Raw genomic sequence first — 80,969 nt, 5'->3', positions numbered from 1 at the left:
ACTTGTTGTCCACCACCACGAGCTCCACCTTCCTGCCCAGGACCTCCGGGATCTCCTTGTGCGCCAGCTGCGTGCCCTCGAGCTCCAGCTGGCCGCCGAAGGCGTTCTGGCCGGTCAGGCAGTTGTAGACGCCGATCCTGATCACGTCGTCCGCGGCGAACGCCGCACCCGCAAGCGCAAAAACAAGCAGCAGAACCAACGATACCTTACGCATTCTCCAGATCACTCCTTTTCGTCTCCGGTCCAAGAATTGAAACGCCCCCACACGCACTTCACCGTCGGGACCCCTTAAATTATACCCCGTCCGTCCGCCCCGAAAAAAACACCTCGCCTCAGATGGAGACCGGAGTCCCGGGCCCCAGAGGCAGCCCAAGCAGGTACCACGCGACCAGCAGGGCCGTGAACCCCAGCACGTAGAAGATCGTGTAGGGCATGGCCATCGAGATGACCGTGCCGATCCCGACCTCCGGGTCGCTGTCCTTCCTGTACTGTTCCAGCAGTCCGATGATGACGGGCAGGTAGTAGGAGAGCGGAGTGATGATGTTGGTCGTGGAGTCGCCGATTCGGTAGGCCACCTGGGTCAGGGCCGGGGAGAAGCCCACCTGGGCGAACATGGGGACGAAGATCGGGGCCAGGATCAGCCACTTGGCCGACCCGCTCATCATGAACAGGTTCAGGAAGGTCACCAGCAGGATGAACAGCAGCAGGAGCGGCACGCCGCCCAGGTTCATGCTCTTCAGCCAGTCCGCGCCGCTCACCGACAGGACGGTGTCGAAGCGGCTCATCCGGAAGAGGGCCACGAAGAAGGAGGCGGGCAGGACCACCACCATGAAGCCGGTGCTGCCGACGATCCCCTTCTGCATCAGCTTGGGGATGTCCTCCCCCTTGCGGATCACGCCGGCCCCCAGGCCGTACGCGACGCCGACGAAGAAGAACAGGAAGAAGAGCAGCGGCATGACGCTGCTGAGCAGGGGCGACTTGGGAAGCAGGGACCCGTCGGGCGCGCGGAACAGGGAGCCCTGGGGATACGTCAGCCAGACGATCAGGGCGACGTAGGCTACGAGCGCCAGCAGGGCGCAGAACAGTCCGCGGTTCTCCGCGGGCGTCACCGCGTGCTTCTTCAGCTCCTCCGCGTCGTGCCCGGCCTCGTCGTCCCCAAGCAGCCTGACGGTGTACCGTTCCGTCACGAAGACCGTGAGGAAGGTCAGCACGAAGGTGGCCGCGATCATGAAATACCAGTTGATCAGGGGATGGACCGGGACGTTCGCCGGGAGGTTCGGGACCCCCTCGATGGCGGACCTGGTGATGCCCGCGAGCAGCGCGTCGGTCCCCGCGACCATGAGGTTGGCGGTGAACCCGCCCGATGCCGCCGCGTAGCCCGCGGCGATGCCCACCCACGGGTTCCGGCCCAGCGCCTTGAACACGGCCGCCGCGATGACGGGCGTGAAGATGATGCCCGCGTCCGAGGCCAGGTTCGCGTTGATGCCCACGAGCGCGATAACCGCCGTCACCAGGGCGCGGGGCGCGCCCAGAATGGTCTTGCGCATCAGTGCGGAGATCATTCCCGTCTGCTCCACGAGCCCGATGCCCAGCATCATCGTCAGGATCAGGCCCAGCGGCGCGAAGTTCATGTAGGTCTTGACGAAGTCCGCGAGAAACTGCCGCATGGACTCGTAGGACAGGAGGTTCACGACCGCGACGGTGGTCTCCTTGGGGGCCTCGCCCGCCTTGGCCACCAGGTAGGTCACGGACGTCCCCTTCTGGGCGAACCAAGCCGAGAGCCCCATCACCAGTAGCGACAGCAGGACGAAAAGCCAGAAGGGGTGCGGGAACTTGTTGCCGACGATCTCGACGCCGCGGATGAACTTCTCGAACCCGCTGCGCTTGGGTACCGCTTTCGTTACGGACTCACTCATGTTCGTACCTCCGTTCTCGAACGCTTTCGAAGATGGAAAGGAAGGCCGGGGAGCCGGCACGACGCCGAAAGGCTCCCGGCCGCGCAGCTATGCCGTGCAGGGGAAGACGCCACCTCCCGTCGGGGTATTTTGTTCCGGACCCGGGCCGCCTGGCCGGCCTCAGCCCCTCAGGAAGTCCGCGGCGCAGGAGGCCAGGAACCGGACGCCGTAGGGGAAGCATCCCTCGTCGGGGGCAAAACGCGTGTTGTGCAGGACCGCCATCTCCTCGCGCGGCATCCCGACGGGTCGGCAGCCCAGCCAGGCCATCAGGCCGGGGCGTTCCCGGGCGAAGAAGGAGAAATCCTCTCCGCCCAGGTCGGGCTTCTCCAGCTCCACCAGGCACGCCTCGCCCAGCGAGCCCCGGATGGAAGCGGCGGCTAGGCGGAAGAGCTCGGGATCGTTGACCGTGGGAGGGTACCCCTTGACGTACCGAACCGTGCAGTCCCCCCCGAGCGCCCGGGCGATTCCCGACGCGGTGCGTTCGATGAGGCCGGGCAGCGCGTCCTGGGTTCCGGGGTCCAGGGTCCGGACCGTCCCCTCCAGCTCCACGCGGTCGGCGATCACGTTGTAGCGGTATCCGCCCCGAATGGTCCCGATCGTCACCACCGCCGCATCCAGAGGGGCGACGGTGCGGGAGACGATGCTCTGCAGCCCCGAGACGACCTGGGCGGCGATCATGATGGCGTCGACCCCCTGGTGGGGCGCCGAGCCGTGCGCCGTGCGCCCCTCGACGGTCAGGTAGATGCGGTCGGAGGCCCCCATCTGAGGCCCGGACTTGACCGCGATCCGCCCCGTCTCGTAGCCCGGCCATACGTGCAGGGCGAAGAGCGCGTCGACACGGGGGTTCTCCAGGACTCCGTCCGCGATCATGCCCGGGGCGCCCCCCGTGGGGTTGAGCTCCTCCGCGGGCTGAAAGATGAACTTGACGTTCCCCCCAAGCTCGTCCTTCAGCTCGGAGAGGACGCAGGCCGCGCCCAAAAGCATCGCCGTGTGCGTGTCGTGCCCGCAGGCGTGCATCACGCCGTCCACCTGCGACGCGTAGGGCAGCCCCGTCTCCTCCCGCATCGGCAGGGCGTCCATGTCCGCCCTCAGGGCCACGGTCCGGCCCCCTCCTCTGCCGCCCCTCAGCAACCCGACGACGCCGTGTCCCCCCACCCGGGGCCGCACCTCGAGCCCCAGGCCGGACAGGACCTCGGCCACCAGGGCCGCGGTCCGCTCCTCGTGCTGGCTCAGCTCCGGGGCCCGATGGATGGTCCGGCGCCATTCCACCACCTTTTCCGCGTATCGGCGCGCCGCCGACTCGATCCTGTCGTACACCCGAACAACGCCCTCCCTTCCTCGGCGCAAGCTCTTTCCTAGAAACTTTGCGCTATTTCAATAGCTTACCATAACGGATACAAAGAACATAAAAAAAAGAGCGCGGACCGCGCCGCACTCTTTACAAGCTCAAAAAAACGAGGGCTCAGCCGAGAAAGGCCTCGGCCCGCTCCTTGACCCTCTTTCCGTCAGCACGCCCGGCCACGCGGGGCATCAGCACGCGCATCAGCCTGCCCATGTCTCGGACCGAAGCGGCCCCGGCCTCCTTCGCCGCCTCGGCGATCAGGGCGTCGAGCTCCGCGTCTCCGAGCTGGGCCGGCAGATACGCCTCGAGGATGGCCGCCTCCGCAAGCTCCTCCTCCGCGCGCTCCCCCGCCCCAGCGGCCCGGAACTGCTCCGCGGCCTCCCTGCGCTGCTTGACCAGACGCCGCACCAAGGCCTGGGCCTCATCATCGGTCAGCTCCGCCCCCCGCCCCTTGTCGGCCTGAGCCCTCTGGAACTCGGCCTTGAGCATCCGAAGGACCGAGAGGCGCCGCTCCGCCCTCTCCTTCATGGCCGCCACCAGATCCGCCGCGATCCGCTCCGTCAAATTCATGCTCAAAACCCGCCCTCCCTCAGACACGAACCCTCCAATGGGTCCGCGAGGACAACAAAAGGGGGCCCGAAGCCCCCTTGGACAAACTAGCCTCTGCCTCGACTGCTCCTGCGCTTACGAGCCGCCTCAGCTCTCTTCAGTTTTTTGGCGTCGCTGGGTTTCTCGTAGTGCTCCCTCTTCCGCGCCTCGCGCAACGTGCCCACCTTGGCGACCTCGCGCTTGAAACGCCGCAGAGCATCCTCCAAGCTTTCTCCGTCCTTACGGGTGACCGTCGTCATCTGTGATCCCTCCCTTCCGCTTTTTCAGCTAGCCCGGAGGCCAACCGAAATGACGCCCCGACAGCAGATGAAGGTGAAGGTGAGGCACCGTCTGACCGCCCTGATCCCCCGTATTGACGACCATACGATAGCCGTCCTTGTCGAGAGCCATCTGGCGAGCCACTTCGACGGCCCGACCGACCACCTTGCTCCAAACGGAGGGATCCGTCACCTCTGCGGAAGAAGCGATGTGCTGCGTCGGGATCACCAGAAAATGCGTGGGACCCTGAGGATTGATGTCGCGTATCACGAAGACGTCGTCGTCCCTGTAGACGAACTCCACGGGAATCTCTCCGTTCGCAATTTTACAAAAAATGCAATCACTCATATCCCCACCCCTTTTCCGGAGCCTTAATTTTATAACAAAGTTTCCCAGGAGACAATAGAAGGCCCAAATCCGCAGGCTGCGATATTCTCACCACGCACGGAGTGCGTCATTGAACGGGCCAGGCCAACCTGAGTTCCGCACCCGACGGGCGAAAAAATTCATGAAACCTGCCTTTGCCCTCCCGTTCAAGGTTTTGTCTGCGGATGCGGGGCGTTTCAGCATCGCCGGCCGCCTCCGCGCTGCTCCACGGGGGCTCGAACGGCTCCTCTTGTACTATAATGATCGGGCGGAGTCGATCGAACAGGACAGTCCGGGAAAGGGGAACGACATGGTCATTCTTTTGCTCGTCTTGAGCCTGGCGATCTTTCTGATCGGGCTCGCTCAATGGGCCCGCAGCGGCGCGGCCCTCTGGTCCGTCCTCCGCGCCCGGAAGAGCGAGGCCCCCGAAGACGGCCCGGAACAGGCGCGGCAGAATACGGAGCTCCGCAGGATGGAGAGGATGACGGACAGGCTCCTGCTCTCCAGCTTCAAGGTCATCGGCGTCCTGGCCGTGGCGATGTGGCTCTTTCTGGGGCTCACCGTGCTCCTGGATCTCATGGGCATCAACTGGGCCGACCGCATCTCGCTGACGGCGCGCCGCTTCTGGGGATCGCCCGTATACAACCACGCCCCCGCCCGTCCGAACACGCCTTCCGGCCGCAACGACATTCTCCGCTCCCTGGGGGACAAGCTGCGAAAGTGAGCGCCGGACTCGCGCCCCCTTCAGTTCTCATGCCCGCCCCCGCCCTCCCTTTCGTCCCGCTCCCGCCGCGTCAGCCGGGTGAGGAAGAGCCAGCCCTGCCACAGGCCAAAGAGCACGGCCCCAGGGGGAGTGAGGGAGACCAGCCAGTTGGGGTATCCCTTTCCCTCCAGCCACCGTGCGAGGTAAACCCCCGCAAAGGCGTATCCGGCGACGACCAGTCCTCCCGAGATCACACGGCCGAACAGGGCGACGTCCCTCAGATTTTCCCGGAGGCGCGGCCTTCGGGGGCCCCCCATCACTCCGTCCCCTCCTCGGAATCCGGGTAAAGGCGTTTCAGGCACTCCTCGAGGGCCTGAAGCAGCCGTTCGTCGTCGACGTCGCGGAGCTCCTCCAGAACGATGCGGGCGGCGCCGTCCCTGCGGCCGACGCGGATCTTCACCCCCATTTTTTTGTAGGCCCGGAGGGGCCGGGGGAGCCGAACCGCGCGAAATCTTCCCCTGGGAACCGCCTTGAGCTCCGGGTCGACGGCGCCGGACTGCACGTCCCGGACCGCGGCCTCGAGCTGGCGCACGGTCATCCCCCCGCCGGCGGCGCGCCGGGCCAGCTCGGTCATCGCCTCCTCGGAGTCGAGCCCCAGAAGGGCACGGGCGTGCCCCTCGCTCAGGCTTCCGTCGGCCAGCATCCCCCTCAGCTCATCGGGCAGGTTCAAGAGGCGCAGGCGGTTCGCGACCAGAGCGCGGCTCCACCCCAGGTGGGCGGCGCAGTCCTCCTGGGTCAGCCCGTTCTTGCGGATCAGCGCCTGGAGCGCCGAGGCGATCTCGATGGGGGTCAGGTCCTTTCTCTGGACGTTCTCGATCAGGGAGATCTCCCTGAGGGCCTCCTCGGAGGCGTTCAGGACCCTCGCGGGAACATCCGTCAGCCCCGCGAGGGCGGCTGCCCGCCATCGGCGCTCCCCCGCGACGATCCGATAGCCGCCCCCGGCCTCCGCGCGGAGCAGAAGGGGCTGCAACACGCCATGCGCCCGGATGGACGCCGCCAGCGAGTCCAGGCCCTCCCTGTCCATCTCCCGTCTGGGCTGGTCCGGGTCCGGTCGGATCTCGCCAACCCCGATGCTGTAAATCTTCTCCAGGGGGGCGCTCCCCTCCGTCACCCCCAGCAACGCGGAGAGCCCCTTCCCTAGGGCTTTTCGCTCAGCCACCGCCGGATCACCTCCCTGGCCAGGGACTCGTAGGCCTGAGCCCCCGTGCTGTTCTCCTCGTAATAGGCGATGGGAGCGCCGTAGCTCGGGGCCTCCGAGAGCTTGACGTTCCGCGGCACCACGGTGTCGAACACGACCGCCCCGAACTGGCGCCGCACCTCCTCCACCACCTCATTGGCCAGCCGCGTGCGGGAATCGTAGAGGGTGAGCAGGATCCCGGAGACCGCAAGCGACGGGTTCAGCGTGTCTCGGACCAGATCCACCGTGCGCACGAGCTGCCCGACCCCCTCCAGCGCGTAGTACTCGCACTGGATCGGGACCAGCAGCCGGTCGCAGGCCGTCAGGGCGTTGAGGGTCAGGATCCCCAGCGAGGGAGGACAGTCCACGAGCACGACGTCGAACCCCTCGAGCCGTTCCAACTGGCGCTTGAGCTTGGACTCCCGGCTGATGGCGCTCGCCAGCTCGATCTCCGCGCCCGCCAGGTCCAGCGACGACGGAAGCAGGGAGACGCCCTTCCACGCCGTGGTCAGGATCGCCTCGCGTATGGGGATATCGCCCAGGAGAACGTTGTAGAGGCTCTTGTTCAGGCCCGAGGCGTTGACCCCCAGCCCGCTGGTGCAGTTGGCCTGAGGATCCATGTCCACGGCCAGGACCGAGTAGTTGCGCCTGCCCAGCTCGGCCGCCAAATTGATGCAGGTGGTGGTCTTCCCCACCCCACCCTTCTGATTGGACACGACGATCGTCGGCATCAAAGCCACCAGCCTTTCATGGAGGCCGTCCCCGCACGGCGCGGATACTCCCTCGGGCAGGGGGCGACCTTCTCCCAGATGACGAAACAGAGGCTGCTGTCCTCCGGCCCGTAGGGGCGAATGACGGGCTCCCCGAGCCCGAGCCGCCGCCATCGTCCGCGGACCTCCTCGAGCTCCTCCCCGACCCTAGGGCCCTTGAAGGTCAGGAGCCGGCCGCCCACCGCGACGAGGGGCGACAGGTACTCCGCCGCAACCCCCGCCCGTGCAACGGCCCGGGCCGCCGCGAGGGAAAACGTCTCGCGCCGCTTCAGCGCGGCGTCCTCGCTGCGCCCGCAGAGCAGCTCCACGTTCCGAAGCCCCAGGGACCTCACGATCTCCCCGACGGCCCGGCACTTCTTGGCCACGCTGTCCAGGAGGACGACCCTCAGGTCCGGACGGCAGATCGCCCAGACCACGCCCGGCAGGCCGCCGCCGCTCCCGACGTCGACCACCGCACCCGACGGAGGCAACAGGGGAACGGACGCGAGGCAATCCCGCACGTGAAGGGCGTAGAGCTCCTCCGTCCCGCGCGTGCCGGTCAGCCGGGCCGAGATGCAGCCCGAGAGCAGCTCCGCGTAGCGGAACAGGGGGTCTCGCCACCGCCGCTCCAGGGCCTCGACGTCCGCCGCGCCTCCCCTTTCCGCGTCCTCCCGCATCTCTCCCATCCGCCCGCCTCCTCGTTTCGCTTCCGTCCTTATTTTAACATCAACCGTGCCGCCGCGAGGGAGCGCACATCGGCGTAAAGGGACGAAAGGGTGATAAGATAGCGAGAACATCGGGATCGCCAGAGGGGAGGGAGTGCATTGGGCTTTTTCGAGGGGGTGGCGGCCGCGGTGACGAAGGCCCGAGATTCGGCCGTGACGCGCCTGGTCCTGGGGTGGCACGCCAGTTGCGTCCTGGCCGAGGACGGACGGTGGGGCATCGGATTCGTCCCCGACTCCATGAAGGAGGCCCATACCGCCCGTCCGGCCCACACGGGCGAGATCGTCGGGGCCGGGCTGGCGCGTCTGGCAGGGCTCCTCGTCTCCCCGTTCCCTCAGGAGTTCGCCGCGGCGACGGCGGCCTGTGCGGCCCTCTTTCCCTTCACCGGCGGCGGTTTTTCCCTGGACCTCGCCATGACCTGTGCCCGGGGCGACCGCGTCGCCGTCCTGGGTTACGACCGGGACCTGCTCCCCTTCATGCGCGACTGGGGCTGGCGCGTGGCCGTCTTCGACGACCGGGGCAGGGGGCCGGATTGCTTTCCTCAGGAGGATTTTCCACGCGGGGCGGAGGAGGCCGAGTGGGTCTGGCTGACGCCGGAGGCCCTGAGGGACCGCTGGCTGCTCTCCATCACCGACACGCTCGGCCGAAAGAAGGGCTGTTTCCTTCAGGGGCCCGGCCTGCCCGCCCTGACGGAGCTCTTCGCGCCCCTGGGCGTGACGCACCTGGTCGTCCCGACCCAATCGGGAGGGGCGGAGGAGGCCGAGACGCACATCGCGGCCGGGGGCAGCCCCTGGCACTGCGACAGGCTGATCTGGAGGGTCCACCCGGTCGGGCGGCTCCGGACGTATTGACATTTCGGGACGGCGAGTGTATAGTATCCCCCGTCGAATATTCCACGATAGCTCAATCGGCAGAGCGGGTGGCTGTTAACCACTAGGTTCCAGGTTCGAGTCCTGGTCGTGGAGCCAGTTGAAATTATCACTAGAACGCCATAGATGCACAAAGCCCCTGAGGAATCAGGGGCTTTTGCTTTTTTGAGTCCTTATGATAATCATAGGAATAATCATAGGAGTTCATAATCAGGCCAGAGTGAACCCGTATAACATGTCGAAAACGGAAAAACGGCCGCTTCATAGGCACCTTTATCGAGGGTCGTTACAGAGCGGCAGGAAGGCCCTCATTCGGTCTTTAGCGGCAATATACCCTGGCACCTTTCGGATGAGTTGACGTTTCTCCAGGTCATTCAGGTCACGCATCAATGCTCTAGGCGTCTTATCCTGATAAAGTTTCAGCAATCCGTCACTCAATCTGCGTTTGAGCTCATTGTACAAAACGGGTTCCTTGAATGCGGATATTTCCAAGAGAAGATCTCGTCGCCGTCTCAAGGCCGGCGTCAATTTTCCTCCAAAAACCGTTTTATGGACGTAGTTCTCCCACGTCACGTTGAGCTGCTCTTGCAGGATGCTCCTTATCTGCTCGTCCAAAGCGTCAACAAACCCCTGAAGTGCATACAGCACAAAAGCTATTGGATCCCCTTCTTTGCTTTGTGCCGTTCTCGACGTCGCTTCGAGAGTATCATAATAGAGAGAACGAGTCTTGTTGTAGTAAGACGTCAAGAGATGGGCCGCATTCAAAGGAATCCCGGCGTTCATGAGTAGCCTGAACTCAAGCAATCGAGCACCACGTCCATTTCCATCCCCGAAAGGATGAATCCAAGCGACATAGAGATGGGCCATAATCGCTTTCAAAATTCCCTCTACCAATGGGTGTTCCTCTTTCAGCCCCCAATCTTCATCCAGCCACTGGAAAAGCTTCCTCACCAGATATTCGCAATCCTCTGCCGGGGCTCCTCGATAACGATTCACAACAACGGCATGTGCACGCACCTCCCCAGCGACAACACCATCCTTCAGGTTTTGTCCTTTCAGTATGACGGCATTGTCCTCCTGGAAGGCTTCAAAATTTACGCCACACCCCCTTCCTCCTTTGATGGCATAAAGAACGGCATTATAGGCATCCAACATGTTCTGCACTTCTTGTCGCTGATAATCTTGCGACTTCGGAATCCCTGTATGCGTCCCCTTCGATATTTCTGCCACATCGTCTTCGGAAAGAGTATTGCCCTCGATTGCTGTGGTAGCATGCACGCCTTTTTCCAGAGAAACACGATTCAATTCTTCTTGCTTTTCAGGACGCAAAGGAATTCCAGCCAAGTGCTTGCACTTGGACTCGGCAGCCCCCAAGAGCAACCAAAGCGTAAAAGGGGCATTCTTCAGATCCAACCCAAAACGAATCCAAGGGTGACTTGTCAGGTAAGATCGATTTTTATCTGGCATATTACACCCCTCCTAAATGTAGATTACACATGTGTTTTATTCATGCATTCTATGAGAAAGTGTCACTTTTGTAAACGGTTTATTTACCTGCTAAATTGTCCAGTCTGCGATGAAGAGCCCGATTGTCAAGAGTCCAAAAGCAAAAAATCTCATGTTCCGTGCCGTTTTGGCCAGGAGAGCCGCCAGCCCGATTTTGCCATTTTCGACTGCCTGAGTTCCCGGGTGAGCCGGGGGCTTTTGCCTTTTTGAACGCACCGTCAGCGCACCGATCTCGCGTGCCCGCCTTTACTTTATAATGAACTCACGGCTTCAATCATCATCCACAGGGAGGCGAAGTCAATGCCTGGAGCGAAGAAAGGCGATTGGGTTCAGATCTGCAGCGTCGTCCTTCCGGCAGGACAGAGGGCATCTCAGGTGCCCGAGGACACGCGCGCGTGCGACCTGCTCATGTGGGTCAAGGGGTTCATCCGGGAGGACGCGGAAATGGGCGCCGAGGCGGAGGTCCTCACCGTGACGGGACGCAGGGAAAGGGGCACCCTCTGTGCCGTCAATCCCGGCTACGTGCACTCCTACGGCAGTTTCGTTCCCGAGCTCCTCCGGGTGCAGATGCAGCTCCGCGAACTGCTGGCCGGGGAGGAACGATCATGACGACGAGGGATCGTGACCTGTCCTACGAGGGGCTCAACGCGCGCAGGAACGAGATCATGCAGGCGGCGCTCCGGATCGATTACGGCGCCTTCGAGCTCGAGGGCATCGGTTTCGATTACGAACGGCTGATGCGCGAGGTCGGCTACTCCATGGAGGAGATGCGCCGCATCCAGTCCGAGACCGGGGTCGGCAACACGCCGCTTCTGGAGCTCCGGAACCTCACCCGGCTCGCCCGAAAATATGCGCCCCCCGGCAAGGGCGCGCGCATCTTCGTGAAGGACGAGGCCTGCAACGCCTCCGGGAGCTTCAAGGCCCGGCGGGCGTCGATCGCCGTCCATCAAGCGAAGAACCTGGGGTACAAGGGCGTCATTGCGGCGACCAGCGGCAACTACGGCGCGGCGGTGGCCTCCCAGGCCGCCATGCGCAGGCTCAACTGCATCGTCGTCCAGGAATGCTACGACAGCCGAAAGGTCGGCCAGCCGGAGATCCTGGAGAAGCAGCGCGTCTGCGAGGCCTACGGGGCCGAGGTCGTGCAGCTCACGGTGGGACCGGAGCTCTTCACGACCTTCCTGCGCCTCCTGGAGGAGACCGGGTACTTCAACGCCTCGCTCTACACCCCCTTCGGCATCGCGGGGGTCGAGACCCTGGGCTACGAGCTGGTCGAGCAGTGCCGCGCCCTGACCGGTCGGGACCCCGACGCGGTGGTCTGCACCACGGCGGGGGGCGGCAACCTCACGGGCACGGCGCGGGGGGTCCTCAAGGCGGGGGCAAAGAGCCGCATCGTCGGGGCCTGCATCGACCTCAGCGGCCTGCACATGGCCTCCGACAGGGACTTCAACAGAAAGTCCTTCACGACGGGGCACACGGGCTTCAGCATCCCCTTCGCCACCTGGCCGGACCGCTCGGACTGCCCCAGAAACGCGGCCCGGACCCTGCGCTATATGGACGACCTCGTGACCGTCCGGCAGGGCGAGACCTTCTACATCACGGAGGCCCTTTCGTCAATCGAGGGATATGAAAGGGGCCCCGCCGGCAACACGTCGCTGACCGCCGCGTTCGCGCTGGCCCGGGAGATGGACCGGGACCAGGTCGTCGTGGTCCAGGAGACGGAGTACACGGGAGCCGGAAAACACCCCTCGGCCCAGCTCACCTTCGCCCGGGAGAACGGCATCGCCATCCTCTTCGGCGACCCGGAGGACGAGCGGCCCGGGACGAACATCGTCCTGCCCCGCGACCCCGGACTGATCCGGACGCGGCACCACGACATGGACGCCCTGAGACGCTCCTACATCAAGAACTGCGTCAGGAACTACGCGATGGAGCGGGCATCGGAGCAGGACGTCGCCTACATGGCGGACGAGGTCAAGAGCGGACGGGATTTCGTGATCGGAGAACTGGCACGGAACGGGTGCCGGGCCGGGGGATAGAGCCGCCGGCCCGGACACGGGCGGGCGGCCTCCGCCCTCCCGTGCTCGTCAGGCGCGCCTTCGGAGGATCAGCGACAGGACCGGGAGCAGCCCTGCCCACGCCCAGCCGGCACTGCAGCCGCCTCCGCCCTGAGCGGATTCCGCGGAGCCCGCCGCGAGAAACTCCGGCTCCGGCTTCGGCCCGGCGGGAGGTGCGTAGCCGTGCATGTCCGAGAGTCTGAGCCCGCCCTCCGGCAAGTCCGCCGCAGCCTCTCCGAGCCCCTCGAAGGTGCCGTGCACGGCCAGGACCGCCGCCTCGGGAAGGTCATCGGCCAGGACCTTCCCGGTCAGCTCCAGGCCGACGGGGCGGCCGGGCAGGAGCCGGACCTCCGTCGTCCCCCTGACGAACCCCGAGAGGGCCAGGTCCAAAGATCGGGGACGCTCATCCCCAAACATAGCCGTAACCCGGACTTCGGAGGCCCCCATCACGTCCAGACTGCCCACCGAGACACTCCAGCGCCCCGGATCGGCCGGGACGATCTCCGCCCCCGCCCACCGGCCCAATGGGGCCAGGACAAGAAAAAACGCCAATATCGCGCACAAAAAGTCTCTTCGGGAAAAAATTTCCCTCACCTCCAGACCGTAATCGCCAAAGCGGCGCTCGCCCCCCTCGTTCCATTCCGACTCGTTCAAGCAGATGCCCGGCCCTGAGCGACCAGCACAGTTCGCCTCGTTCTCCGGTTGTCCGCTCAACCGCTGCGGCCCGCAAAAGCCGCCTGGTGAAACCTCCAAGCGATTCGTCCTGCCGACGACGAAACCAATCACTCCGCCAGCCAGCCCAGAAAACCCCGCACGCTGTTCTCGACGAACAGGCGCTCACGCTCCATGAGATCCCCCGGCAGGGCTGCGCGAAGCAACGGGTCGCGCGCCATGAGGGACGCGGCAATAACCGAGACGGATTGGTCCCGCATGGCGCCGATGTGCCCCAGCCATTCGGAGATCTGCCCCCTGGCGAGCTCCACCCGCCTCCGAGGATCGCCGCAGGCGCCCCAGTGGGCGTAGCAGAGCAGTTCGTCCCCGTCTATCGTCTTCAGCAGGCGATCGAGGGAGTCCAAAGCCGAGTCCGCGTCGAAGCGTGGCGGCGTGGTGGGACGCAGCCAGGGGGCGTCCCCCTCCGCCGGCAGGGTCAGGCCCGCGGCCTCTCCGACGAAGAACAGGCGCCGGCCCCCGCACGAGACCCGAAAGGCCAGATGGTGCGGGGCGTGCCCGGGGGTGGGAAGGACCTCGACGAGCCCCCTCCCGTCCTCCGCGGTCAGGACGGACGCCTCGACCGGCAGGGGCGCCCCATAGGCGTGCGCCACGTCCCCCAGGGTCGCGACCGAGGCCGACCAGAGTTTCGAGGGGTCCGTCAGGTGCCTGAAGGCCTTGGGGTGCGCCAGCACCCGGGCCTCGGGATAGCGGGCACACAACTGGCCCAACCCCCCGGAATGGTCCAGGTGGATGTGGGTCAGCAGGACGAGATCCACCCCGTCCGTAACGTCCTCCAGGCCGCGGACCAGAAGCGGGACCGTGGAGGCGGGACCGGGGTCGACCACGATGCGGCGACCGGCGGAATCCCTGAAGAACCATGCGGAGATGAACTTCCGGAAGCCGGGCAGGGACTGGGGAAGGTCGATCAGGCGGAGGCCGTCGGGAAGACGAGGGACGCCCCAGAGGTCCCCGGTCATTCCTCGATCACGACCTTCATGTTGCGGTAGGCGTACTGCCGGAGCTCCCGAACCTCCTCGTTGCTCATGCGGATGCAGCCCTCGGTCGCCATGGTTCCGCGCGAGTCGGGATCGTGCGTTCCGTGAATGCCGATTCCCTTCCACCCCGTGTCGAGGCGGATGAACCAGGGCCCGTAGGCCCCCGCAATCATCCCGTTTCCGTCTCCGAAGTCGTGCCTCCAGCTCTGGGAGTTCTCGATGGACCGGACGCGGAACTGCCCCACCGGCGTGCGGTTGTCCCCAACCCGACGCTTGTTCCCGGGGTTGCGCCCAACCGCGACCCGGTAGGTCTTGACCAGATCCCTTCCCCTGTACAGGGAGAGCGTGTAGTTCCCCTTGCTGATCTTCACCCAATAGCTGCGGTCCCCCCCGGGCCGGTCGGGACCCAGAAGGACGTTTTCGGAAGGAAATGCCGGTTCGGCGACCTCCTCGGGCATCGGGACCGGGCCCGCCACGGCCGTATCCCCGGAGAGCGGAAGCTCCGGAGACTCCGAAACGGGATCCGGGGCGAGGACGGCGACGGGCTCGTCCACCGTCTCGGATGGAGGTTCCGGAGTGCGGCCGCTCAAAAGAAGGTTCAGGCCCCAGGCGATTCCAAGCACCATCGGCAGCACGACCAGGGTGGCCCTCAGAATGGGATGCAGACGGCGCCGCAGCACCCAGCGCCCGCGCCCCTTCTCCACCCACACCGGGGTCAGGGTAAAAAGTTCCCTCAAAAACTTCAAGAAAGCCTCCATCGCCGCCCCTCAAACCCTCCTATTTCCGCAAAACGCCTGTCACGACGCCATTCCCCGGCGGTCCTCCGTAAAAACACCGACCCAATGCCTTGCGCTCACAGCTTTCATTGTACTACAAGCCCGTCTCCTCCAGGGCCTCTCCATCCGTGGCCTCCTCCGGATCCCGGCGGCGCGCCAGCAACTTCTCGACCTCCGACAAAGAGGTGCGCTCCCCGAAGATGAGGAGGGCGTCCCCGGACTCCAAGAGGGTCCCCCCCTTGGGGATCAGGAACCGGGTGCCGCGATGCACCAGCAGGATCGTCACTCCCTCGGGGAAGTTCAGCTCGCTCACGGTGCGGCCGACCACGCAGGAGTCGGGCAGGAGGTCGATCTCCCGGGTCTCCTCCCCTCCGCTGCCGGGCGTCCGGTCGAAGGAGAGCGGGTAGGAGGGGGATATCCGCATCCAGGTGTCCAGGCTCAGCCAGCGCGCCACGGTCGCCAGGGTCTTGCCCTGAAGGAGGACCGAAGTGAGGACCACGAAAAAAATCAGGTTGAAGAGGTAGCGCGCGTGAGGATGCCCCGCCGTCAGGGGGTAGGTCGCCAGGATGATCGGCACCGCCCCGCGCAATCCCGTCCAGCTGATGAAAAGGCGCTCCCGGAGGGAAAACTCGCTCCGAACGGTGCAGAGGAAGACGGACAGAGGGCGCGCCACGAACATGAGCAGAGCCGAGACCAGGAGCCCCGTGCGGATGATCGAGCCGTTCATCAGCTCCCCCGGGTTGACCAGAAGCCCCAGGACCAGGAACATCGCGATCTGCATCAGCCAGGCGAAGGCCTCGTGGAAGCGCTCCAGGCTGTACTTGTAGAGAAAGTCCCCCCCGCCCATGACGATGCCGCAGATGTAGACGGCCAGGTAGCCGTTGCCCTGGGCGCTCTGGGCCAGTCCGAAGGTGATGAGCACGGTGCTGATGCCCCAGACGGGATAGAGGGCCTCGTTTTCCACCCGCATCCGTTCGATCAGAAGGCAGGAGACGCGCCCCATCAGAAAGCCCATGAGCCCCCCGACCACCATCTGGGTCAGGAAGACGACCACCATGTCGCCCAGGGGGGCCCCGGGGTTCTCGATCCAGCGCAGCGCGGCGAGCGTCAGGAAGACGGCCATGGGGTCGTTGCTGCCGGATTCGAACTCCAGCAGCGGCTTGAGCGAACCCTTGAGCCCCAGTTTCTGGGTCCTGAGAATGGAGAACACGGCTGCCGCATCGGTGGAGGAGACGATCGTCCCCAGCAGGAAACCGTCCTGAAAGGAGAAGCCCGGGATGAAGGAGACCGGGACCGCCATGGCGGCGGCCGTGATGAAGACGCCCGCTGTGGACAGGGTCATTCCCCGTGCGACGACGGGGCGGATATCCTGCCACCGGGTCTCGAAGCCGCCCGAGAAAAGGATGAAGGCCAGGGCCACGGTGCCGATCAGATTGGTGAACGAGGCGTCGTCGAACGGCAGCCCCCCGGGTCCGTCCACCCCCGCCAGCATTCCGATCCCCAGAAAAAGGATCAGCGCGGGGATCCGGGTCCGTTCCGAGACCGTCCCGGCGATGAGGCTGAGCAGGAAAAGGAGCCCCGTGACCAGAAAGGGATCCACATGCAGAAGCATCGTCCTATCCTCCCTTCGTCGGGGCCCCGGCGGAGGCGGGCAGCGCCTCGTTGAGGCTGCCCATGCGGTAGCCCTTCAGGTCCAGGGTGACGAACCGAAAACCCGCTCCCCGAAGGGCTTCGTGGACCCTGGGAGCGGCCCCGAGCAGGGACGGGGCGTCCTGCGCCTCCGTCTCGATGCGCGCCAGGTCCCCGTGGGCGCGAACCCGAAACTGCGCGCCCCGCGGCAGGATCGCGGCCAAAAACCGTTCCGCGGACTCGATGCGCGCTAATCCCGACCGCGTGACGGGCTCCCCGTAGGGAAGGCGCGAGGCCAGGCACGCCTTGGCCGGCTTGTTCCACGTGAAAAGGCCCCGCTCCCGGGAGAGCGCGCGGACCTCGGCCTTGGTCAGTCCCGCCTCCAGCAGAGGGCTGCGCACGGCCTCCACCTCCGCCAGGGCCCTCGCACCGGGCCGGTAGTCGTGGGCATCGTCCGCATTCGAGCCGTCCAGAAGCCATGGGATCCCGCGCTCCCGCGCCCAGTCCGCCATGCGGGCGAGGCGCATCCGCTTGCACACGTAACAGCGGTCCGGAGGGTTCGCGACGAAGGCCGGGTCCGAGAGCTCGTCCAGCTCGATCAGAAAATGCCGCAAACCCAGCGTCCGAGCGAGGCTGAGGGCATCCTCCCGCTCATCCGCGGCAAGCAGAGGGGAGTCGACGGTGACGGCCACGCAGCCGTCGCCCAGCGCGTCGTGGGCGGCCGCGGCCAGCAGGGCGCTGTCCACCCCCCCGGAAAAGGCCACGGCCGCACGGCCCAGACCCCGCAGCAGGCCCTTCAGCACCTCCAGTTTTTTTTCGGTCGTCGGTTCGGTCAAATCGCTCCCCCTCCGTCCTGACCGGACGGGCTCAGGCGAAACTGACGATGGTGACGCCGTACCCGCCTTCGCCCGCACCGCCCAGGCGATAGTCCTTGACGTACTTGAGCCGCGCGCAGAGCGCGTGGACCTCCCGGCGCAGCACGCCCTCCCCGCGGCCATGGATGATCGTGACGCTCGCATGATTGCCTCGGTAGGCCCGGTCCAGATAGTTCGACAGCAGCGGCAGGGCCTCGTCGACGTTCATGCCCCGCAGCATCAGGGAGGAGGGCACGGTCTCGCGCCGCATGGCGGTCGTGGTGTCCGCCGGCGGCAGCGCCACCTTCGCCTTCCGATCCGTGGCGACGAGCCGGTCGACCGGGACCTCGAGACGCATGGGGCCCGCCGTCAGCCGGGCCTTGCCGTTTCTGACGGACTCGACCAGCCCGACGACCCCGCTGCCGGCCACCTGAACCGTGGCCCCGGGCTCGACCACAAAGGACTTGGGCCGGGCCTCGATCTCCCGCTCCACCCGTTTGGCCTGACGCCGCTCCATCCCCTTGCGGAGCCTGTGGATCTCCTGACGCCTGTCGTTCAAACCCCGATGGGCCGCCGTCTTCATCGTCTCCTCCAGATCCCGGATCATGCCGCGCGACGTCTCCTCCGCCCGGCTCAGCAGGTTCGCGGCACGACGGTCCGCCGCCTCCATAATCCTGTCCCTCTGAAAATCGATCTCCGCCACGCGGTCCCGATAGAGCTGCTTCAGGCGCTCCGTCTCCCGTACGGTCTCCCCGAACTCCCGCTCCGCCCGCTCCAGCGCCGATCGACGTTCGTTGAGCTCGCCCATCAGGTCCTCCGCCGAGGCCGTTCGCGCGTCCAAACTCCCCTGAGCCAGCTCCAGAACCGCCTCCGGCATCCCGTAGCGGCGTGCGATCATCAGCGCGTTGCTCTTTCCCGGTACCCCCATGAGGAGCCGGTAGGTCGGGGAGAGGCGTTCGGCGTCGAACTCCATGCTGGCCGTCTCCACGCCGGGGGTCGTCAGGGCGTACTGCTTGATGGGATTGTGGTGCGTCGTCGCCAGCACCAGGCTGCGCCTCCGGCGGAGCGTCTCGAGGATCGCCACGCCCAGCGCGGCCCCCTCCTGGGGGTCGGTCCCCGCGCCCAGCTCGTCCAGCAGGACGACCGAGGAGGACGTCGCCTCCCCCAGGACCCCGATAATGTTCTTCAGGTGCGCGCTGAAGGTGGAGAGGTTCTGTTCGATGCTCTGCTCGTCGCCGATATCGGCGTAGAGGGCGTCGAAGTTTCCCACCGACGTGCCGTCCCGCGCGGGCAGGGGAAGCCCCGACCAGGCCATCGTCAGGCACACCCCGGCGGTCTTGAGCACGACCGTCTTGCCCCCCGTGTTTGGGCCCGTGACGACCAGCGTCCCGAAGGACTCTCCGCAGCGGACGTCCACCGGGACGGCGGCGTCCTTGAGCAACGGATGCCGGGCCCCGACCAGCCGAAACGCCCGTTTTCGCGTGAGCTCCGGCATCACCCAGCCCCGGGTGCGCATCAGGACATCGGACGCGGAGAACAGGTCCAGCTCGCCCAGGACCCTCTCCGCGTCGGCGATCGCCCGTTCCCGCGACAGGACCCTGCGGGTGAGCTCCAGAAGGATGAGGCGCTCCTCGTCGCGTTCGTCCCGCGTCTTGAGCATCAGGCCGTTGTTGACGGATGAGAGCATCCGGGGCTCCATGTAGACGGAGTTCCCCGACCCGGAGCGGTCCACGGTCAGGCCCGGAAAGCGATTGATGTACTCCTGGCGCACCAACAGCAGGAAGCGCCCGTCCCGCCAGTTCAGGGAGCGTTCCTGCAGCATGTTCACGATGTGGGGGTCCTCCAGCAGGCGCGCGGCCGTACGGCGTCCCGAGCGCTTCAGGGCCTCCAGCTCCCCGCGGATGGCCTGAAGCCTGGGCGACGCGCCGTCGGCCAGCCGGCCGGAGTCCTCGATCACGGACAGGGCCTCGAGCTCGGGGGAAAAGTCCCGCAGCCGGTCCCGCAGGCCCCCCAGAAGGGGAAAGTCCTCCACGGCCTCGGCCAGCCCCTCCCGAACGCGCCGAGCCGCGGCAAGCAGCGTCCGAACCGACAGAAGCTCCTCGCCCGAGAGAAGGCCGCTGCGCTTGGCCCCCTCGAAGAGCGGGGTCGCCGGCGCGGCCTCCGCATTCCAGGCGATCTCCCCCCTGCGGTCGACAAAATCGATCCAGGACCTCAGGAGGGCCGCGCGCTTCTCCAGCTGTTCGAAGGTCCGGCAGGGCTCCAGGGCGTCCAGAGCGCACAGCCCCAAAGCGCCGCGAAGCCGGTCCCTGAAGGGTTGGAGGGCCTTTCTAAACTCCAGGAGCTCCTGTACGGGCGGTGCGACGATCATGGCCTGGGCTCGGTTCCTCCCTCGACGACCTTGTCCGGACTGGCCGGGGGCATGACGGCGACGGCGTCGGCCGAGAGGGTGCCCCGGCGTTTCAGGGAGACCTCGAGCTCCGCGGGCGCGAGCCGGTCGAGATCGATCCATCCGCGGTCGGACATGAAGCCGACGAGGGGCGGCCAGACGACGGCGGCGCCCCTCATGGCGTAGCTCTCGTCCAGCCACGCCGTGGGGAGGACGGGGGAGAAGATCGTGGCGGCCCCATAAAGGAACAGGACCACGAAAAAGGCGCGCAGGGCGCCGGAGAACACGCCGAGGAAGTGATCGGTCATCGACAGGTTCGCCGCTTGAATGAGGAGCCGCAGGAGACGTCCCAGAAGCGAGAAGACCAGCGATACGGCGATGAAGATTGCCACCGAGCAGACCAGCGCGACGATCGTGGGGTCCCACGAGGGGAAGTACCCCACGACGAGCTCGGCCGCGGGACGCGCGAAGGTCCAGCCGCAAAAGACGCTGGCGACAAGCCCGATCAACGCGACAAGCTCGCCCGAAAGCCCTCGAAGGGCCCCGCGCACGACAAAAAAAGCCAGCAGACAACCCGCTGCGATATCGAACATAAAGGCAAAGTTCATGATGCTCTTCTCCTCCGTCGTCTTGCCCGAATCCCCGAGGGCCCGAGGGTCGGAATAGGGGCAGGTATCCGGAAACCGGATCCAACGCTTGCTTGTTCGGAGGAATTATAGCAGGAATTCGGCGGACAAAGGCGGGCCATTCACCCCATTGCGCCGCCACGCCGGGGGGCGGGGAGTGCCCCCCGGCGGCTCAAGGCCGAGATCATCCCTTCAGGGCGGGCATCCCGTCCTCCCCGGTGCGGAATCGGTCGGCAAGGCCCTTCAGCCCCTCGGCCGCCTCCGCCACACTCTGGGCGTGCCGGGCGATATCGTTGGCCACGTCCACCGTGTTCACGGCCGCCTGGCCGAGTTCCTCCTGCACCTCGACGACCTCCTGGATGGAGGTGGTCACGCTCTGGACGGATGCGGTCATCTCCTCCGCCGAGGCGGCCTGTTCCTCGGACACCGCCGCGACGTTCTGGATCGACTCGTTCAGGCTGTTCGTCGCCCCCAAGACGCTCTGGAGCTCCTTGTCGACCGACTCGGCCCCGGCGACGAGCTCCTCCAGGTGCCGGACCATCTCCCTGGTCGCGGAAAGGGAGCTGCCGGACCGCTGCTGGAGGGTCTCGATCAGCTTGCTGACCTCCTTTGCGGCGTTGCCGGACTCCTCCGCCAGCTTGCGGACCTCCTCGGCCACCACCGCAAAGCCGCGCCCCGCCTCGCCCGCGCGCGCCGCCTCGATGGCGGCGTTGAGCGCCAGAAGGTTCGTCTGGTCCGCGATCGACGTGATGGAGGTCACGAATCCGGAGATGGCCTCGACGGACTGCGCCAGGTGCTCGATCTGCTCCGTCGTCTCGCCGGACCGGCGCTCCACCGCCCTCATGCCCTCCACGATCCGCCCCACGTTGCGGACCCCCTCCGTGGTGCCGTCGCTGACGAGGGAGGACTGGCTCGCCCCCTCCGTGGCGGCGTGGGCGCTGGCCTGAGCCCCCGAGGCGACCTCCCCGATAGCGGCATTGACGGACTCGAGCGCGGAGGCGCTCTCCCCGAGAAGGGTGTTGGAACGGCCCATCAGCCCGCCGACCTCCTCCATGGAGGCCAGCAGGCCCTTCGCGATTCCCTCCAGCCCCTCCGCCTGCCGGGCGCTCTCGGACACCTGGGAGCGAATCGAGCCGATCATCTCCCCCAGAGAGGCCGCCAGCCGGTTCAGCATTCCGGAGACCCGGGCGAACTCGTCCCGTCCCGATTCGTCGAAGCGCGTGGAGAGGTCCCCCGCCTCCAGCCCCTCCATCCCCGAGGTCAGCTTGCGTATGGAGCGCGTCATCCCGCGGATGATCCAGAAGAAGGAGAGGGCGACGAGGAGGAGGGGCGTGGCCGCGACGGCCGCCAGGACCAGGACCAGGCTCCGGAGAAGCCCGGAGACGACCGAGTAGGGGAAGGCCGTTCCGAAGTAGAGGCCGTACCCGGCCGGGGCATGGAACATCAAACGCTTTTCCCCGTCCAGAAAATATTCGGAGACGCCGGTCTCACCCGCGGTCATGCGCCGGGCCGCCTGACGGAGCCCCTCGGGAAAGTCCGAATCCGTCAGGAGATTGGCCTTCATGATGTCCGTCTTCCTGGTGGAGGCGACGATCAGGCCGTCCCTCTGCACCAGCACGCCGACCCCCTGGCCGAGGAGCCTGAGCTCCGCCACCTGGGCTCCCAGAGCCTCCAGGTCCAGGTCCGCCCCGACGACCCCGAGCAGCCTGCCGGAGTCGTCCCGGACGGCAAGGGCCATGGTGACGCCCAGGGCGTTCCCCACATGAAACCGATAGGGCTCCGTGCAGACGACCTCCCCCGCCCCGGCCGAGACGGCCAGTTTGTACCACGGGCGCTCCCTTGCATCGAAACTCTCCGGAACTTCATCTCCATTTCCGTCGGCAAAGCGGCCGTCGGATTCGTACCCCCAGAACAAATCCTTGACGCCTCTGTCCCTGACCTCGTGAAGGAGGGCGGCGGCGGCACGGGCCATTGCGTCGCGCGAGACCGCTCCGAGGTCCAGATAGGCGTGCCGCAGGGAGCCCGCGGAGGTCTCGAGGACCGAGGCCGATTGCTCCAGGACCTCGCGGATGCCCACGGCCGACTGGACCACGCTCTCCGTTCCCGCCTCCTTCAGCAGGGCGTCCAGCTTAGAGCCGCCCCACAGATAGGCGGCGCCCATCAGGACAAAAAGCACCAGAAAGCCCCCCAGAACCGTTCCCAACAGCCTGCCCTTGATCGTCATCTCTCCGTCTCCCCTCAGTCGCAAAAGCACAAAAATCTCAAGACAAGACCACACAACACGAAAAAGAACTCCCACCGCAATCAGGAGTCCTCGCCTGAAAACACACCTATTCATTTTACATTATGAATCAAATCATCCGCAACTTTTTCGATGTTTCCCACCTTTCTCCATGCTCCCGCAATGAAGATGAAATTTGAATCGCGTCAGGAGGGCGGCGGGATCTCCGGTCCGGGGATGCCGATGGGGACGACCGTCACGGCGCCCGCATATTGCGGAGCCAGCAAGAGGCCGCGTTTCATTTTATGGAAGGTGATGGTCCGGCTCGCCCGTACGGCGACGCCCAGGACCTCGCCCGTATCCGCGTCGATCCCCGACGGGAGGTCCACGGCGACGATATGGGAGGCCGAGGCGTTGACCGCCTCCACCGCACGCCGGTGGAGGCCCCCGATCGAACGCGTCAAGCCGGTTCCGAACAGGGCGTCCACACAAACTTGGCTGCGTGCCGCGGAGCGCTCCAGGGCACCGATGTTCCCCTCGTCCAAGCCCCTCGTTCTGCCGGGCGCCACCCGCTCCAGGATGTCCCGATTCGTCCGAAAGTCCGCGCTGCCCCCCTCCGGATCCCCGATCAGAAACACCTCGACCCTCCGGCCCAGGATCAGCAGATGCCGGGCCACGGCGAGGCCGTCTCCACCGTTGTTTCCCGGAGCACAGAGCACCGTGAAGGACTCCGCCCCCCAGATCTCCCTCACGACCGCCACGGCCGCGTTCTCCATGAGCAAAAGTCCGGGTATGCCGAAGTCCTGGATCGCCCGGCGATCCGCCTCCCGCATAGCCGCCCGGGTGATGGTCTCCATTTTTTGCTCCTCCTTCCCGTCGTTGGCGTCCTCTCCCGAAAGAAGGCCCATCTGAAGATCAGCAATGATCAAGCCCAATAGACTCTTTTTCGATATCTGCAATGACTTCCAGGCAACGATCAAGGATCAGGGGCTCACCGTTTCACGTGAAACTTCGGCAGAACGAGCCGCAGCTCGGCCCCGCCAAGGGCGGAGCAATCGGCAAATTCGACGGTGCCCCCATGGGCCCGGGCGACCCGAACCGCTATGGCGATGCCGAGTCCATGTCCATTTCGCCCCCACTTTTCCCTCCGCCCATTACGCGCCTCGTAATAGGGCAAACGTTCATCGAGAAGCTCCTGGCGCAAACGAAGAAGTTCCTCTGGATCAAAGCCGGGGCCGTTGTCCGATACCGCAACGATCCATGATTCCTCCAGGTCGGACAGGGAAAACCTTATTCTTCCCCCTTTCCCCCCTTCCTTCTCATACTTCTTGGCGCAGGCCCTCACCGCATTGTCCAGTAGATTCGAAAGGGCCCGCAGCAGCTCCGGGCGGGAGCAAAAAAACGGGGCCTCCTGTGGCAAATGGGTCTCGATCACCATCTTTCGGGCCAGAGGATGTCCTCGGAACTCTTCCGCGATAAAATTCAGCATCTCCGCAAGATCGTCCTCGCAGAGCTCCTCCCGTCCGACCGCTTCATCATCCAGTTTCACCAGCAACAGGAGATCGTCGATCAGATCCGTCATCCGCTCCTGCTGCTGAAGGACGGTCTCCGCGAGTGTCCTCGACTCCTCATCCTCCATCCCGTCCAGAAGGAGTTCGGCGGCCGCACGAATCGCGGTCAGGGGGGTTTGAAGCTCATGTCCCGCTTCGATGGTGAAGTTGCGCCGCATCGTCTCCAGGCGATATTCCGCGGATACGTCGCGCATCACCATCAGGCAGCCGTCTCCCAGGGCAATGGCGCAAACGGCAAGACGGATCCTCTTATTGTGGGGCAGTCCGACGATTCCCCTGAAGTCCCGTTTTTCGAGGAGAGCGTACAGCTCTGCGGGAAGCAGCCTCTCTATGGCTTGTCCTGCTTTCGCCTCATCGGCTCCAAGGAGTTCCAGGGCTGCCGGATTGACGCAGCGCAACTCGCGATGGGCCCCCGTCAGCAAGACACCTACGGGCAGCGCCTCCAGAATGTGGCGCAGCTCCGCCCGGCTGATTTGAAGGGCCTCGGTCGCATTTTTGAGACGCTCGGCCATATCGTTCAGGGCCATGGAGAGCTTTTGCAGCTCGGGCTCCCCGAACAGGGGAAAATGAAGGTCTTTGGCCTCCCTGATGGCTGAGGATGCCTCGACAATCCGATCCAGAGGAAGAAAGATGCGACGGGAGAACCAGATGATGAAGAGGAGAAGCAGCAGCGAGGTCCAGGCAATGTTTTCAAAAAATCGCCAGGTCAGCCCCCTTCCGATTTGAGTCAGGGCAGGCAAGGGCCAGGCAAGGCGAAGGACTTCCGCAGCCCCCTTTGTTTTCAATGCAAGGGCGTAGTAGTGCATTCGTGCGCCCACCGTGGAGCTGTAGCGCAGGGAAACTCCCTCTCCGCTTTTTCCGGCCTCGACGATCTCCGGCCTCTGGGCGTGATTTTCGAAGGGCTGCCTCGATGAATCGTAGAGAACCCGACCCGCATCACCCACCAGGGTTACCCGCCCCTGCCAGTCCCCCAGTTCCCGGACCTTCTCCCTCAATCCTTCCAGGCCGTTTTCCTCGTATTCGTGCTCCAGGAGGCGCGTAAAGTACCGCATTCGTTCCAGATTTTCGTTCAAAATCCGCGAACCGACCTCCTTGTAGAAGAAGTACAGGCTGAAGGCCATCGAGGTGCTCATCAAGACGATGAAGGCCAAGGCCATCTTTCGTTTCAATCCCATGCATTGTTCTCCTCCTTGACGAGGGTCGTCCGCCCTCGAGAGGCTGATTTATCCTCCCGATCGTTCGCAGGCCGGGCGGATTTTGCGGGCAAGGACAAAATCATCGGCAAGATCAATCGGTCTCGGACGACCTTTCCTCCAGGCTCAGACGATAACCCCTTCCACGGTGCGATTGGATGACCAACGCAGGTTCTTCGCCGTCATCGAGTTTCTTGCGCAGCCTGGAGATGTGGACGTCTATCGTCCGGGTGGTGCAATCCTGAGATCGCCATATGCCGGAAAGGAGGTTTTCGCGGGTGACCGTCACGCCATAATGCGCGGCCAGACGCTCCAGAAGGCGAAATTCCGTCGCACTCAGCCGGAGCTCCCTGCCCCGCAAGAAGGCGGCCTCGTTTCTGCGGTCGATCCGCAGTTCCCCGCAAGCCCAAAAATCTTCCTCCTGCCTGCCCTTGCCGCAGCGCCTCAGGATCGCGGCGGCTCTGGCCGCGAGCTCCGTCGTCGAAAAGGGCTTTCGCACATAGTCGTCGGCTCCCAGGTTCAGCCCTTCGACGACATCGCGCTCCTCCCGGCGCGCGGTGAGCATGAGCACCGGCGTATCCTGAATCGCCGAATCCGATTTGATGCGTCGGCAGACCTCCCAGCCGTCCATCCCGGGAAGCATCAGGTCCAGGACGAGCAAATCGGGGCGCAGGTTGTAGACGGCCTCCAGTGCGGCGTCGCCATTTTCGACGGCAAAGACCTCGTAGCCCCTGCGCAAAAAAAGCTGGCGCACCAGGTCCAGGATGGCCTTTTCATCGTCCGCCACCAAAACCCTGGTCTTAGGCATCCGAATCCCTCGGGGCCTTGTAGTCGGAGGCCTTCGGCATTCTTCCGGAACATATGTAGACGACCCTTTCGGCGATGTTCGTCAGATGGTCCCCGGCCCGCTCCAGGGTGCGCGCGACGCCGATCAGCAAAAAGGCCTTTTCGAAACGCTCCGGACATTCCATCATCGCTGCGAAGAGTTTTTGCATCACCCGCTTTTCCAGGGCATCCACCTCTTCATCCATCGCGAAGACCTCCTCCGCCATGGCGGCGTCGGAGACCTCGTAAGCGGTCAGGACCCGATCCAGCATGGCGAGGAGGACCTCCTTCATCCTCGGGAGGTCGGACGGGAGAGCGATCGCCCTCTCGCCTCCGAGGCCGAGGACCGAACGGGCGATGTTGACCCCATAGTCGCCGATCCTCTCCAGATCGACGGCCATGTGCATGGCCGATATCACTGCTCGGAGATCCTCGCCCAAGGGCTGATAGCGCGCACCGAACTTCATGCACGCGTCCTCGATACGCTCCGTCAGTTCGTCGAGAAGGTCGTCCCCGGCGATGACGTCCTTTGCGGCGTCCCTGTCCGTATCCTCGAGGGCGCTCACCGCGCGCATCAGCGCCTCTCCCGCCAGTTTGCCCAGCCTCAGGAGAAGGCGCCGAATCTCCATCAGATCGGCCTCAAGAGCCTTTCTCGTGTGAATCGCCATCGGAACTCCATCACCTCGTCCAATCTCATCCCGCCCCCAGCGGAACACCGGCCGGAGGGATCGTCCCGGAACACGTCCTCCAGATATTATTCCACAAAAACGACTCGAAAATGTGAACAAGCTATGTGCATATTGTGGGTAAACCCGAGATTCGCCTTCTTTGCCGTCCCCGAAAAAAGGTCTTTTGTGTACAACTCAGAGCGTTTTATTTTCCGAAAATATCGTTTTTATAAGAATAAACAGGACATCATCCAAAACGGCCCGTGATATAATCGCCCGTCCGCCTCTCCTTTGGGGATGTGAAGATCCTCGCGGTATCCCCGTATTCGATCAGCTCGCCCGCGAGGAAGAAGGCCGTGCGGTCGGAGATGCGGGCGGCCTGCTGCATGTTGTGCGTCACGATGACGACGGTGAAGCGCTCCTTCAGTTCGCGGATCAGCTCCTCGATGCGGAGGGTGGCGAGCGGGTCCAAGGCGCTTGTGGGCTCGTCCATGAGCAGGATCTCCGGCTCGGTGGCGATGGCACGGGCGATGCAGAGCCTCTGCTGCTGCCCCCCCGACAGGCCCGTACCGCTGCTCCCCAGCTTGTCGCAGACCTCCTCCCAGAGCGCGGACCACTCGAGGCTCCTGCGTACGATGCCGTCCAGGACATCCCGGTCCCGGACTCCGAACAAGCGCGGCCCATAGGCCACGTTGTCGTAAATCGACATGGGGAAGGGGTTGGGCTTCTGAAAGACCATCCCGACGCGGCGGCGCAGACCGATGACGTCCGTCGCGGGCGCATAGACGTCGTGCCCGTCGATCTCTACGGTCCCCTCGACCCGGGCCCCGGAGATGAAGTCGTTCATCCGGTTGAAGCACCGGAGGCAGGAGCTCTTTCCGCAGCCCGACGGACCGATGAAGGCCGTAACCGTGTTTCTGTAGATGTCGAAGGTCACCGATTTGAGCACCTTGGCAGAGCCGTAGTACAGGTCGAGCCCCCGCGTCGAGATGTGAACGGGCGATGGCGCCCCGCGTTCCCCAAGGGATTCGTTCGTCCTGCTCATCCTTTCTTCCTCCCGTTCCCGCAATCCGTGGCGAAGCGGCGGGGATGGCTGCGGCCCCCCGCCACGGCAAAGTTTCGGTCCTCATTTGCGCAGGCGGGCCCGGAGCAGGACCCCCAAGGCGCTGACCCCCAAAATCAGCCCCACAAGGACCAGAATGGCCCCATACTGGATGGGGCGCGTCTTCTCGACCTGTGTCCCCGCGGTCGCAAGGACGTAAACATGGTAGGGCAGGGCCATCACCTCGTCGAAAACGCTTCGGGCCGTCCCCTGCGTATAGAAGGCGGCGCCCGTAAAGATGATCGGGGCCGTCTCTCCGGCGACCCGCCCGATCGACAGAACGACCCCGGTGAGGACGGCGGGTGAGGCCGAGGGGAGGATCACCCGCCATATCGTCTGCCAGCGCGTGGCCCCCAGGGCGAAGGAGGCGGCGCGATATTCCTCGGGAACCGCGGCAAAGGCCTGTTCGGAGGCGGTGGCCATGAGGGGCAGGGCCAGGCAGGCCAGAGTCATGGCCGCCGCGAGCATGGAGGGGCCAAACCGAAGAAAGATCACGAAGAAGGAAAGGCCGAAGAGCCCGAAGATCACCGAAGGGACCCCGGCCAGGGAGCGAAGGGCCAGGCGCACCAGGCGGGCGAACCGGGAGCTTCCGGCGTACTCGGAAAAATAGAGGCCCGTGCCGACGCCGATCGGAACCGCTACGACCATGGACAGAAGGGTCAGCTGCACGGTGCCCACCAGGGGAGTCCAGATGCCCCCCGCGCTCATGCCGTCGCGGGGAGGCTCCGTCAGGAAATCCCAGGACAGAACGCCCCATCCCTGCTTCAGAACGAAGGAGAACATGAAGAATACCAGGAGCCCCAGAAGGGCTGCCGCAAGGACGAAAAACGCCGTGGCCAGCCTGTCCTTGAGCCTCCTTCGCCCCACCCCGAGCCCACAACCCGGCAGGGCAGGGGAGCGGCGCCCACCCGTCACGAGCTCCTCGCCCCCTTCCTCTCCAGTTTGCCGGCCAGGATGTTGATCGACAGGGTGAGCAGCAACAGGATGAACCCCGCGAAGAAGAGCGCGTGGTAGTGAGCGGAGCCCACGGGGGTCTCGCCCATCTCCGCGGCAATCGTCGAGGTCAGAGGCCGGACGGGATCGAAGGGGGAGGCCGGCAGAATGGCCGCTCCCCCCGCGGCCATCAGGACCACCATCGTCTCGCCCATGCCGCGCATGATCCCGAGGAGGGAGGCGGAGGCGATGCCGGGCAGAGCCGCGGGCAGCACCACCCTGGAAAGCGTCTCCCATCGGGTGGCCCCGATGGCGTAGGAAGCGGCGCGCAGTTCCTCCGGAACCGCCCGGAGGGCTTCGTCCGCCAGGGACCCCACGACCGGGATCATCATGCCCCCCAGCAGCATCGAAGCCGTCAGCAGGTTGAGGCCCGTCAGGACATGAAGATGCTTCTGCATCCAGGGCGCGACGAGCGCCATCCCGATAAAGCCGAAGACGATGGAGGGCACGAACCCCAAAACCTCCAGCAGGGGCTTGAGGAGGGCACGCAGCCAAACCGGCGCGATCTCGGCGGTGAACACCGCAGCGGCCAGGCTCGTGGGAAGGCCGATCAGGGTCGAGAGCAGGGAGGCCGCGACGGTCCCCCCGATCAGGGCCCCCATGCCGAGGACGGGCGGCTCCTCCTGAGGATACCAGTCCACGCCGAAAAGAAGGTCCTTCAGACGGACTTGCCGAAGCACGGGCAGGCTCTCCCGCACCAGGAAGAACAGGATGAACCCCAGGACCAGGATGCAGACGGCCGACACGGCCAGAACGCTCCCCCCGGCAATCCGGTCGCCCGAACCGCCGAAGGTCCGCGACGGAGCCCGACGAATCTCCCTCATGACAACACCTCCTCGTGCGGCCGCACCCCTCTTCCCGGAGGAGGCGTGCGGCAAGGAAAGAACGTTCTGCAGGTGCTTCTCTCCAAAATTTTAGAGTAGAAACCGATTGATCTTTATAGACCTTAATGGTTTGGCCGTTTCTCCTAGCGGCTTACGGGGATGAACCCCTCGTCCTCCACGATCCTCTGCCCGTCCTGAGAGAGCATGTAGTCGATAAAGCTCTTGGCGTCCCCCGCGGGCTCCCCGGCCGTGTACATGTAGAGTTCGCGAGAAAGCGGATAGCGTCCCGCCTTGGCGTTTTCGGCGGAGGGCGCGACCCCCTCGACGCTGAGCGCCCGAATCGTGTCGTCGACGTATCCGATGCCGTCGTATCCGATGGCGAACCGGTTGCCTGCGACCGTGCCCACCATCGCGCCGCTGGAGGCGACGACCTGGGTCCGGGCCGCCACCCGGCTTTTTCTGCCCTGGACGTCCCCCCTCTCCACCACCATCTCCTGCCAGGTGCCGTAGGTCCCCGAGCTCGAGTCGCGCCCGACCGCCGCTATCGGCGCATCCTCCCCGCCGACCTCCTTCCAGTTCACGATCTCGCCGGTGTAGATCTTCTTCAGCTGATCGAGGGTCAGGCTGCGCACGGGGTTGCCCGGATGAACGATCGGGACGATGCAGTCCAGCGCCACCACGAAGCGCACCGGGTTCACGCCCTTGCCCCGCGCCCGCTCGGCCTCTCCTTGCCTGATGGCGCGGGAGGCGTTGGCGATGTCGGCCGTCCCGTCAATCAGGGCTTTGATCCCGTTTCCGGTGCCGCCCCCCGACAGGGAGATGCGCACCTCCGGACGGGAGGCCATGAAGCGTTCCACCGCCACCTGAGCAAAGGGCAGGATCGTCGTGGACCCGTTGATCGTCAGCTCCCCGGCGCGCGCGGAGCCCCCCATCCCCCAAAACAGCATCAGACCGTACAGCCAAACCGCAAAAGATTTGCCCCGCTTTCTCATCGCATACGCTCTCCCTTCGTTTTCCGTTCGTTTTGTTCGGACATGCCGAGGATAACAGGGAGACCTGAAGCGAACCTTGCTTTTGTCTTACGGGAATGTAACAGTTGAAAACCTGAGGGAGTGGAGCGCCAAGGCGCTGAAAGGACGAGAAAAACTGCCCTTTGTGGTTCTGAAGGCTCATGTCAAGTAGGTCTTGATGTTCATTTTTAATCAAAAAAGCCTTAAGAAGTTGCTGCAACGTCATTTTTGCTCCCAAAACTACTTGCATATTTCATAAAGGCTGATAGAATGCAGAAAAATCCTTATTGTGGAGGTGTAAGTCGTGACCAAAGCTGAGCTTATTGACGAGATTGCCGAGAAGTTGCTTTTGAAGAAGAAGGACGTGACCCCGGTGGTGGAGGAGGTCTTTGCCTCGATCGAGGGAGCCCTCGCCAAGGGTGAGAAGTGCACGTTCGTCGGTTTCGGCGTGTTCGAGGTTAAGGAGCGCGCCGCGCGCGAGGGGCGCAATCCGCAGGATCCCTCCAAGGTCGTGAAGATCCCGGCGAAGAAGGTCCCCGTGTTCCGCCCGGGCAAGGACCTGAAGGAGAAGGTTCTGGCCGTCAAGACCAACAAGAAGAAAGCGAAGTAGCCCCCTCTCTTCAAATCAAAGTTTTTACAAAAAAAGCGGCACCAGGAGCGGCAGCCGCTTTTTTTCGTGCCTTCGTCCCGGCCCGGCGGCCCCCAAAATTGGACGCTTTTTGCCGGCCTTTGGTCCGACCTGCGGATAGCGCTCCTCTGCGGCTTCCCTTAAAATAACGGAAACATCGGAAAATCGCTGTCGCATACGGCGGAGCGACCGGCACGGGCCCCTGTGCGGGACCGCATCGGGGAATGCCGGATGCAAGGAAGGACTGGATTCGATCATGCTCGCCTTTAGGCCGCTCACCTGGGAGGACCGTGAACCCTATACCGCGCTTTACCGTCGCTCCCCCGTTCGATATGCCGAGTACTCGTTCTTTTCCCTATGGGGATGGCTCGGGACAAACCCCCTGGATCTGGCGTGGGAGGGGGAGCTCTGCTGGCTGCGCTCCCACGGGCACAAGCCGGGGTTCTGCGCGCCCATCGGAAACTGGGATGCGGTCGACTGGGAGAGCGCGATCGACCGCAATTTCGTGCCCGGGGACGTCCTGCAGGACGTCCCGGAGGCGATCGTCGAGCGGTTTCCCGACTCGCTGCGGAGCCGCCTGCACGTGGAGGAGGACCGCGACGAGTGGGAGTACCTCCACTCCGTCTCCGAGCTCATCGCCCTGGAGGGCGGCAAGTTCGCCCAGAAAAGGGCGCACGTCCGTTCCTTCCTGTCCGGCTACGACTGGGAGTACCTCCCCCTGCTGCCGGAGGATTTCCCCGAACTTCTGGCCTTCCAGTCGAACTGGCGCCGGCTCCGGGAGGAGGGGGCCTCCCTCGACGACGAGGACCTGGCGATCCGGTGCGCCCTCGAGCGATGGGACGACTTTCCCCTTTTGGGGGCGCTGCTGAAGGTGGACGGCGCCGTCATCGGCTACACGATCGCGGAGGAACTCGACGAGGAGACCCTGGACATCCGTTTCGAGAAGGCTCTGCCGAAGTATGCCGGCAGCTACCAGGCTCTGAATCAGCTCTTTCTCAAGCATCAGGGCTCGGGCTACACCTGGGTGAACCGCGAGGAGGACATGGGCGATCCCGGCCTGAGGGCCGCAAAGCTCTCCTATCACCCCGTCCGTCTGCTCAAGAAATATCGGGTCACGCTTCCGGGCCGGGCTCCGGCGTTCCTCGCCGAAAGCGATAACCCCGCAGGAGGCCGGCTTCCCCCGCTTTAATGAAGACCTAACTCTCCCCCAAACCGCAGGCAAGATTTTTAACATGTGACCAAGACAGGTTTTTCACGTTTTCTGCTGCACCCTGCACCCAACGGGTGCAAGATCAAAATTGGCTTAACCTATACAATAACGCGCTTCATCCTCGATAAAGCCGTCGCAGCCTGCGGATTTGGGCTCTCCCCTCAATCTTGACAAGCGTTGATCTGTTGTTATCCTGTTGGGGCGGGGGGGTTGTCCTGAATCAGAGGAGCTTAGCTCCAGGACATCCCTCCCGCCGACACGACGGCCGATGGAGCAAATGCAGCGGCAATCGGCGAAAAGTCCTGAACTTGCTTCGTCCCCCCCAATCCCGTCGCTGCCCGAGTGAACACGAATGTTCCGCTTCACGGACGCTCCGCCCGCATCGAGCCTGGCGCTCTCGGCGACCGCGGCGCCTTTCCCCGAAATACAGTCCTTCACCGTCTCGCTGCCAACGGAGCGCTTCCCATGGACGCAGAGAGGAGGATGCCCTTTCGGAACAAATCTGCCCTGTATGGACCCCCGCGGGCTCTCGCGGGAAACCGGAACACAATACGGACAGACCAAAGGAGCGGTGAGAGCATGAACGCAAAAAACAAGGAGATTCTCGTCACAGGTTTCGCTTTGTTCGCGATGTTCCTCGGCGCGGGCAACATCATCTTTCCGCCCTACATCGGAATCGCCGCAGGCAAAAAATGGGTCATGGCCCTCATGGGCTTCACGGTGACGGGGATCGGCATGCCCCTGCTGGGGCTTTTGTCCACCTTCAAGGCCGGAGGGGACATCGACAGGTTCGCAGGCAAGGTCAGCCCGTCCTTCGCGAAGGCGTTCAACTTCGCCATCCTCCTGTGCATCGGCCCCCTGTTCGCCATCCCGAGGACCGCAGCGACGACCTACGAGGTGGGGGTGCTTCCCCTCCTGGGCTCCCTCGAACTGGGAAGCGTCCTCGGCATCTCGTGGAGCGCCATAGCGGTCTCCCTGGTCTTCTTCGGCATCACCCTTTACTTCTCCCTCAATCCCTCCCAAATGATCGAGCAGATCGGAAAATATTTCACCCCCGTCCTGATCCTGATGCTGGGCTTCGTCATCATGAAGGGGATTCTCGTCCCGCTGGGCGGGTTCGGGGAGCCCTCGGTCGAGAACGTCTTCGCCATGAGCTTCACCGGGGGCTACCAGACGATGGACGCACTGGCCTCCATGGCCTTCGCGGGGATCATCATGGGCAGCATCATGCACCACGGACACGGCAACACCGGCGAGGGGCTGGCCATGGCGGTCAAGGCCTCCCTCGTGGCCATGCTGGGCTTTCTGTTCGTCTACGGCGGGCTCATCTACCTGGGCGCCTCGGGGAGCCTCCTCTTCAGGCAGGCCAGCGAGAGCCACGCCGTCATCACCGTGAACCTCATCTCCGCAGTCGGAGGCCGGGTCGGCAGATATGCCCTCTCCATCTCCATGATCTTCGCCTGCCTCACCACGTCCATCGGACTGGTGTCGACCGTGTCGGAATACTTCGAGAGGCTGCTCCGGCAAAGGTTCTCCTACAGGGCTCTGGTCTGGATCATCGTCCTGGTCAGCGCGGTGCTGTCCGTAGCCGGGGTCAACAAGATCATCCTTCTGTCGATCCCGGTATTGTCCACGCTCTACCCCGTAGCCATCGTCCTGATCGTCCTGAACCTCGCCGATTGGGGGTTCGGGACCGGGCTCTACCGAGGGGCCGTCATCGGGGCGTTCCTGATGGGGATCCTCTACGGGCTGCAGAACGTCGAGGGGGTCAAGGCCTACGCCCAAACGGCCCTGGCGGCCATTCCCCTGGGCGAGGAGGGCTTTGCCTGGATCTTCACCGCCGTCATCGGGGGGCTCTTCGGAGGGTTTCTGGGAGGGAGCCGGCTCGTGCCTCCCTACAGTTTTTCCAGATCGTGTACGGACGCCACCTCGATTTTGCGCGCCGCGGCGAGCGCCTCCGCCCTCGCCCTGTCCTCGCACGGGAACTCGCAGGCCAGGCCGCAGCTCGACGACAGCTTGCGCGGGACGGGGGCAATGCGCGCTCCGATCCCGGCCTCCCTGCAGGACCGCTCGAACATCAGCGCCATGCTGGTCGTCTTGAAGGTTGCCAGACAGCTCAAACCACACACTTCCCTTCCTGCCGCCCCGCGGACCGACGGTCCGGCCCCGGGGAGCGGAACTATTATATCCCGTGCACGGACCGTTTCGCGCCAAAAAAATCCGGATAACGTATATAATGAAGGCATCTCTCGAAACCTCGAGGTGCCCATTTTTCCCTCCTCCCCTCCGACGCGGCGCAGCCCCGGAAGGGAAAGAATCGGCGGAGACCCTTGACTCCGCAGGGGCGCAAGGCGCGGCGAACCTCGGCGGATAAGACGGCGAAAGGGAGGCGGCCCCGTGCTTTTTCTCGTGATCGGAATTGTCGTTGTTGTGGCCGTCGGCGCCCTGCTCAAGCAGACCAAGCGCGGACCCGTCGAGGATGCTTCGGCACAGCCCGCCGTCAACGAGGAGGTCCTGCAGCTCGATTCGCCCTCGGCGGACGAGCCCGATCGCCTTCTCCTCGGAAAATCGCCGCCCCCCGCGCCGGAAGAGGGAAAGGACGTCCCGGACGAACAAAAGGACTCCGGGCTCGAGACGGTTGCGCTTCCCGCCATCCAGGAGGAGCCGGAACCGCTCAGCCCCGTTTTGGCCGCCGCGCCGATCAGCTCCCCGAGCGCCGTGGCGAGCGCCACGTACTCCTCCGCGGCTCCTCCCACCCTGGGGGGGGACTCCCCCTACTCCTACGGCGCTCCGCAGGAGCGCAAAAAAGCGGAGACGGCCCCGTCGCTCCTGCGCTGGTGCGGAAAGACGGGCTCCCTTCAGCTGGGGGACTTCGTCCTCCTGGGGCCCCTGACCTATTGGTCGGACGGGCCCAGCAGCACCGCCGAACCCTGCTGCATCGACATCACCCTGCCCGTCGAGTATCCGTCCGCCGATACGGTCCTGCCCTCCGACGGCGCCTCCTCCTACGAGACCATGACGCCCCTGCAGCGGGGCGTCTACCTGACTTGGCTGGCCGGAGGCCGTATCCAGCCCCCTCACCACTTCTGCTACCCGGCCCTGTGGCTCTTCGGCCTCGAGCGACGCGTCCTGGTCGATCGCCTGGACCTGGGGGTCTGCATCGGCGAGGCCCTGCGCATCATGCCGTTGCTCCGCTGGGAGAGCCTGAGGGGAAGCCTGATCCGGTTCGTCACCTGGATGGCCGTCAAGCTCTGGCTTCCCGAGGAGCAGCTCCTCGCCTTCTGCAAGACCCTCGCCGTCGTCCCGGACGAACTGCTGGGCATGCTGCTGGGCCCCTACGCCAATTCCAAACTGCCCCTTCCCGCCATCGTAGCCTTCACTCTGGTGCGGGGCTCCCGGACCCTGCACGGCGCGGCTGCGAAGGAGGGGACGGCCGCGCCGCACTCCGAGGCCCTGTTCGAACAGTTCTCGGCACGCTACCGCAGCGCCTGCAAGGGAGGGTTCGTCCTCACCCGTCCCAGGACCTCCGTGTTCCTCGCGTACGTGCCGACGAACCCCTCGCTCGCCTCGGAGAAAAACGCGTCCGGCGGCGTGCTGGAGCTTCCCAACTTTTTCGAGGACCTCGACGTCTTCGCCCCTCTGGTCACGATCTGGACGGACCTGATGCGGGAGGTCGCACCGGCCGCCGCAGCGGAGGATGCCGCGGCGCTCTCCGATCGGCCGGACCTGGAGGGCTTCGTCCTCAGGATCCGGGGCGACGCCGCGCCGGATGCGGCGTTCTCCGAGCCCGCAGAGACGACCCTGGCGGCCCTGGCGGATCTGATGGGGATCGTCCGCGAACCGGATTCCAAGCCCAGGGGGACGGACCGCAAGAAGATGGTGGAGACCGCGCGGGTGGAGGGCTACCTGATCCTCCCGGACCTCGGCATCGCCGGGAAGGAGTACCGCTGGGAGGATCCGGCCCTGCTCGTCCCGCTGGAGATGGGGGCCCGGCTCTCCGCGGACTACTGCACCGCGGCACTCCTGCTGGAGTTCGCCTGTGCCCTCTCGAATCCGCAGGACCACGCCCAGTTCGAGGCCCTGAGGCTTCGCCTGGACGACTACCTCTCGCTCTCCACGGAGGACCACGCCCGGCTGGATGCGCTGAGGCGGCTCTGGATGCCGTCGCCCCCGACGCCCGAGGCCTGCGGCGAGTTCCTGCAGTTCTGGCTGCAGGACGAGCAGCGCACGGTCCTGAGAAACTTTCTGACCAACTTTCTGGGGTTCCTCCCCTCGGAGGAGCACCCGGCCCTCCTCGGGAGGATCTGTACGGCCCTCGGGGTCGCCCCGGACGCACACCCGCAGGCGGACGAAAGGCCGCCTCTGGAACGCGGCGAGGAGGTCGTCCGCATCTTGGCGCCGCTCTTCAAGAATTCGTGACATCGCGTTTCGTCCGCATTCCGGCCGTCCGGCCGGGACAGCTCGAAAAAATTTCATCAAGCCGCCTGGAGGAGGAGTCGCATCATGTTCGATTACGTGGTTGTTGCCGACGATTACACCGGAGCCGTGGAGACCGCGGCGAAATTCATGAGCGGGGGCTACCGCACCGCCGTGACCCTGGACCCGGGGTCTTTGGGATCCCTCAGGAAGTACTCCGTCGTGGCCCTGGACACCGAGACCTTCTTCGACAGCCCGGAACGGGCCGCCCAGAAGCTCGAGAACGTCACCCGCGATCTGCTGCCCTGGAAGGACAGCACCGTCTTCTTCAAGCGCATCGAGCCGGGCCTCCGGGGCAATGTCGGCCCCGAGGTGCGCGTCATGGCACAGGAACTGGGGTTCGACACCATCGTCGTCGCCACCGCGTTTTCCCGAAGCCGCAAGGCGATCGAGGAGGGGACCGTCTACCTGGACAGGCAGGAGCGGATGTCGCCCCTCACCGTGACCACCTTTCAGTCCGCCAGCTCGGCCGCGACGACGGAGCTGCTGGCGCAGGCGGGGCTGCACCCCCGCGAGGTCCTGCGCGACCAGATCCGGGAGGGCATGACCGCAGAAATCCTCCAGAACAAGGGCTGCTGCTGTTTCGATGCCGAGAACGACGAGGACCTGCGGATGATCGTGCGCGGGGCCCTGAAGGCCCGGCCCGCCAAGGACGTGCTCTGGGTGGGGTCCGTGGGCCTCGCCGAAGCCCTGGCGAGGGCGGCGAGACCCTTCGTCTTCGTCGTCGGGACGGCCCACCCGCGAAGCGTCCGCCAGGCGCGCCAGCTCATGGAAAACGGGTTCGTCCAGCCCGTCCGCATCTCCACCGCAGGGCTCGGAACCGATCAGGCCGACCAGCACCGCGTGAGGGCAGCGGACGAGGCGGAGCCCCTGCTGCGCTGCGGGCAGTCCATCCTGCTCGCGGCGACGACGGAGGACAAGAGGTTCGTCCGGGGCGACTATCCGAACGGAAACATCGACGGGTTCATGGACCTGATGGCGGATACCGTCCGCGAGATCATGGGCCGCACGAAGATCGGAGGGCTGTGCGTCACCGGCGGGGACTGCGCCGTGCGCATCGCCCAGCGGGTCAAGGCGGAGAACCTCACCCTGGAACGGGAGATCCAGGAGGGCATCACGCTTCTGTCCCTGTCCGGCGGGCCCTTCGACGGGCTCCCCATGATCTCGAAGAGCGGCTCGCTGGGGGGCGAACGGGCCCTGGTGCACTGCATGGAGTACTTTCTGCACCGCAACGAGAACGCGGACAACGCCCCCTGGATGTAGCGAACACAAAAAACACAACGACCCGGGGGACCCCAAGTCCCCCGGGTCGTTCCCGCCCTTTACCGGGAATGGGGGAAGCGGCGGGCGAAGAAGGCCCGGAGCCTCGCCAGGCCCAGGGCGGCCTCGTCGGACAGGGCCTCGGGACAGGCCGACCGGAGCGCCTCGACCTCCTCGGGCGGGAGCACGACCCGCGGGTGCCTGCGGCGCGGTCCGTCCTGAGCGACGCGGCGCCGGAGGGGAGGCGGACCTTGAGTCACCCGGACCCGGTCCGCCTCCAAGCCCCAGCGCTCCCTGAGGGCACGGAGGATGTTCCCTTTCATGTTGCCGATCTGCTGTGCAGCATGAGGGGTCGCGGCGGCGACCCGGAGCTCCCCGTCCTCCAGTTCGTAGGGGGCCGAGAGCCGGGCCCGCCCGGGCCCCACCACCGCAGCCCAGTTCCTCATCAGGTCCTCGAGCCGCCTGATGCGATCGCTCTGCCCCGGGACCATCCCCTCCAGCAGCTCCTTCAGGGACGCGACCCGCTCCAGTCGCCTGCAGCCCGCACGGATCGCGTTTCGGGCGGCGTCTTCCCTCATCTCGCGCACCCCCTGTCCGGGGTGCGGCCCATCCGCTTGAGCACCACGGCCAGCAGCTGGACATCGGCGGGCGTCACCCCGGAGATGCGCAGCGCCCCGCCCAGCGAGCGGGGGCGGAAGCGCACGAGCTTCTGGCGCCCCTCGGACGACAGCCCCTCGAGCGATTCGTAGTCGAACCCGTCCGGAATGAGGACTCCATCCATGCCCGTCATGCGCTCGGCCAGACGCGCCTCCTTCTCCAGGTACCCGGCGTACCGAAGGCTCGTTTCGACGTAAAAGGCCTCCTCCGGCTCGAGAGGGACCTCCGGCGGGACGAGCGCCTCGATCAGGCGGTACGTCACCCCCCGGCGCCGCAGAAAGGCCGCGGCCGTCGCCGGCTCCCTCGGGGCCTCCGATCCAAATGCGGCGCAAAGGCACTCCGTCCCCTCGGACGGAACGATCCGCGCCGACTCCAGCCGTGCGACCTCACGGTCCTCCCGTTCCCAGCGGCGCTCCAGCTCCGCCCAGCGCCCGTCCCCGATCAGGCCGAGACGCCGGGCCAGAGGGGAGAGACGCCGATCGGCGTTGTCGTAGCGCATCAACAGGCGATGCTCGCAGCGGCTCGTCAGCATCCGGTAGGGCTCCTCCGTGCTCTTGGTCGTCAGGTCGTCCACCAGGACGCCGAGGTACCCGTCCGACCGGCTCAGAACGACCGGCGGGTCCCCCTTCGCGGAGAGGGCCGCGTTGACCCCCGCCAAAAGGCCCTGAGCCGCCGCCTCCTCGTAGCCCGAGGTCCCGTTGACCTGTCCCGCGCAAAAAAGCCCCCTCAGCTCGCGGCTCTCGAGAGAAGGTGCAAGTTGATCAGGGCTGAGATACACATATTCTATTCCATAGCCCGGCCGGATGATCTTGGCGTCCGCACAGCCCGGCAGGGACCGCACCATCTCGACCTGGACGTCGTAGGGCAGGCTGGTGGAGAAGTTCTGGACGTAGACCTCCTTCGTGTCCGAGGAGACGGGCTCGAAGACGATCGGGTGCGTCCTGCGGTCCGGAAAACGCAGAAACTTGTCCTCGATGGAAGGACAGTACCGGGGGCCCCGGGTGTCCAGGGCTCCGGTCGTCAATGGGGAACGGTGGATGTTCCGCTCGAGGATCGCGTGGGTGCGCTCCGTCGTCCGGGAGAACCAACAGGCGTAATCCGAGCGATGAACCCGTTTCTCCCCCCAGATGTCGAAGCAGAGCGGCTCCTCCTCCGACCGCTGCGGCACTGCGGAGGCGAGGTCGATCGTATCGAGGTTCAGGCGGGGCGACGTGTCCGTCCTCATGCGACCCTGTCTCAGGCCCAGCGCCGCCAGGGAGTCGAGCAGGCGGTCCGCGGAGGTCTGCCCCATCGGGCCCGAGGAGAACGCGGCCTCGCCCACGTGGACGCGGCCCCCGAGGTACGTCCCCGAGCAGAGGACGACCGACCGGGCCCCGTAGCGCGAACCGTGACGGCTCAGCACGCCGCGGACCCGCCCTCCCTCGGTCAGCAGCTCGACCACCTCGTCCTGATGCAGGTCGAGGTTCGTCTGCGTGTAGAGCAGGGTTCTGTAGTGTCCCGCGTAGCGTACGGGATCGCACTGGGCGCGCAGCGCCCGAACCGCCACCCCCTTCGAGGTGTTCAGCCACCGGAGCATCAGGGTCGAGGCGTCGGCCGCACGGGCCTGTTCCCCCCCAAGCGCGCTGATCTCGCGGACCAGATGCCCCTTGGCGGGGCCGCCGATGGAGGGGTTGCAAGGCATCAGCGCCGTGGCGTCCACCCCTAGGGTCAGCAGCAGGGTGCGGCAGCCCATGCGGGCGCCGGCCAGCGCCGCCTCGCAGCCCGCGTGTCCCCCGCCGATCACAACGATGTCGTATCGATCTCGAAACAAGGAAATGCCCTCCAGAGAAGCGATCGGAGACGCCCAAAAGCGATGCGTCCCGTGTCTTCCAAAAAAATGCGGTCAGCCGGTATCTTTCGAAGTCAGGTGGTGGACGCGGGCCCCTCCGGCAAGCTCCGGAAACGGATGTTCCGTCCCAGTGACGAAGACCTGCCACCCCGTCGCGAGGAGTGCCGTCCCCGCGGCGGCTCGTCCCGCGGCGTCCAGCTCGGCGCCGAGATCGTCGAAGAGCAGGATCGGCTTGACACGAAGGTGCCGCTCGACGAAACGGCCCGCCATCAGGATCAGGGAGAGGACGAGCCGCCGCTTCTGTCCCCGGCTGAGCGCGCCGCAGGCGGCCCGCCCCATGCAGACGATGCTCAGGTCGTCCCGGTGTGGCCCGACCAAGGGCCGCCGGGCGTGGCGCTCCCGCTCCTCGCTCGCCTCCAGGGCCGCCAACAGGTAGTCGTTGCCGTTCCCTGAGACCTCGGGCTCGACCCGAAGATCGACCGGGAAGGGCAGGAGCCCCCCTTCGCCGTCCGAGCGGTCCGCCATGAGGGCGAGCACCCGGCGCCGGCTCTCGAGGATCCAGCCCCCCAAGCGCGCAAAGGGCAGGGTCGTTCCCCGGGGGGAACGGCCCTGCCTCAGAAGGGCGACCCGATGCCGAACGAGCTGCCGGTACTCGGAGAGACGCCGCGCGTAGGGCGGAATGCAGAGGGCGCAAAGCCGGTCGAGAAAGAGCCGCCGCACGGAGGGCGAGCCGTCGATCAGGCCGATGTCCGTCGGGAGAAAGGAGAGGGTGGGCAGAAGGACCCGCAGTTCCGAGCCGCTGACCCGAACGCCGTCCGCCTTGAGCGTCATTCGGGACGAGAGGAGCGCCGAGATCTCGATCTCCCGCTCCCCGACGGCCCGGGCGGCCAAAAGCGCGCGCCCGTCCTTGGAGTCCCAGGCGACGGCCGAGCCCGCCCTTCCGGTGAAGGGACCCCAGCCGGAGAGGAGGTTCAGGGACTCCAGGAGGTTGGTCTTTCCGGCTCCGTTGGGGCCCAGAATGAGGTTCAGGCCCGGCTCCCAGGGGATGCGCGCGGCCCCGAGGTTCCGAAAGTTCCTGACGGCGCTGCTCTCGAACCGCATTTCAGACCCCCTCGAGGGCTGCGGTCAGAACGGCTCCTCCTCCGGGACGGGTCCCTCGACGTCCTCGAGTCCCTCAGGGGATTCCTCGTCGTCGGTCAGATCCTGAGGACTCAGCCGAGCGGGCATGAGCATGTAGAGGAAATCCTCCGAGCCCTCCCGAAGCAGCCTCGTCTGTCCCTCCTCGCCGTTGAATTCCAGGCGGATCTCGCCGCTGCCGAGGGCCTTCAGGCCGTCCTGGAGAAAGCCGACGTTGAAGCCGACCCGCAGCGGATCGCCGTCGACGTTTCCGTCCAGGACCTCCACCGTGGTGCCCAGTTCGGGGGCCCGGCCGCTCAGGCGGAACTCCCCGCCGGGCGAGAGGTTGAGGACCACGAGGCGGGTCAGGGTGTTGCGCACCATGATGTCGATGCGCTCGAGGGCCGGGAGCAGCTCGTCCCGACGAATCCTGAGCGTCGTCGAGGCCCCGGGCGTCAGGATCTTCTCGTAGTTCGGGAAGGACGACTCCACGCGGCGGACGGAGAACTCCAGGTCCCCCATCCTGAACCAGGCGGTGGAGCCGTCGTACAGGACCTGCGTGCGGGCCTCCGGGTCGCCGCCCGCCAGGAGGCGCCCCAACTCTCTGAGGGCCGGGACCGGGAGCAGAAGCTCCGCGTCGGCCTCAGCCTCGCAGGGACACTGCGAGAGCGAGAGGCGCTTGCCGTCCGTCGAGACGACCTTGAGCCGGTTCTGCTGGATCTTCAGCAGACAGGTGCCCAGGTACTTCGGGAAGTCGGCAGGGGTGGAGCTGGCCACGGCTCCCTCGGTGATGGCCCGCACGAGATCGGCCGCGAGGAGGTCGCACAGGGGATCCGCACCGTCGCTGCGGGGGATTCCCGGGAATTCCGACACGGGCCACGTGGCGAAGCGGGTCCGGTTCCGGCCCGCCGAGAGCGTCCCCCTCTCGTTGGCGATCTCCAGGGAGATCGTGTCGAGCGGCATCTTCTTGAGAAACTCTCCGAAGAGGCGGACCGGCAGGACCGCCGAGCCTGGGGAGACGGTACGGACGCCCTGGGCCAGGCAGCGTATCGCCGTCTTGAAGTCCGTTGCCTGAAGGTGGGTTTCCGCCTCCGAGGCCGTGATCAGAATGCCGCTCACCGCGCTGATCGTGCTTTTTGTGCTGCTGGAGCGCTCGGCCATCTGCCAGGCCTTGAGAAACTCCAACCGGTCGAGCTCTATTTTCATCGTCTGCACCGTTCCCTCCTGTGGTCTCGCGTTCGTCTCTCACGGTCCTCGCCTTGGTCGCGGTCCTGCGGCTCCTTGGGACTGTGGAGGAGGATGTTGCGAACAACCCGTTCCGTTTTCTTTTTTTAAGGTGACAGTAGTTGCAGTAGTGCTGAACAAGTCTGTGGATATCCCGTCCGCCGTCCGCCGCTCACGCGTTTTGTCCGCTGTGAAATTCCTGTGGATGCGCCGTGAACGGCCTGTGGATTTTGTGTGCGGCCGTCGGTTCGGGGAAGTCGGCCTGTGGACAATCGAGAGTTGTCCCCGCCGTTTTCACAGCTTGTTCCGTATGTTGTCCACCGTGCGCTTGACGTCGGGGTCGCCCTTGATGAGCTGCCCGATCTTCCTTTGGGCGTGGATGACGGTCGTATGGTCCTTTTTTCTGAAGGCGTGCCCGATCTTCTGGAGGCTGAGCTCCGTCAGCTCCCTGCAGAGGTACATGGCGATCTGGCGCGCCAGGGCGATGTCGGCCGTGCGCTTGGAGCTCGCGAGATCGTCCGGGCTCATCCCGAAGCTCTCCGCCACCACGGCCTGGATGCTCTCGATTGTCACCGGGCCCTTCAGGTCCATGCGGAGGATATCCTTGAGCCAGACGGACGTCTGGTCGATGGTGATGGGCTCTCCGGACAGCTCCGCACAGGCAATGACGCGGTTGAGGGCCCCCTCCAGCTCGCGGATGTTGCTGGGGATGTGCTGCGCCAGAAAATGGATGACCTCGTCGGGCATGTCGTACTCCCGGAACGTGGCCTTCTTCTGAAGGATGGCGATACGCGTCTCCAGATCCGGCGGCTGGATGTCCGTCACGAGCCCCCAGGCGAAGCGGCTGATCAGCCGGTCCTCGATGTTCTGGAGCTCCGACGGCTGGCGGTCCGAGCAGATCACCACCTGCTTGTTGCCCTCGTGGAGGGTGTTGAAGGTGTGGAAGAACTCCTCCTGGCTCTGCCCCTTGTTTCCGAGGAACTGAATGTCGTCGATCAGCAGGATGTCCACGTTGCGGTAGCGGTCCTTGAACTGGGACATCTTCGACGACCCGATGGCCTGGACGAACTCGTTCAGAAACTTCTCCGCGCTGAGGTAGAGCGCCCTCAGACCCTGCGAACGCGAGAGCGCGTAATGGCAGATGGCGTGCATCAGGTGCGTCTTTCCCAGCCCGACGCCGCCCCAGATGAAGAGCGGGTTGTACGCCTTCCCCGGCATCTCCGCGACGGCCAGGCTGGCGGCGTGGGCGAGCCGGTTGGATTTTCCCACGACAAAGGTGGAGAAGGTGTAGTGCGGGTTCAGATTGCATCCCGGTTCGTTCCGGCTCCGCGACGCCTCCTCGGCGCGGGCCACCCACTCCTTCCGCTTGTCCTCCCCCTCGGGATGGACGCTGGCCTTCAGGCGGATGCGCTTCACGTTGTCCCCGTTCCGGGCGGATCGGTTCAACGCCTCCAGAAAGTTCTTCGTGATGTACTCCTGAGTGAAGGGGTTGGTCGTGTCGACGACCAGCTCGTCCTCCTCCAGCGCCACGGGCATGCAGGTCGTCAGCCAGAGCGACACCGCCCCCTCGGGCAGGTCGGCGCCCCCGACGATCTCGTCCCACAGTTCCTTCAGGTTCTTCGTGTCCTTTTGCAATCCGTTTCACCCCTGTGATGGAGTTGTCGCACTGAAAATCACGGGAGGACCTCATCTCCTCCGAGCGACGGGTCGTTCGGACGAAAGCCGCGACCGGGGCCCTCGTCGCTTGTCGATCTGAGCCCGGTTTTCACCGGTTTCCTCAGGGGGTACACAAATCTGTCCACATCTCGGTCCTTTTTCCATGCCGGTCCGCCCTGATTATACACTTATCCACAGGCGAAACCCGCGAATGCTGTGGATAACCGGGGGAATCCCCACGCCGGACCGACGTTCCCCGCTCCTCGACCGATCGGACGGAGCGCGCACTCGGAGAGTTAATGATATCATGATGCGAACGACACCGTAATTTTTCGGGAAGGGGGTCTCTCTATGGCGTCGGTCTACCTGAACAACGCCGCGACGACCTGGCCGAAGCCGCCCAGCGTGGGGGCGGCTATGGCGGACTTTCTGTCCCGCGGGGGCGCAAACCTCGGCCGCGGGACCTCGTCTTCGCGCGACATGGGCACCCTGAACTCGGTGCTGGACTGCCGGTTCCGTCTCGCCGCCCTGCTCGGGGGCTGGGAGGGGGGCGACCCGCGCTGGGTGACCTTCTGTGCGAACGTCACGGAGGCCCTCAACGTCGTGCTGCGCGGTTTTCTCCGGCCCGGAATGAGCGTTCTGACCTCCTCGATGGAGCACAACGCCGTCGTACGCCCCCTGAGGGCCCTCGAAGCGTCCGGGGTCGCGGTCACGCTTCTTCCCTGCGGGGCCGACGGGGCGCTCGACCCTCGTGCCCTGTCGGAGGCCCTGTCGTCGCGGCGTTTCGACCTCGTGGTCCTGGCTCACGCCAGCAACGTCTGCGGCACGATACAGCCTCTCGGGGAGATCGCGGCGCTCTGTTCCGCGGCAGGGGTCCCCCTGGTTCTGGACAGCGCGCAGACCGCGGGGGTGCTCCCCATCGACGCGGCTTCCCTGGGTCTCGCGGCCCTCTGCTTCACCGGCCACAAGGGGCTGATGGGGCCGCAGGGCGTGGGCGGAGTCCTCTGGAATCCTGAGTTCGCCGAGCGGGTCGAACCTCTGGTCCTCGGTGGGACCGGAAGCTATTCGCACATGGAGGAACAGCCCCGGGAGCTTCCGGACCGCTTCGAATCCGGGACGCCCAACCTGCCGGGGATCATCGGGCTCCATGCGTCGTTGGGCTGGATCGCCGAGACCGGGCTGGACCGGATCGCGGCCCGCGAACACGAGCTGGGCGAGCGCCTGATGGAGGGGCTTGCCCGAGTCGGGGGCGTCGTCCTCTACGGGCGTCGGAGCATGGAGGGCCGTCTTTCGGTCCTCGCGCTGAACGTCGATGGAGTGGACAACGGCATGCTGGCCGACGCGCTCTCCCAGGAGGGATTCGAGACCCGTCCGGGCCTGCATTGCGCGCCCGTCGCCCACAGGACCCTGGGCAGCTTCCCCCAGGGAAGCCTGAGGGTCTCCCCGGGTTATTTCACGACGCCCCAGGAGATCGAACTTTTCCTGGAGGCGCTGCACAGGGCCGTCGAGCGGCTGAAGGAGCGAAACTGAGGATGTACGTTCGGAAACTTACGGTGCTGCCGGCCGTCGCGTCGTGCAACAACGAGCTGAAATTGCGGGGCCTGCTGGACCATTTGCAGGATACCGCCAGCCTGGCGGTGGCCGAGCTCGAGGGCAGTCCCATGCAGATGCTGGAACGCGGCTATTCCTGGGTCCTGCTGCGTTACGAGATGGAGCTGCTGCGCCGCCTGCCCGCGCTGGACGAGCCTTTCGTCGTCAGAACCTACCATGACGTGAATCACGGCTACCGCACTCTGCGCGTCTTTCAGGTGGAGACGCCTGCGGGGGACCCTCTGGTCTGGGCCAAGACCTCCTGGCTGCTGATCGATCTGGCCGCAGGGCGCCCCGTACGGCCCTCCGCCCACCTTCCGGAGTTTTTGCTCCGCGATTCCGAGCCGATCGACCCCGACTTCCGGGACATCCCCTCCCCCGACGCCTCGGGAGGCGAGGTGCACGAGGCCGTCTACCCGGTCCGTTTTCACGATCTGGACGGCAATGGACACGTCAACCATGCGGTCTACTTCGAGTGGGTCTTCGAGGCGACGCCCATCGACCTCATGGCCTACAGCCCGCGGGCGCTGTCCGCCTCGTTCCGCGCGAGCGCACGGTGGGGCGAGTCCCCGACGGTCCGGTCCCGCGAGATCGGGGCGCCGGGCCCGGACGGGACGAGGACGTTCGCCTACGAGATCGTCGGCGACCGCGAATCGGACCGGCCTTTGACCGCATTTTCCTGTACCTGGGAGCCATACCGCTCATGAACATCGTCATCGTCGGCGCGGGCGAGATCGGGCGCAGCGTAGCCGCCACCCTGGCGGCGGAGGGGCACGACGTCAATCTGGTCGAACAGAACGAGGAGCGCGCGGAACATGCGGCGGCCGAGCTGGACGTCCGCGTCGTCTGCGGCAACGGGGCCCGGCCCCAGGTGCTCTACGACGCCGGGGTCCGGGAGGGCTGCAACGTCGACCTTCTCGTGGCCTGCACGAACCGGGACGAGGTCAACATGCTCTCCTGCTGGATCGCGCGCCACGCGGGGGTCCGCAGGGTCATCTCCCGGGTTCGGGGCCTGGAGTTCACGGACTCCCCGACCTGGGGGCAGGAGCTCGGCATCGACCTCATGATCTCGCCCGAGCGGTCCGTCGCACGGGAGATCCTGGAGCTTCTGTCGGTCAGCACGGCCGTCCGGACCGCCGAACTGCTGGGCGGGCGCGCCGCCATCTACGCCTTTCGCATCGCCGAGGAGTCGCCCCTGGTCGACCGATCCCTCAAGCAGATCCGCATGGACCATCCCGACCTCGTCGCCATCGTCGTCTACGTGGAGCGTTCGGAGGAGGAGCCCATCGTCCCCGACGGCGATACGGTGCTGAGGGCCGGGGATCTGTGCTACGTCGTCTCCTATCGGGAGCAGGTCTGGAGGCTGGAGAAGCTCTTTCAGCTCAAGAGCTCGCGGCCGCTGCGCAAGGTGTTCGTGGTGGGAGGGGGCAAACTGGGCTATCAGGTGGTCCAGAGGCTCCAGAAGGAGTACGGCAACGTCAAAATCCGCCTGATCGATCAGGACCCGCATCAGTGCGAGAAGCTGGCCAGCGAGCTGGGCGAGGCCCTGGTTCTGAACGGGGACGGGGCCGACCGGGCCCTGTTGCTGGAGGAGGGCATCGAAGAGGCGGACGGCTACGTCTGCGCCACCTCCTCGGACGAGGTCAACCTCATCTACGCCGCGATCGCCAAGTCCATGGGCGCTCACAAGAGCATCGCGGTCGTGCGTCGGCACCTCTACCATGACATGCCCAATTACATGCCGGTCGATGCCGTCGTGGACCTCAACGAGGCCCTGGCCTCGGTGATCCTCCGGACCATCCGCTATCCCGGCCACACGCGGGCTCTCTCCATCATCGAGAAGATCGATGCGGAGATGCTGGAGATCGTCCTCCCGGAGGACAGCGGACTGGTGGACATCCCCCTTGCGGAGCTGGGACTGCCCAAGGGGGTCCTGGTGGCGCTGCTGGGGAGGGGACAGGAGATCTCGGTCCCGACCGGGACGACACGCCTGCAGCCGCGGGATCACCTCATCCTGTTCGCCTCGACGGCCCTCATGCGGGAGGCGGTGGAACTCTTCGGCGGTATGGCGCCATGAGGTTGGGAATCGTCCTTCGCGTGCTCTCGCTCGTCTCCCTGATCGTCTCGCTCTTCATGCTCCTGCCCCTGGGGTGGGCGCTCTACGACGGCTCGGGGGACCGGGTCCCTCTGCTGGCGTCGTTCGCCGTCGGCCTGATGGTGAGCCTTCTCCTTTTCCTGGTGGGCAAGCGCAGGGCCGACTACGAGGAGCTGGGCATACGGGAGGCCATCGCCGTGGTGGGGTTCTCCTGGGTGATCGCCTCGGCCGTGGGGGCCCTGCCCTACCTGTTCTCGGGCGTGGCGGCATCCTACGTCGACGCCTTCTTCGAGACCATGTCCGGGTTCACCACGACGGGCGCCACCATCCTGGCCCGGATCGAGGGGACGCCCCGGGGCATCCTGTTCTGGCGCGGGCTGACCCATTGGCTCGGCGGGATGGGCATCATCGTCCTGAGCCTCGCCGTCCTTCCCTTCCTGGGGGTCGGCGGGATGGAGCTCTACAAGGCGGAGGTCCCCGGTCCGACGCCCGAGAAGCTCACCCCCAGGGTCCAGCAGACCGCCCTCTTCCTCTGGGGGGTCTATGTCCTCCTGACGGGGCTCGAGACCGTCCTGCTGATGCTGGGGGGGATGGGATTTTTCGACGCCCTGACCCACAGCTTCGCGACGATCGCGACGGGCGGCTTTTCCACGAAGAACGCCTCGATAGCCCATTTCGGCAGCGCCTATATCGAATGGGTGGTCACGTTGTTCATGTTCGCGTCCGGGGTCAATTTCTCCCTGCATTTTCTGATCCTGACGGGCCGGGCGCGCAGTGCCCTTCGCGACGAGGAGCTGCGCTGGTACGCCGCCTTGACCGTCGCGGCCTCGGTTGCGATCGCCTTCTTTCTGCTTCGCGGGGGGTTCTTCGACCGGGTGGAGCCGGCGCTGCGCAGCGCGGCCTTCCACGTCGTCAGCCTGATGACCACCACGGGGTTCGTCACGACCAACTACGACCTCTGGCCCGAGTTCACGCGCTTTCTTCTTCTCTTGCTGATGGTCTTCGGCGCCTCCGCGGGCTCCACGGGCGGGGGCTGCAAGGTCGTCCGTTTCCTGCTTCTGGGGCGGCAGATCCGTGCGGAGATCTGGAGCCTGCTGCATCCCAGGGCGGTCGTCAATACGCGGGTCAACGGGCAGGTGGTTTCGCGCCGGTCCCTGAGCTCCGTGACGGCCTTCTTCATGCTCTACATCGCCATTCTGGTGATCTCGACATTGGCGGTGACGGCCTTCGGCGACCCGAAACTGGATTTCATGACGTCCCTGTCCGGGGTCATCGCCTGCCTCAGCAACGTGGGGCCGGGACTCGCCTCGTTGGGACCGGTCGAGAACTTCGCCTGGCTGCCCGACGGGGTCAAGTGGCTCTTCTCCTTCTGCATGCTGGCCGGCCGGCTCGAACTCTTTGCCGTGATCCTGCTCTTCGTCCCGGGGACCTGGACGCGCTGAGCGTTTTGCCCTCGTCCTCCTCCCCGCTCTCTGGTAGAATGGGAAACCGTGCGTTGCCGTACGGTGGATTCGCCGGGTCGGGGGCTTTGTGCCGGACTCCCGGTCGGGTTTCAAGACCGGGGCCGTCCGGAATCCCCCAGGGGAGTTCTTCGAGGGGGCACGCGCAAGTTGGTTTCGTTCGTGTGGGGCGCCCTGGAATTCTGCCGCGCACGGCTGCGTTCTTCAGCCGCAATACAGGAGTGATCTTTTCATGACGATGGGTTCGAGCTCTCATGGAGACTAATTTTTCTCAGATGTCCGCGGAGACGTTGCCGTCCTCGGACGACGTACCCCTGCGGGGGGAGGACGGAAGGAGCGATCGGAAGGGGCCGCCTGCGGCTCGGGGATTCGGCATGCTGGAGGTCACCGCCTTTCTCTGCGGTGCGGGCGTCATGGTTCTGGAGCTCACGGGCTCGAGGCTCGTGGCCCCGTTTCTGGGGACCTCCCTGATCGTATGGACCGCCCTGATCGGGGTCGTCATGGCGAGCCTGTGTGCGGGAAACTGGATGGGCGGAATCCTGGCGGACCGGCATCCGCACCGGCGCGTGCTGGCGAGGATCGTCCTTGCGTCCGCGGTCTCGACGGGGGCGCTGGCGGGGGCGGGGAACGCCGTCCTGTCCTTCCTGAGCGGGCTGGACCTGAATCTCTACCTGGCCTCGGTGGCGGCGGCGCTCTCGATCTTCGCCCTGCCGAGCCTGTTGCTCGGGATGGTGTCGCCCTTCGTCGTCCGCCTTGCCCTGCACGACGTCGGGTCCTCCGGCGGAACGGTGGGGCGCTTCTCGGCGCTCTCCTCCGCGGGCAGCATCCTGGGGACCTTCCTGGGCGGGTTCGTGCTGATCTCGCTGGTCCCGTCCGGGGTCATCCTGCTGCTGCTCTCGGCCGTCCTGGCCGTCCTGGCCCTGCTGCTTCATCGCCCGATTTGGAAGGGCTCCCTTTCGGCCTTTCTGGTGCTCGCCGGGTCCGCGCTTGCGGCCGGGTCCGGGGGGATGCCGATGGCGCCTGTGGGCGTCCATATCGAGACCCCCTACAACCACATCTCCGTCGTGGAGAGCAATCAGGCGAACGGCCGGCGCGTCCGGATCATGATGACGGACCCTCAGGGGGCACAGTCCCTGATGTACACGGACGACCCGAACGAGCTGGTTAGCGACTACACGAAGTTCTACGATCTGGCCTTCCACTTCAAGCCCGATGCGCAGCGGGTCCTGATGCTGGGCGGCGGGGCCTACTGCGTGCCCCGACACGTCCTGGCGGAGCGCCCCGGGGTCTCGTTCGACGTCGTCGAGCTGGATCCCGGAGTCACGGAGACGGCACGCCGCTACTTCGTGCTGCCCGAGGACCCGCGCCTCCGCATCTTTCACGAGGACGCGCGCGCCTTTCTGAACCGCGCCGTTCGGGACCCCGAGCGCATCGGTGCCTACGACTCCGTCTTCATGGACGTCTTCGGGTCGTGGTATTCGATCCCCTTCCACCTGACCACGGTGGAGGCCGCGGAGCGCATGCGGGACCTGCTGGCTCCCGACGGGTTGTTGATCGTCAACGTCATCGCCTCCCTCTACGGCTCCCGCAGCGGTGTTTTTCACGGGATCTACGCGGCGCTCGAGTCCGTCTTCCCGAGGCTGCTGATCTTCCCGGCGTCCGCTCCGGACCCCAAGTATGCGCTGTCCCGCCAGAACCTGATGATCGTGGCCTTCCGGTCCGGGGAGATGCCCACCGTGCCGCCGGCCCCGGAGCCCGCCATGCTGAAGCTGCTGGACCACCAGTGGCTCCTGCCCTTCGAGGCGTCCGTGCCCGCGTTCACCGACGCCTTCGCCCCCGTCGAGCGCTACGCCCTGATGCGGTAGGAGGAAACCCCCGGACGATTTGGTCGGATTACCGATCCTCCCCATCCTGCCGCCCGATCAGGGCGATGAACGCCTCCTCCAGCGTCGGGTCCGGAATCCCGTCGATGCGCACGGACCGCTTGAGCGCGTCCGGCGAGCCGGAGGCGATCTTTCTTCCGCGGTAGATCAGCGCGATGCGGTCGCAGTACTCCGCCTCGTCCATGAAGTGCGTCGTCACCATCACGGTGACACCCTTCAGCGCGAAGCTGTTGATGCAGGTCCAGAACTCGCGGCGCGTCACCGGGTCCACGCCGCTCGTCGGTTCGTCCAGGAACAGGACGTCCGGTCCGTGCATGACCGCGCAGCCCATCGCCAGGCGCTGCTTGAAGCCCAGGGGGAGCTCGCCGGCGGGGGAGGCGAGGTAGGGTCCGAGGTCGAACGTCTCGATCACGCGCTCCACGGCGCTCTGGCCCGCCCTTCCCCGCAGGCCGTAGATGCCCGAGAAGAACCGCAGGTTCTGCAGCACGGTCAGCTCCCCATAGAGCGAGAACTTCTGGGCCATGTAGCCCAGCTTCGCCCGCGCGTCGCCGGGCGCCGTCCTGAAATCCAGTCCGGACACGGCACAGCTGCCCTCCGTGGGGGTGAGCAGGCCGCACATCATCTTGAACGTGGTGGACTTTCCGGCCCCGTTCGGCCCCAGCAGGCCGAAGATCTCGCCGCGGCCGATGGCGAAGGAGACGTCGTCCACCGCGGTGAAGTCCCCGAACCGCTTCGTGAGGTTTTTGGCCTCCACCGGAGTCCCGTTGCCGCGCTTCTCCTCGAAGAAATCCGCTACCGCCTCGCTGCCGCGCCGGGCCCCGCCCAGGAGCTGCATGAACGCGTCCTCGAAACGGGGAGACGCGGGCCGGATCCCGAGCGGCAGGCCGGTTTGCCCGGAGAGCGCCTCCAGCCGTCCCCTCAGCTTCGCCCCTCCGTCGCTCGTCAGGACGCGCACGCTCGAGCCCTGGATCACCGCGTCTAGGGTCTCCGCGTGCTCCATCAGGGGCGCGATCAGCGTCCGGCGCTCCTCGCCGGCGCCGGTCAGCAGGAAGACCTTCCCCTCGACGCGCTCCGCCAGAGCCTCGGGCGTCCCGTCGTAGAGCAGATCGCCCTCGTTCAGGAGCAGGACCGTGTCGCAGGCCTCCGCCTCGTCCAGATAGGCGGTGCTCCAGACGACGATCCGCTCCGGGCTCAGAAGCGCGCGGACCATCCGCCACAGCTCGCGGCGCGCCACGGGGTCCACGCCCACCCCCGGCTCGTCGAGCAGCAGGACGGGCGGTCGGGACAGCAGCGTGCAGGCCAGGCCCAGCTTCTGTTTCATGCCGCCGGAGAGCCGACCCGCCAGCCGACCCGTGAAGGGCTTCAGGCTGGTGAAGGAGAGCAGCTCCTCGTAGCGTTCGGCCCGCTCCTCCCGGGGCACGGAGCGCAGGTCGGCGTAGAGGCTCAGGTTCTCCATGACCGTGAGGTCCTCGTAGAGCCCGAACCGCTGCGGCATGTAGCCGACCTGTTCCTGGATGGCCGGGGCGGCCGAGACCGTGTCGTTCCCCCGTACCGATATCCGTCCCCCGGTCGGCGCCAGCAGGCCGCAGACCAGGCGCAGCAGCGTGGTCTTGCCCGCACCGTCCGGCCCGACCAGCCCCGTGATCCGTCCGCCCCCGATGCGCGCGGAGATCCCTCCGAGCGCGGGACGTCCGGGGCCGAAGGACCGGACCAGGTCCTGGATGACGATCTCGGAACCGCCCGCAGGCCAGGCCCGCTTTTCGGCGGGAGCGGCGCCCCTTTCGGCGGCGCTCATTTCGGGGCCGAGGGGCCGGAGTCGCCCGAGGCCTCCATCAGGACGGTGACGGGCATGCCGTTCTTGAGACGTCCGCCGTCGTCCTCCACCAGTATCCGGACGCGGTAGACCAGATCGGTGCGCAGGTCCTCGGTCTGCACCTGCTTGGGGGTGAACTCGGCCGTCGGGGAGATGAAGACCAGCTTGCCCTCGATGGGCTCGTCGGGGTGGGAGTCCGTGACGATCCGCGCCGGCATGCCCACCTCGACCCGTCCCAGTGCCGGCTCGGGGATGTAGGCCCGGACCTGGATGGGCCGCTCGAGGGCCAGGGCGTAGACGACCTGCCCCGCACCGACGACGGTGCCGGGCTCGGTGACGCGGGTCAGGATGGTGCCCTCGGCCGGAGCGTAGAGCCTGGTGTCCGCCAGGGCGATCTCGGCCGCCTTGAAGCGGGCCCCGGCCGTCTCGTAGGCCGCCTCGGCCGCCTCGACGTCCTCCTTCCTGTAGCCCTCGCGCATCAGGGCCAGGGCGTTCTCCGCCGCCGAGAGCTCCGCCCGCAGGGCGTTGCGCTGCGACGTCGCCCGGTCCAGATCGTTCTTGGCGACGGCCTTCCGGGCGAAGAGGTTCGAAATGCGCTCGTAGTCCTTCTCCGCGAGGTTCAGCGCGGCCCGGACCCGATCGCGCTGCGCGGCCGCCTCCCGCACCTCTCCGGTGCGGAACCCGCTGTGCAGTTTGTCCAGGGCGGCCTTCGCCTGGAGCATGGCCCCACGGGCCTCCGTCCGTTTGATCTCGTAAGGAAGCGGGTCCAGGGCGGCCAGAAGATCGCCGGAGACCACCCTCTCGCCCTCCTCGCGGTGGACCTCCTCGATGCGTCCGGAGACGCGGAAGCCCAGGAGCACCTGCCGGATCTCCACGTTGCCGTAGAGGCGGATGCGGCCGGGATCGGCGTTGCGGAGGCGGACGAGCAGTCCGTCGAGCTCCCCGGTCGCATAGAGCAGACCGAGCGCGGCCACCGGGGCCGCGAGCAGGAGGGCGAACGTTTTTTTCATGGCAAAGACTCCTTTCTCCAGGGGACCGGGGCCGGAAGCCCCGGGCGGGCTACTGTATCCTGCGTTTGAAGAACCATCCGGCGGAGCCGAGCGTCGCGGCGGCGATCCCGCCCAGCCAGAGGAGCTGGGCCATGACCTCGCCCGGGGGGATGTCCTTGAGGTAGACGCCGAGGGCGATGACGATCACGTGTCGGGCGGGGTTCAGCAGGGTCAGGGCCTGCAGCGGGTCCGGCATGTTCTCGATCGGCGTCGCGAACCCGGAGAGGAGCACGAAGGGCACCATGCAGGTGAACACCCCCAGAAACGCCTGCTGCTGCGTGCTGCAGAGCGAGGAGATGAAGAGCCCGACGCCGGTGCAGGCCAGGATGAACAGCAGGAAGCTGAAGGCCAGCAGCCCCAGGCTCCCCAGGCAGGGCACGCCGAAGACCGTCCGGGCCAGGAGATGGATGGCGATCCCGATCCCGAAGGCGATCGCCGCCGCGGGCAGGGTCTTTCCGATCACGATCTCCCAGGGGGAGAGGGGCGAGACGAGCAGCTGCTCGAACGTCCCGAGCTCGCGCTCGCGCGCGACGCTCATGCCCGAGACCACGAGGGCCAGCATCTGGGTCAGCACCACCAGGAGCACCGGCAGGGTGAACCAGAGGTAGTCGTGGTTTGGGTTGAAGAGCTGGCGCGATTCGATGGAGAGGAGCGCGTCGGCCCCGGTGACGGTCTTTCGGAGCGTCCGGGCGAAGCGGCCCGCGATCTGGGAGGCGTAGCCGTAGGCGATCTGAACGGCGTTGGCCTTTCGGCCGTCCAGTATCACCTGCACGGGCGCCGGGACGCCCCGCATCAGGGAGGCCGAGAAGTCCTCCGGGATGCGCAGGACCATCAGCGCCCTCTGCTCCGCGATGACCGGCTCGATCTCCCGAACGCTCGAGATGCTGAAGGAACGCGTGAAGGCGGGGCTCGCGGTGAACGCCGCCTCGAGCCTCCGGCCCAGGTCCCCGTTGTCCTGGTTCAGGATCGCCAGGGAGGCGTTCCTCACCTCCATGGTGATGGCGAAGCTGAACAGGAAGAGCATGACGAAGGGCCCGACGAACACCTGAAAGCGGGTCTTCGGGTCCAGAAGGACGGCGTAGAACTCCTTGACGACGAGGGCGCGTATGCGGCCAAACATGGCGTCAGGCCAGCAGTTTTCGCGTCCGGCTGAGGGTCAGCCCCAGGAAGAGGACCCCCAGGAGCCCCAGCCGGATCATGTTGGGGATCAGGAGCGGCCAGACGTCCCCGGCCAGGAACAGGGTCTGGAGGCAGGTCACCAGGTAGCGCGCCGGCAGGACGGCCGCGATCGCCCTCTGGAGGAACGGCATGGAGTCCAGCTCGAAGATGAAGCCGGACAGCAGCACCACGGGCAGGAACGCGGAGAGCAGCGCGGCGAAGGAGGCGACGTACTGGTTTTTGGAGAGCGTCGAGATGATGAGCCCCTGCCCCAGGGCCGACATCATGAAGAGCGACGCCACGCAGAAGAGGGTGAGCAGCGAGCCGCGGAACGGGACGCCGAAGAGCGACACGGCCAGGGCCAGGCTGAAGAACGTGGAGAAGATCGCCAGCAGGTAGTAGGGGATCAGCTTGCCCAGCAGGAGCTCCAGCGCGCTGACGGGCGTGGCGAAAAGGGCCTCCATCGTCCCGCGCTCCCACTCCCGCGCCACGACCAGGGCCGTGAGCATCGTCCCGATCAGGGCCATGATGACCGCCACGATTCCGGGGATGAGCGAGTAGCGGCTCTCCAGTTCGTCGTTGTAGCGGAAGTGCGGCTCGACGGGGATGGGCAGCGCGGTCCGGGACAGCTCGCCCCCCCACTGGAGGATCGCGGCGAGCGTGTAGTTCTCGGCCAGGGCGCCGGAGTTGGGATAGCTCCCGTCGGTCAGCAGCTGAAGGGAGGCCCTTTGCCCGGAGTGGAGCGCGGCCGAACTTCCCTGGGGGATGACGAGGACGGTCCTGAGGTCGCCGGTGAGGAGCCCGGGGATCAGGTCCTGACGCGAGGCGGCGAGGTCGGGCTTGAAATAGGGGTTGCCGAGGAACCGCCGGGCCAGGTCCCGCGGGGGATGTCCCCCGTCCTCCAGGGCGATCCCGAGCCGGATGTCCCTGGCGTCGAGGGAGAGCCCGTATCCGAAGAGAAAGAGCAGGGTGACCGGCAGGACGAACGCGATGACGATGCTGCTGGGGTCGCGCACGATCTGCAGTCCTTCCTTCCGGACCAGGGCCCGGATCCTTTGGACGAACATCTCTCCACCTCCCGTGGTCGGGTTCCCGTCCGTCCATTATAGCTCCGGTCCCACTCCGGATCGAACCTCGCGGGCATTCGGGGAGCGACGCATTTTTTCGGACGGCGGGGCCCCCTTCGAACGGAACCGCCCGGCGCGTGGCTTTCCCGACCAAAATGCGGTAAAATCCTGATGGATTTTAAGAAGGTTGACCGATGTCGCTTTTGCCCGTTCGTCCTTAACATGGAGGCCTATGGGCAAAGGACGTTTGTCGTTTGAAAATTCCTGACCGAATACGGTCGAAAGGTTGTGTTCCGTTTGGCGGATTCCCGATCCAGGCCGGTCCCCGGCAGAGCGGCCAAGCACAATGCGGGCGTCGTGCTCCCCGCATCCGTTCCCCTCGTTCCGCCGGCGCTGCTGGTCCCTCTGTGGTTCGTGGCGCTGGCGCTCCCCAACCTGATCTACTCCGGAGTGTCGTTCGCCGACACGCTGCACATCATGAAGTGGACGGTGACGGGCCTGCCGATCGCGGCGGCGCTCCTCGTGGCGGGATGGCGGCTGTTCCGGTACGGGCGCGACCGGATCGACTTCGGCATCGACCTCTTCGGCGCCCTCTGGGCGGCGCTGCTGGCGTATTGCGTCGCCCAGGTCGCGTGGGTCAGGATCTCCTCCTTCACGACCCTGGCGCACGAGCTGCTCTGCTTCGCCGCGGTCTGGGCCTTCTACCTCCTGACCGTCGCCGTCTTCCCCAACGGGGCCATACGGCCGCTGCTCTGGCTGGCCAACATCAACGGCGCGCTCAACGTGCTGTTCGCCGAGCTGCAGATCAGAAACCTCAACGACCTGGCCTTCCTCAGGGAGGTCCCGCTCCTCGGGGGCCTGGCGGACCTCAGCTCGCTGATCCTCCCGACGCCCTACAACTACATCGGCAACACCGCCCAGCAGAACATGTTCGGCCTGTGGATGGCGGTCTGCGTCATGAGCTCGGTCTACCTCTTCATCGCCTACGCCGTGAGGCCGGACGGGAGGCGCCGGCATCCCGCCGCGACCGCCCTGAACCTTCTGCTGATGGCGGTGAACATCTGGGGGCTCTGGAACAGCACCAGCCGGTCGGGGATCCTCTCCCTGTTCGTGGGGCTGTTCGTCCTGGGCCTGGTCGTCCTGGTCCACTTCGGCAGGGACTACGCCAAGCGCCTGGGGCTGGTGATCCTCCTCTTCGCCGCGGTGCTCGGCGGGGCCATGCTGCTGAACCGGGCGCGCGCCGTCGAGCTGGTGGCCAAGACGGTGGACATGGTTCAGGACGCCGGATCGGTCGGGGGGCGCCGCGGGATATGGACGACCTCCTGGACGATGTTCAGGCAGCATCCCCAGGGCGTCGGGGTGGGGCAGTACAAATGGCACTACCTGGAGGCCCAGCGGGAGGCGTTCAGGACCCACGACTACAACTGGCAGTACACGCACTGGGCCCACAACGAGTTCCTCCAGTGGTTCTGCGAGACGGGCGTGGTGGGGGGCGTTCTGCTCCTGCTGATGTTCGGCCTGTGGTTCTTCGCCTTCTTCGGCAAGGTGTTCCGCAGGGATCGGCTCTCGCCGGAGGTTATCTGGGGCTGCTCGCTCGTGGCCCTGATCTCCTTCAACGCGCTCTGGACGCGCCCGTTCCACCGGATCGAGAACATCCTGTGGCTGGCCCTGGCCTTCGCCGTGACGAACCGCGAGGTCCTGACGGGACGGCTCGGCTGGCGGGCGACCTTTTCCAGCGGCTTCACCCGCCTGATCGGCGTGCTCTTCATGGCGGGCTCCCTGGCGGGCGCGGTCTATCTGGGGAGCGGCATCCAGGGGAACCTCCTGCTGCGTCAGGCGCTCTCCACCCGCTCGGCCTCGTTGCAGCGCGGCCTGCTGGAGCGTTCCGCACGGCACCCGATGGTGCGCCAGGACGCCCTGAAGAATCTGGGCTACCACTACCTGCAGGTGGGGGAGCAGACGAACGACGTCCAGACCATGGGCAGGGGGTTCAACATCCTGTGGCAGCATTTCCGCAGGGAGCCCCACTCCGAGGAAATGGGCGTGCTGCTGCAGTGGGCGCAGCGCTTCCAGCAGGTGGAGATCCTGAAGGAGCTGGTGAGCTTCCTCAAGCCGGGGACCTACCGGCTGGAGGTGCGGCCGGGGGTTCAGGACAGCAACGGCAACGTCGTGGACGCCCTGGTGATGGTGCCCGTCCAGAGTTCGGGCGGGATGCAGGTCGTCTCGGAGGCGGTCCCGTCCTCGGAGCCCCGGCTCCCGGACTCCGCGGGGGAGCCCGCCTCCCGCTAGGAGGAGCCCCGGTTTGGCCCGGAGGGCGTTCACGCTCGTGGAGATCCTCATCGTCGTCCTGCTGGCGGGCCTGGTGACGACCCTGGCGCTGGCTCCGGTGGTGTTCGCCGTGCGGCGGGTCGTCGAGACCCAGGCCGCCGACGCCGACGCCGGGGCGCTCGAGCGCGCGCTCGCGTTCATCGGGAGGGATGTCGCCGCAGCCCTGAGGCTGGCCCCCTTTGCACTGAAGGTCGAGGACCACCGGGCCCTCGGCGGGGTGGAGGACGACGTTCTGTTCGTGGCGAGCACCGCGCCGGCCAAGCAGAATCTGCCCGTGGGCAATCTGGTCTACAGGATCGACCGGGGCGGCCCGTTGCGCGAGGACACCCCGCCCGGCCTGTACCGCTGGTTCCTGCCGGGGACGGACCTGGAGAAGATCGACGCCGCGAAGCTGCGGGGCGAGACCGGCCAGCTGGTCCTCCCCGGGGTGACGGCCTTCGGCGTGGAGGTCGTGGACCGCTCGGAACGGCATAAGGAGTACGAGGGCGACCTCCCCGTGGGGCTGGTCGTTACCTTGGCCCGGGGCCAGGGGAAGGACGAGGAGCGGCTCGAGCATGTCTTCGTGTATCCGTAGAAGGGTTCCAAGGGACGAGTCCCTTGGCGGGGTTCGGGGGCGGAGCCCCTGGCGGTTCGGGTCGTCGCCGGCGCTTCGGCGGACCCGCAGGCGGGGGTTCGTCCTGATCTCGGTGCTCATGATGGGGGTGCTGTTGATCTCCTGCGCGACCGCCTTCGCGTGGTTCGTGCGCCTTCAGGTGCGGGGCGTCCTCAGGGAGCGCGTCGCGCTGACGAACCGGAGCATGGCCCAGGTGCTGGCGACCTCCGTGACCCGTGCGATCTCGGAGCTGTCCGGCAAGGCCGACGCCGACAGCCCGCTTCAGGAGTGGTTCAAGCCGTTTCTTCTGCCCGCGGACGACCTGGGGCTCTGGGCGGTCCGGGTGGCGCCGCTCGACGACCGGCTGCCGTTGCGGGGCCTCTTTCTGCCGGACAAGAACACCGTCCGGGGCGAGATGAAGCGTCCCTGGGAGGACCTGTGGCAGCGGCTGGGGCGTCGGGAGCTGGCCGTCGTGGCGCTCGACTTCATGGACGGGAACGACAGGCCCCGGGTCGGCGGCAAGGAGCGGAAAGGCTTCATCAACCGTCCGCCCCTGGACGTTTCGGAATTTCTGCTTCTGGAGGAGGTGTCGCCGGAGCTGCTCTACGGGGTCCCCGGCCGTCCCGGTCTGGCCGATTTCTGCACGGTCTGGAGCGGGGGCAGAGTGAACCTGAACGTCGCGCCCCTGCACGTCCTCGAGCTTCTGCCCGGCCTGGACGGGGGCCTTGCGGGCCGGGTGGTGGAGTACCGGAGGCGGAACATCCTGCGCAGCCTGAACGATCTGCAGAAGATCCCGGGCCTCTCCCCGAAGACCTCCACGATGCTGACCAACGTCGCGGGCTGCAAGAGCCGCTATTTTTCCGTCCGCATCGAGTTTCTGGAGGAATCCGCCGGGGGAACGGCCTTCGACATCGTCTTCGACAGATCGAACGAGAAGATCGTTCGTTGGGAGGAATTATAGACTTGATTCTGAAAGGGACCTCCGATTTAGACAACATCGATTTCCATCGCCTGGCGGCTGGGGCGCTGCAGCGCGTCTCCCCCGTGCCGCCGTCCCGGCGCGTTCGTCGTGCCGTGATCCTCGTCCCGATGCGCTCGCTGTCCGTTTCGGCCTTCGCGTTCCCGTTCGGGAGCGTGATGCGGGTCCGTGAGGCGCTGCGGCTTCAGACCCTGCCCTTTTTGTCCGGCGCTCAGGCGGGGGGCATGGAGCTCTTCCCGACGGTCCTGGAGCGGACGCCCCGCAGCAGTGCAGGGATGGTCTGGTACGCCTCGGCTGCGGAGCTGGACGTGCCGGAGCTCCCCGCTCTGCCGTCGCTCGTCTGGCCCGCGCCCCTGCCGCTCGTCTCCCGCGTCGGCGGGACGGGCGTGACCTTGTGGGCGGACGAGGAAAACCTCTGTTCCCTGTTGTGGAACGACGGGCGCCCCGTGCTCTGCCGATGGTGCGCCCGAGCCAAGGGGACCCCGGAGTCGGAGCTGGCCTGGTACGACCGCTACTGCCGGTCCCAGGAACTGGAGCGGGGGGAGTCCTTCGTCCTCGACGCGACGAAGCCGGAGGCCCTCCGGGAGGTGGGGGCGATCGCCCGGGAGAGCCTGGCCCTTTATCCGTGGATCGGGACGGTGAACCTCTCCCGCACGGCCCTGGAGGGGGCCATGGGGCTCGAACGGTCGGTCCGGCTTCTGACCCGCGTGGCCGGGTGGGTTCTCCTGATGGGGGCCCTGGTGCTGACGGGGAACGTTCTGAGATGGCATCAGGTCCGCAGCGGAGCCGAGGCGGTACGGGCCCGCTCCGAGGCCCTGTATCGGGAGGCGTTCGAGCCCGGTCGGACGGGCCGGATCGGCAACCCCGTGACGCTGGCGCGCGACCGCATCGCCGAGCTGCGGGGCAGCGACGCCGAGGGCCGAAGCCTGGAGGACGTCCTGGCCGAGCTCGGGGGCGTCTTCGCGGAGAACCCCAGCATGGACGTGACCCTGGACGTGCTGCGCTATAATGCGGAAGGTCTGGACTGCACCGGCTCGGCGCCGGACATGAGCACCGTCCTGACCTTCCGCAAGGCCTGGGAGGGCCGAGCGGCTTTGTCGCAGCTGGACAACACGCAGAGCGTCCCCGGGCTGGGGTATCGCTTCGACTTGAGGGTACGGTGGTGAGCCGATGGCGTTCAGGAGCTTGAATTTCGACCTTGGCAGCGGCAGCGTGCGCTCCGTCATTCGGGGCGAGGTCGCCGGTTCGGTGCGGCTGATGGGCCTCGCCCTCACGGCCCTGGCCGTGTGGGTCGCCGTCTCGTGGACGGCGGACTGGGCGGGCGCGGCCGTTTCGAGCCTGGCGGTCCAGGAGGGGCGCTACCGGACGCTCACGGCTCTGGCGGAGGAATATCGGGCCCTCGCGCCGGCCTCCGGGACGGGGACCGAGGCCGTGGACGTCCCGACGGTCTTCACCCAGGTCTCCGAGCGCATGTCGCTGGGCAGCCGGGTGAACCGGATAGCGCCCGACGGCAAAAATCAGTCGATCGAGGTCAACCGGCTCTACGCGGAGGAGCTGACGGAGCTGGTGCGGGAGCTGGCCGCCCGCGGCGTTCACTTCCTCTCCTCGGAGGTCCGTGCGCTGCCGGCCGGCAAGGAGCGCCTGTTCACGGTGTCCGCCATCATCGGGCCGCTTCAGGGCGACGGCCCGTCCGCGCGGCGGGAGGCGGACCGATGAGGCTGCTGAGGCGAACGGCCAAGACGCTGCTTCTTCTCGTCGGCTTCCTGACGGCGCTGTGGACCTTCATGCCGTGGCGCGAGGTCGGCGCGTTCGCCATGTCCCTGGCGGCGTCCCGGATGGAGCGGCAGGGCATGAAACTGGCCTATTCGAACGTCGAGCCCGCAGAGGGCGGATTTATCGTCCGCGACGTCGCCCTCAGCGGGTTCACGCGCTTCACCTGCGAGTCCCTGACGTTCAGGCCCGCGTTTTGGGCGTCTCTGGCCGTTCTGGCCCCCGTCTGCGAGGTCGCCTTCACGGGCGGGACCGTCACGATGGGCGCTCCGATGGCGTTCGGGGACGGCGGGGTCGTCGTCACGGCCTCTCCGAAGGAGGTCCTGCTCGAGGGCCTGCGGACGGACGGGGACTTCAGGGTCCAGGGGTACCTGACGGTGGACCCGGGCCGGATGAAGATCGGCCGGGCCGAGGCCGAGCTGGCCGTGCCCCCGGCCTTCGAGGAGAACCTGGAGACGCTCGTGAACTTTCTGCCCCTGGTGAAGGAGCCCGACGGGCGCTGGTTCCTGCGCCGCGCGCCCGGCGAGGGGGGGACCCCATGAGCGCTCTGCTGCGTGGGATCAAGGACCGCTTCGGCGGCGCTCTGAACCGGATTCGGGTGCGGGGGAACGCGGGAGGCGGGGCCCCGGTCCGGTCCGGGATGGAGGGAGGGCGGCTCTATTCCCTCTGGCTTTGGGCGCTGCCCCTGCTTTTGGGGCTGACCCTGGGCTGGCTGTTCGCGGTCTGTCTGGGCATCGGCCTGGACCGTTCCGCGGGGGTGAGGCGCCCCGACACGGACGCCGCGGTCGCGGCCTCCGGAGGCGAGGTGCGGCAGGCGGGGGTGATGGACGGCTTTCTCGAGGCCAACCCGTTTCGCGTTTCCCCCATGGTGGTGGCGTCCGAGCCGGCCGCCAGGAGCGCCGACGTGGTGGCGACGGGCTCGCTGGCGACCGCCGTGCTGCGCGGGACGCTCCCCCGAGCCGGGGCCTGGCTGGAGGACAAGGGCACGGTGCGGCTGGTGCTCCTCGGCACGAGTTTCGACGTCTATACCCTCAAGTGGGTGACCTACCGCGAGGCGGTCTTCGTCAAGGGCGAGGAGCGCGTGGTCAAGGAGCTGATCTACGGCGAGCCGGGGCGTTCGTCCGGTCCGTCCGTCCCGGCTCCGGACGCCGCCGCGGCGGGCGTCCCGGTGGGGAACGTCGTGGCGGCCAAGCCCGGTGAACAGGAGGGGCAGGTCCCCAGCGGGCTGGTCAACGATCTGATCCAGAACCCGTTCGACGAGCTCAAGAAGATCCGTCTGAGGCCGAAGGACGGGGAGGTGGGGCTCGAGATCCAGTGGATCCAGGACGACAGCATCCTGAAGCAGCTGGGGGTGCAGAAGGGCGACGTCATCAAGTCCGTCAACGGCATCCCGTTCAACAATATGGCGGACATCGCGAACTCCATCAACTCCCTGATGAACAGCGAGCGTTTCGACGTCGAGGTGACCCGGGAGGGGAAGCCGACCGCGCTGCGGTACGTCGTGCACTGAGGGTTGGCCCTTGGGTGCGCGACGCGGGTTCACGCTGATGGAGGTTCTGGTCGCCGTGGCGATCGCGGGGCTCGTGATCGCGGCGGGGTTTCGCCTGATCACGATGTCCATGCGCTCCCTGGCGGAGCTCAGGGCGGAGCGGGAGCTCGTGGCTGCGGCCCAGAGGGTGTGGCTCGAGTTCCGCGCGAAGGAGGACACGCCCGACAAGGGCGAGAGGGAGGGGACGGCCTGGGAGTCGGAGCTCGACTCCGTGCCCGTCGTGGGCGACATGGAGCTCCCCTTCCGGCGGGTGCGGGTGACCCGGGGCGGGCGCTCCATGGTCCTGTACCTGCCGCAATGATCCGGATGGACGCCGGGGCCCCTGACGGGCCCGGGCTTTGGATACGCAAGAAGGCGCGAGCCGGGGCGTGCGTCCCAGAAAGTCCCGACAAGGGGGAACGACTTTGAGAAAAATGCATGAGAGATTTTTGTTGGCTTTTTTGGCGCTGTCCCTGCTGGCGGGGAGCTGTGCCGCTCCGGCTTTGGCGGCCCCGGAGGGTAAGGTGGAGGCGTCCGCCCCCACGGAGGAAAAGGACCTGATCGCCGCGGCTCAGGCCATGCGCAAGGCCGGCCTGGTGCAGTTCAACTTCAAGGACATGGAGCTGGTGAAGTTCGTTCGGTTCATGTCCGAGCTGCTGCAGGAGAACATCATCGTCCCCCCGAACATCTCGGCGAAGATCACCATCATCTCGCCCCGCCCCTCGTCGCTGAGCGAGGCGCGGCAGATCATGCTCTCCACCCTGCAGATGTACGGGTTCTCGCTTCAGGACATGGGCGCCTATTCCATCGTGCGTCAGGGTGGGGTCAGCCCCTCGACCGACGTGGGGCGCGGCCGCGGGGGCCCCGGGTACGGCGAGGAGACCGTCACCTACATCGTCCCGCTGGACTACGTGACCGTGGAATCGGTCATCCCGGCCCTCCAGCAGGCCTTCGCGCAGACCGTCGTCGTGCTGCCGGTGGGCAACGGGCGCGACGTGATGCTCCAGGGCCGGGCCACGGACGTGAACAAGGGCGTGGACCTGCTGCGCAAGATGGACACGCCCTCCAGCGCCCGGGTGAGCAAGACGTACTCCCTGAAGTTCGGGGATGCGGCGACGGTGGCCGCACAGCTCAACGCCATCGCCCAGACGGGCGGGCCGCTCCAGGGGCTCTCCGCGGTCGCGGACCCCATGAGCCGCAAGGTGGTGGTGGTCGGGGACCGCGGCGCCATCTCCCGCGCGACGGCGATCGTCAAGGAGCTGGACGTGGACTCCAAGGCCGGCGACTTCCACGTCTACAAGCTCCGGAACATCGACGCGACGGCGGCCTCCGAGCAGCTCAGCAAGGTCCTGGCGGCCTCGGCGATGCTCCAGCCGAACCAGGAGGGCAAGTACCCCGCCACGGTGGTGCCGGACCTGACGACCAACAGCCTGATCTTCGCGGCGACCCAGCGGCAGTACGACGCGCTGAAGAAGGTGCTGGAGGAGATCGACGTGCAGGCCAAGCAGGTGCTGATCCGCGGTTTCATCGCGGAGGTCAACGTGACGAACCTGGACCGGGCCGGGATCGACTGGTCCATCGTCGGCGGCCAGATCTGGGACAACATCATGCTGGGCGGCACGGGGCAGCTGGGCGAGGGCTCCGTGCCGGGGCAGTTCATGAGCTGGTTCTCCGAGCTCTCCAAGAAACAGGAGCTGATCGAGCGCAACGGGTCCACCTATTCCGTCACGAACTACAAGCCCCTGGCGCTGATCTACTCCACGATCGAGATGCTGAAGAAGTACGACGCGGTGAACGTCCTCTCCGTCCCGCGCCTGATGTGCACGGACAACCGGGAGAGCTCGTTCCAGGTGGGCCAGGTGATCCCCGTGTTGAAGGGCTCCACGTCCGACATCGCGAACCCCGGGGCGCTCCAGCAGAACTTCGACTACAAGGACACGGGCCTGACCCTGACGGTGACGCCGCACATCCGCAGCGGCAACGTGGTGGCGCTCGACATCAAGCAGACGACGGAGGACGTCCTGACCGCCACGGGATCGGTGACCCCGGTCACGGCCAAGCGCGAGGTCAAGACCTCGGTCGTCGTCGGCGACGGGGAGACCATCATCCTGGGCGGCATCGTCAAGGAGACGGAGAAGTCCCTGAGGCGCCGCGTGCCCGGCCTCTCCTACATCCCCCTGATCGGCGGGCTGTTCCAGAAGGTGTCCAGGGAGAAGGAGAAGATCGACTTCATCATCTTCCTGACGCCCCAGATCATCTCGGATCCCGTCCAGATGCGGCAGGCGACCCGTCAGGCGGTGGGGGTTCCGGTCTCGGGGGATCTGGTCACGGTGCCCCTGAGCTCGGACCGGAAACTCGACCTGAGCCCCATGGAGACGGAGGTCGACCGCCGTTTCCGGGAGCTGTACCAGAAGAGCCTGAAGAGGCGATGAGATGGCGGTCTCGGAGACGCTGAGGGAGGACCGCGTGACCACGGCCGAGGCGGAGCGAGGGGGGACGCCTCCCGCGGATCGCTCGGCCGTGGACGCGGCCGTCGGCCTTCCGCCCCTGCCGGAGGCGCGTGCGGTGTCGGAGCTCCTGCCGGAGGGCATGGGGCTCGACGTGCTTCGGTCCGGGCGCATCGTGCCGCTGCGGGTCGAGGACGGCGTGCTGGTCGTCGGGGCGGTCGAGCTCTCGGCCTGGCCGCGCGCCCAGATGCTGGGCGTGGCGCTGGGCCTTCCCGTGGAGCTGGAGCTGCGGTCCGAAAAGGAGGTCACGGACCTGTTGCACACGCTCTACGACCTGCGCAGCGTCGCGGCGGACGAGGCGGCCAAGAAGATGGAGGGGATCGAGGACATCGACGACCTCAGCCGCGAGGACGTGCTCAGCGACTCGGTGGACGTCCCGGTCATCCGGCTGGTGAACGGCCTCTTCGTCGACGCGCTGAAGCAGCGCGCGACGGACATCCACGTGGAGCCCTACGAGGACGAGGTCCTGATCCGATTCCGGGTGGACGGGGTGCTCCAGGACCGGCTGCGCCTTCCTCGGACGCACCAGGCGCCGCTGACGAGCCGCATCAAGGTCATGGCCAAGATGGACATCGCCGAGCACATGGCGCCCCAGGACGGGCGCATCGGCATCACCCTGGGCGACCGGGCGGTGGACGTCCGCGTGGGGCTCGTCCCCACCCAGCACGGCGAGCGCATGGCGATGCGCCTGCTGGACAAGGGGCACGGCCTGCTGACCCTGGAGGACCTCGGGATGGAGGAGAACGAGCGCGCCGTCCTGGAAGGACTGATCCGGCGCCCCCACGGGATGATCCTCTTCACGGGCCCGACGGGCTCGGGAAAGTCGACGAGCCTCTACGCCATCCTCCAGGCGCTGGCCCGGCCGGAGGTCAACATCATCACGGTGGAGGACCCCGTGGAGTACGCGCTGCCCGGGGTGGCCCAGATCCAGGTGAACGAGAAGGCGGGGGTGACCTTCGCCTCGGCGCTGCGCTCCATCCTGCGTCAGGACCCGGACATCGTCATGATCGGGGAGATGCGCGACTTCGAGACGGCCCACATCGGCGTGCAGGCGTCCCTGACCGGGCACCTGGTGCTCTCCACCCTCCACACGAACGACTCCATCGGCGCGATCGTCCGGCTGGTGGACATGGGCATCGAGCCCTACCTGGCCGCGAGCTGCATGATCGGGACGGTGGCCCAGCGTCTGGCGCGCCGCCTGTGTCCGCACTGCCGCCGGGAGGTGGAGCCGCCGGCGCTCATGGCCCAGCAGGGGCTGGAGCGCGCCTGGGCGCCTGCGGGGTGCCCGGCCTGCCATGGAACCGGCTATAGGGGCCGGATCGGCCTCTACGAGCAGTTCGTGGTGGACGAGGCGGTGCAGGAGGCGTTCGTGAGCGGCGCCTCGGCCTCCAAGCTGCGCGAGGTCGCGCGCACAAACGGGTTCCGGACGCTCTGGGAGATCGGCCTGTCGGCCGTGGCCCAGGGCAAGACCTCGCCCGACGAGCTGGTCCGCGTGGCCGGAGAGGATTAGCGGGGCGAGGATGCCGTACTTCAGCTATTCGGGCTACGACGCGAAGGGAAAGCAGACGAAGGGGACGGTCGAGGCCTCCTCCTCGATGCAGGCCGTCGAGCGCCTGACGGAGCGGGGTATCGTGGTGGTCGACGTCGCGGTGGCCGAGGAGCGCAAGCGGGCCCAGGCGGTGCGACCCCTTTCCCTGGAGGCCCACATCTTCTTCTGCCGGAGCCTGGCGTCGTACCTCCGGTCGGGGCTGCCCCTGGCGGACTCGCTCAAGATCATGGCGCGCCAGGCCCGGGACAAGCGGATGAGCGCCGCGTTCTCCGCGCTTCTGACGGCGGTGGAGGGCGGCAGGAAGTTCCATGCCGCGCTCTCAGAGAGCGGCGCGTTTCGGGAGAGCCTGTGGCGGGTCGTGGAGTCGGGCGAGCAGAGCGGGTCGCTGATCCCCGTCCTCGAGCAGGCGGCCGGCCAGTTCAAGCTGGAGGACGGGCTGAGGCGCAAGATCAGGAGCGCCATGACCTATCCGCTGGTCATGGCGGTGGTGGGGACCGGGGTCGTCGGCTTCATGCTCACCTACGTCGTCCCCAAGATCGCCGCGCTGTTCGAGGACATGCACCAGACGCTGCCCCTGCCGACCCGGATCCTGATCGCGCTGTCCTCCTTTCTCTCCTCTTACGGCCTGTGGCTGATCCTGGCCCTGTTGGCGTCCTGGTTCTGGATGAAGCGGAGCGGGAGGAAGGTCTCCCTGCCCTTCATGCGGGGGGTGCGCGAGCGCCTGACCCTGGCCCTGGTCACGTCGCACCTGGCCTCCCTGCTGCGCTCGGGCATCCCTCTGGTCCAGGCGCTCCGGATGGCGTCCTCGATGGACCCGCGGGGCCAGCGGTGGCTGGACGTGGCGGAGATGGTGAAGGCGGGGCACCGGTTCGACCGCGCTCTGGAGAAGCAGGGTTTCCCGGAGGAGATCGTCGTGGTCATCCGGGTGGGCGAGATGGGGGGCGAGCTCGCCGAGGCGCTCTCCAACGTCTCGGAGCAGTGCCGGGAGCTGGCCCAGGCCCGGATGGAACGGATCTCCACCCTGATGGAGCCGGCGATGGTGCTGATCCTGGGCTTCTCTGTGGGGTTCATCGTGCTGGCGATATTGACGCCGGTGTTCGACCTGGCGGGGATCGTAAAGTGATAAGACTGGAACGGCTCCCGGGGACGCCCCCCGACCCCGGCGCCCCTATTGAATTTTGAAGAAGAGGAGAGCGGGAGGTTTGATGATGAGACAGGTTCGTATGGCGCGCCGGTCGGGTTTCACTCTGATCGAGATCATGGTGGTGGTGGTGATCCTGGGCCTGCTGGCCGCGCTGGTGGTCCCCCGGATCGGGTCCCAGGTGGACGAGGCCAAGCGCACGACGGCGCGGACGCAGATCAAGGGGCTGGAGGAGGCGCTGGAGATGTACCGCCTGCACAACGGCTTCTACCCGAGCACCCAGCAGGGGCTCGACGCATTGGTGAAGGCGCCGACCACCTCGCCCGTCCCCAAGCGTTATCAGGAGGGCGGCTATCTGAAGAAGGTCCCCGACGATCCGTGGAACAACCCCTACATCTACCGCAACAAGAACGGGCGGATCCAGATCGTCAGCACCGGCCCCGACGGCGAGGAGGGCGGGGAGGGCGCCAACGCCGACATCACCAACGACGACTAGTGGGGGTGGCGGAGACGCGCGGCGGATGCCCCGATAAAAAAAGGCGGTCGGGCTTCACGCTGATCGAGATCATGATCGTGCTGGGGATCGTCGGGCTGCTGGCCGCGATGGTCGTGCCGCGCATCTTTCGCTACAGCGAGCCCCCCGCCGTGCTGTTGCGCCGTACCGCGGAGGAGGCTTCGAGCCTCGCCCTCTCGGGGGTGTCCATCCGCCTGAGGCTGGAACCCGTCGAGTCCGGCAGGAATTCCCGGCGCGGCCGGATCGTGGCCGAGGCGTTGACAAAAGCGGAGGACCCCGCGGTCCCCGGGCGGGAGAGGCTGGTCTGGTCTCCCGTCAAGCTGACCTACCCTCCGACGGGCGAGGGCTGGCGTCTCGATCCGGAGATCGTGTACTTCCACACGGACGGGTCGTGCACCCCGGCGCGCATCTCCTGGGCCCGTCCGGGCCACTCGGAGCCGGACGCCGAGATGTTCTGGCTGACCGTTACGGGCTATATCTTCGAGCGGGGGCGCCGGAAATGATTCGCCCTAATAATATGACGGGGCGTCCCTGATCGCTCCAAGACCTGGATCCCGCCTTGTGTTCTTCTCCTATAGGGGGGACAGGCAACTCCTCGCATTGCGAGCAAATTTCTCCAAGAACGGCGTGTAGCACTCGCGCCGTTTTCCTGGAACGACGCAATGGGGCTCGGAGTTTCCCCTGACGCAAGGCAGTTTTTCGTAAGGAAAATCCGCGGTCATGGCCATGCGGGCATCCCCGTAGGAAGCATCTCTGTCGGTGTACGGACGCAGCGTTCGCCCTGTAATGTCTGCCATCATCTGCATCAAGTCACCGATGTTGGCGAGCCCACCGGACACTTCAAGGGTATTGGGAAAGGGGTAAACTTTTTCCATCGTCGAGATCAGCAGGGCCAACTCATAGCCCAAAGATTCTCGTATCGCGGCCGAAAGGTCTGCCGGAGTGTGGAGCGATTTGAGTCCAAGGAAAGCCCCAGTCGCGTCGGGATCGTGGAACGGACTTCTTGCCCCATCCAAGTAGGGAACGAAAAGGATCCCGGTGGGACTTTGATGGGGAGCGATGTACGCCTTTCCAAACAAACCATCTCCCCATTCGAGTGTCCTGCCCCCAGAGGAGGTCGCAGCGCCGATTCTCCATACATCGGGCAGAAGCGACAATCCAGGGATGAATCCTTTTGCCCGTACCGGTCTCGCTGTGTTCAGCAAAAGGGACACTGTGGAGCCGAAGACGGCGACGGCCGTGTCTGCGCGCACAGCGTCCACGGCCATCGCCTCGGCGTTGATGTCGCAGGCTCCCCGCATGACAAGAGTCTTGGGAGAGAGCCCTGTTGTTGCGGCCATGTTAGGGGTTACGGGCCCCAGAACCTCCAGACCTCCTCCAAGACTCGGGAATTGCGCTATCTCAAGGCCCTGGTCCTCGAAAAACCACTGAGGGTAATCTAGTGTTGTAGCGTCCAGCATCAACGCTCCGAATGCTGTTGGCCAATCCCAGGAAGGAATGCCGGTTAGACGGGCGGAGATAAAATTGAAGCTCGAGAGAAAGTGGGCCGTTTGCTTATAGACCCGAGGCCTCTCCCTTTGCAGCCAAAGGATCTTCGGCAAGATGGAATGTGTCGTGAGCGCCCCACCAAGCCTTTGCGTCAGGAAATCCTCTCCATAATAAGCGTTGAGTTCCTGTACGATCCGGGCAGAACGCCGATCGATCCCGTACAGGATGGCGTTGTGGAGGGGTTCGAAACGTGCATCCACGGGAACGAAAGAGCCGCATACGGAGCTGATACAAAGAGCCCGTATCTGAGATGCCTCAACGTGTTCCAGGACCTCTTGGCATATCGAGAGGAAGCTGTTCCACCATGTCCCGATGGGATCGACCTCGAAGTACCCATCCTGTGGGCTCGTCACTCGAGCCGCCCTCCACGCCTTCAGGACTATTCTGCCTGAATCGTCCACAAGGCAAGCCTTAATGGAGGAGCTCCCCATATCCACGCCCAGATAAAACGGTATCTCCCTCGCCTCCCATCTGTGTACCTGACTATTGCCTAGGCAGATTGAGCGCGTCGTAGAGCGGGGTCTCTGCGTAAAAAATCTTTTTCCCACCCGTGACCTCAGCGACGCTTTTTCCGGCGGTCAGCTTCTCCACTATGTCGACAGCCATCGCGGCCATCTCCTCGAAGGGCTGTGCCACACTGGCGCTCATTGCGCCGTTGGCGATGCGTCGCATCGTTTCTTGATTGCCGTCCGCTCCGACGATGACGACCTTTTTCCCCTTGAGCTTCTCGCTCAGGACGTCACCCGCAACGTATCCCAGTTGATCGAAAGCGCACCAAACCCCATCGATCTTATCCCCGAAGCGCGTCACGTAGGTCTCCATGGCCGAGCGGGTATCGTCCATAAAACGCTTGGTGGCGACAACGCTGTACTCTGCCAGGACTTTGATCCCGGGGTACTCGCTCAATACGATGTCGAGAACTTTCCCCCTCCGACGACTTCCCTGGTGTTTCTCGAATTTTATGACGATGATATTGCCCTTACCGCCCAAGGTATCGACGAGATAGGTCGACATTCTGGCCCCGATACCGAAATTATCGGAGGTGATGTCCGCTACGACACCCTTGACATACCCGGAATCAATGGTGATGACGGGGATACCTGCGGCGAAAAGTTTTTCGAGTGAGGGGCGGATCTCCTGTGGGTGAGCCATAGCCAAGACCACCGCGTCGACTTTCATCTGAAGAAGGTTGTCCAGCTGAGCTGCCTGGGTGTCGATGGAGCCGGCGGAATTGAGCATCTGCACGTTCCAGCCTTTTTCCTTGGCTGTGGTCTCGAACCTTCCTGCGATTCGGGCCTGCGCCTCGGCTGCGAAGTTCGTCGCGACAAAACCGACTCTGACCTCTTCGGCCCGGGCCAAGCCGTCCATAAGACAGCACATCCCCAACACAACAGCGAGCAAACATAATATCTTCCGCATTTTTCTCGGCCTCCCTTTTCTAAAAAAAGACGAATCACAATGGACCCTTCTTATGCCCCGCTCAGCCTCTTGTTCTGCAACGAGGTCAACGCGACGGAGATGATGATGATGATGCCCTTGGTGATGTCCTGCAAATAATAAGGAGACCCGGCGAGGGTCATGCCGTTGTTAACGACTCCGATCATCAGAGCTCCGACGAATGTCCCGAACGGGTTAGCTCGTCCCATACTTAGAACGGTCATGCCCAGCAACGCCGAGGCAAAGGCGTCCATCATGTAACCCGATGCCCCTTCGGGGTTGGCGGAGCCCAATTTCGCGGTGAGCAGAACGCCCGTGAAGGCTGCAGCCAGGCCGGAAAAAGCGAAAGCCAGAATCTTATACCCATCCGTGTTTATCCCAGCCAGCCGTGATGCTACTGGATTGGCGCCGGTGGCCTGCATATACCGCCCTATCCGCGTCGTCGATATCAGCAACTGGAACAAGGCTACGACGATCAGCATGATGGCGATCAAGGAGGGAATGGGACCGATCCGCCCGCGTCCCAGAGCCAGGAAGCTCTCCGGCATCTGCCCGTAAAAGGAGACGCCCTTGGTGTATAGATACACCATACCTCCCGCAATGATGCCGGATGCCAGCGTCGTGATGAGTGAGGGGATTCCGATCTTAGTCACTAGAATCCCTGCAACGACTCCAAAGCACACCCCGGTCGCAAGCGCTGTCATCACGGCGGCCCAGGGATCCATTCCGCCAAAGATCAAACCGGCCGCCAAGGCACCGGACAGACTGGCCACGTTCGGGAACGCGAGGTCGAGCTCCCCGACAATCAGACACATGGTGAACCCCTCGCTGATGATCGCGAGCAAGGCAATCTGATAGAGAATATTCAGCAGGTTCCGTGGTTCGGAAAAGCCGGGGATGAGTACGACGAAGGTAGCCGCCAACGTAGCTAGGGCCATGATGGTCCCATACTGTGAGAAGAATATCCTGAATTTCATTCTCTCTGTTGTCATTAGCTTTTCCTTCCCGCTTCAGGATCGAAACCACCCGGATCCCGAAGCATGTCCGAAAGAATGGCCTCGTTATCGTAGGGAGGCAGATGTTCAGCCACAATTCTCTTGTCCTTCATGACGTAGATCCGATCGGCGATGGCAAGAAGTTCGCGGATCTCCGAACTGATGAACCAGATTCCCGCTCCCTGCGCCGCAAGCCTTCCCATAATGGCATAGATCTCCGTCTTTGCATCCACATCAATCCCTTGAGTGGGTTCGTCGAAGATCCAAAGCCTGGCTTTCGTGTAGGACCACTTTCCTATGGAGACCTTCTGCTGGTTTCCGCCAGAAAGCGTTTTTACCGCCTGGGCCAACCCGTGGGCCTTGATAGAATATTGGTCCACGATCTGGCGGGAGGCACGTTTCGCGGCCGGGAAATGCACGAACCCCAACGTTGTCCATAACTTGAGCTGTGGCAGGGTGAGGTTGTCGCCCACATTCATATCGACGATTAGCCCCTCCTCCCTGCGATTTTCCGGGATCATGACAATTCCTTTGTCGATGGATTCACGGGCGTTTCTGGAACGAAAGGACTTTCCGTCAAGCTCCAGTGTTCCGTCGTTGCCAAAGCCTGAAAAGACGGCTTTGGCCAGCTCAGTGCGGCCGGCTCCCACCAGGCCCGCAAAGCCGACGATCTCGCCGGATCGGATATAAAATCCGTCCTTTCCTGTCCTGGCTCGAGAGGAAGACTCCTTTTTCATATTCATCCGAAAGACCTCTGCCCCGGGATGAATTGCGGCTTTGGGGTACTGGTTGACGACATCGTGCGAAAGCATCAGGCGTATTAGCGACGCCTCGTCCGATTCGGAAATTTCCTTAGTTGCGACCTTGGTGCCGTTGTGCATCACGGTGACACGGTCCGAAAGACGAAGGACCTCCGAAAGGTGATGGGAGATATAAAGGATGGTGACTCCTTTTATGCGGAGGTCTCGAATCAGGGAGAAAAGCGAGTCGCACTCTTTGACGCTCAGAGGAGCCGTGGGCTCGTCGAAGATGACGATTTCGGGATTTCGGAACAAAATCCGAAGGATCGCCAGCATTTGTTGTTGTCCTCCGGACAACTTTTCCGCGGGCAGTTCCGGATCGAAATCCAGCCCGTACTGCATCATAAAATCAAACGCCTCGCGTTTCATACGTTTCTTTTGCAAAAAGCCCATTGCCGTCCGTTCCATACCCAGAAACAGGTTTTCGTAGCCACTGAAATGGGGTACAAGCTCCCGATCTTGATGGACAACGCCCACAAAGGGGACGGCGTCTCGGGGAGAGGAAAAGCTCATAGGCTTGCCGCCGATACGGAAGTTTCCCGCGGTAGGTTTGTAAACGCCGCTGAGTATCTTGATCAGCGTCGATTTTCCCGCACCGTTCTCGCCAACCAATGCGTGGACTTCGCCCTTTTGAACAGCGAGACTGAAGTCGTTGAGCGCGACGACCCCGGGGAAACGCTTTTCGAGATGGAATGTCTCGAGGGCGAACATCGGACTCAACTCAGGGTTTTCCGGAATTCCCTGGCCCTAGTCATGAACTGCCGCGCCTTGCCTGAGTCGATGGGATTGAACGTGTCTCCATCGATTTTGATGCTGGTTCCCATGATGACGCCGTCGCTGAGGAGCATCATCCTGTCTACGTTGTCCAGGCTGACCCCGGTCCCCGCGATGACGGGAGCACCATGAGCTCCCTTCCTGGCCTCAGTCAAATCATCTTCGGAGATGGGGCTTCCCGCCGTTGTGCCGGCCAGGCACACGGCATCCGCAAGGCCGAATTTCACGGCGCCGGCGGCGATATCCCTGATGCTGCGGTTCCCCAAGGGCTCGGTGTGCCCGGAGATGTTGGCAAATACCTTCATGCCCATCCCTCCGAAATTTCGTCGAAATCGCTGCAACGCCCCGGCACAGGGATCGACAATGCCCCAATCCCCAACGAAGACCCACGACAGGAATATCCTGACATAATCCGCCCCCGTCGCCGTTCCTATCGCGATGGCGGCCTCGGGATCGGCCAGGACGGAAAGGCCGAACGGTTTTTTGAATTGACTGGAGACCTCCGATATGACCGCGGACATAACAGCTACTGTTGTTTTATCGACACTTGAAAGATAAGGCCTATCTCCCTCGTTGCTGAACGAAAAACCGTCAAATCCGGCCTCTGCGAGGGCCTCTGCATCCCTGAGGGCTGTGTCCCTTATCTTTTGGATCCCTCCTGCTGTGTCGTAGAGCGGAGAGCCGGGAAGCGGAGGAAAATGAACCATCCCCATGACGGGTTTTTTCACTCCAAAAATTTGTTCCATCAAAGAATCGGGCGTGTTGCCGTGCATCCTCGCATTCCTCCTCGTAGAGTTGTCTATGATGGTAAATGGCCTTTCTGAGACAGGTACGTATTGTTGCGGTTGTCGTGGTGTTGAATATGGGGGAGGATTTCTGGAAAAACCTCTATGCACGCAGTGGCAATTCTGTCAGATACTCCGCTGTCTCCAAGTCTGTGACCAAAACGGAGAGCAGGCCACTTTCAAGGCTAGCTCGAATATTTTTCAGCTTGTCGGCTCCCCCTCCGACTCCGATGCGGATGGGGACTTGCCTCAGCAAATCCATGGAGATGGATGCGAGACAATGGTTGAAGGGGAGGTCCAATTCGCAGGAATGTTCGTCGACCAGGCGTCCTAAGATATCGCCTACAGTACCAAGATCATGAGCCTTTCGGATGTCCTCCGGGCTCAGGGGCAGATACGCGGCGTTGGAGGCGCAGAGCTCCGGGCCGATCGAAAACAGGGCCACGTCCAGATGTTGCCAGTGGTTTGTCGTCAAGCGTATCTGGGGCTCCGCCCAAAGAAGCGTAAGGATCTCGGGAGAACTCAGGATAGCCGGCAGCAGCAGGTATTGAAACTTGCATCCCCAGCGCTGGCCAATAAGGGCAACCAAACGATTGGCCTCTCTCTCGATCTCCTCGACACCCCATCCCCCCATGAGAGGAATGACCCGGAGTTCGGGAAAACTCAAATCTGGATCAAGCGACAGAGCCGTCTCCAGGATTGTCCTGCCACACCCCAGTCCCAGTGTCTTCTTGCCACGACAAAATTCTGAAAGAAGTTCCGCTGTCTTTTTTCCCAAGATCTTGTAGCGATCCTCCATCTGAACGCTGCCGTTAGCGACGACGACACGATCCAATTTCCATCGTTCTTGAAGCGCTCGTTCCAGTTTATCACTGCGTTTTTTGGGATCCCTGATCTCGACCCGAATCATGCCGCGTGCCAATGCCTCGTTCAACATGCGGGAAACCGTAGCACTGGAAATCCCCAGCTTCGCTGCAATTTGAGACTGCGAAAGGCGCTCAATATAGTAAAGTTCTGCAATTTTCAAAAGTTTTGAATTTGGGTACATGTAAAATTCTCTCTTGCAAATTTTTGCTGGAAAAAATTTCTGCAATAAGAATAAAAGAAAAAACGCACGCTGTCAAGTTTAGGCGTGCGATTTCCTTGCGTTCGTTCAAGGTCTTGCTCGTGCTTCCGTCCCGCAACGCTCATCTTACGGAACAGCTCCGGGTCGGCGAGCACCCGTAGCGCACAGTCCGCTAGCGCCTCCGGCGTCGCCTCCACCAGGAGCTCGGAGTCTCCCAGCAGTTTCTTCTGGATCCTTTTGCCCTTCTCGCCGACGGAGACCACGGGGATGCGGAGCTCCGCGTAGAGCTGGTTCACCGTGGGGATGCGGAGCTCCGCGTAGAGCTGGTTCACCGTCCCTCCCAATCCGATCAGGAGCATCGCGACGCCGGCCGCTGCTGGGCCAGGCGATGGCGACGTTGGTCAGACGTGCGGAGAGGAACAGAGGCTTGTCGCCCGCAGCGTTCCGGTCGCCGTTCCCACCCTTGATGAGCAGGACTCCGGACCGGCTCGGCCTCCGCTGTAGCCGCGGCTGAGCATCCTGACCCGTATTCCGGAGCCCCCGTTTCGCCTGGGCTCGTGCGCTCAGCCCCCCCGCCGGTCGCCGCGGCACTCGTAGACGAACGCGGGGGGCACGTTGATGGGGACGAAGGACGTGCGGATCTCGGCAAAGCGCGACTCGAAGTGCGCCTTCATGATCTTGGAGTACTGATAGGCCACGAACGTGCTCCCGGGGGCCAGGGTGTCCTGCACGGCGTCCAGGATGCGCGCGGTCATCGCGGGGGGAAGGACGGTGAAGGGCAGGCTCGAGATGATGGCGTCCAGCTTGTCGATGCCCAGGTCCTTCATGATCTCGGGCAGCTTCTGGGCGTCCCCGTAGAGCTTCAGCCCGGGGTGCCCGCCCCCGATCATGCGCTGGAGGTCGGGGTCGATCTCGAAGACCAGGAGCTTGGCGTCGGGCCGTGCCCTGCGGACGATGCTTCGGGTGAAGACCCCGGTTCCCGCCCCGAGCTCGGCGACGTTGCGCACCTGGTCCCAGTCTATCTTGTCGAGGACCGCCCGGGTCAGGTAGGGCGAGCTGGGGATGATGCTTCCCACCTGGCGGGGAGCGCCGACGAAGCGCCGCAGAAAGACCATTCCCTCAGTGATGCGGGACTTCAGCAGTCGTCCCTGTCGCTGCAACTGACCGTAATGTTTTCCCAAGACTATCCCTCCGAATGATGGTTTCAGTCCCTCGAGAAGGGCGGGCCGAAACATTCCTCATCGCCCGGCCGCGGTAAATGTGCGATAATTTTTCATTATAGCGTATCGTTCGTGTTTCCTTTCCCCGCGGACCTTGCGCGGGAAATTTCCAGGAGGAGGGGATGGAGATGGACGGGGGCGGACGGGGATCGAGAAGGCGCCTGGTCGTCCTGACCGGCGCGGGCATGAGCGCCGAGAGCGGGCTCAAGACCTTCCGCGACGCCGGAGGGCTGTGGGAGGAGTACAACGTCATGGACGTCGCCAGCATCGAGGGGTGGTACCGGAACCCCGAGCTGGTGATCGAGTTCTACAACAAGCGCAGGGAGCAGCTGGCCCATGTGGAGCCGAACGCAGGGCACCGGATCCTGGCGGAGCTCGAGGAGGATTTCGACGTGGCGATCGTCACCCAGAACGTGGACGACCTGCACGAGCGTGCGGGCAGCACCCGGGTGCTGCACCTGCACGGGGAGCTGACGAAGGTGCGCAGCGTCCGGGACGAATCGCGGGTCCGCGACATCGGCTACGGCCGGTTGGAGTTCGGGGAGACGGACGCGGACGGTGCGCCGCTGCGGCCGCATATCGTCTGGTTCGGAGAGGCCGTTCCGAAGATTGCGGAGGCGGCGCGGTGGGTGGGCGGCGCGGACATCTTCGCCGTGGTGGGCACGTCCCTTAACGTCTACCCCGCCGCCGGACTGGTCCACGATCTGCGGCCCGCAACGCCCGCGTTCCTGATCGACCCCAACGAGGTGTCGCTGCCGGGCGGAACGGGCTTCACCGTGATCCGGGAGGGCGCCTGCCGCGGCATGGAATTGCTGAGGGAGAGGCTGCTCTCCCTCGGTCGGGAATAGGGGCCGTCCGGGGCCTGCGGCGTTTTGCCCGTGGAGGCTGCGGTGCGGGGACGAGGTCGCGCCATCGGCCGATGGCGCGACCTCCGTTGCCGGGGCCGGCCCCCGGATTTTCTTTGGGAGGATGTTCATGGACGAACGAATCGTTTTTCCCCGGTGGAGGGATGTACCCGAGATTGAACGCATGACGGCCGGGATGGAGGAGCTGGCGGAGCGCCACGCCCGCCTCGCGGAGTCCGGCAGGGCGGAGGACCGGTCCGAGGCCCGGAAGCTGCATGCAAGGCTTTCGGACGGCTATTGGGACCTTCTCTTCGCCCTTCTGGACGCCCAGACGGCGGCGCTCCCCGAGCGGCTGACCTTCGACGGGAACGAGCGGCTCTTCATCGACTTCGGCTTTCTGGGGACGAGGGTGACTCCCGTCCACAAGGACTTCGACGCGATGCGGGCTCTGGGCTCCCGGTCCGGTGCCGGCGTGTTTTCGTGCCTCGCCTTCTCCGACTACATCGCGGAGTGCTGGGCGGGGATCACGGGCAATCCCTGCCCCGACCCGGTTGGCGGCCCCTCCGCGGAGGAGCGCGTCGGGGCCATGGAGGCACAGCTCGAGGAATTGCAGGCCCGGCGCGACGCGGAGCTGCTGCGCATCCTCGGGGGAAGGCGGGGAGGCGCAACGGAACCGGAAAAGCTGGCGTCCGACCTGGATCGGAACCTGTTCTCCGCCATTCGGGTGGGCATGAGGGTCAAGGAGTATCGCGAGGCCGAAAACGCCCTTCGGGAGACGATGGCGCAGGAGCGCTTCCGGTACGTCGAGGCGGAGCGCGTGATGGGGCTCCGGATCTCCAGCGCCCGGAAGGACGAGGCCCAGCCCCTTGGGCTGCCGGAGGCCGAGCGCTTCATGGAGCTGCACGAGTCCACCAAGAGGCTGGCGCGGAAGATCCTGCATGTCCGGGCCGACGCCGGGAAGGCGGCCCGCCGCGCGCAGCGCATCGCCGACGGATGCGCCGAGTTCTCCGATCTGATGAAGCGCCGTGAGCTCAAGAACATGCTGACGAAGAAACGGGAGTACGTCGCCGTGCCCGCCAAGACGGCGCGCTGCACGGCGTCGCTGCTCTGCCCCTCCGACGCCGCTCCCGTCCCCCACGCGGAGGCCGCCGCACTGCTGGAAACGCTCTGCGACTACGACCTGGACATGCTCTCCGTCCCCCGCGTGCGCATGTACGGCGTTCCGCGCGTCGTTTTCATCCCCGGCCAGGGGCTGGGCACCTACGACTGGCAGGACCACTCGCTGCTCCTCCCGGCCTTTCCCTCGGGCTCCGCGGAGCAGTCCCTGAGCTACGCCCTGGGGACCTTCCGGTGGGACAGCGACGAGGACCGTGTGCTGAAAAATCCCTACGGGCAGATCCGGGAGCACCGCTCCAAGTCGGTGCTGGACATGGCGGCATCCTTCTGCAAGGACTACTGCGTCTGGATGACCAGGGAGAGGAAGGGCTACCGTGTCCTGCCGCGGGAGACCCACAACGCGTTTCAGGGGATGTTCGCCCCGCGCCGCGACGACTGAGCGGAGGCGGGGCTGTCAAGGGACAGAGAAAATGTCATGGTTGAAAGGGTGAAATGGGACAGAGAAAATGTCATCCCCCCCGGCCTTGCTTCCTGCTCAAGTTGCATTGAG

General features: G+C 65.3%; 72 protein-coding genes, 1 tRNA gene and 2 pseudogenes. 30 read left to right on the top strand and 45 right to left on the bottom strand.

Going from position 1 to position 80,969, the window contains the following annotated elements; translation table 11 throughout:
• The 6 genes and pseudogenes from EII26_RS10440 to EII26_RS10415 all read right to left on the bottom strand — a co-directional run.
• Nucleotides 1-214, bottom strand: a pseudogene (locus EII26_RS10440) (ABC transporter substrate-binding protein); the annotation flags it as partial.
• 118 nt (nt 215-332) lie between these two features.
• A complete protein-coding gene (locus EII26_RS10435; protein WP_124889101.1) occupies nt 333-1,916 on the bottom strand; it encodes an AbgT family transporter in 1,584 nt (527 codons plus the stop codon).
• 159 nt (nt 1,917-2,075) lie between these two features.
• On the bottom strand, nt 2,076-3,272 hold the full coding sequence (locus EII26_RS10430; RefSeq protein ID WP_233572705.1) for a M20 metallopeptidase family protein: 1,197 nt from the start codon (nt 3,270-3,272) through the stop codon (nt 2,076-2,078).
• A 145-nt stretch (nt 3,273-3,417) separates the two neighbouring features.
• The gene (locus tag EII26_RS10425) at nt 3,418-3,867 is read right to left on the bottom strand and encodes a GatB/YqeY domain-containing protein (protein ID WP_124889105.1); all 450 of its coding nucleotides are present in this window, start codon (nt 3,865-3,867) and stop codon (nt 3,418-3,420) included.
• A gap of 86 nt (nt 3,868-3,953) precedes the next feature.
• A complete protein-coding gene (gene rpsU / locus EII26_RS10420; RefSeq protein WP_124889099.1) occupies nt 3,954-4,145 on the bottom strand; it encodes a 30S ribosomal protein S21 in 192 nt (63 codons plus the stop codon).
• Between the two features lie 28 nt (nt 4,146-4,173).
• Nucleotides 4,174-4,512, bottom strand: a complete 339-nt coding sequence (locus EII26_RS10415) for a histidine triad nucleotide-binding protein (protein WP_124889098.1) — start codon at nt 4,510-4,512, stop codon at nt 4,174-4,176.
• Nucleotides 4,513-4,672: 160 nt separating this feature from the next.
• Here EII26_RS10415 and EII26_RS10410 point away from each other — a divergent pair, with 160 nt between their 5' ends.
• On the top strand, nt 4,673-5,254 hold the full coding sequence (locus EII26_RS10410) for a hypothetical protein (RefSeq protein ID WP_124889097.1): 582 nt from the start codon (nt 4,673-4,675) through the stop codon (nt 5,252-5,254).
• 20 nt (nt 5,255-5,274) lie between these two features.
• Here the strand turns inward: EII26_RS10410 and EII26_RS10405 are convergent, their stop codons facing one another.
• Genes EII26_RS10405 through rsmG form a run of 4 tightly spaced genes read right to left on the bottom strand, consistent with a single transcriptional unit; the run spans nt 5,275 to nt 7,905 of the window.
• Nucleotides 5,275-5,550 (bottom strand): hypothetical protein, encoded by a 276-nt coding sequence (locus EII26_RS10405; RefSeq protein ID WP_124889096.1) that lies wholly within the window; start codon nt 5,548-5,550, stop codon nt 5,275-5,277.
• A complete protein-coding gene (locus tag EII26_RS10400) occupies nt 5,550-6,452 on the bottom strand; it encodes a ParB/RepB/Spo0J family partition protein (RefSeq protein WP_124889095.1) in 903 nt (300 codons plus the stop codon). The genes EII26_RS10405 and EII26_RS10400 overlap by 1 nt, the downstream gene beginning before the upstream one ends.
• Nucleotides 6,431-7,201 carry a ParA family protein gene (locus EII26_RS10395; RefSeq protein WP_274703311.1) on the bottom strand — a complete coding sequence of 257 codons (771 nt, stop codon included), beginning with the start codon at nt 7,199-7,201 and terminating at the stop codon, nt 6,431-6,433. Before EII26_RS10395 ends, EII26_RS10400 begins: the two co-directional genes overlap by 22 nt.
• A complete protein-coding gene (rsmG, locus tag EII26_RS10390; protein WP_158612274.1) occupies nt 7,201-7,905 on the bottom strand; it encodes a 16S rRNA (guanine(527)-N(7))-methyltransferase RsmG in 705 nt (234 codons plus the stop codon). The genes EII26_RS10395 and rsmG overlap by 1 nt, the downstream gene beginning before the upstream one ends.
• A gap of 138 nt (nt 7,906-8,043) precedes the next feature.
• Between rsmG and EII26_RS10385 the strand changes: the two genes are divergently transcribed.
• The gene (locus EII26_RS10385) at nt 8,044-8,793 is read left to right on the top strand and encodes a Rossmann-like domain-containing protein (RefSeq protein ID WP_124889092.1); all 750 of its coding nucleotides are present in this window, start codon (nt 8,044-8,046) and stop codon (nt 8,791-8,793) included.
• A 41-nt stretch (nt 8,794-8,834) separates the two neighbouring features.
• Nucleotides 8,835-8,910 (top strand) — tRNA-Asn (locus tag EII26_RS10380).
• 174 nt (nt 8,911-9,084) lie between these two features.
• Here the strand turns inward: EII26_RS10380 and EII26_RS10375 are convergent.
• Nucleotides 9,085-10,278, bottom strand: coding sequence for a Fic family protein (locus EII26_RS10375; protein ID WP_124889091.1), 1,194 nt, complete (start codon nt 10,276-10,278; stop codon nt 9,085-9,087).
• A gap of 339 nt (nt 10,279-10,617) precedes the next feature.
• Between EII26_RS10375 and ortA the strand changes: the two genes are divergently transcribed.
• Both ortA and ortB read left to right on the top strand, forming a co-directional pair.
• Entirely contained in the window at nt 10,618-10,926 is a 309-nt protein-coding gene (ortA, locus tag EII26_RS10370; protein WP_124889090.1) for a 2-amino-4-oxopentanoate thiolase subunit OrtA, read from the top strand.
• Entirely contained in the window at nt 10,923-12,353 is a 1,431-nt protein-coding gene (ortB, locus tag EII26_RS10365; protein WP_124889089.1) for a 2-amino-4-oxopentanoate thiolase subunit OrtB, read from the top strand. The genes ortA and ortB overlap by 4 nt, the downstream gene beginning before the upstream one ends.
• A 48-nt stretch (nt 12,354-12,401) precedes the next feature.
• Here the strand turns inward: ortB and EII26_RS10360 are convergent, their stop codons facing one another.
• The 16 genes from EII26_RS10360 to EII26_RS10285 form a co-directional block, all read right to left on the bottom strand.
• On the bottom strand, nt 12,402-13,025 hold the full coding sequence (locus EII26_RS10360; RefSeq protein WP_124889088.1) for a hypothetical protein: 624 nt from the start codon (nt 13,023-13,025) through the stop codon (nt 12,402-12,404).
• A 128-nt stretch (nt 13,026-13,153) separates the two neighbouring features.
• On the bottom strand, nt 13,154-14,059 hold the full coding sequence (locus EII26_RS10355; protein ID WP_124889087.1) for an MBL fold metallo-hydrolase: 906 nt from the start codon (nt 14,057-14,059) through the stop codon (nt 13,154-13,156).
• Entirely contained in the window at nt 14,056-14,823 is a 768-nt protein-coding gene (locus EII26_RS10350; RefSeq protein ID WP_158612273.1) for a L,D-transpeptidase, read from the bottom strand. The genes EII26_RS10355 and EII26_RS10350 overlap by 4 nt, the downstream gene beginning before the upstream one ends.
• Before the next feature lie 124 nt (nt 14,824-14,947).
• Nucleotides 14,948-16,465: a potassium/proton antiporter gene (locus tag EII26_RS10345; protein WP_124889085.1), complete on the bottom strand. Its 1,518-nt coding sequence runs from the start codon at nt 16,463-16,465 to the stop codon at nt 14,948-14,950.
• A gap of 4 nt (nt 16,466-16,469) precedes the next feature.
• Complete coding sequence (gene larE / locus EII26_RS10340) at nt 16,470-17,318, bottom strand: ATP-dependent sacrificial sulfur transferase LarE (protein ID WP_124889084.1); 849 nt, start codon at nt 17,316-17,318, stop codon at nt 16,470-16,472.
• Between the two features lie 31 nt (nt 17,319-17,349).
• The gene (locus tag EII26_RS10335) at nt 17,350-19,704 is read right to left on the bottom strand and encodes an endonuclease MutS2 (RefSeq protein ID WP_158612272.1); all 2,355 of its coding nucleotides are present in this window, start codon (nt 19,702-19,704) and stop codon (nt 17,350-17,352) included.
• Nucleotides 19,701-20,330 (bottom strand): CvpA family protein, encoded by a 630-nt coding sequence (locus EII26_RS10330; RefSeq protein WP_124889082.1) that lies wholly within the window; start codon nt 20,328-20,330, stop codon nt 19,701-19,703. The genes EII26_RS10335 and EII26_RS10330 overlap by 4 nt, the downstream gene beginning before the upstream one ends.
• A 202-nt stretch (nt 20,331-20,532) precedes the next feature.
• Nucleotides 20,533-22,572 carry a methyl-accepting chemotaxis protein gene (locus tag EII26_RS10325; RefSeq protein ID WP_158612271.1) on the bottom strand — a complete coding sequence of 680 codons (2,040 nt, stop codon included), beginning with the start codon at nt 22,570-22,572 and terminating at the stop codon, nt 20,533-20,535.
• A gap of 203 nt (nt 22,573-22,775) precedes the next feature.
• Nucleotides 22,776-23,477: an NAD(P)H-hydrate epimerase gene (locus EII26_RS10320; protein ID WP_158612270.1), complete on the bottom strand. Its 702-nt coding sequence runs from the start codon at nt 23,475-23,477 to the stop codon at nt 22,776-22,778.
• An 83-nt stretch (nt 23,478-23,560) separates the two neighbouring features.
• Nucleotides 23,561-25,315, bottom strand: a complete 1,755-nt coding sequence (locus tag EII26_RS10315; RefSeq protein WP_124889079.1) for an ATP-binding protein — start codon at nt 25,313-25,315, stop codon at nt 23,561-23,563.
• A gap of 112 nt (nt 25,316-25,427) precedes the next feature.
• Nucleotides 25,428-26,141 carry a response regulator transcription factor gene (locus tag EII26_RS10310; protein WP_124889078.1) on the bottom strand — a complete coding sequence of 238 codons (714 nt, stop codon included), beginning with the start codon at nt 26,139-26,141 and terminating at the stop codon, nt 25,428-25,430.
• Entirely contained in the window at nt 26,134-26,826 is a 693-nt protein-coding gene (phoU, locus tag EII26_RS10305; RefSeq protein WP_124889077.1) for a phosphate signaling complex protein PhoU, read from the bottom strand. The genes EII26_RS10310 and phoU overlap by 8 nt, the downstream gene beginning before the upstream one ends.
• A gap of 247 nt (nt 26,827-27,073) precedes the next feature.
• Nucleotides 27,074-27,871 (bottom strand): phosphate ABC transporter ATP-binding protein PstB, encoded by a 798-nt coding sequence (gene pstB, locus EII26_RS10300; RefSeq protein WP_124889076.1) that lies wholly within the window; start codon nt 27,869-27,871, stop codon nt 27,074-27,076.
• An 81-nt stretch (nt 27,872-27,952) separates the two neighbouring features.
• The gene (pstA, locus tag EII26_RS10295; RefSeq protein ID WP_233572704.1) at nt 27,953-28,843 is read right to left on the bottom strand and encodes a phosphate ABC transporter permease PstA; all 891 of its coding nucleotides are present in this window, start codon (nt 28,841-28,843) and stop codon (nt 27,953-27,955) included.
• Nucleotides 28,840-29,745 carry a phosphate ABC transporter permease subunit PstC gene (pstC, locus tag EII26_RS10290; RefSeq protein ID WP_124889075.1) on the bottom strand — a complete coding sequence of 302 codons (906 nt, stop codon included), beginning with the start codon at nt 29,743-29,745 and terminating at the stop codon, nt 28,840-28,842. The genes pstA and pstC overlap by 4 nt, the downstream gene beginning before the upstream one ends.
• 143 nt (nt 29,746-29,888) lie before the next feature.
• Nucleotides 29,889-30,737, bottom strand: a complete 849-nt coding sequence (locus tag EII26_RS10285; RefSeq protein WP_124889074.1) for a phosphate ABC transporter substrate-binding protein — start codon at nt 30,735-30,737, stop codon at nt 29,889-29,891.
• 322 nt (nt 30,738-31,059) lie between these two features.
• On the opposite strand from EII26_RS10285, the gene EII26_RS10280 reads away from it, so the two are divergent.
• The 3 genes and pseudogenes from EII26_RS10280 to brnQ form a co-directional block, all read left to right on the top strand.
• Complete coding sequence (locus EII26_RS10280; protein ID WP_124889073.1) at nt 31,060-31,365, top strand: HU family DNA-binding protein; 306 nt, start codon at nt 31,060-31,062, stop codon at nt 31,363-31,365.
• A gap of 274 nt (nt 31,366-31,639) precedes the next feature.
• The gene (locus tag EII26_RS10275; protein WP_124889072.1) at nt 31,640-32,572 is read left to right on the top strand and encodes a DUF2156 domain-containing protein; all 933 of its coding nucleotides are present in this window, start codon (nt 31,640-31,642) and stop codon (nt 32,570-32,572) included.
• A 486-nt stretch (nt 32,573-33,058) separates the two neighbouring features.
• A pseudogene (gene brnQ / locus EII26_RS13450) lies at nt 33,059-34,444 on the top strand (branched-chain amino acid transport system II carrier protein); the annotation flags it as partial.
• A 44-nt stretch (nt 34,445-34,488) separates the two neighbouring features.
• Here the strand turns inward: brnQ and EII26_RS13140 are convergent.
• Nucleotides 34,489-34,671 (bottom strand): DUF3343 domain-containing protein, encoded by a 183-nt coding sequence (locus EII26_RS13140; RefSeq protein WP_342447311.1) that lies wholly within the window; start codon nt 34,669-34,671, stop codon nt 34,489-34,491.
• A 319-nt stretch (nt 34,672-34,990) separates the two neighbouring features.
• On the opposite strand from EII26_RS13140, the gene EII26_RS10265 reads away from it, so the two are divergent.
• Together EII26_RS10265 and EII26_RS10260 are read left to right on the top strand one after the other, a co-directional pair.
• Entirely contained in the window at nt 34,991-37,012 is a 2,022-nt protein-coding gene (locus EII26_RS10265; protein WP_158612269.1) for a TerB N-terminal domain-containing protein, read from the top strand.
• A gap of 84 nt (nt 37,013-37,096) precedes the next feature.
• Entirely contained in the window at nt 37,097-38,332 is a 1,236-nt protein-coding gene (locus EII26_RS10260) for a four-carbon acid sugar kinase family protein (RefSeq protein ID WP_124889069.1), read from the top strand.
• A gap of 59 nt (nt 38,333-38,391) precedes the next feature.
• On the opposite strand, the gene EII26_RS10255 is transcribed toward EII26_RS10260, so the two are convergent.
• The 5 genes from EII26_RS10255 to dnaA all read right to left on the bottom strand — a co-directional run bounded on the left by EII26_RS10255 (nt 38,392) and on the right by dnaA (nt 44,789).
• Nucleotides 38,392-38,907: a DUF721 domain-containing protein gene (locus EII26_RS10255; protein ID WP_124889068.1), complete on the bottom strand. Its 516-nt coding sequence runs from the start codon at nt 38,905-38,907 to the stop codon at nt 38,392-38,394.
• A complete protein-coding gene (gene mnmG / locus EII26_RS10250) occupies nt 38,904-40,796 on the bottom strand; it encodes a tRNA uridine-5-carboxymethylaminomethyl(34) synthesis enzyme MnmG (RefSeq protein WP_124889067.1) in 1,893 nt (630 codons plus the stop codon). Before mnmG ends, EII26_RS10255 begins: the two co-directional genes overlap by 4 nt.
• Before the next feature lie 72 nt (nt 40,797-40,868).
• A complete protein-coding gene (recF, locus tag EII26_RS10245; protein WP_124889066.1) occupies nt 40,869-41,915 on the bottom strand; it encodes a DNA replication/repair protein RecF in 1,047 nt (348 codons plus the stop codon).
• Nucleotides 41,916-41,939: 24 nt separating this feature from the next.
• Nucleotides 41,940-43,136 carry a DNA polymerase III subunit beta gene (gene dnaN / locus EII26_RS10240; RefSeq protein WP_233572708.1) on the bottom strand — a complete coding sequence of 399 codons (1,197 nt, stop codon included), beginning with the start codon at nt 43,134-43,136 and terminating at the stop codon, nt 41,940-41,942.
• A 312-nt stretch (nt 43,137-43,448) separates the two neighbouring features.
• Nucleotides 43,449-44,789 carry a chromosomal replication initiator protein DnaA gene (gene dnaA, locus EII26_RS10235; RefSeq protein ID WP_124889064.1) on the bottom strand — a complete coding sequence of 447 codons (1,341 nt, stop codon included), beginning with the start codon at nt 44,787-44,789 and terminating at the stop codon, nt 43,449-43,451.
• Nucleotides 44,790-45,161: 372 nt separating this feature from the next.
• On the opposite strand from dnaA, the gene EII26_RS10230 reads away from it, so the two are divergent.
• The 5 genes from EII26_RS10230 to EII26_RS10210 all read left to right on the top strand — a co-directional run bounded on the left by EII26_RS10230 (nt 45,162) and on the right by EII26_RS10210 (nt 51,820).
• Entirely contained in the window at nt 45,162-46,340 is a 1,179-nt protein-coding gene (locus EII26_RS10230; RefSeq protein WP_124889063.1) for an aminotransferase class V-fold PLP-dependent enzyme, read from the top strand.
• Nucleotides 46,341-46,342: 2 nt separating this feature from the next.
• Nucleotides 46,343-47,107: an acyl-[acyl-carrier-protein] thioesterase gene (locus tag EII26_RS10225; RefSeq protein ID WP_124889062.1), complete on the top strand. Its 765-nt coding sequence runs from the start codon at nt 46,343-46,345 to the stop codon at nt 47,105-47,107.
• The gene (gene trkA, locus EII26_RS10220; protein WP_124889061.1) at nt 47,104-48,477 is read left to right on the top strand and encodes a Trk system potassium transporter TrkA; all 1,374 of its coding nucleotides are present in this window, start codon (nt 47,104-47,106) and stop codon (nt 48,475-48,477) included. The genes EII26_RS10225 and trkA overlap by 4 nt, the downstream gene beginning before the upstream one ends.
• Nucleotides 48,474-49,937, top strand: a complete 1,464-nt coding sequence (locus tag EII26_RS10215) for a TrkH family potassium uptake protein (RefSeq protein ID WP_124889060.1) — start codon at nt 48,474-48,476, stop codon at nt 49,935-49,937. Before trkA ends, EII26_RS10215 begins: the two co-directional genes overlap by 4 nt.
• Nucleotides 49,938-50,230: 293 nt before the next feature.
• Entirely contained in the window at nt 50,231-51,820 is a 1,590-nt protein-coding gene (locus EII26_RS10210) for a fused MFS/spermidine synthase (RefSeq protein WP_199735178.1), read from the top strand.
• 28 nt (nt 51,821-51,848) lie between these two features.
• On the opposite strand, the gene EII26_RS10205 is transcribed toward EII26_RS10210, so the two are convergent.
• From EII26_RS10205 to EII26_RS10190, 4 genes are read right to left on the bottom strand one after another with little or no spacing between them, the layout of a single operon-like run.
• Nucleotides 51,849-53,633, bottom strand: a complete 1,785-nt coding sequence (locus EII26_RS10205; RefSeq protein ID WP_124889059.1) for an ATP-binding cassette domain-containing protein — start codon at nt 53,631-53,633, stop codon at nt 51,849-51,851.
• Nucleotides 53,630-54,661: an HlyD family efflux transporter periplasmic adaptor subunit gene (locus EII26_RS10200; RefSeq protein ID WP_124889058.1), complete on the bottom strand. Its 1,032-nt coding sequence runs from the start codon at nt 54,659-54,661 to the stop codon at nt 53,630-53,632. Before EII26_RS10200 ends, EII26_RS10205 begins: the two co-directional genes overlap by 4 nt.
• 49 nt (nt 54,662-54,710) lie before the next feature.
• Nucleotides 54,711-55,820 carry an ABC transporter permease gene (locus tag EII26_RS10195; RefSeq protein ID WP_124889057.1) on the bottom strand — a complete coding sequence of 370 codons (1,110 nt, stop codon included), beginning with the start codon at nt 55,818-55,820 and terminating at the stop codon, nt 54,711-54,713.
• A 4-nt stretch (nt 55,821-55,824) separates the two neighbouring features.
• The gene (locus EII26_RS10190; RefSeq protein WP_124889056.1) at nt 55,825-56,925 is read right to left on the bottom strand and encodes an ABC transporter permease; all 1,101 of its coding nucleotides are present in this window, start codon (nt 56,923-56,925) and stop codon (nt 55,825-55,827) included.
• A gap of 297 nt (nt 56,926-57,222) precedes the next feature.
• Between EII26_RS10190 and EII26_RS10185 the strand changes: the two genes are divergently transcribed.
• The 13 genes from EII26_RS10185 to EII26_RS10125 all read left to right on the top strand — a co-directional run bounded on the left by EII26_RS10185 (nt 57,223) and on the right by EII26_RS10125 (nt 70,336).
• Nucleotides 57,223-59,214, top strand: coding sequence for an O-antigen ligase family protein (locus EII26_RS10185; protein WP_124889055.1), 1,992 nt, complete (start codon nt 57,223-57,225; stop codon nt 59,212-59,214).
• Nucleotides 59,215-59,227: 13 nt separating this feature from the next.
• Nucleotides 59,228-59,827: a prepilin-type N-terminal cleavage/methylation domain-containing protein gene (locus tag EII26_RS10180; RefSeq protein ID WP_124889054.1), complete on the top strand. Its 600-nt coding sequence runs from the start codon at nt 59,228-59,230 to the stop codon at nt 59,825-59,827.
• Nucleotides 59,808-60,806 (top strand): general secretion pathway protein GspK, encoded by a 999-nt coding sequence (locus EII26_RS10175; RefSeq protein WP_124889053.1) that lies wholly within the window; start codon nt 59,808-59,810, stop codon nt 60,804-60,806. The genes EII26_RS10180 and EII26_RS10175 overlap by 20 nt, the downstream gene beginning before the upstream one ends.
• A gap of 2 nt (nt 60,807-60,808) precedes the next feature.
• On the top strand, nt 60,809-61,990 hold the full coding sequence (gene gspL, locus EII26_RS10170) for a type II secretion system protein GspL (RefSeq protein WP_124889052.1): 1,182 nt from the start codon (nt 60,809-60,811) through the stop codon (nt 61,988-61,990).
• A gap of 4 nt (nt 61,991-61,994) precedes the next feature.
• The gene (locus EII26_RS10165) at nt 61,995-62,540 is read left to right on the top strand and encodes a hypothetical protein (RefSeq protein ID WP_124889051.1); all 546 of its coding nucleotides are present in this window, start codon (nt 61,995-61,997) and stop codon (nt 62,538-62,540) included.
• Nucleotides 62,537-63,136 (top strand): hypothetical protein, encoded by a 600-nt coding sequence (locus tag EII26_RS10160; RefSeq protein ID WP_124889050.1) that lies wholly within the window; start codon nt 62,537-62,539, stop codon nt 63,134-63,136. The genes EII26_RS10165 and EII26_RS10160 overlap by 4 nt, the downstream gene beginning before the upstream one ends.
• On the top strand, nt 63,133-64,104 hold the full coding sequence (gene gspC, locus EII26_RS10155; RefSeq protein WP_124889049.1) for a type II secretion system protein GspC: 972 nt from the start codon (nt 63,133-63,135) through the stop codon (nt 64,102-64,104). Before EII26_RS10160 ends, gspC begins: the two co-directional genes overlap by 4 nt.
• A 10-nt stretch (nt 64,105-64,114) precedes the next feature.
• Nucleotides 64,115-64,444 carry a PulJ/GspJ family protein gene (locus EII26_RS10150; protein WP_124889048.1) on the top strand — a complete coding sequence of 110 codons (330 nt, stop codon included), beginning with the start codon at nt 64,115-64,117 and terminating at the stop codon, nt 64,442-64,444.
• A gap of 112 nt (nt 64,445-64,556) precedes the next feature.
• Nucleotides 64,557-66,554, top strand: a complete 1,998-nt coding sequence (gene gspD / locus EII26_RS10145) for a type II secretion system secretin GspD (RefSeq protein ID WP_233572707.1) — start codon at nt 64,557-64,559, stop codon at nt 66,552-66,554.
• 1 nt (nt 66,555) lies between these two features.
• Entirely contained in the window at nt 66,556-68,139 is a 1,584-nt protein-coding gene (locus tag EII26_RS10140) for a GspE/PulE family protein (protein WP_124889046.1), read from the top strand.
• A 10-nt stretch (nt 68,140-68,149) separates the two neighbouring features.
• Nucleotides 68,150-69,301 carry a type II secretion system F family protein gene (locus EII26_RS10135; protein ID WP_124889045.1) on the top strand — a complete coding sequence of 384 codons (1,152 nt, stop codon included), beginning with the start codon at nt 68,150-68,152 and terminating at the stop codon, nt 69,299-69,301.
• Nucleotides 69,302-69,386: 85 nt separating this feature from the next.
• On the top strand, nt 69,387-69,815 hold the full coding sequence (gene gspG / locus EII26_RS10130) for a type II secretion system major pseudopilin GspG (protein WP_124889044.1): 429 nt from the start codon (nt 69,387-69,389) through the stop codon (nt 69,813-69,815).
• Between the two features lie 5 nt (nt 69,816-69,820).
• Nucleotides 69,821-70,336 carry a prepilin-type N-terminal cleavage/methylation domain-containing protein gene (locus EII26_RS10125; protein ID WP_158612268.1) on the top strand — a complete coding sequence of 172 codons (516 nt, stop codon included), beginning with the start codon at nt 69,821-69,823 and terminating at the stop codon, nt 70,334-70,336.
• Nucleotides 70,337-70,405: 69 nt separating this feature from the next.
• Here EII26_RS10125 and EII26_RS10120 read toward each other — a convergent pair whose 3' ends face one another.
• The 8 genes from EII26_RS10120 to EII26_RS10085 form a co-directional block, all read right to left on the bottom strand.
• Nucleotides 70,406-71,929, bottom strand: coding sequence for a xylulokinase (locus EII26_RS10120; protein WP_148092567.1), 1,524 nt, complete (start codon nt 71,927-71,929; stop codon nt 70,406-70,408).
• Nucleotides 71,865-72,782 (bottom strand): sugar ABC transporter substrate-binding protein, encoded by a 918-nt coding sequence (locus EII26_RS10115; protein ID WP_158612267.1) that lies wholly within the window; start codon nt 72,780-72,782, stop codon nt 71,865-71,867. The genes EII26_RS10120 and EII26_RS10115 overlap by 65 nt, the downstream gene beginning before the upstream one ends.
• A gap of 68 nt (nt 72,783-72,850) precedes the next feature.
• Entirely contained in the window at nt 72,851-73,795 is a 945-nt protein-coding gene (locus tag EII26_RS10110) for an ABC transporter permease (protein ID WP_158612266.1), read from the bottom strand.
• A 14-nt stretch (nt 73,796-73,809) separates the two neighbouring features.
• On the bottom strand, nt 73,810-75,324 hold the full coding sequence (locus tag EII26_RS10105; protein ID WP_124889039.1) for a sugar ABC transporter ATP-binding protein: 1,515 nt from the start codon (nt 75,322-75,324) through the stop codon (nt 73,810-73,812).
• Nucleotides 75,325-75,329: 5 nt separating this feature from the next.
• Complete coding sequence (locus tag EII26_RS10100; RefSeq protein WP_124889038.1) at nt 75,330-76,160, bottom strand: BtpA/SgcQ family protein; 831 nt, start codon at nt 76,158-76,160, stop codon at nt 75,330-75,332.
• Nucleotides 76,161-76,275: 115 nt separating this feature from the next.
• Nucleotides 76,276-77,199: a sugar-binding transcriptional regulator gene (locus tag EII26_RS10095; protein ID WP_158612265.1), complete on the bottom strand. Its 924-nt coding sequence runs from the start codon at nt 77,197-77,199 to the stop codon at nt 76,276-76,278.
• Complete coding sequence (locus EII26_RS10090) at nt 77,196-77,597, bottom strand: hypothetical protein (RefSeq protein ID WP_124889036.1); 402 nt, start codon at nt 77,595-77,597, stop codon at nt 77,196-77,198. The genes EII26_RS10095 and EII26_RS10090 overlap by 4 nt, the downstream gene beginning before the upstream one ends.
• A gap of 204 nt (nt 77,598-77,801) precedes the next feature.
• Nucleotides 77,802-78,419, bottom strand: a complete 618-nt coding sequence (locus tag EII26_RS10085) for a class I SAM-dependent methyltransferase (RefSeq protein WP_233572703.1) — start codon at nt 78,417-78,419, stop codon at nt 77,802-77,804.
• A gap of 161 nt (nt 78,420-78,580) precedes the next feature.
• Here EII26_RS10085 and EII26_RS10080 point away from each other — a divergent pair, with 161 nt between their 5' ends.
• Nucleotides 78,581-79,306 (top strand): NAD-dependent deacylase, encoded by a 726-nt coding sequence (locus tag EII26_RS10080; RefSeq protein WP_233572702.1) that lies wholly within the window; start codon nt 78,581-78,583, stop codon nt 79,304-79,306.
• A 127-nt stretch (nt 79,307-79,433) separates the two neighbouring features.
• Nucleotides 79,434-80,858 carry a hypothetical protein gene (locus tag EII26_RS10075; RefSeq protein WP_124889034.1) on the top strand — a complete coding sequence of 475 codons (1,425 nt, stop codon included), beginning with the start codon at nt 79,434-79,436 and terminating at the stop codon, nt 80,856-80,858.
• Nucleotides 80,859-80,969 lie beyond the last annotated feature (111 nt).

This window comes from Fretibacterium sp. OH1220_COT-178 (assembly GCF_003860125.1).
GTDB lineage: Bacteria > Synergistota > Synergistia > Synergistales > Aminobacteriaceae > CAJPSE01.
Note: the sequence above shows the minus strand (reverse complement) of the source record. Positions and strands in the feature narration are given on the sequence as shown.

Excerpts from the sequence above, each read along its gene's own strand:
- EII26_RS10330 (WP_124889082.1), bottom strand. The coding sequence starts at position 20,330 with ATGAACTTTGCCTTTATGTTCGATATCGCAGCGGGTTGTCTGCTGGCT.
- EII26_RS10075 (WP_124889034.1), top strand. The coding sequence starts at position 79,434 with ATGGACGAACGAATCGTTTTTCCCCGGTGGAGGGATGTACCCGAGATT.
- rpsU (WP_124889099.1), bottom strand. The coding sequence starts at position 4,145 with ATGACGACGGTCACCCGTAAGGACGGAGAAAGCTTGGAGGATGCTCTG.
- ortB (WP_124889089.1), top strand. The coding sequence starts at position 10,923 with ATGACGACGAGGGATCGTGACCTGTCCTACGAGGGGCTCAACGCGCGC.
- EII26_RS10355 (WP_124889087.1), bottom strand. The coding sequence starts at position 14,059 with ATGACCGGGGACCTCTGGGGCGTCCCTCGTCTTCCCGACGGCCTCCGC.
- EII26_RS10320 (WP_158612270.1), bottom strand. The coding sequence starts at position 23,477 with ATGGGCCTTCTTTCGGGAGAGGACGCCAACGACGGGAAGGAGGAGCAA.
- gspG (WP_124889044.1), top strand. The coding sequence starts at position 69,387 with ATGAGACAGGTTCGTATGGCGCGCCGGTCGGGTTTCACTCTGATCGAG.
- EII26_RS10415 (WP_124889098.1), bottom strand. The coding sequence starts at position 4,512 with ATGAGTGATTGCATTTTTTGTAAAATTGCGAACGGAGAGATTCCCGTG.
- EII26_RS10080 (WP_233572702.1), top strand. The coding sequence starts at position 78,581 with ATGGAGATGGACGGGGGCGGACGGGGATCGAGAAGGCGCCTGGTCGTC.
- EII26_RS10160 (WP_124889050.1), top strand. The coding sequence starts at position 62,537 with ATGAGGCTGCTGAGGCGAACGGCCAAGACGCTGCTTCTTCTCGTCGGC.
- rsmG (WP_158612274.1), bottom strand. The coding sequence starts at position 7,905 with ATGGGAGAGATGCGGGAGGACGCGGAAAGGGGAGGCGCGGCGGACGTC.
- EII26_RS10325 (WP_158612271.1), bottom strand. The coding sequence starts at position 22,572 with ATGACGATCAAGGGCAGGCTGTTGGGAACGGTTCTGGGGGGCTTTCTG.
- trkA (WP_124889061.1), top strand. The coding sequence starts at position 47,104 with ATGAACATCGTCATCGTCGGCGCGGGCGAGATCGGGCGCAGCGTAGCC.
- EII26_RS10395 (WP_274703311.1), bottom strand. The coding sequence starts at position 7,201 with ATGCCGACGATCGTCGTGTCCAATCAGAAGGGTGGGGTGGGGAAGACC.
- recF (WP_124889066.1), bottom strand. The coding sequence starts at position 41,915 with ATGCGGTTCGAGAGCAGCGCCGTCAGGAACTTTCGGAACCTCGGGGCC.
- pstC (WP_124889075.1), bottom strand. The coding sequence starts at position 29,745 with ATGAGGGAGATTCGTCGGGCTCCGTCGCGGACCTTCGGCGGTTCGGGC.
- EII26_RS10435 (WP_124889101.1), bottom strand. The coding sequence starts at position 1,916 with ATGAGTGAGTCCGTAACGAAAGCGGTACCCAAGCGCAGCGGGTTCGAG.
- gspC (WP_124889049.1), top strand. The coding sequence starts at position 63,133 with ATGAGCGCTCTGCTGCGTGGGATCAAGGACCGCTTCGGCGGCGCTCTG.
- EII26_RS10275 (WP_124889072.1), top strand. The coding sequence starts at position 31,640 with ATGCTCGCCTTTAGGCCGCTCACCTGGGAGGACCGTGAACCCTATACC.
- EII26_RS10200 (WP_124889058.1), bottom strand. The coding sequence starts at position 54,661 with ATGAAAAAAACGTTCGCCCTCCTGCTCGCGGCCCCGGTGGCCGCGCTC.
- EII26_RS10225 (WP_124889062.1), top strand. The coding sequence starts at position 46,343 with ATGTACGTTCGGAAACTTACGGTGCTGCCGGCCGTCGCGTCGTGCAAC.
- EII26_RS10190 (WP_124889056.1), bottom strand. The coding sequence starts at position 56,925 with ATGTTCGTCCAAAGGATCCGGGCCCTGGTCCGGAAGGAAGGACTGCAG.
- EII26_RS10410 (WP_124889097.1), top strand. The coding sequence starts at position 4,673 with ATGAAACCTGCCTTTGCCCTCCCGTTCAAGGTTTTGTCTGCGGATGCG.
- EII26_RS10285 (WP_124889074.1), bottom strand. The coding sequence starts at position 30,737 with ATGAGAAAGCGGGGCAAATCTTTTGCGGTTTGGCTGTACGGTCTGATG.
- gspD (WP_233572707.1), top strand. The coding sequence starts at position 64,557 with ATGCATGAGAGATTTTTGTTGGCTTTTTTGGCGCTGTCCCTGCTGGCG.
- EII26_RS10215 (WP_124889060.1), top strand. The coding sequence starts at position 48,474 with ATGAGGTTGGGAATCGTCCTTCGCGTGCTCTCGCTCGTCTCCCTGATC.
- EII26_RS10165 (WP_124889051.1), top strand. The coding sequence starts at position 61,995 with ATGGCGTTCAGGAGCTTGAATTTCGACCTTGGCAGCGGCAGCGTGCGC.
- EII26_RS10105 (WP_124889039.1), bottom strand. The coding sequence starts at position 75,324 with ATGTTCGCCCTCGAGACATTCCATCTCGAAAAGCGTTTCCCCGGGGTC.
- EII26_RS10335 (WP_158612272.1), bottom strand. The coding sequence starts at position 19,704 with ATGATCGTCGCACCGCCCGTACAGGAGCTCCTGGAGTTTAGAAAGGCC.
- EII26_RS13140 (WP_342447311.1), bottom strand. The coding sequence starts at position 34,671 with ATGTTCGAGCGGTCCTGCAGGGAGGCCGGGATCGGAGCGCGCATTGCC.
- EII26_RS10375 (WP_124889091.1), bottom strand. The coding sequence starts at position 10,278 with ATGCCAGATAAAAATCGATCTTACCTGACAAGTCACCCTTGGATTCGT.
- ortA (WP_124889090.1), top strand. The coding sequence starts at position 10,618 with ATGCCTGGAGCGAAGAAAGGCGATTGGGTTCAGATCTGCAGCGTCGTC.
- EII26_RS10345 (WP_124889085.1), bottom strand. The coding sequence starts at position 16,465 with ATGCTTCTGCATGTGGATCCCTTTCTGGTCACGGGGCTCCTTTTCCTG.
- EII26_RS10195 (WP_124889057.1), bottom strand. The coding sequence starts at position 55,820 with ATGTTTGGCCGCATACGCGCCCTCGTCGTCAAGGAGTTCTACGCCGTC.
- dnaN (WP_233572708.1), bottom strand. The coding sequence starts at position 43,136 with ATGAAAATAGAGCTCGACCGGTTGGAGTTTCTCAAGGCCTGGCAGATG.
- EII26_RS10230 (WP_124889063.1), top strand. The coding sequence starts at position 45,162 with ATGGCGTCGGTCTACCTGAACAACGCCGCGACGACCTGGCCGAAGCCG.
- pstB (WP_124889076.1), bottom strand. The coding sequence starts at position 27,871 with ATGAGCAGGACGAACGAATCCCTTGGGGAACGCGGGGCGCCATCGCCC.
- EII26_RS10135 (WP_124889045.1), top strand. The coding sequence starts at position 68,150 with ATGCCGTACTTCAGCTATTCGGGCTACGACGCGAAGGGAAAGCAGACG.
- EII26_RS10260 (WP_124889069.1), top strand. The coding sequence starts at position 37,097 with ATGTTCGATTACGTGGTTGTTGCCGACGATTACACCGGAGCCGTGGAG.
- EII26_RS10110 (WP_158612266.1), bottom strand. The coding sequence starts at position 73,795 with ATGAAATTCAGGATATTCTTCTCACAGTATGGGACCATCATGGCCCTA.
- EII26_RS10405 (WP_124889096.1), bottom strand. The coding sequence starts at position 5,550 with ATGGGGGGCCCCCGAAGGCCGCGCCTCCGGGAAAATCTGAGGGACGTC.
- EII26_RS10175 (WP_124889053.1), top strand. The coding sequence starts at position 59,808 with ATGTCTTCGTGTATCCGTAGAAGGGTTCCAAGGGACGAGTCCCTTGGC.
- EII26_RS10315 (WP_124889079.1), bottom strand. The coding sequence starts at position 25,315 with ATGGGATTGAAACGAAAGATGGCCTTGGCCTTCATCGTCTTGATGAGC.
- EII26_RS10140 (WP_124889046.1), top strand. The coding sequence starts at position 66,556 with ATGGCGGTCTCGGAGACGCTGAGGGAGGACCGCGTGACCACGGCCGAG.
- EII26_RS10205 (WP_124889059.1), bottom strand. The coding sequence starts at position 53,633 with ATGAGCGCCGCCGAAAGGGGCGCCGCTCCCGCCGAAAAGCGGGCCTGG.
- EII26_RS10255 (WP_124889068.1), bottom strand. The coding sequence starts at position 38,907 with ATGAGGGAAGACGCCGCCCGAAACGCGATCCGTGCGGGCTGCAGGCGA.
- EII26_RS10210 (WP_199735178.1), top strand. The coding sequence starts at position 50,231 with ATGTCCGCGGAGACGTTGCCGTCCTCGGACGACGTACCCCTGCGGGGG.
- EII26_RS10090 (WP_124889036.1), bottom strand. The coding sequence starts at position 77,597 with ATGCTCCTGATCGGATTGGGAGGGACGGTGAACCAGCTCTACGCGGAG.
- phoU (WP_124889077.1), bottom strand. The coding sequence starts at position 26,826 with ATGGCGATTCACACGAGAAAGGCTCTTGAGGCCGATCTGATGGAGATT.
- EII26_RS10425 (WP_124889105.1), bottom strand. The coding sequence starts at position 3,867 with ATGAATTTGACGGAGCGGATCGCGGCGGATCTGGTGGCGGCCATGAAG.
- EII26_RS10310 (WP_124889078.1), bottom strand. The coding sequence starts at position 26,141 with ATGCCTAAGACCAGGGTTTTGGTGGCGGACGATGAAAAGGCCATCCTG.
- EII26_RS10100 (WP_124889038.1), bottom strand. The coding sequence starts at position 76,160 with ATGCACGGCAACACGCCCGATTCTTTGATGGAACAAATTTTTGGAGTG.